This window comes from Halobaculum sp. D14, assembly GCF_051195135.1.
Taxonomy (GTDB): Archaea; Halobacteriota; Halobacteria; order Halobacteriales; family Haloferacaceae; genus JBNTKA01.
Genome location: NZ_JBNTKA010000001.1, coordinates 989,510 through 1,101,602, shown reverse-complemented (window position 1 = coordinate 1,101,602; position 112,093 = coordinate 989,510). Strand labels below are relative to the sequence as shown.

Annotated in this window: 105 protein-coding genes, 1 tRNA gene and 1 pseudogene (1 of these 107 only partly in view); 46 read left to right on the top strand and 61 right to left on the bottom strand. The window is 70.3% G+C overall.

The window, feature by feature from the left end:
• Positions 1-189 precede the first annotated feature (189 nt).
• Positions 190-264: transfer RNA gene (locus ACQUST_RS05660), tRNA-Arg, on the bottom strand.
• 112 nt (positions 265-376) lie between these two features.
• Between ACQUST_RS05660 and ACQUST_RS05655 the strand changes: the two genes are divergently transcribed.
• From ACQUST_RS05655 to ACQUST_RS05645, 3 genes are all read left to right on the top strand, one after another.
• Entirely contained in the window at positions 377-1,210 is an 834-nt protein-coding gene (locus ACQUST_RS05655) for a geranylgeranylglycerol-phosphate geranylgeranyltransferase (protein ID WP_435126017.1), read from the top strand.
• A gap of 138 nt (positions 1,211-1,348) precedes the next feature.
• On the top strand, positions 1,349-1,957 hold the full coding sequence (locus ACQUST_RS05650) for an RAD55 family ATPase (protein ID WP_435126014.1): 609 nt from the start codon (positions 1,349-1,351) through the stop codon (positions 1,955-1,957).
• Positions 1,958-1,997: 40 nt separating this feature from the next.
• Entirely contained in the window at positions 1,998-2,420 is a 423-nt protein-coding gene (locus ACQUST_RS05645) for a CoA-binding protein (RefSeq protein ID WP_435126011.1), read from the top strand.
• A 42-nt stretch (positions 2,421-2,462) separates the two neighbouring features.
• Here the strand turns inward: ACQUST_RS05645 and ACQUST_RS05640 are convergent, their stop codons facing one another.
• Both ACQUST_RS05640 and ACQUST_RS05635 read right to left on the bottom strand, forming a co-directional pair.
• Positions 2,463-4,382, bottom strand: coding sequence for a response regulator (locus tag ACQUST_RS05640; RefSeq protein WP_435126009.1), 1,920 nt, complete (start codon positions 4,380-4,382; stop codon positions 2,463-2,465).
• An 87-nt stretch (positions 4,383-4,469) separates the two neighbouring features.
• Complete coding sequence (locus ACQUST_RS05635) at positions 4,470-5,183, bottom strand: metal-dependent hydrolase (protein ID WP_435126110.1); 714 nt, start codon at positions 5,181-5,183, stop codon at positions 4,470-4,472.
• Positions 5,184-5,337: 154 nt separating this feature from the next.
• Between ACQUST_RS05635 and ACQUST_RS05630 the strand changes: the two genes are divergently transcribed.
• The gene (locus tag ACQUST_RS05630; protein WP_435126007.1) at positions 5,338-6,075 is read left to right on the top strand and encodes a fumarylacetoacetate hydrolase family protein; all 738 of its coding nucleotides are present in this window, start codon (positions 5,338-5,340) and stop codon (positions 6,073-6,075) included.
• 178 nt (positions 6,076-6,253) lie between these two features.
• Here ACQUST_RS05630 and tpiA read toward each other — a convergent pair whose 3' ends face one another.
• From tpiA to hflX, 10 genes are all read right to left on the bottom strand, one after another.
• Entirely contained in the window at positions 6,254-6,898 is a 645-nt protein-coding gene (gene tpiA / locus ACQUST_RS05625; protein ID WP_435126108.1) for a triose-phosphate isomerase, read from the bottom strand.
• Positions 6,899-6,987: 89 nt separating this feature from the next.
• Entirely contained in the window at positions 6,988-9,048 is a 2,061-nt protein-coding gene (locus ACQUST_RS05620) for a type II secretion system F family protein (RefSeq protein WP_435126004.1), read from the bottom strand.
• Positions 9,041-10,702 carry a type II/IV secretion system ATPase subunit gene (locus tag ACQUST_RS05615; protein WP_435126002.1) on the bottom strand — a complete coding sequence of 554 codons (1,662 nt, stop codon included), beginning with the start codon at positions 10,700-10,702 and terminating at the stop codon, positions 9,041-9,043. The genes ACQUST_RS05620 and ACQUST_RS05615 overlap by 8 nt, the downstream gene beginning before the upstream one ends.
• A 165-nt stretch (positions 10,703-10,867) precedes the next feature.
• A complete protein-coding gene (locus ACQUST_RS05610) occupies positions 10,868-11,392 on the bottom strand; it encodes a multiprotein bridging factor aMBF1 (RefSeq protein WP_435125999.1) in 525 nt (174 codons plus the stop codon).
• Between the two features lie 126 nt (positions 11,393-11,518).
• Complete coding sequence (locus ACQUST_RS05605; RefSeq protein ID WP_435125996.1) at positions 11,519-12,364, bottom strand: DUF7504 family protein; 846 nt, start codon at positions 12,362-12,364, stop codon at positions 11,519-11,521.
• An 83-nt stretch (positions 12,365-12,447) separates the two neighbouring features.
• Entirely contained in the window at positions 12,448-13,068 is a 621-nt protein-coding gene (locus ACQUST_RS05600) for a CDP-alcohol phosphatidyltransferase family protein (protein ID WP_435125993.1), read from the bottom strand.
• The gene (locus ACQUST_RS05595) at positions 13,065-13,589 is read right to left on the bottom strand and encodes an adenylate kinase family protein (RefSeq protein WP_435125990.1); all 525 of its coding nucleotides are present in this window, start codon (positions 13,587-13,589) and stop codon (positions 13,065-13,067) included. The genes ACQUST_RS05600 and ACQUST_RS05595 overlap by 4 nt, the downstream gene beginning before the upstream one ends.
• Positions 13,586-14,680 (bottom strand): histidinol-phosphate transaminase, encoded by a 1,095-nt coding sequence (gene hisC, locus ACQUST_RS05590; protein ID WP_435125987.1) that lies wholly within the window; start codon positions 14,678-14,680, stop codon positions 13,586-13,588. Before hisC ends, ACQUST_RS05595 begins: the two co-directional genes overlap by 4 nt.
• Positions 14,681-14,782: 102 nt before the next feature.
• Positions 14,783-15,181, bottom strand: a complete 399-nt coding sequence (locus ACQUST_RS05585) for a hypothetical protein (protein WP_435125986.1) — start codon at positions 15,179-15,181, stop codon at positions 14,783-14,785.
• A 56-nt stretch (positions 15,182-15,237) separates the two neighbouring features.
• Positions 15,238-16,596, bottom strand: coding sequence for a GTPase HflX (hflX, locus tag ACQUST_RS05580; protein ID WP_435125983.1), 1,359 nt, complete (start codon positions 16,594-16,596; stop codon positions 15,238-15,240).
• A gap of 357 nt (positions 16,597-16,953) precedes the next feature.
• Here hflX and ACQUST_RS05575 point away from each other — a divergent pair, with 357 nt between their 5' ends.
• Positions 16,954-18,618, top strand: a complete 1,665-nt coding sequence (locus ACQUST_RS05575; protein ID WP_435125980.1) for a S8 family peptidase — start codon at positions 16,954-16,956, stop codon at positions 18,616-18,618.
• A gap of 51 nt (positions 18,619-18,669) precedes the next feature.
• On the opposite strand, the gene ACQUST_RS05570 is transcribed toward ACQUST_RS05575, so the two are convergent.
• Both ACQUST_RS05570 and dinB read right to left on the bottom strand, forming a co-directional pair.
• A complete protein-coding gene (locus tag ACQUST_RS05570) occupies positions 18,670-20,580 on the bottom strand; it encodes a helicase HerA domain-containing protein (RefSeq protein WP_435125977.1) in 1,911 nt (636 codons plus the stop codon).
• Positions 20,581-20,667: 87 nt separating this feature from the next.
• On the bottom strand, positions 20,668-22,053 hold the full coding sequence (gene dinB, locus ACQUST_RS05565; protein WP_435125974.1) for a DNA polymerase IV: 1,386 nt from the start codon (positions 22,051-22,053) through the stop codon (positions 20,668-20,670).
• A 145-nt stretch (positions 22,054-22,198) separates the two neighbouring features.
• Here dinB and ACQUST_RS05560 point away from each other — a divergent pair, with 145 nt between their 5' ends.
• A complete protein-coding gene (locus ACQUST_RS05560; protein WP_435125972.1) occupies positions 22,199-23,056 on the top strand; it encodes a hypothetical protein in 858 nt (285 codons plus the stop codon).
• A 143-nt stretch (positions 23,057-23,199) separates the two neighbouring features.
• Here ACQUST_RS05560 and lrpA1 read toward each other — a convergent pair whose 3' ends face one another.
• The 3 genes from lrpA1 to ACQUST_RS05545 form a co-directional block, all read right to left on the bottom strand.
• The gene (gene lrpA1 / locus ACQUST_RS05555; protein WP_435125969.1) at positions 23,200-23,628 is read right to left on the bottom strand and encodes an HTH-type transcriptional regulator LrpA1; all 429 of its coding nucleotides are present in this window, start codon (positions 23,626-23,628) and stop codon (positions 23,200-23,202) included.
• Between the two features lie 153 nt (positions 23,629-23,781).
• Positions 23,782-24,720, bottom strand: a complete 939-nt coding sequence (locus ACQUST_RS05550; protein WP_435125966.1) for a thiamine pyrophosphate-dependent enzyme — start codon at positions 24,718-24,720, stop codon at positions 23,782-23,784.
• Positions 24,721-24,722: 2 nt separating this feature from the next.
• Positions 24,723-26,615: a 2-oxoacid:acceptor oxidoreductase subunit alpha gene (locus tag ACQUST_RS05545; protein WP_435125963.1), complete on the bottom strand. Its 1,893-nt coding sequence runs from the start codon at positions 26,613-26,615 to the stop codon at positions 24,723-24,725.
• Between the two features lie 321 nt (positions 26,616-26,936).
• Between ACQUST_RS05545 and ACQUST_RS05540 the strand changes: the two genes are divergently transcribed.
• The 3 genes from ACQUST_RS05540 (at position 26,937) to ACQUST_RS05530 (ending at position 31,191) form a co-directional block, all read left to right on the top strand.
• The gene (locus ACQUST_RS05540) at positions 26,937-29,633 is read left to right on the top strand and encodes a PKD domain-containing protein (protein WP_435125960.1); all 2,697 of its coding nucleotides are present in this window, start codon (positions 26,937-26,939) and stop codon (positions 29,631-29,633) included.
• 272 nt (positions 29,634-29,905) lie between these two features.
• Entirely contained in the window at positions 29,906-30,460 is a 555-nt protein-coding gene (locus ACQUST_RS05535; protein WP_435125958.1) for a CAP domain-containing protein, read from the top strand.
• 230 nt (positions 30,461-30,690) lie between these two features.
• Positions 30,691-31,191 (top strand): hypothetical protein, encoded by a 501-nt coding sequence (locus ACQUST_RS05530; RefSeq protein ID WP_435125955.1) that lies wholly within the window; start codon positions 30,691-30,693, stop codon positions 31,189-31,191.
• Positions 31,192-31,220: 29 nt separating this feature from the next.
• Here ACQUST_RS05530 and aroC read toward each other — a convergent pair whose 3' ends face one another.
• The 4 genes from aroC to aroA all read right to left on the bottom strand — a co-directional run bounded on the left by aroC (position 31,221) and on the right by aroA (position 36,523).
• Positions 31,221-32,405 (bottom strand): chorismate synthase, encoded by a 1,185-nt coding sequence (aroC, locus tag ACQUST_RS05525; RefSeq protein WP_435125952.1) that lies wholly within the window; start codon positions 32,403-32,405, stop codon positions 31,221-31,223.
• A gap of 95 nt (positions 32,406-32,500) precedes the next feature.
• Positions 32,501-33,847, bottom strand: a complete 1,347-nt coding sequence (locus tag ACQUST_RS05520) for a cytochrome P450 (protein ID WP_435125949.1) — start codon at positions 33,845-33,847, stop codon at positions 32,501-32,503.
• 114 nt (positions 33,848-33,961) lie between these two features.
• Positions 33,962-35,131, bottom strand: a complete 1,170-nt coding sequence (locus ACQUST_RS05515) for an iron-containing alcohol dehydrogenase family protein (protein ID WP_435125946.1) — start codon at positions 35,129-35,131, stop codon at positions 33,962-33,964.
• A 96-nt stretch (positions 35,132-35,227) separates the two neighbouring features.
• Entirely contained in the window at positions 35,228-36,523 is a 1,296-nt protein-coding gene (gene aroA / locus ACQUST_RS05510) for a 3-phosphoshikimate 1-carboxyvinyltransferase (protein ID WP_435125943.1), read from the bottom strand.
• A 251-nt stretch (positions 36,524-36,774) separates the two neighbouring features.
• Here aroA and ACQUST_RS05505 point away from each other — a divergent pair, with 251 nt between their 5' ends.
• Both ACQUST_RS05505 and ACQUST_RS05500 read left to right on the top strand, forming a co-directional pair.
• Positions 36,775-37,542 (top strand): ribonuclease H-like domain-containing protein, encoded by a 768-nt coding sequence (locus tag ACQUST_RS05505; RefSeq protein WP_435125940.1) that lies wholly within the window; start codon positions 36,775-36,777, stop codon positions 37,540-37,542.
• A gap of 96 nt (positions 37,543-37,638) precedes the next feature.
• Positions 37,639-37,833 (top strand): DUF5800 family protein, encoded by a 195-nt coding sequence (locus ACQUST_RS05500; RefSeq protein WP_435125938.1) that lies wholly within the window; start codon positions 37,639-37,641, stop codon positions 37,831-37,833.
• A 13-nt stretch (positions 37,834-37,846) separates the two neighbouring features.
• Here ACQUST_RS05500 and ACQUST_RS05495 read toward each other — a convergent pair whose 3' ends face one another.
• The 3 genes from ACQUST_RS05495 to ACQUST_RS05485 all read right to left on the bottom strand — a co-directional run bounded on the left by ACQUST_RS05495 (position 37,847) and on the right by ACQUST_RS05485 (position 39,983).
• The gene (locus ACQUST_RS05495; RefSeq protein ID WP_435125936.1) at positions 37,847-38,152 is read right to left on the bottom strand and encodes a hypothetical protein; all 306 of its coding nucleotides are present in this window, start codon (positions 38,150-38,152) and stop codon (positions 37,847-37,849) included.
• A gap of 57 nt (positions 38,153-38,209) precedes the next feature.
• On the bottom strand, positions 38,210-39,391 hold the full coding sequence (locus ACQUST_RS05490; protein WP_435125933.1) for a redox-regulated ATPase YchF: 1,182 nt from the start codon (positions 39,389-39,391) through the stop codon (positions 38,210-38,212).
• A gap of 109 nt (positions 39,392-39,500) precedes the next feature.
• Positions 39,501-39,983: a hypothetical protein gene (locus ACQUST_RS05485; protein WP_435125931.1), complete on the bottom strand. Its 483-nt coding sequence runs from the start codon at positions 39,981-39,983 to the stop codon at positions 39,501-39,503.
• Between the two features lie 145 nt (positions 39,984-40,128).
• On the opposite strand from ACQUST_RS05485, the gene ACQUST_RS05480 reads away from it, so the two are divergent.
• Complete coding sequence (locus tag ACQUST_RS05480) at positions 40,129-40,869, top strand: proteasome assembly chaperone family protein (RefSeq protein WP_435125928.1); 741 nt, start codon at positions 40,129-40,131, stop codon at positions 40,867-40,869.
• A 7-nt stretch (positions 40,870-40,876) separates the two neighbouring features.
• On the opposite strand, the gene ACQUST_RS05475 is transcribed toward ACQUST_RS05480, so the two are convergent.
• Both ACQUST_RS05475 and ACQUST_RS05470 read right to left on the bottom strand, forming a co-directional pair.
• Entirely contained in the window at positions 40,877-41,140 is a 264-nt protein-coding gene (locus ACQUST_RS05475; RefSeq protein ID WP_435125926.1) for a hypothetical protein, read from the bottom strand.
• Between the two features lie 144 nt (positions 41,141-41,284).
• A complete protein-coding gene (locus tag ACQUST_RS05470) occupies positions 41,285-42,406 on the bottom strand; it encodes a pyridoxal phosphate-dependent aminotransferase (protein ID WP_435125923.1) in 1,122 nt (373 codons plus the stop codon).
• A gap of 141 nt (positions 42,407-42,547) precedes the next feature.
• Between ACQUST_RS05470 and ACQUST_RS05465 the strand changes: the two genes are divergently transcribed.
• Positions 42,548-43,201 (top strand): hypothetical protein, encoded by a 654-nt coding sequence (locus tag ACQUST_RS05465; RefSeq protein WP_435125921.1) that lies wholly within the window; start codon positions 42,548-42,550, stop codon positions 43,199-43,201.
• Positions 43,198-44,535, top strand: a complete 1,338-nt coding sequence (locus tag ACQUST_RS05460) for a hypothetical protein (RefSeq protein WP_435125918.1) — start codon at positions 43,198-43,200, stop codon at positions 44,533-44,535. Before ACQUST_RS05465 ends, ACQUST_RS05460 begins: the two co-directional genes overlap by 4 nt.
• Positions 44,536-44,542: 7 nt before the next feature.
• Here the strand turns inward: ACQUST_RS05460 and ACQUST_RS05455 are convergent, their stop codons facing one another.
• From ACQUST_RS05455 to ACQUST_RS05445, 3 genes are all read right to left on the bottom strand, one after another.
• Positions 44,543-45,358 carry an SAM hydrolase/SAM-dependent halogenase family protein gene (locus tag ACQUST_RS05455; RefSeq protein ID WP_435125916.1) on the bottom strand — a complete coding sequence of 272 codons (816 nt, stop codon included), beginning with the start codon at positions 45,356-45,358 and terminating at the stop codon, positions 44,543-44,545.
• Between the two features lie 26 nt (positions 45,359-45,384).
• The gene (locus ACQUST_RS05450; RefSeq protein ID WP_435125913.1) at positions 45,385-46,488 is read right to left on the bottom strand and encodes an ABC transporter ATP-binding protein; all 1,104 of its coding nucleotides are present in this window, start codon (positions 46,486-46,488) and stop codon (positions 45,385-45,387) included.
• 136 nt (positions 46,489-46,624) lie between these two features.
• Complete coding sequence (locus ACQUST_RS05445) at positions 46,625-47,365, bottom strand: proteasome assembly chaperone family protein (RefSeq protein WP_435125910.1); 741 nt, start codon at positions 47,363-47,365, stop codon at positions 46,625-46,627.
• 406 nt (positions 47,366-47,771) lie between these two features.
• Between ACQUST_RS05445 and ACQUST_RS05440 the strand changes: the two genes are divergently transcribed.
• Positions 47,772-48,680, top strand: a complete 909-nt coding sequence (locus ACQUST_RS05440) for an RsmB/NOP family class I SAM-dependent RNA methyltransferase (RefSeq protein ID WP_435125907.1) — start codon at positions 47,772-47,774, stop codon at positions 48,678-48,680.
• Positions 48,680-49,273, top strand: coding sequence for a DUF7122 family protein (locus ACQUST_RS05435; RefSeq protein WP_435125905.1), 594 nt, complete (start codon positions 48,680-48,682; stop codon positions 49,271-49,273). The genes ACQUST_RS05440 and ACQUST_RS05435 overlap by 1 nt, the downstream gene beginning before the upstream one ends.
• A 33-nt stretch (positions 49,274-49,306) precedes the next feature.
• Here the strand turns inward: ACQUST_RS05435 and ACQUST_RS05430 are convergent, their stop codons facing one another.
• Entirely contained in the window at positions 49,307-50,869 is a 1,563-nt protein-coding gene (locus ACQUST_RS05430; RefSeq protein ID WP_435125902.1) for a DUF790 family protein, read from the bottom strand.
• 112 nt (positions 50,870-50,981) lie between these two features.
• Between ACQUST_RS05430 and ACQUST_RS05425 the strand changes: the two genes are divergently transcribed.
• Entirely contained in the window at positions 50,982-51,374 is a 393-nt protein-coding gene (locus ACQUST_RS05425) for a hypothetical protein (RefSeq protein WP_435125900.1), read from the top strand.
• A 51-nt stretch (positions 51,375-51,425) separates the two neighbouring features.
• On the opposite strand, the gene ACQUST_RS05420 is transcribed toward ACQUST_RS05425, so the two are convergent.
• The gene (locus ACQUST_RS05420; protein ID WP_435125898.1) at positions 51,426-52,781 is read right to left on the bottom strand and encodes a DEAD/DEAH box helicase family protein; all 1,356 of its coding nucleotides are present in this window, start codon (positions 52,779-52,781) and stop codon (positions 51,426-51,428) included.
• A gap of 132 nt (positions 52,782-52,913) precedes the next feature.
• Between ACQUST_RS05420 and ACQUST_RS05415 the strand changes: the two genes are divergently transcribed.
• From ACQUST_RS05415 to dnaJ, 5 genes are all read left to right on the top strand, one after another.
• Positions 52,914-53,141 carry a hypothetical protein gene (locus tag ACQUST_RS05415; RefSeq protein ID WP_435125896.1) on the top strand — a complete coding sequence of 76 codons (228 nt, stop codon included), beginning with the start codon at positions 52,914-52,916 and terminating at the stop codon, positions 53,139-53,141.
• A gap of 71 nt (positions 53,142-53,212) precedes the next feature.
• Positions 53,213-53,812 carry a nucleotide exchange factor GrpE gene (locus ACQUST_RS05410; RefSeq protein ID WP_435125893.1) on the top strand — a complete coding sequence of 200 codons (600 nt, stop codon included), beginning with the start codon at positions 53,213-53,215 and terminating at the stop codon, positions 53,810-53,812.
• The gene (locus ACQUST_RS05405) at positions 53,813-54,502 is read left to right on the top strand and encodes an alpha/beta hydrolase (RefSeq protein WP_435125891.1); all 690 of its coding nucleotides are present in this window, start codon (positions 53,813-53,815) and stop codon (positions 54,500-54,502) included.
• A 189-nt stretch (positions 54,503-54,691) separates the two neighbouring features.
• The gene (gene dnaK, locus ACQUST_RS05400) at positions 54,692-56,626 is read left to right on the top strand and encodes a molecular chaperone DnaK (protein WP_435125888.1); all 1,935 of its coding nucleotides are present in this window, start codon (positions 54,692-54,694) and stop codon (positions 56,624-56,626) included.
• A 130-nt stretch (positions 56,627-56,756) separates the two neighbouring features.
• Complete coding sequence (dnaJ, locus tag ACQUST_RS05395; RefSeq protein WP_435125887.1) at positions 56,757-57,917, top strand: molecular chaperone DnaJ; 1,161 nt, start codon at positions 56,757-56,759, stop codon at positions 57,915-57,917.
• Between the two features lie 42 nt (positions 57,918-57,959).
• Here the strand turns inward: dnaJ and ACQUST_RS05390 are convergent, their stop codons facing one another.
• Positions 57,960-58,265: a hypothetical protein gene (locus ACQUST_RS05390; protein WP_435125885.1), complete on the bottom strand. Its 306-nt coding sequence runs from the start codon at positions 58,263-58,265 to the stop codon at positions 57,960-57,962.
• A 75-nt stretch (positions 58,266-58,340) separates the two neighbouring features.
• Complete coding sequence (locus tag ACQUST_RS05385; protein ID WP_435125883.1) at positions 58,341-58,676, bottom strand: hypothetical protein; 336 nt, start codon at positions 58,674-58,676, stop codon at positions 58,341-58,343.
• Positions 58,677-58,776: 100 nt separating this feature from the next.
• On the opposite strand from ACQUST_RS05385, the gene ACQUST_RS05380 reads away from it, so the two are divergent.
• Positions 58,777-59,565, top strand: coding sequence for an acetyl-CoA synthetase (locus ACQUST_RS05380; protein WP_435125881.1), 789 nt, complete (start codon positions 58,777-58,779; stop codon positions 59,563-59,565).
• Positions 59,566-59,601: 36 nt separating this feature from the next.
• Here ACQUST_RS05380 and ACQUST_RS05375 read toward each other — a convergent pair whose 3' ends face one another.
• On the bottom strand, positions 59,602-61,611 hold the full coding sequence (locus ACQUST_RS05375) for an AMP-binding protein (protein ID WP_435125878.1): 2,010 nt from the start codon (positions 61,609-61,611) through the stop codon (positions 59,602-59,604).
• Positions 61,612-61,793: 182 nt separating this feature from the next.
• Here ACQUST_RS05375 and ACQUST_RS05370 point away from each other — a divergent pair, with 182 nt between their 5' ends.
• The gene (locus ACQUST_RS05370; RefSeq protein ID WP_435125875.1) at positions 61,794-62,375 is read left to right on the top strand and encodes a GNAT family N-acetyltransferase; all 582 of its coding nucleotides are present in this window, start codon (positions 61,794-61,796) and stop codon (positions 62,373-62,375) included.
• Between the two features lie 60 nt (positions 62,376-62,435).
• Here ACQUST_RS05370 and ACQUST_RS05365 read toward each other — a convergent pair whose 3' ends face one another.
• Both ACQUST_RS05365 and ACQUST_RS05360 read right to left on the bottom strand, forming a co-directional pair.
• Entirely contained in the window at positions 62,436-62,660 is a 225-nt protein-coding gene (locus ACQUST_RS05365; RefSeq protein ID WP_435125872.1) for a hypothetical protein, read from the bottom strand.
• A gap of 126 nt (positions 62,661-62,786) precedes the next feature.
• Entirely contained in the window at positions 62,787-63,095 is a 309-nt protein-coding gene (locus ACQUST_RS05360) for a DUF7520 family protein (protein WP_435125871.1), read from the bottom strand.
• Between the two features lie 78 nt (positions 63,096-63,173).
• Here ACQUST_RS05360 and cdd point away from each other — a divergent pair, with 78 nt between their 5' ends.
• The 4 genes from cdd to ACQUST_RS05340 all read left to right on the top strand — a co-directional run bounded on the left by cdd (position 63,174) and on the right by ACQUST_RS05340 (position 66,154).
• A complete protein-coding gene (gene cdd, locus ACQUST_RS05355) occupies positions 63,174-63,659 on the top strand; it encodes a cytidine deaminase (protein WP_435125868.1) in 486 nt (161 codons plus the stop codon).
• A 99-nt stretch (positions 63,660-63,758) separates the two neighbouring features.
• A complete protein-coding gene (locus ACQUST_RS05350; RefSeq protein ID WP_435125866.1) occupies positions 63,759-63,974 on the top strand; it encodes a hypothetical protein in 216 nt (71 codons plus the stop codon).
• Positions 63,975-64,075: 101 nt separating this feature from the next.
• The gene (locus ACQUST_RS05345; RefSeq protein WP_435125863.1) at positions 64,076-64,894 is read left to right on the top strand and encodes a nucleoside phosphorylase; all 819 of its coding nucleotides are present in this window, start codon (positions 64,076-64,078) and stop codon (positions 64,892-64,894) included.
• Positions 64,895-64,972: 78 nt separating this feature from the next.
• On the top strand, positions 64,973-66,154 hold the full coding sequence (locus ACQUST_RS05340) for an NAD(P)/FAD-dependent oxidoreductase (protein ID WP_435125860.1): 1,182 nt from the start codon (positions 64,973-64,975) through the stop codon (positions 66,152-66,154).
• 365 nt (positions 66,155-66,519) lie between these two features.
• Here the strand turns inward: ACQUST_RS05340 and ACQUST_RS05335 are convergent, their stop codons facing one another.
• The gene (locus tag ACQUST_RS05335) at positions 66,520-67,053 is read right to left on the bottom strand and encodes an HTH domain-containing protein (RefSeq protein ID WP_435125859.1); all 534 of its coding nucleotides are present in this window, start codon (positions 67,051-67,053) and stop codon (positions 66,520-66,522) included.
• Between the two features lie 159 nt (positions 67,054-67,212).
• On the opposite strand from ACQUST_RS05335, the gene ACQUST_RS05330 reads away from it, so the two are divergent.
• The 3 genes from ACQUST_RS05330 (at position 67,213) to rocF (ending at position 70,187) form a co-directional block, all read left to right on the top strand.
• Positions 67,213-68,130, top strand: coding sequence for an NAD-dependent epimerase/dehydratase family protein (locus ACQUST_RS05330; protein ID WP_435125856.1), 918 nt, complete (start codon positions 67,213-67,215; stop codon positions 68,128-68,130).
• Positions 68,131-68,206: 76 nt separating this feature from the next.
• The gene (locus ACQUST_RS05325; RefSeq protein WP_435125853.1) at positions 68,207-69,133 is read left to right on the top strand and encodes a carbamate kinase; all 927 of its coding nucleotides are present in this window, start codon (positions 68,207-68,209) and stop codon (positions 69,131-69,133) included.
• Between the two features lie 40 nt (positions 69,134-69,173).
• Positions 69,174-70,187, top strand: coding sequence for an arginase (gene rocF / locus ACQUST_RS05320; RefSeq protein WP_435125850.1), 1,014 nt, complete (start codon positions 69,174-69,176; stop codon positions 70,185-70,187).
• 123 nt (positions 70,188-70,310) lie between these two features.
• Here the strand turns inward: rocF and gyrA are convergent, their stop codons facing one another.
• Together gyrA and gyrB are read right to left on the bottom strand one after the other, a co-directional pair.
• Positions 70,311-72,803 carry a DNA gyrase subunit A gene (gene gyrA / locus ACQUST_RS05315; protein ID WP_435125847.1) on the bottom strand — a complete coding sequence of 831 codons (2,493 nt, stop codon included), beginning with the start codon at positions 72,801-72,803 and terminating at the stop codon, positions 70,311-70,313.
• Between the two features lie 9 nt (positions 72,804-72,812).
• Complete coding sequence (gene gyrB, locus ACQUST_RS05310) at positions 72,813-74,747, bottom strand: DNA topoisomerase (ATP-hydrolyzing) subunit B (RefSeq protein WP_435125844.1); 1,935 nt, start codon at positions 74,745-74,747, stop codon at positions 72,813-72,815.
• Positions 74,748-74,993: 246 nt separating this feature from the next.
• Between gyrB and ACQUST_RS05305 the strand changes: the two genes are divergently transcribed.
• On the top strand, positions 74,994-77,420 hold the full coding sequence (locus ACQUST_RS05305) for a DNA topoisomerase VI subunit B (protein ID WP_435125842.1): 2,427 nt from the start codon (positions 74,994-74,996) through the stop codon (positions 77,418-77,420).
• 1 nt (position 77,421) lies between these two features.
• Positions 77,422-78,534, top strand: a complete 1,113-nt coding sequence (locus tag ACQUST_RS05300) for a DNA topoisomerase IV subunit A (protein WP_435125840.1) — start codon at positions 77,422-77,424, stop codon at positions 78,532-78,534.
• A 92-nt stretch (positions 78,535-78,626) separates the two neighbouring features.
• On the opposite strand, the gene ACQUST_RS05295 is transcribed toward ACQUST_RS05300, so the two are convergent.
• The 4 genes from ACQUST_RS05295 to ACQUST_RS05280 all read right to left on the bottom strand — a co-directional run bounded on the left by ACQUST_RS05295 (position 78,627) and on the right by ACQUST_RS05280 (position 82,139).
• Positions 78,627-79,391, bottom strand: coding sequence for an MBL fold metallo-hydrolase (locus ACQUST_RS05295; RefSeq protein ID WP_435125839.1), 765 nt, complete (start codon positions 79,389-79,391; stop codon positions 78,627-78,629).
• 25 nt (positions 79,392-79,416) lie between these two features.
• A complete protein-coding gene (locus ACQUST_RS05290) occupies positions 79,417-79,617 on the bottom strand; it encodes a hypothetical protein (RefSeq protein WP_435125836.1) in 201 nt (66 codons plus the stop codon).
• A 99-nt stretch (positions 79,618-79,716) separates the two neighbouring features.
• Positions 79,717-81,438, bottom strand: a complete 1,722-nt coding sequence (ligA, locus tag ACQUST_RS05285) for an ATP-dependent DNA ligase LigA (RefSeq protein ID WP_435125833.1) — start codon at positions 81,436-81,438, stop codon at positions 79,717-79,719.
• Positions 81,439-81,635: 197 nt separating this feature from the next.
• Positions 81,636-82,139, bottom strand: coding sequence for a DUF6884 domain-containing protein (locus ACQUST_RS05280; RefSeq protein ID WP_435125830.1), 504 nt, complete (start codon positions 82,137-82,139; stop codon positions 81,636-81,638).
• A gap of 170 nt (positions 82,140-82,309) precedes the next feature.
• Here ACQUST_RS05280 and ACQUST_RS05275 point away from each other — a divergent pair, with 170 nt between their 5' ends.
• Positions 82,310-83,857 carry a hypothetical protein gene (locus ACQUST_RS05275; RefSeq protein ID WP_435125827.1) on the top strand — a complete coding sequence of 516 codons (1,548 nt, stop codon included), beginning with the start codon at positions 82,310-82,312 and terminating at the stop codon, positions 83,855-83,857.
• A gap of 111 nt (positions 83,858-83,968) precedes the next feature.
• Here the strand turns inward: ACQUST_RS05275 and psmB are convergent, their stop codons facing one another.
• A complete protein-coding gene (psmB, locus tag ACQUST_RS05270) occupies positions 83,969-84,697 on the bottom strand; it encodes an archaeal proteasome endopeptidase complex subunit beta (protein ID WP_435125826.1) in 729 nt (242 codons plus the stop codon).
• 64 nt (positions 84,698-84,761) lie between these two features.
• Positions 84,762-84,968 (bottom strand): hypothetical protein, encoded by a 207-nt coding sequence (locus ACQUST_RS05265; protein WP_435125824.1) that lies wholly within the window; start codon positions 84,966-84,968, stop codon positions 84,762-84,764.
• Positions 84,969-85,303: 335 nt separating this feature from the next.
• On the opposite strand from ACQUST_RS05265, the gene ACQUST_RS05260 reads away from it, so the two are divergent.
• Entirely contained in the window at positions 85,304-85,675 is a 372-nt protein-coding gene (locus ACQUST_RS05260; RefSeq protein WP_435125821.1) for a DUF555 domain-containing protein, read from the top strand.
• Between the two features lie 238 nt (positions 85,676-85,913).
• Positions 85,914-86,453, top strand: coding sequence for a CBS domain-containing protein (locus tag ACQUST_RS05255; protein ID WP_435125819.1), 540 nt, complete (start codon positions 85,914-85,916; stop codon positions 86,451-86,453).
• Positions 86,454-86,503: 50 nt separating this feature from the next.
• Here ACQUST_RS05255 and ACQUST_RS05250 read toward each other — a convergent pair whose 3' ends face one another.
• From ACQUST_RS05250 to ACQUST_RS05235, 4 genes are all read right to left on the bottom strand, one after another.
• Positions 86,504-86,683, bottom strand: a complete 180-nt coding sequence (locus ACQUST_RS05250) for a hypothetical protein (protein WP_435125818.1) — start codon at positions 86,681-86,683, stop codon at positions 86,504-86,506.
• Positions 86,684-86,825: 142 nt separating this feature from the next.
• Positions 86,826-87,857 carry a phosphoribosylformylglycinamidine cyclo-ligase gene (gene purM, locus ACQUST_RS05245; protein WP_435125817.1) on the bottom strand — a complete coding sequence of 344 codons (1,032 nt, stop codon included), beginning with the start codon at positions 87,855-87,857 and terminating at the stop codon, positions 86,826-86,828.
• Between the two features lie 98 nt (positions 87,858-87,955).
• Positions 87,956-88,606, bottom strand: coding sequence for a metalloprotease (locus ACQUST_RS05240; protein WP_435125815.1), 651 nt, complete (start codon positions 88,604-88,606; stop codon positions 87,956-87,958).
• Entirely contained in the window at positions 88,603-90,390 is a 1,788-nt protein-coding gene (locus ACQUST_RS05235) for a TraB/GumN family protein (protein ID WP_435125814.1), read from the bottom strand. The genes ACQUST_RS05240 and ACQUST_RS05235 overlap by 4 nt, the downstream gene beginning before the upstream one ends.
• 176 nt (positions 90,391-90,566) lie before the next feature.
• On the opposite strand from ACQUST_RS05235, the gene ACQUST_RS05230 reads away from it, so the two are divergent.
• The 5 genes and pseudogenes from ACQUST_RS05230 (at position 90,567) to ACQUST_RS05210 (ending at position 96,057) form a co-directional block, all read left to right on the top strand.
• Positions 90,567-90,773, top strand: a complete 207-nt coding sequence (locus ACQUST_RS05230) for a hypothetical protein (protein WP_435125812.1) — start codon at positions 90,567-90,569, stop codon at positions 90,771-90,773.
• A 96-nt stretch (positions 90,774-90,869) separates the two neighbouring features.
• Complete coding sequence (locus ACQUST_RS05225) at positions 90,870-92,228, top strand: glycerate kinase type-2 family protein (RefSeq protein ID WP_435125809.1); 1,359 nt, start codon at positions 90,870-90,872, stop codon at positions 92,226-92,228.
• A gap of 48 nt (positions 92,229-92,276) precedes the next feature.
• Positions 92,277-92,723, top strand: a pseudogene (locus ACQUST_RS05220) (bifunctional nuclease family protein); the annotation flags it as partial.
• A 223-nt stretch (positions 92,724-92,946) separates the two neighbouring features.
• Positions 92,947-93,435, top strand: coding sequence for an acyl-CoA thioesterase (locus ACQUST_RS05215; protein WP_435125807.1), 489 nt, complete (start codon positions 92,947-92,949; stop codon positions 93,433-93,435).
• Positions 93,436-93,615: 180 nt separating this feature from the next.
• On the top strand, positions 93,616-96,057 hold the full coding sequence (locus ACQUST_RS05210) for a methyl-accepting chemotaxis protein (RefSeq protein ID WP_435125806.1): 2,442 nt from the start codon (positions 93,616-93,618) through the stop codon (positions 96,055-96,057).
• A 115-nt stretch (positions 96,058-96,172) separates the two neighbouring features.
• Here the strand turns inward: ACQUST_RS05210 and ACQUST_RS05205 are convergent, their stop codons facing one another.
• On the bottom strand, positions 96,173-96,604 hold the full coding sequence (locus tag ACQUST_RS05205) for a DUF6653 family protein (protein WP_435125803.1): 432 nt from the start codon (positions 96,602-96,604) through the stop codon (positions 96,173-96,175).
• Between the two features lie 93 nt (positions 96,605-96,697).
• Entirely contained in the window at positions 96,698-97,762 is a 1,065-nt protein-coding gene (locus ACQUST_RS05200) for a S1C family serine protease (RefSeq protein WP_435125802.1), read from the bottom strand.
• A 120-nt stretch (positions 97,763-97,882) separates the two neighbouring features.
• Here ACQUST_RS05200 and ACQUST_RS05195 point away from each other — a divergent pair, with 120 nt between their 5' ends.
• Both ACQUST_RS05195 and ACQUST_RS05190 read left to right on the top strand, forming a co-directional pair.
• A complete protein-coding gene (locus ACQUST_RS05195; RefSeq protein ID WP_435125800.1) occupies positions 97,883-98,335 on the top strand; it encodes a hypothetical protein in 453 nt (150 codons plus the stop codon).
• 63 nt (positions 98,336-98,398) lie between these two features.
• Positions 98,399-98,533: a DUF7128 family protein gene (locus ACQUST_RS05190; RefSeq protein ID WP_435125797.1), complete on the top strand. Its 135-nt coding sequence runs from the start codon at positions 98,399-98,401 to the stop codon at positions 98,531-98,533.
• A 105-nt stretch (positions 98,534-98,638) separates the two neighbouring features.
• Here the strand turns inward: ACQUST_RS05190 and ACQUST_RS05185 are convergent, their stop codons facing one another.
• From ACQUST_RS05185 to ACQUST_RS05165, 5 genes are all read right to left on the bottom strand, one after another.
• Complete coding sequence (locus tag ACQUST_RS05185) at positions 98,639-99,067, bottom strand: universal stress protein (RefSeq protein WP_435125795.1); 429 nt, start codon at positions 99,065-99,067, stop codon at positions 98,639-98,641.
• Between the two features lie 315 nt (positions 99,068-99,382).
• Positions 99,383-99,700 (bottom strand): RPA12/RPB9/RPC11 RNA polymerase family protein, encoded by a 318-nt coding sequence (locus ACQUST_RS05180; protein ID WP_435125792.1) that lies wholly within the window; start codon positions 99,698-99,700, stop codon positions 99,383-99,385.
• A gap of 156 nt (positions 99,701-99,856) precedes the next feature.
• The gene (locus ACQUST_RS05175) at positions 99,857-100,927 is read right to left on the bottom strand and encodes an ABC transporter permease subunit (protein ID WP_435125789.1); all 1,071 of its coding nucleotides are present in this window, start codon (positions 100,925-100,927) and stop codon (positions 99,857-99,859) included.
• Positions 100,924-101,865, bottom strand: a complete 942-nt coding sequence (locus ACQUST_RS05170; RefSeq protein ID WP_435125786.1) for a carbohydrate ABC transporter permease — start codon at positions 101,863-101,865, stop codon at positions 100,924-100,926. The genes ACQUST_RS05175 and ACQUST_RS05170 overlap by 4 nt, the downstream gene beginning before the upstream one ends.
• Before the next feature lie 4 nt (positions 101,866-101,869).
• A complete protein-coding gene (locus ACQUST_RS05165) occupies positions 101,870-103,135 on the bottom strand; it encodes an extracellular solute-binding protein (RefSeq protein ID WP_435125785.1) in 1,266 nt (421 codons plus the stop codon).
• A 216-nt stretch (positions 103,136-103,351) separates the two neighbouring features.
• Between ACQUST_RS05165 and ACQUST_RS05160 the strand changes: the two genes are divergently transcribed.
• Positions 103,352-104,464 (top strand): ABC transporter ATP-binding protein, encoded by a 1,113-nt coding sequence (locus ACQUST_RS05160; RefSeq protein WP_435125782.1) that lies wholly within the window; start codon positions 103,352-103,354, stop codon positions 104,462-104,464.
• 172 nt (positions 104,465-104,636) lie between these two features.
• Here the strand turns inward: ACQUST_RS05160 and ACQUST_RS05155 are convergent, their stop codons facing one another.
• A complete protein-coding gene (locus tag ACQUST_RS05155; protein WP_435125779.1) occupies positions 104,637-106,646 on the bottom strand; it encodes a glycoside hydrolase family 15 protein in 2,010 nt (669 codons plus the stop codon).
• Positions 106,647-106,750: 104 nt separating this feature from the next.
• Between ACQUST_RS05155 and ACQUST_RS05150 the strand changes: the two genes are divergently transcribed.
• Together ACQUST_RS05150 and ACQUST_RS05145 are read left to right on the top strand one after the other, a co-directional pair.
• Entirely contained in the window at positions 106,751-108,775 is a 2,025-nt protein-coding gene (locus ACQUST_RS05150; protein ID WP_435125777.1) for an alpha-amylase family glycosyl hydrolase, read from the top strand.
• 31 nt (positions 108,776-108,806) lie between these two features.
• Positions 108,807-109,856: a TrmB family transcriptional regulator gene (locus ACQUST_RS05145; protein ID WP_435125774.1), complete on the top strand. Its 1,050-nt coding sequence runs from the start codon at positions 108,807-108,809 to the stop codon at positions 109,854-109,856.
• Positions 109,857-109,924: 68 nt separating this feature from the next.
• On the opposite strand, the gene ACQUST_RS05140 is transcribed toward ACQUST_RS05145, so the two are convergent.
• The 3 genes in view from ACQUST_RS05140 to ACQUST_RS05130 are tightly spaced (at most 1 nt apart) and all read right to left on the bottom strand, a layout consistent with a single transcriptional unit that may run on beyond the window.
• Positions 109,925-110,656, bottom strand: a complete 732-nt coding sequence (locus tag ACQUST_RS05140) for a hypothetical protein (RefSeq protein WP_435125772.1) — start codon at positions 110,654-110,656, stop codon at positions 109,925-109,927.
• Positions 110,653-111,426: an ABC transporter permease gene (locus ACQUST_RS05135; protein ID WP_435125770.1), complete on the bottom strand. Its 774-nt coding sequence runs from the start codon at positions 111,424-111,426 to the stop codon at positions 110,653-110,655. Before ACQUST_RS05135 ends, ACQUST_RS05140 begins: the two co-directional genes overlap by 4 nt.
• A gap of 1 nt (position 111,427) precedes the next feature.
• A protein-coding gene (locus tag ACQUST_RS05130) for an ABC transporter ATP-binding protein (protein WP_435125767.1) crosses the window boundary here: on the bottom strand, positions 111,428-112,093 show its 3' portion. 114 nt of this gene lie beyond the right edge of the window; the window shows 666 of its 780 coding nt (coding positions 115-780); the start codon falls outside the window, past its right edge; its stop codon occupies positions 111,428-111,430.

Here is a 112,093-nt window from a genome sequence, read left to right as displayed (position 1 = left end):
TGCTCAACGTCACATCCAACTAGTCAATGAGTATGACTATTCCACCCGGTTTAGATGTGCGAAATCCCCATACGGAAGCACGCTCATTCGGAATCGTTCGTCCGTCGAACGAAATCAAACCCAGCAGCCACGGTTGGTATATAAGCAACCCACCCACGTCTATCGGATTTGGACCGTTCGAGAAACGAATGGGCGCTGCAGGATTTGAACCCGCGGCAGCTTGGTCCGAAGCCAAGTACTCTGTCCAGGCTGAGCTAAGCGCCCGTACCGCGTTCTATACACGTCTCTCGTTTAAGCCCCGCGGTTCGTCGTGGAGTTGCGGACGTGGCGGCGGCGGGTCGCGCGTTTTATTGTGTCGCCGGCGGGAGTCGGCGGTATGTCGAGGCTCGGCGGGTATCTGGAGCTGACGCGTCCGGGGAATGCGGTCGCTGCGGGCGTATTGCCGTTCATCGGGGCGTTCGTGGCGGGCGGGCTGGACCGTCCGGGAGCGGTTGGGTTGGCGGTTGCGGCGACGGTGTTCGCGACTGCCGCCGGGAACGCGGTGAACGACTACTTCGACCGCGACGTCGACGCGGTGAATCGGCCGGAGCGGCCGATTCCGAGCGGCCGGGTGTCGCCGCGCGGGGCGCTGGGGTTCGCGGCGACGCTGTTCGTCGGGGCGGTGCTGGCGGCGGTGACGCTGCCGGTGTTGGCGGTCGCGATTGCGGTGGTGAATCTGGTGGCGCTGGTGGCGTACACGAAGCTGTTCAAGGGGCTTCCTGGGGTCGGGAACGTCGTCGTGGCGTACCTCACCGGGTCGACGTTCCTGTTCGGTGCGGCGGCGGCCGGCGGGCTCGCGTCGCAGGTGTGGACGCTGTTCTGGCTGGCGGCGGCGGCGACGTTCGCGCGGGAGGTCGTGAAGGACGTGGAGGACGTGGCGGGGGACCGCGAGGAGGGGCTGCGGACGCTCCCGATCGTGGTGGGGGAGCGGGCGGCGCTGTGGGTGGCGTTCGCGGTGATGGCGGCGGCGGTGGCGGCGAGCGGCTTGCCGTACGTCTGGGGGACGTTCGGCGCGGCGTATCTGGCGGTGGTGGTGCCGGCTGACGCGGTGATGCTCGGGGCCGTTACGTGGGGGTTCCGGGAGCCGCGGGCGGCTCAGCAGTGGCTGAAGCGGGGGACGTATCTCGCGGCGGTCGCGTTCGTGGTCGGTCGGCTCGCACAGCTCGCGTAGGGCGCGGGACGGGACTCCCCAATCAGAAAGAATAATACCCGGTCACGGTTTGGTGCCTATAGTTGATGACTCCCGGCTCGAGGACGCGTCAGAGTCACTTTCGACCGGCCGTGACCGGCGAGTCTACGGGGAACAGGCATGTATGAGGTCGACGCGCTGGACACGCGGATTTCTCCGGGGTCGAACGTTCTCGTATCCGGGCCGCCGCTGACCGGGAAGCGCGAACTCGCGCTGGACGTGCTCGCGGAGGGGACGCGTCGGGGGGAGGGAGCGATCATGGTCACGACGAAGGACGGCGCGAAGCGGCTGCTGGAGCGGTACGGGCGCCGCGTCGACTACGAGGGGAAGCCGGTCGCGGTCGTCGACACGGTGACGCGCCAGCAGGGGGTCGGGGACGTCCGCGACGACGACCGCATCAAGTACACGTCGTCGCCGGTCGACATGACCGGAATCGGGATCAAGCTCTCCGAGTTCCTGGAGGAGTTCTACCAGAACCGCCGCATCGAGCGGAACCGCATCATGGTCCATTCGCTGTCGACGCTGCTGATGTACTCGGACCTGCAGACGGTGTTCCGGTTCCTGCACGTGTTCACCGGCCGGATTCAGAGCGTCGACGGCCTGGGGCTGTACTGCATCGACTCGACGGCGCACGACGACCAGACGCTGAACACGCTGAAACAGCTGTTCGACGGCGTCGTCGAGACGCACGAGGAGGGCGAGCCGACGGTTCGGCTCGCCGAGGCCTGAGCGCGAACCACTTTTGCGGGCCGCGTCCGTTAGGGGAGCCATGCCTGTCACGGACGACGACGGTCTGCGAGAACTGCTGTCGATGGACCCGGTCGCGGTCGTCGGCTGCTCGACGACGCCCGGGAAGGCGGCTCACGACATCCCGCGGTACCTCCAGGACCACGGCTACACGGTCATCCCGGTGAATCCGTACGCCGACGAGGTGCTCGGCCGGCCGGCCGCGGACACGCTCGCCGACGTGGACGAGGACGTCGAACTGGTGGACGTGTTCCGGCCGAGCGAGGAGGTGGCCGGCATCGTCGACGACGTCCTCGCACGCCGGGAGGGGCGCGGCGACGTCCGCGGCGTCTGGCTGCAGCGCGGCATCACGGACGACGACGCGCTCGCCCGCGCTGAAGACGCCGGGCTGGTGACGACGCAGGACCGCTGCATGAAAGTCGAGCACCGGCGGCTCCGCGGCTGACCGCGCCGGTGAACGTCGCCGCCGGTGGTCGATTGCCGGCGGTCAGTCGGCGTCGACGCCGGTCAGTTCGACGCGGAAGCCGCCGCCGCCGGCGTCGGTGACGGCGACGTCCCAGCCGTGGGCGTCGGCGATGCGTTTCACGATGGGGAGCCCGAACCCGGTCCCGGACGCCGACGTCGAGTAGCCCGGTGTGAACAGTTCGTCGGCGTCGTCACCGGCGGCGCCGACGCCGTCGTCCGAGACGGCGAAGCCGTTCGGAAGCGCCTCGACGGTCACGGTGACGTCACCCGCCCCGTCTGCGCCGTGGGGCGCAGCGGTGCCTGGAGCCGGGACGCCAGCGGCGTTGTGCTCGATGCTGTTGCGGAACAGGTTCTCCAGCAGTTGCCTGAGTCTGGCTTCGTCGGCGCGGACCGTCCGGGTGCCGTCGACGACGAGCGTGGCGTTCGGCGTCCGGACGGTCTCCCAGCTCTCCGCGGCGACCGATTCGAGGTCGACCGGTTCGACCGTCAGCGACTCCGGGCCGTCGCGGGCGAGCGTCAAGAGCCCCTCGATGAGCGCGAACGCCCGGTCGAGCGCCCGAGCCGCGGTTTCGAGGTCGGGGTCGTCGCAGCGTTCCAACGCGAGGTCGACGTGGCCGTCGGCGACGGTGAGCGGGTTCCGCAGGTCGTGACTGACGATGGTGGCGAACTCCTCGAGCCGCTCGTTCTGCCTGCGGAGTTCTTCGGTCCGCTCGATTCTGTCGAGCGCCTCCGCGGTGTGCGAGACGAGCAGTTCGGCGAGCGCCCGGTCGTTCTCGTCGAACGCGCCGGGAGCGTCGGAGACGGCCTGGAAGACGCCGTGGTCGCCGATGGGGATGCTGAGCCCGGCGCGGTAGTCGCCCTGCGGGTTCGCCTCCGGGTGGTCGGCGGCGTCGTCGACGACGAACGACTCGCCGGTCCGGTACGTCTTCCCGACGAGCCCCTCCTCGACGGACATCGGAGTGGCGCCGTCCGGCGGGACGCCCGACGAGATGGCGACGACGGGGAGCCGGCCGTCCGATTCGAGGTTGATGACGCAGAGGTCGAGGTCGAGGACGGTTTCGGCGGCGTCGATGGTGCGTTCACACACCGCCTCGACCGTCTCGTCCCCCGAGATTTCGGTGGCGACCGTGTGCAGCTCCGCGAGCGCGCGCTCGTATTCGCGGCGGTTCGTGACGTCGGTGATGAACCCTTCGATGGCTTCGAGGTCGCCGCCGTCGTCGTAGAGGCCCTGTCCGCGCTCCCACATCCACTTGGTCGCGCCGCCGCTCGTCACGATTCGGTACCGCACCTCGAACGAGCCGTCCTCGGCGAGTCCGTCCTGCACCGCGGTCCACATCCGGTCGCGGTCGTCCGGATGCAGGACGTCGTCGCCCCAGACGACGTCGCCCGACTCGATGACGTCGGCGGCGTAGCCGGTGAGCGTCTCGCATTCGCCTTCGACGAACTCCATCGGCCAGTCGGGTTCGTTCCGGCAGCGGTACACCATCCCGGGGAGGTTCCCGATGAGCGTCTCCAGCCGCCGGTTCCGCTCGGCGAGCGCCCGTTTCGACCGCGCGGCGTCGACCGCGTTGCGGACGCGGTTCGCGAGCAGCGCGTACTGGTCGCTGCCGCCGCCTTTCTGGAGGTAGTCCGTGACGCCGGCGGAGATTGCTTCACTCGCCAGCTCCTCCGAGCCCTTCCCGGTGAACAGGATGAACGGCAGGTCCGGCGAACGGCTCCTGACGGCTTCGAGAAACTGGATGCCGTTGCGGCCCGGCATGTCGTAGTCGGAGACGATGCAGTCGACGTCCTCGGACAGCCTGTCGAGCGCGTCGCCGGCGTCGTGCTCCGTCACCACGTCGAACCGGTCGTCCTGCCGTTCCAGTCGGGTGGCGACCAGCTCCGCGAACGTCGGCTCGTCGTCGACGTGCAGCACCCGTATCCGGTCGCCTGTCTCGCTCATGGGCGTCGAACCAACTGGTCCGGTGTTCGGGGCTCCCGCGTAAAAATCTGCCCTCGGGTCGCGGCGTCCGGGCCGGCGGGAGTCGGGCTACTCCAGCGTGAACGTCTCGTCGCCGCCGAGGACGGCGACGTCGACGTCGCTTCCGGTCGCGGCGACCTCGCGGACGAAGTCGTCGGTGTCGATTTCGATGGGCGGGAACGTGTCGTAGTGCATCGGGAAGGCGTGGTCGACGCCGAGCCAGTCGACGGCGACGGCGGCCTGCGCCGGCCCCATCGTGAAGTGGTCGCCGACCGGGACCGCGGCGGCGTCCGGTTCGAGGAACGCCCCGACGACGTCGCGCATCTCCGAGTGCAGGCTGGTGTCGCCGGCGTGGTAGAACGTCGTCGCCTCCTCGTCGCTCTCCTGGGTCGGCTTCGAGTCGGAGACGACGTAGCCGGCGGGCATTCCGGCGGACGCGCCGTAGCCGGTTTCGATGCCGTTCGAGTGGTCGGCGCGCACCATCGTCACGTACGCGTCGCCGAGTTCGACGGTGCCGCCGAGGTTCATCCCGGTGGAGTCCTCGACGCCGTACTCGTCGGCGAGATACCCCGTCAGCTCCGGCGTCCCGACCACGTGCGCGCCGCGGAACCGGTCCACGTCGGCGATGTGGTCGGCGTGGCCGTGCGTCAACAGCACGTGGTCGGCGTCGACCTCCTCCGGGTCCGTCTCCGTGTACGGGTTGTCGAAGAACGGGTCGATGAGCAGGTCGGTGTCGCCGAGCGAGACGTGCCACGTGGAGTGGCCGTGCCAGGTGAGTTCCATTGCGGTCATCGCGTCCGGTCGTTCGGCCGAATCACACATAAATTCGTCCGCCGGACGCCGACGGAACGGCGCCGCCCGGAACCGTCCGGCGGCCGCCCGCCGCTTGCTCGCCGGGTTCGCTGGGACTAAGCCGCCCGGCGCCGTCGGCTCGCGCATGCGCTACGCCCGAATCAGCGACCCCGCCGGCGTCACTCGGCGCGGCGAGTACGTCGACGGCGTCGTCGAGGCCGCCGGAGAGACGTTCGACGTCAGCGACCCGGACGTCGACCTGCTGCCGCCCTGTGAACCCACCAAAATCGTCTGCATCGGCCGGAACTACGCCGCCCACGCCGAGGAGCGCGACGCGGACGTCCCGGACCGCCCGATGCTGTTCTTGAAGCCGCCGAACACCGTCGCGGCTCCGGGGTCGACCGTGACGCTGCCCGCCGGCAAAGAGCAGGTGGAACACGAGGCCGAACTCGGCGTCGTCATCGGCGAGCAGGCGCGGAACGTCGACGCCGACGACGCCTGGGACGTCGTGGAGGGGTTCACGTGCCTCGACGACGTGTCGAACCGCGACGACCAGAGCCGCGAGCAGAACTGGGTGCGCGGCAAGGCGTTCGACGCCGCCGCCCCCATCGGCCCGGTCGTCGCCGACCCGGAGGACGTTCCGGCGGACGCGTCCGTCGAACTGCGGCTGAACGGCGACACCAGACAGCGCGGCAGCCGCGACCAGTTCATCTTCGACGTCCCGACGCTCGTCGAGGAGATCACGACGTACCTCACGCTCGAACCCGGCGACGTCATCTCCACCGGGACGCCGGCCGGCGTCGGGCCGCTCAGCGACGGCGACCGCGTCGAAGTCGAGGTCGAAGGCGTCGGCGTCCTCGAACACACCGTCCGGTCCGCCTGACGCCGCAGTACACCGTTTTCTGCGACGACGTGACGCCTGTCGAGAGCACAGTTCACGCCGCACCGAGCAACGTCTGGCGTCGGCGGCGGTGCACTACAGAAATCGGGCGGCGGTCCTGTGAGGCGGGACGGGCGGCCGATTCGAGACCGGTGGCCGATTCGAGGCTGGCGGCCGCGGCTCAGAGCGGAGAGACGAGGTCGCGGAGCACCGCCCGCGGGTCGTCGGCCTTCGCGACGCCGGAGGCGAGCAGGACGCCGGTGGCGCCGAGGTCCGCGGCGGCGGCGACGTCGTCGCCGGTGGAGACGCCCGCGCCGCAGAACAGGTCGACGTCGCGGTCCACGGCGGTGACGGCGGCGACCGACTCCTCGACGACGGCCGGGTCGGCGGACGCGACGGAGACATCGCCGCCGATGAGCGCCGGCGGTTCGACGGCGACCGCGTCGGGGCCGAGCGCCGCCGCGGCGCCGGCCTGCCGCGGATTGTTCGCGCAGACGATGGTTTCGAGGTCGGCGCGGTCGGCCGCCGCGAGGCTGTCGTCGATGGCGGCGAGCGTGACGCGGCGCTCGGAGTGGTTCAGCAGCGTCCCCTCGGCGCCGGCGTCCGCGGCGGCCTCCGCGAGCGTGCTGCCGGTGTGGCTGCCGTGGCCGTTCGGGGAGACGTGCTGCGCCCACGTCTCGACGCCGGTCGCCGCGACCGCGGACAGGTGCGCCGCCTGCGGCGCCACGGCGATTCTGGCGCCGGACTCCTCGGCGACGTCGCGGGCCGCCTCGGCGATTTCGACCGGGTCACACGGGTACGCTTTGAGGTTGACGAGAACGAACACGTCGGACATGGTCGACTGGTTGGCGCGCCGCCTGAAAAGTGCCGGCGGTCCCGGCGAAAGTGATGCTCGGCCGGCCGGGTTCTTCGCGGCTACATCACGGCGACGAGCGCGACGGTGCACACCGCGGCGAGCGCGGCGGCGTACTTCACGCCGCTCGCGACGCGGTCGTCCACGAGTTTCCCGACGAGCAGCCCGTTCGTGACCGCCTGAATCAGCGTCGCGTGGACGAACAGCCGCCGGTACGTCGTCGTGTCGACGGCGCCGACCGACAGCGACGTCCCGCTCAGCCCGGCGTCCGAGGACGTGACGAACTCCGCGATGGCCGGCAGGAAGTGCGACTCGAAGAACAGGACGATGCCGAGGAAGACGAGGACGCCGATGACCGCGACGAACGCGTACGGCCGCATCTGCCGCTGACGCCGCGCCCGGAGGTCGTTCCGCGTCTCCAGGTCCTCCGCGACGATGGAGAACACCGGCGCGAGGTCGTCGGTCGCGTTCACGGTCTCCGTGACGAGCCGTACGACCCGGGTGACCGACGGGACGCCGAGCCGCGACTCGAACCGGTCAAGCGCGCCGCCGACGTCGTCGGTCCAGTCGATGTCGCGGGACACCCGCTCCAGTTCCGTCGCGAGGTCGCCGGACGTCCGCGCCGCCACGAGCCCGAACGACTCGGCGAGCGGAACGCCGTTCTCGTCGGCGTCCGCCAGGATTTCGAGCGCGTCCGGGAACCGCCTGCGGACCGACCGCTCGTACGACCGCTTCCGGTGGTACGCGTACGAGAACGGCGCCGCCGCGACGAGGAACGGCACCGTGAACAGCACGGCGGACCGGACCGCCGGCCCCGTCGTGAACGACCCGACCACGCCGAGCAGCGCCGCCACGGCAGCCGCGCCGACGGGGACCGTGACGAGCAGCGTCGCGGCCGGCCGCTCGCGCATCAGTTCGACCGGCTCCGTGAGGATTCGTCGCCACCGCTCGCGGCGCCGCGACCGCTCGTACGCCGCGACTCGTTCGTCCTCGTGGGTCGACGACTCGAACAGCGAGGCCGCCGCGGTGACGCCGTCGCGCGCCTCGCCGAGCTGCTGCCGGTACGGCTCGTACAGGTACGAGACGCCGAAGCCGACGGCGACGACGGCCGCCGGAATCACGCCGTACACCAGCAGCCGCAGCGGCAACAGCAGCCCGGCGCGCACGAAACTGACGACCAGCAGCGTCACCAGCAGGAATATCGGGCCGGCGAACACGACGGTCACGTACACCTCCGCCAGCGTTTCGAGGTCGTCCAGGAGCTGCTCCTGTTTCTGCGCGGCGAGTTCGAGGTGGCGGTCCGCCTCGGTTTCGAGGAAGCTGTCGACGTCGCCGCCGGTCTCGACGACCGCGACCAGTTCGTCGAAGAACGACGACGTGGCGTCGCCGGGCGTCCGCTCGCGAGCCGCCGTGAGCGCCGAAAGCAGGCTCCGGTCGAACCAGGTGACGTCGGCGACGACGTCGTCGAACGCCGCCGCGGGCTCCCGGTAGACGTCGCGGGCGTCCGCGAGCCGCGACGACACCGACAGCAGGTTCATGCCACCGTGTGACAGCGCGTACAGGAAGATGACGGCGTGCGGCAGCATCAGGTCGGCGCGCCGCGCACGCTGCCGCGCGCGGACCGTCGGGTACCAGCGCCGACCGAGCCACACGCCGGCGCCGGCGACGACCGCGCCGCCGACGCTGAGCGCGACGCCGACCGCGAGGAGGGCCGCGCCGGCGAGCGAGCCGGCCATCGAAGCCGCGAGAAGCGCCGCGAACAGCACCCCCGCCAGCGCGCCTCCCGCGGTCGCAGCGGCGGCGAGCCGTACGCTCCGAGCGAGGTACTCGTCGACCGTGTTCGTCGACCGGTTCGCGCGGAGCGCGGCGGCCAGTCCGCGGTAGTCGTCGGCGCGGTACCGGAAGTATCCCTGCAGCCGGCCGTACTCCTCGCGGAGCCGCCGCTCGCTGAGGCTCGGGTGTCGCTCCGGGATGCCGAACGACAGCGGTTCCGCCGTCGCCGGACCGTGTTCGTCGGCGTCCGACTCCGCCGTGCCGGCCGCCGAGGAGTCATCGGTGCCCGTTCGGCTGTCAGCGCCTTCGGCGGCTGCTTCGTCGCGGCGAGACCGGTCAGGGTCAGACATCCTGGACCCGAACCGGCCGCGTCTCCGGAATCGGTTCCTCGTCGAGTTCGTCCAGCACCGCGTCCGGTCGCCGGGCGAACCGGAACAGCCGGTTCGTGACGGCCTCGTATCCGGTGGTGTCGCTGCCGACGAGGTGGCCGAGCAGCCGTCGGCGGCGCTCCAGTTTCGTCCGGAGCTCCGCGTCCGTCCAGCCCTGCTCGCGGGCGACTTCGGCGAGCAGCCGCGACGCGCTCCGCTGGGAGGTCTCGTCGGCCGTCGGGTCGTACGCGAAGACGGAGCGGAGCTCCGGCCGGCTCTCGTCCGGGTCGTCTGCGGGGTGGACCTCGGTGAGCGACCGGTTCTTCCGGACGCGGTCGCCGTCGACCTCCATGAGGTGCTGGACGGCGACGACGTCGATTTCGGCCGCGAGTTCGTCCGGGATGGACAGCGGGTCGTTGCGGAGGCGGCGCAGCGCGTCGTCGGCGGTGTCGGCGTGGAACGTCGAAAACCCGGCGTGGCCCGTGCCGACCGCCTGGAAGAACGTGTAGACGACCTCCGGGTCCGTCCGGAGCTCGCCGACCAGGATGTGGGTCGGCCGCTGGTGGAGCGCCTCCGAGAGCAGCCCGTACATCCCGACCTCCGGGCGGCCGTCGCCGACGTCGGACTCGCGGGTCACGTTCGAAATCCAGTTGTCGTGCGGCAGCCCGATTTCGCGGGTCTCCTCGATGCTCACCACCTTCGCGTCCGGCGGGACGAACAGCGAACAGGCGTTCATCGACGTGGTCTTCCCGGACGCCGTCGGCCCGACGAACAGCACCGAGCGGTTGTGTTCGATGGCGAGCCAGAGATACGCGAGCTCCTCGACGGTGTACGTGCCGAGCCGCGCGAGCTCCGGCGGCGTGAACGGCTCCTCGCGGAACTTCCGGACCGTGAAGTTCGAGCCGCGGGTCGCCACGTCGGTGCCGAGCGTCACCTGAATCCGCGACCCGTCGGGCAGCGTCGACGTGAGCAGCGGCCGCGACGCCGACAGGTGCCGGCCGGTCCGCTGGGCGAGCCGAACCGTCATCTCGTCGAGCCGGTCGCCGCCCCACGACCGGTTCGTCTCCAGGTTCCCGTGGCGGTCGTGGTAGACGAACGCCGGGACGTCCGCGCCGTCGACGTGGAGGTCTTCGACGTGCGGGTCCTGCATGAACGGGTCGATTTCGCCGTAGCCGAGGAAGTCCCGTCGGAGGTAGTACGCGACGACGTGCCGGACGCCCGGGTCGACGTGGCGCGCCTCCTCGGCGAGCAGCGACTCGAAGTCCTCGCGGAACCGCTCGCGGCCCTGCTCGGCGGAGCCGTACTCGCCGTCGAGCAGCCGCGTCCGGACGCGGTCGGCGACGTCCTGTCTGACGTGCGACTCGAACTCGTCGAGGGCCGGCTCCGTGACGACGTACCGCTGTTCGCCCGACTCGGGGTCGCCGAACAGCGCGACGTGCGCAAACGGCTCTCTCACCCAGTAGTCGTCGACGAGGTCGAACGACTCGGGCCACGCGAACTCGAACAGCGACTCGCGCAGATACGACTCGTCGGGCCGGCCGAGCGGCGACGACGCCCGCAGCGACGCCGCGGCGTCGTCGAGCACGGCTGACCGCAGGGCGTCCGTGTCCGCGTCACCAGCTGCATCCTCACTCATCGGTCAGACTGTCGGCGAGACGGAATCGACCGTGAAAAGACCGGTGGCGGAACCGCGGAGTCGCGGCGACGTCCGGAAACAGGAAGCAACGGGGGCGGTACGAGGCGGCGCGGACGCAGACCGAGGGACGTTCGCGTCGGCGGTCGGCTCGTCGGCGGTCGGCGGTTACTCGTCGTTCCGCTTGACGACGTCGCCGAGCGTCATCGTCCCCGAGGAGTCGGAGGACCACTCGGAGTCTTCGACGTCCTCGCCTTCGGTGAGCGAGATGCCGAGCGCCTTCTCCAGTTTCTCCTGGACGTCGTCGCTCGGGAGGATGTCGCCGCGTTCGAGTTTCCGGATGACGGACGCCTTCTCGTTGAGCTGGTTCGCGAGTTCCTCCTGGCTGAGGCCGGCGGACTCGCGGGCGTTCCTGATGCGGTCGTCGTAGTCGGAGGCGACGGTCTCCATGTCGTCGAACATGTCCCGTCGCCGCTGAGACGACGAAGACGAGGTGGAAGACGAAGATGCAGAGGAAGACGAGGAGCTGCTGCTCGAAGACGTCGAGTACTTCGTCGACGCCGACGACGTGGACTCGGTCCGGACCTCCGTCCCGAAGTCCTTGCAGTCGTCACACAGCTCCAGCTCGGCGCCCTCGACCTTCGTGGTGGTCAGCGAGGGCTTCTCCGCGCCGCACATCTCACACTGGGGCATACCTCCACCTAGCGGGTACCCCGCTATAAATGGTGTGCCCCGGCGACGTGACGCTCCGCCGCGGCAGCGCGGCCGACGGCGACGTGATGCCCCGCTGCGGCGACGACACCCTCCTCCCCGCGCGGGTCAGCCGAGCCGGCTCCACTCCGTCACGCCCCAGCCGTCGATGCTCCAGCGCTCCTCCGGGACGCCGTCCGCGCCGCCGCGGAGCTGGACGACGGCGTCGACCGCGTCGCCGAGCGCGTCGGTCACGTCGCCGACGACCGGGTCGTCCCGCGGCGCGTCGACGTCGGAGACGGGGCGCGGCAGGTGGAAGTGCGCCAGGCCGCCGCGGTCGCGGGTGGCCGCGGCGAGTTCGCGGAGGAGCGCGTCGGCGGCGTCGTCGCCGAGTCGGTGGCGGAGCTGGTCGACGCGGAACAGCCCGACGCGGAGTTCGAGTCGGTCCAGCGACCCCTCGCTGCCGGCGAGCGCGTCGAGCCGGCCGAACAGCGCCTCGCGGACCGGTCCGGCGTCGTCGGTTCGGAGGCGGTCGACGGCGCGGTCGTCGCCGGGGCCGTGAGCGCGGCCGTCGCCGCGGACGTCGCCGGACGCGGACCGCGGGTCAGCGGGGCCGAGCCGGACGGCCGCGGCGTCGTCGTGGGCCGCGGTGACAGCGCCGGGCAGCCATGCGTCGGTCCGGGCGGGCGGATTCGTCAGGCAGAGCAGCCGTCTGCGTCGCCGCGACGGCACGCCGAAGTAGCGCGACGTCGCGACCCGGAACGCCGCCGTCGGCGCGTCTCCGGTGACGAGCAGCCCGCAGCCGGATTCGAGCTCCGCCAGCGCCGAACCGAGCGGTGACGTGTCGTCGCCGCGCGCCAGGTGCGGCGGGTCAGCGCCTCGGCCCGCTCGGACACGGCTGCTGCTGGCGGCGCCGTCGGGTCCGGGGCCTTCGTCGCGGTTCTCTCCGGCCGTTCCGTCGGTCCGCCGCGTCATTATTCACAGTATTCGTTTCGTGTATCAAAAACGTTCGCCCGCTCAACGACCCGCGGATGCCCGGGCGAGTCGGGCGTCGACCGCTACTCGTTGAGGACGCGCCAGGCGCCCCAGAACCGCTGCACTGCGGTGAAGTGGCCGACGAGCGCGAACACGACGAGCAGCGCCGCGACGACGCCGTAGCCCGCGACCAGCGGCCCCGGAACCACCGCGGCGGCGACGCCGACGACGCCGATGAGCGCCAACCGGTCGGCGCGGCCGAGCAGCCCGCCGTACTCGCGGCCGATTCCGACCGCCTGAATCTGCGTCCCGAGGTAGGAGGTCATCAGGACGCCGGTGACGGCGGCGAGCCCGAGCGCGTACCGGTCGACGCCGGCCGCGAGGCCGACGAGCATCGCGATGTCGGCGTACCGGTCGAGGACGTGGTCGAGCAGGTCGCCGCCCGACGACGAGACGCCCTGCGCCCGTGCGAGCGCGCCGTCGACGAGGTCGAGCCAGCCGTTCGCGAGCACCAGCAGCGACCCGGCGAGGTACAGTTCCGGAGCGGCCGTCGGGGCGTCGAGGCCGAAGGCGACGCCGGCGACGACCGCGCAGGCGAACGCGAGCACGCTCACGCCGTCAGGCGTCAGCCCGAGCCAGTCTGCGACGCCGACGAACGGCTTCAGGCCGCGCTCGGCGACCGGGCGGAGCTGGTCGAGCGTCATCGGTACGCCACGAAGTCCACGTCGCCGGCGGACGGGTCACGCTCCCCTGACGCCACCGCCTCGATGGCGGCGGCGACCTCCGACGGCGACGCGTCGGTCGCGTCGATTTCGTACACCGACTCCGTTCCGTGCCGGTCGACCGCCTCCGCGAGCACGACGTCGAGCGCCTCGGACTCGCGGTTCTCGCGGGCCTTCGGCTCCGGTTCGCCGCGGTCGAGCAGCCGCTCTTCGAGGACGTCCGGGCGGCACCGCAGCACGACGACGCGGTCCGCGTCGAAGCGGTGAGCGAGGTGTGAGTCGACGACGACGTGCTCGGCGTCCGGGTCCGGGTCGTAGTCGTCGAGGCGCGACGCGACGGCGTCGAGGTCGGCGACCAGCGAGTCGCGCTCCTCGTCGCGCTCGACGGTGAGGCCCTCCTCGCGGATGACGTCGTTGAGGTGGACGACGTCGTAGTCGTCGCCGAGCAGGTCGGTCGCCGTGGACTTCCCGGTTCCGGGCGTCCCGGTGACGGCGATTCTCATGCGTCCGCCTCGGGCCGGAGTTCGGCGAGCACGTCGTTCAGCGTCTCGACCGCCGTGCGGGTCTGCGCCTCGGTTCCGCACGAGATTCTGACGCAGCCGGGGAGACCGAACGAGGACGTGTCGCGGACGATGACGCCGCGTTCCTGTGCGGCCTCGGCGACGGCGGTGCCGTCGCCGACCTCGGCGAGCACGAAGTTCCCCGCGGAGTCGAACGTCGGCGCGTCCAGTTCCGCGGCGATGTACTCGCGCGCCCACTCCGCCGACTCGACGGAGCGGTCGACGTGCGCCTGGTCGTCCAGGGCGGCCGAGGCGGCGGCGAGACCGACGGCGCTCGCCGCGAACGGCGTGTTGACGCGGGCGTACACGTCGGCCCACTCCGCCGGCACGACCGCGTAGCCGATGCGGAGCCCGGCGAGCCCGTACGCCTTCGAGAACGTCCGCGTGACCGCGAGGTTGTCGTGTTCGGCGAGCAGTTCGACGGCGGTCGGCGTGTCGCTGTACTCCGCGTACGCCTCGTCGACGACGACGAGCGTGTGGTCCGCGACGGCGTCGAGCAGCGCCGCCAGTTCCTCGCGCGGCAGTTCGGACCCGGTTGGGTTGTGCGGCGTCGTCACGTAGACGATGCGTTCGCCGTCGTAGGCGCCGAGGACGCGGTCTGCGGTCTGCGCGAAGCCGTCGGCCTTCCGCAGCCCGTACGTCGCCGCCTCGCCGTGGTGGTACCGGGCGCTCATCGAGTAGTACGAAAACCCCGGTTCGGGCGCCAGCACGCGGTCGCCCGGCTCCAGCATCGCCCGCGAGAGGTAGTCGAGCGCGCCGTCCGCGCCGGGCGTCACCCACACCTGCTCGTCGGCGACGTCCCACCGCTCTGCGAGCTGTTCGGTCAGGTCGGTGTGCGCCGCCTTCGGGTAGACGTTCACCGAGTCGGCGGCGTCCCGCACCGCCTCGGCCGCCTTCGGCGACGGCCCGTGCGGGTTCTCGTTCGAGGAGAGCTTCACCAGCTCGTCGGGGTCCAGCCCGAGGTCCCTGGCGACCTCCTCGACGCCCCGGCCCGGGACGTACGGCGTGTTCGCTGAGAGGTCACGCGGCTCCATGCGTCAGCGAAGTGGACGCCGACGCTTAAGCGTGCCCACAGCGCGACGCGGCGGACAGAACCGCCGGTTCCCGCAGGTGTCGCGGCGGCCGGGCCCGGGCCGTCACGTTCCGAGGAGTCCGCGGAGCCGAGCGACGAGCCCCGCCGAGTCGTCGTCGCCGCCGCGGTCGCCGCGAGCCGCTTCGTCGTCGACGCCGAGTTCGCGGGCGAGCGAGTCGAGTTCGGCGTCGTCGAACCGGTCGTCGCCGCGGGCGTCGCGGAGCCAGCCGCGCCAGTCGTCGTCGGTCATCGTGCCGGAGCGCTCGTCGACCCACTGGTCGAGGAACGCCTCGCGGCTCCGGAACGGGACGTCCATGCCGCTGTCGCCCCAGTACAGCGGCGACAGCGCGAACGCGTACCGGTCGTCGTCCATCGGCGCGAACCGGTACGGGTAGTCGTCGTACAGGAAGGCGTCGTCGGGCGTGACCTCCTCCCCGGTCGGCAGCGTCAGCGTCTCCGTCATACCGCCACGTTGCCGCCGCGGACGGATGTGTCGTTCGCCCGCGGCCGACTCGCTCGCTACGGGTCGTCGCCGCGGTCACCGGTCCCGTCGTCCGTGCGGAGCGCAGCGACCCGTCGCTCCGCCTCGGCGACGACCGCCGGGTTCCCCGTGAACTCCACGTCGACCGTGTCGCCCCGGTAGGCGGCCCCGGTGTCGCCGCGGTCGTACAGCCACGCGAGCAGCCGCTGGGCGTCGCCGTCGTTCCGCAGCGTGAACGCCGCGGAGTCGGTGGGAAGCGCGTCCAGCAGCGCCGCCCGCAGCGACTCGGCGCCGTCGCCGGACAGCGCCGAAACCGCGACCGGGTCGGCCGCGGAGTCGGGGGCGGCGTCGGCGACGAGGCGGCGGCGCTCGGCCAGCGCCGCGTCGTCGACGCGGTCGACCTTGTTCAACACCGGAATCACCGCGCCGGACGCCTCCCCGGCGAGAACGGACATCGTGACGTCCGCGCGCCGCCGGAGCGTCTCCGGCGGTGCCGCGGCGTCGACGACCGCGAGGACGGCGTCGCTGCCGCGGATTTCGTCGAGGGTCGCCGAGAACGACCGGACGAGGTCGTGCGGGAGGTCGTCGACGAGCCCGACGGTGTCGGTGAACAGCACGCGGCGTCCGTCGACGGTGCCGCGGCGCGTCGTCGTCTCCAGCGTCTCGAACAGCCGGTCTGCGATTCCGGCGGCGCGGTCCACGTCCGCCGGCGGCTCGCGGCTCGGGTCGGAACCGTCCTGCCGCGCTGCCGCCGCGTCGGCGTCGAGGTCGTCCGCGAGCCGGTGGAGCAGCGTCGACTTCCCGGCGTTCGTGTAGCCCGCGACCGCGACGAGGTCGAAGCCGTCGGCGTGCCGCCGTTCGCGCCGCGACTCCGCCTCGTCCGCGACGTCGTCGAGCGTCCGCCGGAGCGCGTCCATCCGCCGCTCCGCGTCGAGCACCGGCGACCCCTTCTCGGTGGCCTCGTTCAACAGCGACTCCTCGGTGACCTGTCTGAGCCGCGGGAGCTCGTACCGGAGCGTCGCCAACTCCACCTGGGCCTGCGCCGCGGTCGAACTGGCGCCCTCCGCGAAGATGTCGAGGACGAGCCGGTACCTGTCGACGACCGCGGTGTCAGGCGGGAGCAGCCCGCGGAGATTGGCGTACTGGCCCGGCGTGAGTTCGCCGTCGAACACGACGGCCGCCGCGTCCGCATCGGCGACGGCGCGGCCGAGTTCCTCGGCTTTCCCGCGGCCGAGGTTGTACGTGGTGTCCTCGCGGCGGCGCTGGGTCACCGCGTCGACGACGCGGTAGCCGGCGGCGGCTGCGAGCGCGCTGATTTCGTCGGTCTGCGGTTCCTCGTCTGCGTCTCGGGCGGCGACGACCGCGCGGCCGCCCGTCGAACTGTGTCCTGATTGCATTCGTGTCGGCGCCGCCGGCTCGGCTCCGGCGAGCGGTGCGGGGCCCGACGGGGCGGAGGCGGCGGCGAACCGGTCAGTCGGCGCTTCCGTGCCGCGTCGGACGCGGGCACCCCCGTCGCGTCGGGAGCGACCGTCCGCGCGGCGTCGCCGTGCTGCCGGCCGCGTCCCCGTCGACGCGCCCGGTCAGCGAACCGAAGAACAGGTCTCCATCACGACGGTGTCCCGGCGGAACCCGGATAACTGTTCGGTCGCCGTGTGAACGGCCACCACAGTATAGAATCTGCCGTGCAGAGAATCATTTTACTACTATCCCCGTGAAAAGTTTTATGTGGGCGTCCTCGGTTCGACAAGCGTACGATGAGCAGACAGAACAGGCGACAGTTCCTGAAAGCGACAGGCACCGCGCTGGCGGGCGCAGCAGTCGCGTCGGCGCCGGGTGCCGCGGCCTCCGGCGAGTCGAAGCGGTTCCTCATCGACCTGCGCGAAGTCGACCGGTCGGCGGTTCCGGCCGACGTCGAAATCGTCCACGACATCGGCGAAATCGACGTGCTCGCCGCGCGCGGCGACCCCGACGCCGTTCCGGGCGAGGCGTCCACGGCGCTCGACGTCTCGGTGTACCGGCACGGCGTCGACGCCGACTCCCTGCGCGACCCGAACGACGGCGCCGGCCCCGACGACGGCGACGACGAGGACGAGCGAGGCGGCCCGGCGAAAGAGCACGGACCGGCCACCGAATCGCCCGGCGAACTGGACGGCGGCCCGCCGACGTACAACGAACTCCAGTGGGACAAGCGGGCACAGCACCTCGCTGACCTCACCGAAGTCGAAGGCGTCGGCCCGGACGACGACCAGTCGGACGTGCCGCTGCCCGGGACGGTCCACAGCGTGACGCGCGGCGAGGGCGCCCGCGTCGCCGTCCTCGACTCCGGCATCTACGCCGACCACCCCGACCTGCGGGGCGTCGTGAACGAGTCGCTGTCGCGGAACTTCACGACCGACCAGTACGACTGGCGGCCGAACGGCGCCGGCACCCACGGCACCCACGTCGCCGGCATCGTCGCCGGCACCGACTCGAACGACGGCGACCGCGGCGGGATTCTCGGCTCGGCGCCGGCGTCCGAACTCCTCTCGCTCCGCGTGTTCTCCGGCGTCGAGGGCAAGTCGGGGGACGTCCTCGCGGCGCTCGTGTACGCCGCCGGCGCCGGCTGTGACGCCGCCAACCTCAGTCTCGGCTACCCGAAGCCGTACGTCTACCCCGAGAAGTACCCGGAGCTGCTGAAGATCGCGGAGCTGTACGAGCGCGCCGTCTCGCACGCACGGAGCCGCGGCACCGTCGTCGTGAACTCGACCGGGAACGGGTCGCTCGACATGTCGCCGGAGTCCGTGTTGAGCCTCCCGACGGAGGTCCCGGGCGTGTTCGGCGTCTCCGCGACCGGCCCGGTCGGCTTCCTCTGGGACGACGACCCGCCGAACGAGGAGTTCGCGCTCCTCCCGGGGAAGCTCTCGGAGCCGACCGACCAGCCGGCCCGGTACACGAACTACGGCCACGGAACCGACGTCAGCGCCGCCGGCGGCAACTACGACCCGGCCGCCGTCGACGGCGACGAGGAGTGGTACTACGACCTCGTCATCTCGACCGTGTTCGAAACCGCCGCCGACGGGACCGTGACGCCGTCGTACGGCTGGAAAGCCGGAACGTCGATGGCCGCCCCGCAGGTCGCCGGCGCCGTCGCGCTCGTCCGGTCGCTCCAGGCCGACGCGTCGGTCGACGAGGTGGAGTCGCTCGTCCGCGAAACCGCCGTCGACGGCGACGGCACCGAGGCCTACCACGGCAGCGGCCACCTCAGCCTCCCGCGGCTCGTGTTCGCCGCGTGGGCCGGCAGCACCGACGGCGGCTTCGGAAACGGCTCCGACGGCGAGGACGGCAGGGGAAGCGAAGGCGGCGACGGCTGGGGAGGCGAAGACGGCGGCGACTGGGGAAGCGACGACGGCGGCGAAAACGAGAGCGAAACCGGCGGCTGAAGCGTCGGAGACGGAATCCGTGTCGTGGCCGCGGCTCGGCTCAGCCCCGGGTCACTGCTCGGCGAGGCCGGCGCGCGCCTCGATTTCCGCGACGACTTCGACCAGTTCCTGCTCGTCGGCGTTGTCGCCGTACACGAGCCTGACAAGCGACGGCAGCGCGTAGCCGTACTCGCCGCACGACCGGTGTTCGACGACGCCGGCGCGCCGCAGCGTCTTGTTCCGGCTGTACGCGTACCGCCGGTCGCCGGAGCCGCCGGCGGCGAGGTGCGCCTCCGTCGGCGTCGCTCGGCCGGCCCGCCGGTAGTGCGCCAGCATGTTCTGCGTGACGTCCTCCATCGACTCGACGGCGCGGACGAACCCTTCGACGACGGCGTCGCGGTGGCGGAGCTCCGCGCCGTCGGTGAACGACGCGAGTTCCGACTCCTGGTCGAAGCCGTCCGACCGCGGCCCCGACACGTCGACGCCGTCCGTCTCGGGGACCGCGGACGAGCCGCCGGCGTTCGACCCGGCCGTCGCGGCGGCGCCGTCGCCCCGTTGTCCGGCCGTGTCGCCGCCCGTCGCGCCTGCCCCGCTGACGCCGCCGGTGGCGGCCGCCGCGGCCACCGCGACCGCGTCGTCGGCGGCGTCGTCCGGGCCGTCGGCCGACTCGGCGGGCGTGCTCGCGGACTCGCCGCCGGCGGCGTTGCCGTCGCCGTTCGTCGCCGCCGATGCGGCCGTCGCGGCGTCGCCGTTCGCGGCGGCCCGCTCCTCGTAGTCGTGGAGTTCCGACTGGTCGTCCGTCACCTGCCGCGGAGCGCCGGCCGCGCCGGGACCGCCCGCCGCGCCGTTCGCGACTGCGTCGGCGTCGGCGTCGGCGCCGACCGCTGCGGCGTCACGGCTCGGGTGGCGTCCGCTGCCGCCGCGGTAGGACGCCTCCGACTTCTGCAACAGCGCCTGCGCGAACTTGTCCGCCATGTCCGACATGTCCTTCGCCTCCTCCAGTTCGCGTTCGAGCTGCTGGATGCGCTGCTGTTTCTTGTCGAGCTCCTGCCGTAGGTCGGCGAGCTCGGACTCGCGGCGCTCCTGTTCGTCCGTGATGTTCTGCAGCTCCGAGACCAGGTCGCCGCTGACGCTCTTCAGGTCCGGGCGCTCGAAGTCCTCCAGACCGGGGGTCGCGCCGGCGTCGAACGTCTGTTTGCGGTGGAACTGGACGCGCCGAATCGACTCGGTCCAGTCGGTGATGAGGAACGCCTCGCCGTCGCCCATGTCCTCGATGGCGTCGCCGTACTCCGACCCGAGGATTCGCGACACCACCTTGGTGTCGTTGTCCCAGGTGAGCCGGTGCCAGCAGAGCCAGTCGCACTGCGTGATGAAGTCCTTCTTGACGTCGGCGGGGCGCTGGCTGATGCCGACGATGCCGAGGCCGTGTTTCCGGCCGCGCTTCCCGATCTTGATGAGCGTCTTCCCGGTCTGGTCCATGCCGGCGCCCTCCGGGATGTACTCGTGACACTCCTCGATGAGCATCAAGAACGGCTTCTTCAGCTTCTTCTCCTTCGCGAACAGCTGCCGCGCGGTCTCCTTGATGATGTTCGACGCCTCGTCCTCGTCGAGGTAGCCGGAGACGTCGAGGATGATGGGGACGTTCTGTTCGAGCGTGAGACTCGCCAGTTTCCCGGCGTGCTCCTCGGAGACCTGGATGTCGCACTCCTCGTCGGCGCCGGCGTGCAGGATTTCGAACTCCTCTTTCAGCCCGTAGTACTCGCCGTCGGAGTCGACGATGAACACCGGGAAGTTGTTCGACAGCAGGTTCTCGATGACGACCGACGCCGTGTTCGACTTCCCGCTGCCGCTCTTGCCCGTGATGAACCCTCGGCCGGTGAGGAGTTCGACCACCGGCAGGGAGATGGGCGTCCCGGCTGCGAGGTCCGACTCCCCGCCGGGGCCGTCGCTCACGTCCGCGACCGTGATGGTCTCCTCGCTCATTAGCCGTATCTGGCGCCGCGGCCGGCATAAGTCCCACCCTCGGCGTCTGACGGACGTCCGCCGCTCGCCCCGACCGCCGGAGCGCAGTCACTCGAAGTCGCCGAGGTCCACCTGGCCGCGTCGGCGACGACGCCCCGCGCCTCCGTCGGCGTCGTCCGCGTCGCCGGAGTCCGCGGATTCCGCGTCGCCGTTGTCGTCGCCATCACGGTTGCCGGCGCCGCCGCGGTCGCTGTCGCCGTCGCGGTCGGTGCTCGGCCCGTCGTCGCCGTCTCGTGGATGTTCCGTGGCGGCGTCCTCGTAGCCGACGAGCGTCGCCTGTTCGCCGGCGTCGAACGAGAGGTTCGAGACGCGGACGCCGAGTTTCCTGACGGGGTCGTCGTGGAACTCGGCGAGCAGGTCGAGTGCGACCTCCTCGACCAGTTCGGGGTCGTCGACGGGGCCGGAGAGCGACTCGGCGCGCGTGTTCACGTCGAACGGCGGCAGCACGGCCTTGATTCCGATGGTCCGGTACATGGCGTCGCGGCTCCGCGCGCGCTCGGCGACGTCGGCGGCGAGCGCCTGAACGACCTCGCGTTTCCGCTCGACGTCCTCGGTTTCGGCGGCGAACGCGGACTCCCGCGACAGCGACTTGGGTCGGCCGGTCGGCGTCACCTCGCGGTCGTCGCTGCCGCGGGCGCGCTCGGAGAACTCGCGGCCCCGCTCGCCGAACCGGTCGACCAGCGCCGACGTGTCGGCGTCCGCGAGGTCGCCGGCGGTTTCGATGCCCATCGACGCGAGTTCGCGCGCCGTCACCGGGCCGACGCCGTGGATGTCGTCGACGGGAAGCGGCGCGAGGAAGTCGGCGGCGTCGCCGGGTTCGACGACGGTGAGGCCGTCCGGCTTGTCGTGGTCGGAGGCGACCTTCGCGGTCGCCATGTTCGGCGCGACGCCGACGCTCGCCGGCGCGCCCACCTCGCGGCCGATGCGCTGTTTGACGTACCGCGCGAACCCCTCCGCGAGCGTCCGGTCGCCGTCGGGCGCGCGGTCCCACGACGTCCGGTCGGTGACGTCGAGGTACGCCTCGTCGACGCTGACCTCCCGGACCGTGTCGGCGCAGTCGTGCAGAATCTCCTTGACGTCGGCGGCGACCGACTTGTAGAACTCCATGTCGACCGGGCGGTAGTAGCCGGCGTCCGCCGGGTCGGGGGCGTCCGGGTCGTCGGCGTCCGCCGCCGCCATCCGCGGCAGCCGGTCGAGCGCGGCCGAGATGGCCTGCGCCGACTCGACGCCGTACTCGCGCGCCTCGTAGCTCGCCGTCGCGACCGCACCGACCGTCTCGCCCGCCTCGTACCCCATGCCGACGACGACCGGTTCGCCGCGCAGCGACGGGTCGCGGAGCCGCTCGCAGGACGCGTAAAAACAGTCCATGTCGACGTGCAGCACCACGCGCTCCCCGTCCTCCGCCGTCGGCGCGCCGGGAAGCGTCTCCTCCATGCGCGACCGTAGGCGCTCGCCGATGCTTAAGGTTCGCCTCCCGCGGTGAAAGTGGACGGAACTCGTGCTTCGGCGCGGTTCGTGCGGCGGACGCGCTCGCCGCGCCCATCGAAACGGTTAGGACGCCTGAAAGGAATGGGCCGATATGGCCCTCCGAAGCTCCCTCCGTGCAGCCGTCGGTGCACTCGGTCGAAACCCGGTCATCTTCGCCGTGACCGGGCTGCTCGCGCTCGTCCAGCTCCCCCAACTGCTCGCGCAGTGGGCGGGACCGCTAGCCAGCGTCGCGGTGTCGCTTCTGTTCACCGTCGTCTACGTCGTCGCGGTGCCGTACGTGCAGGGCGGCCTCATCGGGATGGCCGACGAGGCGCTCGACGGCCCGACGAGCCTGTCGACGTTCCACGGCGCCGGCGTCAGCCACTACGTCGACATCCTCGTCGCGTATCTGCTCGTGTTCGCCGGGAACCTCGTGGTCGGCGGCGCGCTGTTCGTGCTCGGGATGGTCGCGCTGCTCGCCGGCCTCGGCGGCGGCGCCGGAACCACGGTGCTGGTCGTCGTCGCGGTCGCCGGCGGCGTGTTCGGACTCGCCTACCTCGTCGTCCTGGCGTTCATCCAGTTCTACGGGCAGGCCATCGTCGTCGACGACGTCGGCGGCGTCGACGGGCTGAAACGCAGCGTCGCAACGGTCCGCGCGAACCTCTGGCAGGTCGCGCTGTACACGGTCTTCGTCGGCGTGCTCGGCGGCGTGTTCGGCGTCGTCGGCGGCGCCGCGTCGCTGCTTCTCTCCCCGGACCTCCCGAACGGCCTGCCGCTTCCCGAGGCGACGCCGGCAGTCGCGGTCGTCGGCGCGGCGGCGTACGTCGTGCTCACGACGCTGTTCAGCGCGCTGTTCCTGACGTTCTCCGTGGCGTTTTACCGGAGCATCCGCGGCGACGACGCTGACCGAGGCGGCCCCAACGGCGCTGACGCTGACGTTGACGCCGACTCGGCGAATCCCGCCGTCTGACGTCGCCGGCGGCGAACGGCGGTGTCGCCGGTCACGAACAGTTCCCGGCGTCGCCGCCCGGAGAGAAACGGAACAGGCGAACCGAAAATCAGCGGACGTGACGGCGCCGCGGCGCGCCGCCGGGCTCGACGGCCGAGGTGGTGTTACTTCAGACGCTCCTGCAGCACCGACGGGTGCGCCGCGGTCACGCCGTCGATTTCGCCGATCTCCTCCGAGATGATGCGGCCGAGTTCGTCGCCGTCGGCCGCCGACACCTCCGCCATGAACATGTGGTCGCCTGACGAGGTGAACAGCGCCTCGACGGCGTCGATGTCCTTCAGCTCCCGGGTCGCCTCGACGTAGCGTTCGCTGTCGACGTCGATGCCGACCAGCGCGATGGTCCGCCCGGACAGCTTCTTCGGGTCGACGTCGGCGGAGTAGCCGACGATGACGCCGTCGTCTTCGAGTTGGTTGATGTACTTCCGCACGGTCGGCTTCGAGACGCCGGCGCGGTCCGCAATTTCGGCGTAGGAGGCCTGCGCATCCTCCTCGAGCGCTTCGAGGATGCGGTCGGCCGTCGAGGGTGCACTCATGTACACTACTCTTTTGCGTCCCGGAAAAAATACCTTGCGAAGCGAAAACGGTTGTTTCACGTCCGTCGACACCATCGAAAACACGGCGACTGCGGTGTTGTTGGTGCCTGCAGCACCGAAAATCGTCGCCCGTCGGCCGGACGGCCGACGTCGCTACTTGTGCTTGTCGATGAACTGGTCGTACGAGCGCTCCCACTCGTAGTCGTCGTCGAAGTAGCGCTCCGCGAGCGGCTCCTCCGGCATCTCGCCGAGGTTCCGCTTCTCCTCCTGGTAGGACGGCCGGTCCTCGTCTCTGTAGTAGACGCCGGTGAGCACCTCGCCCTCGTACAGTTTGTCCTCGGTCTCGCGCATCAGCTCCTGGGCGTCAGCGCGGTTCGTCGGGTCGAAGTCGTAGTCGTCGGACTCGTTGATGTCCGTGTACGGGACGTACTGCTTCGCGTCCTTGTTCCACGTCGGACACTGCGTCAGGAAGTCGATGTGCGCGAAGCCGTCGTGCTCCATCGCCTGCCGGATGATGTCCTTCGCCTGGTTCGGATTCACCGCGGCGGTCCGCGCGACGAACGACGCGCCGGACGTCAGCGACAGCGACAGCGGCCGAATCGGCGTCTTCGCCGACCCGTGCGGCTGCGTCTTCGACTTGTGACCCTTCGGGCTCGTCGGGGACGTCTGCCCCTTCGTCAGCCCGAAAATCTCGTTGTTGAACACGATGTAGGTCATGTCGTGGTTCTCCCGGGCGGTGTGCATGAAGTGGTTCCCGCCGATGCCGTAGCCGTCGCCGTCGCCGCCGGCGGCGACGACTTCGAGGCCGGGGTTCGCCAGCTTCGCCGCACGGGCCACGGGAAGCGACCGGCCGTGGATGGTGTGGAACCCGTAGCTGTCGAAGTAGCTGTTCAGTTTGCCCGAACAGCCGATGCCGGTGACGAGGAGCGTCTCCTCGGGCGTCCGGCCGGCTTCGGGCATCGCGCCCTTCAGGGCCTTGAGCACGCCGAAGTCGCCGCACCCCGGACACCAGGTCGGCTGGGGTTCGACGCTCGGCGTGAACTCGTCGCGGTCGATTTCACGTTCCTCACCGATTGCGTTGAATGCGCTCATTGTTAGTCACCTGCCGCGGGGACGAACTTGGTTTCGTGGCCGGGGAGCTCCCCGTCCTCGACGATGCTCGTGACGAAGCCCTCGACGACCTCCTCGGGTTCGAACGGGTTCCCGTTGTACTTCAGCAGCGAGGAGAGCTTTTCGCCGTACCGGCCCAGTTCCTTCTGCGTCAGCCCGCGGAACTGCGCGGAGGCGTTCATCTCGACGACGAGCACCTCGTCGACGGACTCGACGAACGCCTCGACGGCGTCCACCGGGTACGGCGCGAGTTCGCCGACGGTCAGCTGCTTCACGGAGTGGCCGCGGTCGTTGAGCCGGTCGACGGCCTCCTCGACGGTCCCCTGCTGGGAGCCGAAGGTGAGGATGCCGTACTCCGCCTCGTCGGGGCCGTGCGGCGTCAGCAGCGAGTCGCCGTCCAGGTCCGCGCGGATGGCGTCCATCTTCTCGAACCGGCGGTTCACCTGCGCGACCCGGTTGTCGGGGTCTTCGCTGATGTGGCCGGCCGGGCTGTGTTCGTTCCCGGTGACGAGGAAGCGGCCGCCTTTCTGCCCCGGCACGGAGCGCGGGGAGACGCCGTCGTCGACGTCGTGCTGGAACCGGTGGAACTTGCCGTCCTCGGTGTGCGGCTGCTCCGCCAGTTCGTCCTCGGTGAGCGTCTTCCCGATGTCCGGGTTCGGCTCTCGGTCGAAGTGGCTCGCCGGCACGTTCGTCAGTTCGCCGGAGAGCTTCTGGTCGTACAGGACGATGCTCGGAATCTGGTACTTGTAGGCGAGTTCGAACGCCTTCCGGGCGTGGTCGTACGCCTCCTGCACCGTCCCCGGTGCGAGGACGACGCGGTGGGAGTCGCCCTGCGAACTGTACAGGACGTGCTCCAGGTCGGCCTGCTCGGGCTTCGTCGGCATCCCGGTCGACGGACCGGCACGCATCGCTTCGACGAGGACGAGCGGCGTCTCGGACATCTCGGCGAGCCCGAGCGGCTCGCCCATCAGCGCGAATCCGCCGCCCGACGACCCGCTCATCGCCTTCACGCCGGTGTGGGAGGCGCCGATGGCGAGCGCCGCCGCGGCGATTTCGTCCTCCACCTGCTCGGAGATGCCGCCGAGGTCGGGGAGGTTCTGGCTCATGATGGTGAACACCTCGGTCCACGGCGTCATCGGGTAGCCGGCGATGAACCGGCAGCCCTCGTCGATGGCGCCGTAGGCGATGGCGTCTGAGCCGGACATGAGCAGCTGCTTTTCGTCGTGTTCGCCCTCCGGCACGGAGATGTCCGGGGCGTCCACGTTGTACTCCTCGGACACCTGCTCGTACGCCTCGTTGAGGATTTCGACGTTCGGCTCCAGAATCTTCTCCGGCATCGCGTCGGCCATCAGCTCCTCGATCCACTCGAGGTCGATACCCGTGATGGCGCAGGTGGCGCCGACGCCGGCCGTGTTCCGCATGACCTCGCGGCCCTTCTCGCGGGCGAGCGTGCGCAGGTCAAGCGGGTAGACGTGCCAGTTGTTCTCCTCGACGCGCTCTTCGAAGTTCGGGATGTCGTCGGTGTCGACGAGCCCCTCGTCGTAGATGATGACGCCGCCTTCGCGGAGTTCGTCGAGGTTCTCCGACAGCGGCTTGATCTCCTCGTTGCCGTAGTAGGCGCCCTCCTGCGGGTTCCGGGCGAACGAGTCGCCGAGCGCCAGCAGGAAGTTGTACCCGTCGCCGCGTGACTTGACGGGGTCGGCGGAGGCGCGTACTTCCACGTAGGTGTGGCCGCCGCGGATGCGCGACGGGTAGTGGCGATGCGTGAATACGTGAAGCCCCGCACGCATCAGGGCTTTCGCGAAGTTCTGGCTCGTCGAGGCGATCCCGTCACCGGACCCGCCTGCGATTCGCCAGATGAGTTCGTCTTCTGACATTGTAGGTCTTGGCCCCTCCAGAAGGCCTAGTGTCCGGAGGTAGTCCTGCCCCGGTAAAAGACCTTGCTATAGGTTCTCACGGAACTTTCGTGAAGGTTCGGGGCGGAGCAGTCCGGGTTCACGGCCCAGTTCTCGGCGGCTGTCACTACCCACTTCGAAGCACCGACAGCGCGACTCGAACCGCGTCGGTTTCGGGGCAACTCCGCGCTGCTTCGGTTCTCACCCACGAGGCCTTCAACGGCAATTTCTCTCCTATTCAAAGATAATCCTATCCCGAACTAGTTAATATTTATATAGGAACCCGAGACAGAGTGTGTCAGCATGCGATTCGTGCCGATAATACTCGTCGCCCTCGTCGTCCTCAGTCCGCTCCAAACCGCGGTCGCCGTCGCACACGACGGTCACAACGAACCACCGCTCGTCGACGCCGGACTCGACCGGGACGTCCCCGTCGGCGAACGAGTCCTCCTCGACGCCGGCGGCTCAATCGACCCGGACGGCGAACTCGCCTCGTTCAACTGGGTCATCGAAACCCCCTCCGGAGCCACGACGACGCCGACCGACCCGTCCGCCGAACAGACCAGTTTCACGCCGCAGCAAGTCGGCCGATACGAAGTCACGCTCACCGCGACCGACGACCACGGCGCAACGCGGCGCGACACGCTCTACGTCGACGTCGCCGAATCAGCCACCGGAGACACACGAGAGCCGAACGACACCGCGGAAAACCAGCCCCCGACCGGAACCATCGACGGCCCGAATACGGTCAGGCCGAACCGAGAAGCCACCTTCAGCGTCGACGCGTACGACCCGGACGGCTCCGTCGTCAGCTACGCCTGGTCCGACGGCGCACAGAGCCGAACTGTCCGCCGAACCATCGACGCCCCCGCCGGCAGCAGCCTCACGATATCGGTCACCGTCACCGACGACGACGGAGCGACGACGACGATACAGAAACAGGTCTCCGTCCGCACCGAAGTCGCCCCCGCCGACGGCGACCAGCCGAACAGCCCGCCGACCGCCTCGATCACCGGACCAGCACGCGTCGCCGCCGGCGACACCGCGACGTTCATCCTCCACGGCGCCGACACCGACGGAACAATCGTAAACGCAGAATGGACCGCACCCACCCACGGAACCGCGGTCCTCAAACGGACGTTCGACACACCCGGCACCCGAACGCTTCGCGGCGTCGTCACGGACGACGAAGGCGCAACCGCCGAAGCCGCGACGACCGTCGAAGTGTACCAGGACGGCCCACCTATCGCGACGCTCACCGGCCCCGACACCGCACAGAACGGAACCGTCCACCGGTACGGCCTGACCGCCCGCGACCCCGACGGCGGCGAACTCACCGTCGTCTGGAACCCGAGCCAATCCCAACTCGAACGAGACTACTCGCCGTTCACCAACAACGTCAGAATCGACGGCGGCCTCGGCGGCACCGTCCAGGTGTCTGCAACCGTCATCGACGACGAAGGCGAACGGACGACAGTGCTGAAGCGCACCGGCGTTATGACGCAGTACAAACCGGAAAGGTGGCACACTGTTCCCGTGATCTCCGATTTCAGAGCAGCCTATATCATCGACGATCCAAAACAAGACAGTCAAAGTGACACGATACAGCTGGGCACGTACTCCTTCAGTGCGGACATTAAACACGGAGAAGATAAGCTGGTACGAGCGGTCTGGGAAATCAACGACAGCACGACGATTACCCAGAACCTCGGTCGATTCAACGGGACGAAATCGACCTCCATTCAGCACCAGTTTCTCGGCGCGGAGGGAGGACCGATAACGAGGTCCGTCGAGGTCACAGCAATAGACACAGACGGTAACCGAACGACTGAACGGTGGGTGAGCCGCGTCCGCTCCGTCGTATCTGGGACGAACGTCACGTTTAACGCAATATCGGCTACTGGGGAAACCGCAACTGGAGGAGATCGGCTTAGTGTTAACCCAGGATGGGTTGACTTCCGAGTCTGGTCACTCCAGCACTTCCGCGTCGAATTCGGCGACGGTGAAATGATCCAATCTCAAGGTAGCCCGAATATCCTGGAGTTCCAACACGAGTTCGCAAAAGGCGGCGAGTACACGGTTCTACTAACATCCTACCAAGAAGGCCCAGGATACGCGTTTCAGCGGATTTTGGTGGACGTCACTCCGCAAAGCTACCGAGAATATTGGTATGAAATGAGGTCGGGGACGACTCAGAGAATCATCTCCTCATCACCCCCAGAAGGGAAAGACTGGAGCAAAGTCCGGATTGACCATAGTGAACAGTATCTCACAGGTGAAACGCTAACAGTTGAGACTCATAGACGAATTCCGCGGTTTGTCGGCGATGATTGGGTAGAAAATCGTACATACTCTAAGCAGATGACACGGAAAAGGTTCGAAACCGCACGGATGGATCCGGACGGTAGTGGTGATCTCTGGACGCTTTCGGAGTCACGTGTGGATCAGAAGACCGTCGTGTCCTACGAAGATGAGTATAAATGGGTTGAGGCTCAGTTCGGGATACCTGGATGGGAGTCAACGGGAGAAACTCGGTCCCAACGAATCGTCCACGGCGACGGACACACCCACCGGCCGACGCGTCACGAAAAGACGAAACGGACATCTTGCCGAAGTTGGGCGATGGACGCTTCGCGATTCAGGTCACCCCGGCCGGTTTGTACGGCTTGGAACCACTATACAGAGGTCTGGTACACTGGCCACGAACACAACGGCTGGACCGAACATGACGTAGATTATCGATATCACCGCGAAGTCAAACACACTGATACTGTCTGGCTCAACAGGTACGAGAAGAGCGTCAAACAGACGGTGCTCGTTACCGAGTATGCTGAGACTGCCAGTCGGAATTACTGGTTGTGGGAGCGGCCGTTCGGTGGGCCGTCGACACAACATTCACTCAAACGTCCGGCAGACGGTAGCTACCTCCCAGGGTCTCTCAGAATCGTCGAAGTGAAATGCGGCACGGATGAGAGCCATTTCGACCACGTGAAGTGCTGATTCGTTTTTCTTTGTCTATCTAAGTAAACTTATATTAGATGGAGTATGAATAGATTCTAACGCCCTGACGGGTCTTTCGCTCGCCAGGCACCTCCCCAAGATTCATGGACAAAAGTAATTCGTCTCCCCGGACAGTAGAGGACGTTTCCTTCAAAACAGGCGTCCTGCAGGACGACTCAGGCACCCGGTTACTCCCCATATTTGGATTGGCCGTCATACTCCTGAGCTCCGGTTGTTTGGGTGCCATAGGGTCATCAAATAGGACACCAGCGATGCACAGTGAAGTCGCAACTCCGCTGGACGGCACACCTGAGAACCTCTCTGCGAGATTTGCCCACGGACAACCCCCCTCCTCGGTGGATACCCCAGAGGCTCTCGAAAACAAGACAACGAGAGACGACGTGAATGTCACAAAGATCGAACAGGACCTAACACAACGTCTGAACAGGTATCGTCGTTTAGACGATTTGAATCCGCTTGTCGTGGATCCCCGGTTGTCCCGCATCGCGCGTCAGCATTCGTTCGACATGGCGACGAACGATTACTTCGACCACACGAACCCTGAAGGACAGAATTATCGTTCGCGCTTGGAGGATCACAACTACGACTGTTACTACGGCGGGGAAAACATCCAGGCGACGTTCTGGAAGATGGATGGGAAGAAGACGGAAGAGGACATGGCGAGAGAGATTCTGTACACGTTCATGGGTTCAGCGGAGCACAACGAGGTGATGCTCCAGCCAGATCTCACGACGGTCGGAATTGGAATCTACGTCACAGAGGACCGGCGGACGTACATCACGATGGATTTCTGCGGAAGCTTCTAATCACCATGATGGAACCACAGCAACAGACTAGCGTGAGTGATCGTAGCGGTGACCACCCTTCCCCATCTCGTCGGCGACTACTCGCTGTCTGCGGGGCAGGAGCTACGGCGGGTCTTACTGGTTGTCTCGGGCTGTTCAGCACCAAAGAGTCGTCAAGCGGCTCCGAGCCCTACACGACTGTCGATAAAACAGAGACGTTCGGGTATCGAGGAACACGAACGCCGTATCCCATGGTACAACAGACGTATCGTGGTGGTGGGACGCTCGTCATCGCGTTTTTCGATTACGCTCACGAGCCGTCGCTCGTCTGGTGGCGGGAGGAGTATCCAAAACTCACTGATCTCATCGAGAGTGGTCAACTCAGGCTGACGCTGCTGATGTACCCGAAACCGGTGACGCGGTGGTCGGTGATGCTCCCGAGTGCGTTGTTCGAGGTGCGCGCCCAGACAGACCGGCGGTCGGCGTGGGCATTTCATGAGGCGCTCGTGAATCTCGACGGTGACTACTCGCTCGACGCGGTGGCAGAGCTGGCGACGGACGTGGGTGCGGACGGGGCGGACGTCGTTGCGGCCGCGAAAGCGCGGCGCCGCCGGAATCAGGCGTTCGCCGACAAGCAGTTCGGGGAGAGTACAGGCGTCGAGACGCTTCCGGCGTTTCGGCGGGGACGAGACCCGATAGACGGCACGTCGGCTGCGGACATCCGTTCGTTCGTGGAAAATCGGTCGGCGTAATCGTTGTCGTTGTTCGGCCGGGTCGGCGCTTACTCGTTCTCCGGACTGCTGGGGTGGTAGTCGGTGTCGTATTCGCCGGGGCGGTCGTCGAGCCGGTCGGGGTTGATGCGGCCGCCGAGGAGCATGAAGTCGAGCACAGTGCAGTACAGCATGGCTTCGACGACGGGGACTGCTCGCGGCGGGAGCACCGGGTCGTGGCGGCCGACGACCTGAATCTGCTTTTCCTCCCCGGTTTCCCAGTCGACGGTGGTCTGCTCTTTCGGGATCGACGTCGGCGCGTGGAAGGTGAGTTCGCCGTAGATTGGTTCGCCGGTCGTGATGCCGCCTTGGAGGCCGCCGTGGTCGTTGCCGACCGGGACGGGGTCGCCTTCATCGCTGACGGTTTCGGGGTGGTCGCCGTCGTCGAACTCCCAGTTCTCGTTTCGGTCGTGGCCGGTGACTTCGCGGGCGTCGCGTCCGAGGCCGAACTCGAAGGCGGTGGTCGCCGGAACCGCCATGAGTGCGCGGCCGAGCCGCGCGGGCACCGAGTCGAACCGGGGGGCGCCGAGGCCGCGCGGGACGCCGCGGGCTTCGAACTCGACGGCGCCGCCGATGGAGTCGCCGGCCTGCTGGTACTCGTCGATCAGGTCGCGCATCCGCTCTGCGGTCTCCGGGTGTGCACAGCGGACCTCGTTCTCCTCGGTGTGTTCGAGCAGGTCGTCGAACGTGACGGGCGGCGCCTCGATGTCGCCGATCTGGTTGACGTGCGCTTTGATCTGGACGTCGTGGTCGCTCTGATCGAGCACCGCCTTGGCGACGGCGCCGGCGGCGACCCAGTTCACGGTTTCGCGGGCGGACGACCGGCCGCCGCCGCCCCAGTTCCGGGTGCCGAACTTCGCGGAGTAGGTGAAGTCGCCGTGGCTCGGCCGCGGGGCCGTGACGAACGGCTCGTACTTGCCGGAGCGCGCGTCTTTGTTCTGAATCACCATGCCGAGCGGCGTCCCGGTGGTGTAGCCGTCCTGGATGCCGGAGTTGATGACGACTTCGTCCGGTTCGCCGCGGCTGGTCGTGATCATGGACTGCCCGGGCTTCCGCCGGTCGAGTTCTCGCTGAATCAGTTCCTCGGACAGTTCGACGCCCGCCGGAACGCCGGACACCGTACAGCCCATCGCGTCGCCGTGGCTCTCGCCGTAGGTGGTGACTCGGAAGAGCCGGCCGAACTCGTTTCCGTTCATGCGGCCACCTCCGGGCTGGCGAGTATAAAGTCCGGTGAAGGTGGCGGGAACCGCGCCACCGACGCGGGCGGCCTTGCCGGTCGCCGCTCGCCGGCTCAGTCGGCGCGGTCGTGAATCCGCATCCGGACGGGCGACGAGGGCCGGGAAGTGATGCTGGCCTGCAGGTCGAGTTCCTCCGGCGACAGCAGTTCGAGGTGGTGGCGCTGCAGGATGCGGGCGAGGACGAGCTTCGCCTCAAGCAGCGCGAATCGGTCGCCGATGCAGCGGCGCGGCCCGGCGGCGAACGGGAAGTAGCCGAGCCGCGGCAGCGACTCCTCGAACTCGTCGGTCCAGCGTTCGGGCCGGAACGCCAGCGGGTCGTCGTAGATGTCCGGGTCGCGGTGGACGACCCACTGGCTGATGGACAGCGGGGTTCCCGCGGGGACACGGTAGCCGCCGAGAACGACGTCCTCGGTCGGCTCCCGGAGGATGCCGTGGACCGGCGGGAGAATCCGCATCGACTCGGTGACGACCTTGTCGAGGTAGTCGAGGTCGGTGACGCTGCCGAACGTCGGCGCGTCGCCACCGAGCACGTCGTCGAGCTCCTCGCGGATGCAGGCTTCGACCTGCGGGTGGCGGCCAAGCAGGTGGAACGTGAAGGTGAGCGACAGCGCCGTCGTCTCGTGGCCCGCGAGCAGCAGCGTCTTCACCTCGTCGCGCACCTGCTCGTCGCTCATGCCGTCGCCGGCGTCGTCCTCGGCGTCGAGGAGCGCCGTCACGACGTCGTCGCCGGGGTCGTCTCGTTTCTCCGCGACGATTTCGCCGACGACGCGGTCGAGCGTCGCCACCGCCTCGTCGACCGACTGCCGCCTCGGCGTCCACACCCGCTCCGGCAGCGCGTCGAAGACGGAGCCGGCGGCGGCGGCCATGACGTCGTCGAGCGCGCCGCCGATCGCCTCGGTTTTCGCCGCGATGTCGACGCCCATCAGCGCCCGCGCGACGATGTCGAGCGTGAGCCGCATCATGTCGCCGTGGACGTCTCGGACTTCGCCGTCGTGCCAGCGCGCGGTCGCGGCGTCGGTGCGCTGGCGCATCATGTCGGCGTAGTCGGCGATGCGGTCCGGGGTGAACGCCGGCTGGATGAGGTGGCGCTGCCGCCGCCAGAACTCCCCTTCGCTAGTCAGCAGGCCGTTTCCGAGCACCGGGCGGAGCTGCTGTTGGAACAGGTCGCCCTTGACGTACCGCTGGTTCTCCTGGACCAGCACCTGCTCGATGACCTCGGGGTCGGTGAGCAGCACGACGTCCCGGCCGAGCACGTCGAACCGGGCGACGCCGCCGTGCTCGCGCGCGACGCGCTCGCGGAACCCGAACGAGTCGCGCTGCACGTCGAGGAAGGAGCCGACGACCGGGAGGCCGTCCGGGCCCGGAATCGCGTCGGTCGGCCGCGGGGAGTCACTCGCCATGACCGCGCTTGGAGACGGACCCTCAAAGGCGTTCGTCAACCCCGGGCGCGTTCCGCGGGGTTCCGCCGACACGGCTCAGCCTGGTCGCTTCCGTCGCCCCAGTCACTCCAGTCGCTACCAAGCCTGTCTCAGCAGGGCGAGAGCCGCGTCGGCGTCGAGCGCGTAGCCGTCCGGGGCGTTGTCGAGGAGCGAGTCGTCGGCCGTCGCGGCGGCCGCGTCGGCGAGGCCGTCTTCGGTGACGCCGTCGACGTCCCGGAGGCGACCCGGGAGGCCGAGTTCGTCGCGGACCCGCTCGATTTCGGCGACCGCGTCGGCCGCCTCGTCGACGTCGAACGCCGCGAGTAGCCGGTCGGTGTCCGCATCGGAGTCCAGCAGGTCGCGGACGACGGTCGGTGCGACCGCCGCGTGCGCGAGGCCCTGCTGGACGCCGAAGGCGTCGCGGAGGCCGTGACCGAACGCGTGGACGACATTGATGGTCATGTGTCCGGGGCGGGAGATGCCGTACTGGGCGAGCACGACGCCGGCGACCGCGCGGTCCATCGCACGCGCGGAGTCGAACATGTCCGGAAGCCCGTCCACGAGGTAGTTCACGGCGTGTTCTGCGGTGGCGTCCGTGACGACGGTTCGGTGGCGCGAGTACAGCGATTCGAGCGCCTTGTCGAAGCCGTTCATCGCCGACCCCGCCAGCACGGATTCGGGGGTCGTCTCGAACAGCGCCGGGTCGTACCACAGCGACGCCGGCATCAGTTCGGCGCCGCCGACGCCGGTCGACACCACGTCGTCCCCGAGGTCGACGGTGATGCCGGCGATGACGGAGAGGTCGGCGCCGGCGAGCGTCGTCGGGACCGGCGCGGTCGGCGTCAGCGCGCCGCGGTCGTCCGGGAGCGCGATGCCGCCGGTGTCACGGACCTCCGCGCGGACGTCGTCGAGGTCGGCGCCGCGGGCGCGCAGCACCGACGCGACGGTCGCGACGTCCAGGCTCGACCCGCCGCCGACCGGCACGAGGACGTCCGCGTCGACGTCGTCCGCGCGGTCGGCGACGCGCACCGCTTCCCGGACGCGCTTGTCGGGCGTCGTCCCCGCGAACACTTCGACGAGCGCGTCGCCGAGGCCGTCGTCGACGGCGCCCATCAGTTCGTCGTTGCCGGCGACGTTCGACCCCGTGACGACGAGCGCGCGGGAGAGCCCGCGGTCTGCGAGCGCGTCGCCGACGTCGGCGACGCAGCCGCGGCCGTAGTGGAGCGCGCCCGGCTGGTAGTCGAAGGTGAACGGAGCGGTGTTCATGCAGGGAGGTGCGGCCACGCGGCGAAAACGGTGACGGGCGCGGCAGAACGGGGTGGCTCGGCGGAGCGGGCCGGACGGGCGGAACGCGGGTGCGCGTCAGTCGTCCAGTTCGACGTCGGCACCGAGGTCGGCGAACGCGTCGAAGAAGCCGGGGAAGGAGACGTCGACGTGTTCGGCGCCGCGGACGGTGGTGTCGCCGTCGGCGACGAGCGCGGCGACGGCGAGCGCCATCACGAGCCGGTGGTCGCCGCGGCCGTCGACGGTGGCGCCGCGCAGCTCCGAGTCGTCGCCGTGGACGACGAGCGCGTCGCGTTCCTCGGTGACGGCGGCGCCCATCGCCGTGAGCTCCTCGGCCATCGCGGCGACCCGGTCGGTCTCCTTGTACCGGACGTGCTCGGCGTTCAGGATGCGGGTGTCGCCGTCGGCGACGGCGCCGAGCACGGCGATTGTCGGCAGCAAGTCGGGGGTGTCGCCGACGTCGACGTCGACGCCGCTGAGCGCGGACCGCGACACCGTGATTTCGCCGACGTCGCGGTCCCAGTCGACGTCGGCGCCCATCCGCTCGAGCACGTCGACGATGGCCGAGTCGCCCTGCGCGCTCGGCCGCGCGCCCTCGACGGTCACGTCGGCGCCGTCCGCGGCGGCGACGGCGCCGGCGGCGAGCAGGTACGACATCGACGAGAAGTCGCCGGGCACCTCGTACTCGTCGGCGCGGTACCGCTGGCCGCCCGGCACGCGGAATCCGGTGTCGGTCCGCTCGGTCTCCACGCCGAAGTCGGCCATGACTTCCTGCGTTATTTCGACGTACGGCGCGGACTTCAGTTCGGTTTCGAGGTCGACGGTGACGCCGTCGTCGGTGACGGCGCCCGCCATCAGCAGCGCCGTCACGAACTGCGAGGAGACGTCGCCCGGAATCGACACGTCGCCGCCGGTCATCGCGTCGCCGACGACGAGCGGCGCCTGGCCGTTCCGCCGCGTCGACTCCGCGCGGCCGCCGAGCGACGTCACCGCCTCGAGCAGCGGGCCGTGCGGCCGCGACCGCAGGGACTCGTCGCCGGTGAACACGACGAGGCCGTCAGCGAGCCCCGCCGCCGCGGTCACCAGCCGAATCGTCGTCCCCGAGTTCCCGCAGTCGACGACGTCGCTCGGCGTCTCCGGGCGGCCGCCGAAGCCGTCGACCGTCACGGTTCGGCCGTCGTCCGCCCAGTCGACGGCGCCGCCGAAGGCCTCGACCGCGCGGCCGGTCGCGTGCGGGTCGGCGGAGTCGAGCGGGTCCCGGACGACGGTGCCGTCGCCGTAGCCGGCGGCGAGAATCGCGCGGTGCGTGTAGCTCTTCGACGGCGGCGCCCGTGCCCGGCCGGCGACCCGCGACGGCGAGACGTGTGCGTCCATACCTCCGGCATCCGCCCGGGCGGGCAAGTGTGTACCGGACGCGGCGACGCTGCGCCACGGCCGTGAATTGGCCGGACGCGGCAACCGTGCGCCGCGGCCGTGAATTGGCCGGACGCGGCAACCGTGCGCCGCGGCCGTGAATTGGCCGGACGCGGCCGGGTATCCGAACCCTTTAGACCGACTGCGGCCTGAGTGTCACTGTCTTCGCGGCGCTCCCGCAGGTGGGAGCGTCGACTCGAACACAGCAGGCCATGCGAATCCACAACAGCTTCATTCCGGTCGACGGCGTCGGCGAGACGACAGAGCGGCGGATGTGGGAGAACGGCGTCACCGAGTGGGGCGAGTTCCGGCAGGACCGCGCCCCGGGCGTCGGCGCGACCACGGCGTCGCGCATCGAGTCGTACATCGACGAGGCCACCGAGCGGCTCGACGACGGCGACTCGGCGTTCTTCGACCGGCGGTTCCCGAGCGGGGAGCGCTGGCGGCTCTACGAGGACTTCCGGGAGTCCGCGTGCTTTTTCGACATCGAGACGACCGGGCTGTCCCAGGAGCGCGACGACGTGACGACGGTGTCGTTCCACCGCGCCGGCGAGACGTCGACGCTCGTCCAGGGCCGCGACCTCACCGCCGACGCGCTCCGCGAGGAGTTCGCCGCCGCCGACCTGCTCGTGTCGTTCAACGGCAAGCGGTTCGACGCGCCGTTCCTCGAGACCAGTTTCGACGTCGACGTGACGACGCCGCACCTCGACCTGATGTATCCGTGCCGGACGCTCGACCTGACCGGCGGCCTGAAGCCCATCGAAAAGGCGGTCGGCGTCGACCGCGACGGCCCGGACATCACCGGCCGCGACGCGGTCCGGCTGTGGCACCAGTACCAGGACGGCGACGAGGACGCCCTGGAGACGCTGGTGTCGTACAACCGCGACGACGCCGCGAACCTCCGCGCGCTCGCCGACGAAGTCGTCGACCGGCTCCACCGCGCGACGTTCCCGCAGGCGGCCGGCCACGGCGACGACTGACGCCGCGCCGACGGCCGGGTCTCCGACGCGGACGCCGCCGTCTGGCTCCGGGCGCCGAACTTCGGGTTTATCAGTGTCGACGCCGTTGGGTCGGGTATGACTGCGCTGTCGTTCGACGAAACCGGCGTCGACGTCGTCTACGAGGGAACGGAGTTCCGGCTGGAGAAGTCGCTCATCGAGGACGCGACCGAGAAACAGTACGTGGACGTCACCGACCACGAAGTGCTCCAGATCGTCGAGGAGTCCCCGTCGCTGTCGGGCGAACCGCGCCGCGTCGGCGACATCGTCTGAGCGGCCGCGCGGCTCAGCCGAGCCCGCGTTTGTCCGGCTCTTCTTCGAGCGCTTCCGCGCGGTCGACGAGGTGGTCGACGAGCCGCGTCGCCGTCTCCTCGACGGATTCGAGGTCGTCGTCCGCGTCGCCTTTCACGCGCACGGACACCTGGTAGAGCCCGAGTTCGACCTCCGGGACCGTGTCGTCGGCCGACGGGTCGCCGGCGCCGCCGGGTCGCTGTTCGTCGTCGGGTGCGCCGTCGGCGGAAGCGTCGTCGGCGCCGGCGGCGGCCTCTGCGTCGTCACCGGCGGCGTCGCCGGCGGCGGACTCCTCAGACATACGGGTGGACGCTCGGGGCGTCTTGAAAAGCGTGGCGTCTCGCCGAGCCGTTCGGCGTCAGTTCGCGGTGGAGACGATTTTGACGACGTCGCCCTCTTCGAGTTCGGTGTCCTCGCCGATGCGGCGGTCCGCGCGGGCGTCGACGGCGTGCAGGTAGCCGTCGCCGATGTCGGTGTGGACGGCGTACGCGAGGTCCTTCGGGCCGCTGCCGCGCGGCAGCAAGAAGGCGTCCGGGAGGACGTTCCCCTGTGCGTCGGTCCACTTGGATTCGTTCTGCACCGGGTAGGCGGTGATTCGGTCGAGCAGGCCGTAGACGGCCTCGTTCAGGCTCTGCTGGACGCCGGTGCCGCCGAACCGGTCGAGGAGCGACGCGAGCTGGTCGAGCCCCTGCTTTTGGGCGCCGGAGACGTCGCCGGTGACGGCGAACTCGCCGTCGCCGGGGTCGTAGTCCACGACGCCGGCCTCGACGGCGTTCCGGAGCGCGAGTTCGCCGTCGGCGGACGCCGGGACGACGGGCTTGTCCGTCTCGCGGAGCCGCTCGATGTTCTCCTCGGGCGCGATGTCGGCTTTGTTCGCGACGAGCACGATCGGCTTGGTGCGGGCGCGAATCTTCCGCGCGAGCGTCTCGCGGTGCTCGTCGGTCCACTGCATCGGGTCGGCCGGGTACTCCACGTCGCGGAGCACGGCGGCGACGTCGTGTTCGGTGGCGCCGAACCCGGTGAGCAGTTCGGTGAGCGCGTCGTCGATGTCGAACTCCGGCGAGCGCGACTTCCGCTCGATTGACTCCCAGTTCCGGTCGACGATGCCGGCGAGCCACTGGTCCATCTCGTTTTCGACGAAGTCGACCTCCTCGACGGGGTCGTACGCGCCGACCTCCACCGGCTCGCCCTCGGCGTTGGTGGCGCCGGCGGCGTCGACGACCTGGAGGATGACGTCGGCGTTCGTCAGCGCGTCGAGGAACTGGTTGCCGAGTCCGCGGCCCTCGTGGGCGCCCGGGACGAGCCCGGCGACGTCGACCAGCTCCACCGGGACGTAGCGCTTGCCGTCGTGGCAGTTCTCGTTGCCGCAGCGCTCCGCGCGGTCGAGACAGGGGCAGTCGGTGCGGACGTGCGTCACGCCGCGGTTCGGGTCGATGGTCGTGAACGGGTAGTTCCCGACGTCCACGTCCGCCATCGTCGCCGCCTTGTAGAACGTGGACTTGCCGGCGTTCGGCTTGCCCGCGAGCGCGACCGAAATCATACCGGCCCTTCCCGAGCCGGTGAAAAGCCGCTTTCGGTTACACCGCCCGACTCGGCTCGGCGCCGCGCACCCGAACCACGTTCAGCGTCGGCGTTCGACGCCGCCCCGTTCAGCGCCGCCGTCCGGCGTCGCGGGAGTCGCCGGCTGGCCGGCCGCCGCTGGCGACGCCGTCCCGGCCGCCGCTGCTCGGTCCGTCGCCGCCGGCGTCAGGGGCGGTCGCGGCGTCGCTCGCGCGGAACAGCCGCGACACCGCGGCGGCGACGTCGCGGCAGTCGGCGTACTCCATCGCGATTTCGTGAATCGAAAAGGCGGTTCCGTCGAACGCCGGGAGGCCGCGGCTCTCGGCGTACGCCCGGAGCCAGTCGTTCAGCGTCCCCTCCAGCAGCGACCGCTCGACCGGCGAGAGCTCCGCGTCGACGCGGCAGCACCGGACGTACGCGTGGACGAGCGGCGCGACGCCGAACCGTATCGCGTCGGCCGCGGTGTCGTCGTCGGGGTCGAAGGAGTCCCGGCGGCGACGCAGCAACTCGGCGAACGCCGAGACGTCGCCTCGGGGCGGCGGGGCCACCGCACGGTCCTCCTCGCGAACCATACCGGCGACTGGACGACCCGCAGCCGCAAAAATCCCGTGAAAACGCCGGCGGCGCGTCCGAACCGCGGTGCGGCGGCGCAGCCCGGCCGGCAGACCCGGGAGCGCGGCCACCACGCCTTTTCTGCCGGCGCCCACCACGTCCGACATGGTTACCGTTGAGACCGCAGGCGACGCGTCGCTCGACGACCCGATACTCGTCGAAGGGCTGCCCGGAATCGGGCTCGCCGGGAAAATCGCGGCCGACCACGTCCGCGACGTGCTGGACGCGCGGCAGTACGGCGAACTGACCGGCGACGAGATTCCGCAGACCGCGGTGTTCACCGAGGGGGACCGCGGGGTGGCGTCGCCGCTCCGACTGTACGTCGACGAGGTCGACGACGTCGTCGTCCTGGCGGGCGACGCGCCGGTGCCGCCCGCAATCGCCGACGACGTCGCGGACGCCGTGAACGGCTGGGCGGCCGAGGTCGGCGCGACCCCGCTGTACCTGAGCGGCCTGCCGACGGAACGCGAATCGACGGAGGTGCCGGACATGTACGGCGTCGCCACGGGCAGCGCCGGCGGCCGCCTCGACGACGCCGGCGTCGACGCGCCGGAGGTGGACGGCGCCGTGCAGGGTCCGGCGGGCGCGCTGCTCACGGACGCCCACCAGCGCGGCCTCGGGTCGTGCGGGCTCATCGTCGAGACGACGCCGCGGTTCCCCGACCCGGAGGGCGCGCACGTCCTCGTCCGCGACGGCATCAACCCGGTCGCCGGCGTCGACGTCGACACGGACCCGCTGGTGGAGAGCGCAGAGGAGATCATGGAGCAGCGGAAGCGGCTCGCACAGCAGCTCCAGCAGAGCGGCGAACAGCAGTCCCGCGCCGAGCAGACCGGGATGTTCCAGTAGGCGTCCGTCAGTCCCGGCGCTCCGTCCGGCGACGCACCGCCGCAGCGACGACGCCCAGGCCGACGTAGAGGGTGAAGAAGACGACGATTGTGACGCCGATGGTGAGCGCAGAGGAGTAGCCGAACCACCGCGTCCAGAGCTGACTCACCTGCCACGAGACGACCGCGCCGACCGCGGCGGCGACGAGGACGACGAGCAGATGCACCAGCGACGACTCGAAGGTCGTCGCGCCGCGCCAGGCCGACGTGAGCGACTGCAGCGACGGGGACATACCGGAACGACGCCGCCGAGGACACACAAATGTTCGCCCCGGCAGTGTCGCCGGCCGATAGTGCTGGATGCGTTGCCGACGGCCCATACTGGATGCGTCGCCGGCGGCGGCGTCAGCGGACGGCAGCGTCAGCGTACGGCAGCGTCAGCGGACGGCGTCGGCGGCTTCGGCCATGATTTCGAGGGCGTCGTCGAGGCTCTCCTCGTCGGTGGCGTACGACAGCCGGGCGTAGCCTTCGCCGTGTTCGCCGAACGCCTCGCCGGGGACGACGACGACGCCGCGGTCGATGCACTCGTCGACGAAGCCGTCGGGCACCTTCGGCATCGCGTAGAAGGCGCCCTGCGGCGTCGGGCACTCCAGGCCGGCGTCCGCGAGGCCGTCGAGCACGAGGTCGCGGCGGCGCTCGTAGCTGTCGCGCATCTCGTCGACGACGCCCTGCGGCCCGGTGAGCGCGGCCTCAGCGGCGTACTGCGACGGCGCCGACGCGCACGCCTGCGCGTACTGGTGGACGCGGAGCATCCGGTCGACGCGCTCGGTCGACCCGGTGACCCAGCCGAGCCGCCAGCCGGTCATCGAGTACGCCTTCGAGCAGGCGTTCACGACGACGACGTTGTCGGACTCCGCGTACTCCATCGGCGAGTGGTGCGCGCCGTCGAACACGAAGTGTTCGTACACCTCGTCGGAGATGCACAGCACGTCGTGTTCGTCGGCGATGCGGGCGAACTCGCGGACGTCGTCCTCGGAGGCGACGGCGCCCGTCGGGTTCGCCGGCGAGTTCACGACGAACGCCGCCGTGTCGTCGGTGATGTGCTCTTCGACGGTCTCGGGGTCGAGCGTCAGGTCGTCGCGGAGCGGCACCGGCGTCGGGTCGCCGCCGGCGAGTTTTGTGAGCGCGTCGTACGAGACGAACCCAGGGTCGGGGAAGATGACCTCGTCGCCGGCGTCGACGTGCGCCTCGATGGCGACGTGGAGCGCCTCGCTCCCGCCGGCGGTGGCGATGACGTCGCCGGCGTCGACGGCGACGCCCTGGTCGCGTTCGTGTTTCGCGGCGATGGCCTCCCGGAGCGACTCGGTGCCCTTGTTCGACGTGTAGCCGTCGACGACGCCGGACTCGACGGCGTCGACGGCGGCGTCGCGGACGTGCTCGGGCGTCGGGAAGTCCGGCTGGCCGAGGCCGAGGTTGATGGCGTCCTCGCCGGCCGCCTCGAACACCTCCCGAATCCCGCTGATAGAGATGCGCTCTACGCGCGCTGAGAACCCAGTCATGGTTGAATCCCGGACTCCGGCCGAGTTAGGCGTTTCCCCTCCGGAACCCGGCCGGCGGCGCACGGTTCACGGCCGCCCCGGCGGCTCCGAACGGTCGCTCCGTAACGTCTTTCCACCGCCGCGGTGACGGTCCGACGACGAATGCCCCCGTTCACCCGCAGACGCGCCCTCCGCACAGCCGCAGGGCTAACCACGGGCTTAGCAGCCGCGCTCGCCGGCTGCGGCGCCGAGTCGCGCGACAGCCCGACGCCGACAGTGGCGGCCCGCCCCGGGAAGCCGAACGCCGACGCGTCGCCGCCGACGTACCGTCTCCGGGCGGCAGCGCCCGACCCGCTCGTCTGGCTCCGCGACGAGACCACCGAAGACGGCGGGGCGACGCCCGAGAACCACCGGAACTACCTGCTCGTGGACTCCCGAAGCCGCGCCGACCGCGTCGAGTTCGCCGCCGTCGACGGCCGCGACGGCGCCCGCCGGTTCATCGACGAGACCGACTTCTCCTCGGAGTCCGTCTGGGTGGAGGGGTTTTCGGTCCCGGAGTGTTACCGCCGCGAACTCTGCTACGTCGCGTGGAGCCGCGACGAAATCGAGACGAGCTACGCGAGACAGCTCCGGCCGTACGACGCCGCGTGTTCCGCCGACGCCGAAGACGCCGCCGCGGTGCTCATCCGGCTCCCCGCGGCGCTCGACCACGAACAGCTTCGCGGCTACGGCTCGTCCGTGTCGAGCGGCGAGTGTCACGTCCCGGAACGGCTCCGGAACGGCACCGAGACCGCGGCGACGGAGGCAGACAGATGACCGGGAGCGACCGGCGGCTCGACACGGACCCGGCGACCGCGGTGACGCGCCGAGGGCTTCTGGGTGCCGTCGGCGCGGCGAGCACCGCCGCGCTCGCCGGCTGCGGCGGCGTCGAGAACCCGCTGCAGTCCGAGCCGCGGCTGGACGCCGACCGCCTCCGGAAGATGGTGTCGTCGTCGCCGCCGCGCGTGTTCCGGCCGCTCCCCGTCCGCGTCGAACAGTCACACCTCGACGACGCCGTCGCCCGCGCCCGCGAACTGCTCGCGGACGTCCCGGCGTCGCTCACCGAGGCGCAGGTGCCGAACGGCGTCGTCCGCGAGCGGCTCGCGCGGGTCCGCGACGAGGCGCGCGCCGGAATCGAGGACGCCGCGTCGGCCCGGACTCGCCGTGAAGCGATGGCGGCGGCGCGACGGGCCCGCGAGTGCGCCGCCGAGGCACGTGGCACCTGGGCGGCCATCGACGGCGACCTCACCGCCGAGCGGGCCGCCGAGCGAGCCGCGCCGGTGCGCGACCGACTCGCCGCCGCCCGCGACGACCACCGGTACGCCGGCGGCGACCCGGCCGCCGCGCTGGTCGTCCACGCGCTCGTCGAGGAACTGTTCGGCCGCGCCGACGAGGCGCTCATGGACGCCGTCCAGGGCGACGTCCGCGCGGAGACGAGCGTGCTCGCGGTCGGCGCCGTCGCCGGACTGGTCGAGCGCGCCCGCGCCTCCGTCGACGACGCCGCGTACGTCGCCGACCGATACCGGGCGTCGCTGTCGGCGGCGACGACGCTGCGAGAGCGGTTCCGGGTCGCGAGCGAGCGGCTCGTCGACGCCGCGAACACCCGGGCGCCGACGTCTCGGACGCCCGCCGGGATTCCGAAGCGGCTCCGCGAAACCCCGTCGGCGTGGGCGCTCGAAAGCCTCCACTTCGACGCCGCAGACGACGACTGGGCCGCGGAACTCCGGCGGGACGGCGAGCCGGCGCGAGCCGTCGTCGCCGCCCAGAGCCGGCTCGTCGCCGTCACGGCCTACGACGGCCTCAAGTCGGCGATGCAGCGCGACGACTACGAGCCGATACGGACCGCAGACCGCGTCGCCGGGATTCGGAGCGACGCGGTCGACGCGGCGACCCGGTGGCGGCGCGACGACGCCCACCGGCTCCTCGAACGGCACGAGGCCGCCGAGTACGACCGGCTGGTTCGGTACGCCGACAGCGAGTTCACCGACCTCGACGAGGACCCGAAGCTGTCGTGGGTCGCCTCCGACGTCGCCCGGTACGTCGAGGCGAAGTGGCTGCTCGAATCGGTGTACGGGACGGCGCCGACCGTCTCGGACGCCATCCGCTCGTGACGCCGACTCACCACGCCAGCCGCACCTCGTCGCCGACGCCGACGCCGAAGGCGTCGTCGCCGCGGCCCTGATTCACGGCGAGTTCGACGTTGCCGTGGCTGCCGACCGTGACGAGTCGAGCGCCGACGCCGACCGCGGCGTACGCGTCCCGGACCGGGACCGGTTCGCCGCCGACCGCCACGGTCGACCCGTCAGCGTCGGCCAGCACGTCGCCGGGGACGTTCGTGACGACGTTGCCGAAGCCGTCAACGACGAGGACTTCGCCGACGGCGACGCCGCCGTCGCGGTCGACAGCCGGCTCCGGGAACCGCAGGTCGACCCAGTCGTCGGTCGGGGTGCAGCGCGCCACGTCGCCGACGCGGTCCGCGTCGTGGACGTCGGCCGCGGCGGGAGCGAACACGTCGCGGCCGTGGAACGTCGTGGACGCGGTCTCGGCGTCGTCGTACTCGATTTCGGAGACGGAGAACGGCGCGTCGGCATCGGTGTCGCCGTCGCGGCTGGCGGTGTCGGTCGTCCGGTCGGCGGACGCGATTCGGCGAGCGGCGGGGACGGCGACGCCGTTGTCGGGCGCGACGAACCGGTGACCGCCGGCTTCGACGACCACGGCCGCGCGGTCGGTGCCGACGCCGGGGTCGACGACGACGAGGTGCGTCGCCGGCGGGAAGTACGGCAGCGTCTCGCGGAGCCAGAACGCCGCGGCGCGGACGTCCTGCCGCGGAAAGTCGTGGGCGACGTCGACCAGTCTGGCGTCCGTCCGCGAGAGCAAAACGCCCTTCATCGCCGCCGGGTACGGCGTCCCGAAGTCGGAAGCGAGCGTAATCACGGCCGGGGCTGCGGCCGCCGAGACGGTCAATCTTGCGCGACGACGACCGCGTCCGACGGCGCGAACCCCACCGCGAGTTCGTCCACGTCGACGTCGGCGTCAGGGTCGCCCCGGACCACGACGTCGCGGCCGCGCCACGCCCCGTGGAGCCGCGTCGCCTCGCCGAGGAACTCCGTCGTCTCGACGGCGACCGTGAACCGGTTGTCCGACGCCGCCGGGTCGAGCGCCTCCGGTCGAACGTAGAACACGACGTCGTCCCCGACGGACGGAGCCGTGTCCCCGTCGGAATCTCCGTCCACTCGGTCGGCGGCGACCCGGAACGACGTGCCGTCGACGTCGACCGTGAAAGTCGGACGCGGCTCGCCGCCGTCGCGGTCCGCGCCGTCGGCGCCGGTGACGACGCCGGCGAACCGGTTGTTCTCGCCGACGAACGACGCGACGAACTGCGTCGCCGGTTCGCGGTACACCTCCCGCGGCGTGCCGACCTGCTCGACGCGGCCGTCGTTCATCACGGCGACGCGGTCGGAGACGGCGAGCGCCTCCGCCTGGTCGTGGGTGACGTAGACGGTCGTGACGCCGAGTTCGGCCTGAATCGACTTCACCTGCCGCCGGAGCTCCTCGCGGAGCCGCGCGTCGAGCGCGGACATCGGCTCGTCGAGCAACAGCACCTCCGGCTGCGGGGCGAGCGCCCGGGCGAGCGCGACGCGCTGCTGCTGGCCGCCGGAGAGCTGGTCCGGTTCGCGGCCGCCCATCCCGGCGAGGTCGACGACGTCGAGCAGGTCCGCGACGCGCTCGTCGACCGACTGGTCCGCCGGCGGGTCGTGGAACCGGAGGCCGTAGGCGACGTTCTCGCGGACGGTCATGTGCGGGAACAGCGCGTAGTTCTGGAAGACGATGCCGACGCCGCGCTCCTCCGTCGGCACGTCGGCGACGTCGTCGCCGCCGAACCGGACGGTTCCCGCCGTCGGCGGTTCCAGCCCCGCGATGACCCGGAGCGTCGTCGTCTTCCCACAGCCGGAGGGGCCGACCAGCGTGAAGAACTCCCCTTCTTCGACGGCGAGCGAGACGCCGTCGAGCGCCGCCGTCTCGGCGTACCGCTTTTCGACGGCGTCGAGGCTGAGGCTACCCACGGCGGACCTCCTCGGCTCCGGGGCCGGCGCCGGACTCGGCGGCTCTCATCGACTCACCGTCGAAACCACCGAGGGATATACCCGTCGAATCTCACGGGCGGAGACGTGTCGGACACGCGACGGCGACGCGGGGCGTTCACTGGTACATCCGGAGCCGGTGCGCCCGCGAGGCGTTCTCGCCGTCCTCGTGGACCTCCTCGGCGAACTGCTCTTTCGCCCGCTGAATCTGCGTCGCCTGCGACTCCAGGCGGTCGCTGTCGACGTCGACGTCCGCAATCGGCTCGACGCCGGCCTCCAGGACGGCCTGAGCCGCAATCGGGTCGGGGAACTTCGGGTCCGCGTCGACGACGAGCCCGACGGCGGTCTGGTCGGTCGCGAGCGCGTGGCTGAGCAGCGCGCCCGCCGGCCCCGAGACGATGCCGGGCTCGTCCGGCGCCGAAACCCCGACGCGGTCGAGCACCGCGTCCCCCTCGCCGGCGGCGACGCCACGGAGTCGCGGGGCGCCGTCGGACGGCTCGTCGCGCTCCAGGCCGGCGACGTACAGCGGCGTCACCGACGCCTCCGCGAACCAGTCGGCGATGCAGCCGGCGAACTCGGCGGCGGCGTCCGGCGACACCGTCACGTCCGACTGGAGCGCGAGCAGGTCGGCCTCCGGGGCGGCGTACAGCCGGACCGGCGTGCGGAGCGTCGAGTCGCCGCCGCCGTACGCGGCGGCCTTCGGGAGCGCCTCGCAGTGGACGTTCGCGTAGTGCTCCATGTCGAGCTGGTCGACGAGGTGGTCGACCGCGATTTTCCCGACGAGCCCGACTCCGGGGAGCCCTTCGACGAGCACCGGCTCGTGCAGGTCCGCGTCCGAAACGACGTCTACGTGCGCCATACCCCCAGTGAGCGCGGAGCGACCGTAAACGTACGCCAGTCACCGGCCGCCCACCGAACGGTCGCTCGACAACCGCCGAACAGCCACGGAACAGCCGCCGGACTGCCACCGAACAGCAGCCGGCGTCAGACGGCGTCCGTCAGACAGCCTCGAACCCACAGACCACGGCCCATTGGGAGTTGGTTACACGGCCGTCTGTCCGACGACTGTCCGACAAGTCAACTCACCCACATCTGCGGAGTGCTAGTCAGTCACGTACAGGGGTTCGTCGGCCTCTGACGGCGGAGCGGGCGAAGGCCGTGTCTGACGCCGCCCCGGCCGCCCCCTGTTCGGTCGCTCCACCGCGGGTCGCGGCCGACGAGCCGCGTTCGAAACCGATTACCGGAGCGCCGACGAACGCTTCGCCATGAATCCGCTGGACCGGTACGCGCCGCTGGTCGACGACGAGGCGGCGTTCCGGGCGGCGTGCGACCGGCCGCTCCCGTCGGTGGTCCGCGTCAACGACATCAAAGCCGACGCCGGCCGCGTCGCCGCCGCGTTCGACGAGGAGGGCGTCGGCTACGAGCGCGCCGACTGGCACCGCGGCGTCTTCCGGCTCGACAGCCGGTCGCCGGGGACGACGTGGCCGTACGCGCACGGCTGGATACACGGCCAGGAGGAGGTGTCGTCGCTCCCGGCGCTCGCCGTCGACCCGGCGCCGGGCGACCGCGTGCTCGACACCTGCGCCGCCCCCGGGTCGAAGACGAGCCACCTCGCGGCGCTGATGAGCGACCGCGGCGTCCTCGTCGGCAACGACACCAGCCTCGGCCGCATCTCGGCGCTCCGGCACAACGCCGAACGGCTCGGCGTCACGAACCTCGTCGTCGACCACCAAGACGCCCGGAACTACTCGCTGAACGGCTTCGACTTCGACGCCTTCGACGCGGCGCTCGTGGACGCGCCCTGCTCGTGTGAGGGCACGATTCGGAAGAACCCGGACGCGCTCGACCAGTGGACGCTCCAGCACGTCCGGGAGGTCAGCGGCATCCAGAAGGGCATTCTCGCCCGCGCCGTCCAGGCGACGAAGCCCGGCGGCACCGTCGTCTACTCCACCTGCACGTTCGCGCCCGAGGAGAACGAGGCCGTCCTCGACCACGTGCTCGACGCCGAGGACTGCCGCGTCGCCGACTGGGACTGCCCGCTCGACTCCCGGCCCGGCGTCACCGAGTGGCAGGACGACGAGTACGACGACCAGGTCGCGAAGGCCCACCGCGTCTACCCGCACCTCAACGACACCGGCGGCTTCTTCGTCGCGAAACTGGAGGTGGGCGCCTGATGACCGACGACGGCCAGCAGAGCGGCGGCCAGCAGGACGACAGCCAGCAGAACGACGGCCAGCAGAACGACGGCCAGCAGAACGACGGCCAGCAGTTCGACCGGCTTCCCGCGACGGCGGCCGACCGCGAGGTCGACGGGCGCGCCACGCGCGAGGCGGTGCTGGAGTGGTGGGACGAGCGGTTCGGGATTCCGCCGGAGACGTTCGACGACTACACCTTCTGGGAGAAAGGCGCCGGAAAGCTGTGGGCGTTCGCCGCGGACCTGCCGTCGCCGCAGGAGCGCGAGGGCGTCGGCATGACGTTCCTCCGCACCCGGCAGGAGCACTGGAAGCCGACGACGACGGCGGCGCAGCGCTGGGGGCGGCTCGCGACGAAGAACGTCATCGAACTGTCGCCCGGCCAGGCCTCGGCGTTCGCGGCGGGCCACGACCAGGACCTCCCGGAGTGGGACGGCGACTGGGGCTACCTCATCGCGACCCACGAGGTCGCCGGCGACGCCGAACCCATCGGCGTCGGCCTCTACCTCTACGACGAACTCAGGTCGGTCGTCCCGAAGGGCTACCAGGAAGACCTCCCCGAACTGGACGGCTGAACGAAGACGACGACCGAGCCGAACCCCGTTCTCTCACTCGTCGCCTTCGACGGCGCGGACCGTCCCGCCGGTGAGGCCGTCCCAGGCGACGCGGTAGCCGAGCCGTGACAGCGCCGCCGACGCGTCGCTGATGCCGCGGTCCTCCAGCGCGGCTTCCGCGTCGGCGAAGTCGTCGCCGTCGGCGATTTCGGCGGCGACGGCGTCGAGCACGGCGGGCCTGACGAGCGCGCCGCCGACCCGTTCGTGTTCGGGGAACGCGACGTCGTCGAGGGCGTCGGTCGGAACGCCGTACTCGGCGGCCAGTTCGTCGGCGTCGACGACGTCGGCGTCCGGCGTCAGTTCGGCGGGGAGGGACGCGGTCACCTCGGAGGCCAGGTCGGCTTCGTACTCGCGGAGCACGTCCACGACGTCTTTCACGCGCACCGACCCGGAGTACGTGACTGCGCGGTGGTCGCGCGCCGCGATTTCCTCGCCGACGCCGAGCGATTCGTCGACCGCGACCACCAGTTCGACGTCCTCGACGCCGGCGAGCTGGCCGAGTTTCTTCTCGACGTACGCCGGCGTCCAGAATCCCATCACCTCGAAGAACACGCGGAAGTCGGCGTGCCGGTAGTCGAACGCGAAGTCCGGAATCATGACGCGGGTGCCGACGGCCAGCGGCTCCGGCTCCCGGACCAGGTCCCAGTCCAGGTCGAGCGCGCGGAACCGCGCCGCGAACTCCGCCTCGACGCCGGAGTCGAACGACGGCTCCGCCAGCGGCTCGACGCCCGGCACCGACACGTCGTCGTCCGTCAGCGTCATCGTGTACTCGCGGCCGCGGTCGTCGACTGTCGCCGTCAGCTCCCACGTCGCCGCCGTCGACGCGACGGTGCGGAGCAGCCGCGCGAACGCCGTGCCGTACCGGCGCGTCCGCCGGAACAGCGCGTCCGGGCCGGTGACGACGACCTCGCGGTTCGACGCCGCGTCGTCGCCGGCCGCGACCGGCTCCGCGCCGGCGTCGTCGGCCGGCCGGCGAATCTCGTACAGCAGCCCGAGCCGCTTCACCGCCGACACCACGGCCTTCGGGTCGCTCGACCGGACGCGCACCTCGGTGGCGTCGAACAGCGCGGTCTGCGCGAGCGACAGGTCGTACTGTTCACACAGCGACGCGGGGTCCCAGCGGACGTCGACGGCGGCGAGCACCTGGTTCGGGTCGCGGTCGGTGTACAGCGACGACTCGACGGCGGCCGCGTCGACGCCGAGCCGGTCCGCCGCCAGCGACAGCGCCGCCTCCCGGTCCGCTTCGTCGACGACGCCGACCTCTTCGGCGGCGGCGAACGCGGCGCGGCGGGCGCGCTCGGGCGGCAGCGACGCCGACGTCTCGAACGTCGCCTCCCGCTCCAGCAGCGCCGCGAACCCCCGGACCAGTTTGAAGTCGTCCGCTTCCCGTTCGAGCGCCTCCAGCGACGCCGTGAGGCGGCGACGCGGCTCCCCGACGTGGCCCTGATACACGCCGATGACTCGCGCGGCCAGCGCCGACGCGTCCGGGTCGCCCCGGACGAACTCCGGGCGGTAGCCGCCGCGACGAGAGACGCGCAGGAGGTCCTTCCGCAGCACACCCGCCGTTGGCGACCCCGGCGTAAAGCCGCGACGGTGCGGAGGCGGACAGAACACACGGGACCGACGGAGGATGGACAAGGCTCATGGCGGGGGCGGCTGATTCGCGGGTATGAAGCGCCGCGGACTGCTCAAGGGCGTCGCCGGCGTCGCGGGGCTCGGCGTCGCCGCCGGCTGTACGAACAGCGCCGCGCCGTCCGGCCCGAAGACGCCGCCGCGCTCCCCCGAGTCGACCGTCGTCTCCGGCTCCGGACTGGTCGTCGCGGACTTCACCGACGTGGAGTCCGACGACGGCGACCTCCACGTCAGCGTCACGGTCGAAAACCGGAGCGGCGAGCAGCGCACCGGCACCGTCGTCGCGACGGCCTCGGCCAGCGGCGCCGAAGACTCGGCCAGCGAGCAGGTGACGGTCGGCGCGAGCGAGCGCGTCACCGTCGTCCTCGAAACGTCGCTGTCGTACGCGAAGTTCCAGCAGGACGGGTCGCTCCAGGTCACCATCGAGTGAGTTCGGCGTCGCGGGTCGTCCAGAGTCGTCGCGGCCGGGCGAGAGCCGGGTTCAGCGCCGGCGGTCCGCGACTCGTTCCTCGGCGGTTTCGGCGGTGACGAGCTCGTACAGCGTCGCGGTCTTCGCGCCGTCGTCGCCCGGCCGGAGGATGCGGCCGAGCCGCTGGGTGAACTCGCGTTCGGAGCCGCTGCCGGAGATGACGACGCCGACGGACGCGTCCGGGACGTCGACGCCCTCGTCGAGGACGTTCGCGGCGACGACGCGGCTGTACTCGCCGTCGCGGAACCGGTCGAGGATCTCGCGGCGCTCGGCGGCGCCGGTCTCCGCGGTTATCGCCGGCAGCAGGAATCGGTCCGAGAGCCGGTACACCAGGTCGGTGTGGGCCGTGAAGACGATGACGCGCTCGTCTCGGTGCCGGTCGAGGATGCGCGCCAGCTCCTCGACTTTCGCGTCGGCGTTCATCATGACTTCGCGGGCGCGCTGTTTCGCCAGCAGCGCCTCGCGCGCCCGCGGGTCGTTCCCGGAGCGTTTCACCAGCTCCTGGTAGTCCGAGCCGGACCGGAACGTGATGCCGGCGTCCCGGACGTAGTCCACGAACGTCCCCTGAGCCTCCTCGTAGCGGTCGCGCTCGGCCGGCGAGAGGTCGACTTCGACGCGGCGGACCTCGTACTCCGCGAGGTGGTCTCCGGCGAGGTCGTCAGCGGAGAGCCGGTGGACGACCGGGCCGACCAGTTCGGCGACGACCTCGTGCGCCCCGTCGGGTCGCTCGAACGTCGCGGTCAGGCCGAGCCGCGCCGGCGCCGCGAACAGCCGCGCGATGTCGCGGTAGCCCTCGCCGCCGAGGTGGTGGACCTCGTCGAAGACGACGAGGCCGAAGTCGCCGCCGACGTCGTCGGCGCGGAGGTACGCCGAGTCGTAGGTGGCGACGGTCAGCGGCTCGACGCGCTGCTCGCCGCCGCCGAGCTGGCCGACCGGCTCGTCGAACTCGGATTCGAGTTCGCGCCGCCACTGCGTCAGCAGGTCGACGGTCGGCACCACCACGAGCGTCGGTACGCCGAGCGCCGCCATCGCCGCGAGCGCGACGACGGTCTTCCCGCTCCCGGTCGGGAGTTCGACGACGCCGCGGTCGCCCGCGTCGCGCCACGCGTCCAGCGCGTCCTGCTGGTAGTCGCGCAGGTCGTACCGCAGCGTCAGCTCCAGCCGGTCGTCGTCCGCGACGGCGACGCGGTCGTCCACGTCGACGCCGGCGTCGGCGAGCGCGTCCCGAACCGCGCGGTACCGGCCCGCCGGCGCGCGAACGACGCCGCTCCGCGGGTCGGCTTCGACGTCCGGCACGTCGCTCAGCGCGGACTGCACGTCGCCGTCGACGACGACGGTTCCGTCCTCGAACCGCAGCACGACGGTCACTACGTGGCCGTGAGTCGCCGCGGCAGAAATGTACTCTGGTCGCCGCTCCGTCTCGGCTCCTCGGCCCGGGTCGGGCGCACCGCCGGCCGTTCGGGCACAACACCGAGGTAGGTGGAGCAACAAGCCACCGCTATGAGTCGACGCTCCGACGACACCGGCGCAGACGCCGCAGACGACGAGGCCGAGGACGTCCCCGCGGACGAGGAGCTGACGGCGGCGGTTTCGGCGTTCCTCGCCGACGCCGAAACGGTCCGCGAGGAGTACGAGCAGGGGTACATGGACGCGGACGCCGCGGTGTCGCTGCTGTGGCGGCACATCGACGAACTCCGGGACGTCCACGAGGCGCACGGCGGCGAATAGCGGAGACCGGGTGGCGCGGCTCGGGCGGCGAATCCGCAACCCGTATTTCTCCGCGACGTGTCTGGACGGGTATGAGCGAAGAGGCCGAAGCGGACCCCGCCGAGCAGGCGTCCGACGAGCAGCGGGACGGCGCGTCGGGAGAGCCGGCGGCCGACGCCGAACCGGCGCTGGCTGACCGCGTCGCCGACTACGACGAGGCGCTCGCGCGCGACGTCGCAGAGATGGAGCGGCGCGCCGCGGAGGCGGAGGCGCGCGTCGAGGAGCTGAAGTCGAGCCTGTCGCGGACGAAAGCCGACTTCGAGAACTACAAGAAGCGCGCGAAAAAGCGGCAGGAGCAGCAGAAAGCGCGCGCCACCGAGGACCTGGTGACGCGGCTCACCGAGGTGCGCGACAACCTGGTCCGGGCGCTCGACCAAGACGAAGACGCCGACATCCGGCCCGGCGTCGAGTCGACGCTGGAGTCGTTCGACCGCGTGTTCGACGAGGAGGGCGTCTCCGTCATCGACCCGGACCTCGGCGACGAGGTCGACCCGCAGCGGCACGAGGTCCTGATGCGCGTCGACGCCGACCAGCCTGCCGACACCATCGCCGAGGTGTACAAGCCGGGCTACGAGATGGCCGGGAAGGTCATCGAGGCCGCGCAGGTGACGGTGAGCGACGGCGACTCGTAGATGGACGTCCACGTCCGCGGCGACGGCGACCGCGACCTGCTGTTCGCGCTCGGGTGGGGGAACCGGCCCGGCCACGAGACGGTCGACTGGCTGCTGTCGAGCCTCGCCGACGCCGGCTGGACCGTTCACGCCGCGGTGGTCCCGGAGAACGGAACGGACTTCGCCCGCGACTACGCGGAGCCGCTGACCCGCGTCCGCGACGACGTCGACCCGGACGCCTGCGCCGGCCACAGCCTCGGCGGCCTGACGCTGGCGCACGTCCCCGGCGACGACCCCCGCGTCTACTCGTCGCCGTTCTGGGGGCTGGAGACGTCCGGCGCGGCCGGGCTGCTCGTCCCGCTGCTGGCGACGCTCCCGGTGTCGCGCCGCGTCGTCCCGCTGGAGCACGAACCCGAACTCATCGGCGACCTCCAGCCGGAGACGCAGGACACGGCGGCCGACCGCGGCGCGTCGCCGGCGTGGCTCGACGCGGTCCGGGCGGCGCAGGCGTCGCTGCCGCCGTTCCGCGAGGGGAGCGCGGTGCACTGCTCGCTCAGCGACCGCGTCGTCGACGTGCACGCCATCGGCGACCGGGCGCCCGCGGACCGAATCCGGCTGTACGACGGCGGCCACGAGTTCTTCGCGTCGACCGGGCGGGAAGCCGTCCTCGACCGGTTCCTCGCGGACCTCGACGACGTCGCCGACGCGTAAGTACCGATTCCGCGAACGCGTACCGACGGCGACCGGGCGCGGCGACTGGCTCCGCGGTTCGTGATAAGCGTTGCCACTCCGATTCGGCGGAAAATCCGAAATCGCAGTACGGCGTCGAGGGAGCTGTCGGCCGTGTGCGGCCCTGTCTAGTAACGTTTAACGGAGTCCGGCCGCGTAGAACAGGACAACATGGCGACCGACAAGATTCTCGGGATCGACCTCGGGACGACGAACTCGGCGTTCGCGGTCATGGAGGGTGACGACCCCGAAATCATCGTGAACGGCGAAGGGGACCGGACGACGCCGTCCGTGGTCGGCTTCGCCGACGACGGCGAGCGGCTCGTCGGGAAGCCGGCGAAGAACCAGGCGGTGCAGAACCCCGACCGGACCATCCAGTCCATCAAGCGCCACATGGGCGAGGAGGGGTACACCGTCGACATCGACGACGAGGAGTACACGCCGGAGCAGATTTCGGCGATGATCCTCCAGAAGATCAAGCGGGACGCCGAGGAGTACCTCGGCGACGACGTCGAACGCGCCGTCATCACGGTGCCCGCCTACTTCAACGACAAGCAGCGGCAGGCGACGAAGGACGCCGGCGAAATCGCCGGCTTCGAGGTCGAACGCATCGTCAACGAGCCGACGGCGGCGGCGATGGCGTACGGGCTCGACGACGAGTCCGACCAGACCGTCCTCGTGTACGACCTCGGCGGCGGCACGTTCGACGTCTCCGTGCTCGACCTCGGCGGCGGCGTCTACGAGGTCGTCGCGACGAACGGGGACAACGACCTCGGCGGCGACGACTGGGACCAGGCCATCATCGACCACCTCGCCGACGAGTTCGAAAACGAACACGGCATCGACCTCCGCGAGGACCGGCAGGCGCTCCAGCGGCTGAAAGACGCCGCCGAGGAGGCCAAAATCGAGCTCTCCTCGCGGAAGCAGACCACGGTGAATCTGCCGTTCATCACGGCGACGGACTCCGGCCCGGTCCACCTCGAAACCGAGCTGACCCGCGCCACCTTCGAGTCGATCACGAAAGACCTCATCGACCGCACCGTCGGGCCGACGGAGCAGGCGCTCGACGACGCCGGCTACGACAAGGGCGACATCGACGAAGTGATTCTGGTCGGCGGCTCCACCCGGATGCCGCAGGTCCAAGAGAAGGTCGAAGAGCTGCTCGGCGTCGAGCCGAAGAAGAACGTCAACCCCGACGAGGCCGTCGCGCTCGGCGCGGCGATTCAGGGCGGCGTGCTCTCCGGCGACGTCGACGACCTGGTGCTGCTGGACGTGACGCCGCTCAGCCTCGGCATCGAGGTGAAAGGCGGCCTGTTCGAGCGGCTCATCGAGAAGAACACGACCATCCCGACCGAGGAGTCGAAGATCTTCACGACCGCCGCCGACAACCAGACGTCGGTGCAGGTCCGCGTCTTCCAGGGTGAACGCGAAATCGCCGAGGAGAACGAGCTGCTCGGCGAGTTCCAGCTGACCGGCATCCCGCCGGCGCCCGCCGGCACCCCGCAGATCGAGGTGTCGTTCAACATCGACGAGAACGGCATCGTCAACGTCGAAGCGGAGGACCAGGGCTCCGGCAACGCCGAGTCCATCACCATCGAGGGCGGCGCCGGCCTCAGCGACGAGGAGATCGAGGAGATGCAGCAGGAGGCCGAAGCGCACGCCGAGGAGGACGAACAGCGCCGGAAGCGCATCGAGGCCCGCAACGAGGCGGAGTCCGCGGTGCAGCGCGCCGAGACGCTGCTCGAGGAGAACGAGGAGAACGTCGACGACGACGTGAAAGCGGACGTCGAAGCCGCAATCGAGGACGTCGAGGCGGTGCTCGAAGACGAGGACGCGACCGCCGACGAACTCGAGGCGGCGACCGAGGAGCTCAGCGACGAACTCCAGGAGATCGGCAAGCAGATGTACCAGCAGGAGGCCCAGCAGGCGCAGGCCGGTCCGGGCGGCGCGGGCGGCGCAGCGGGCGGCGCCGGCCCCGGCGGCATGGGCGGCATGGGCGGCCAGGCAGGCCCGGGCGGTGCAGCGGGCGGCGACGCCCGCGAGGGCGACGACGAGTACGTCGACGCCGACTTCGAAGACGTCGACGACGACGAAGACGACGAGTAAGCCGGCCGACCGTCCCCCGATTCCACTGCGCTCCCTCGAAGCCAGGTGGCGCGGTCCACGGGAGACGGTCGCCGTCGGCCGCCAAGCCACGCGTTTCAAATACTCCGAACGTTCTATACTACGATACTGAATGAGCGAGGACTTCTACGAGGTACTGGGGGTCTCGCGGGACGCCTCCGAGGACGAGATCAAGCAGGCGTATCGGCAGAAAGCGACCGAGTACCACCCGGACGTCAGCGACGACCCGAACGCCGAGGAGAAGTTCAAGAAGGTCAAGAAGGCGAAGGAGGTGCTGTCGGACGAGGAGAAGCGGCAGGCGTACGACCAGATGGGTCACGAGCAGTTCGAGCAGGCCGAAAAGCGCGGCGGCGTCGGCGGCGGCGCCGGCGGCATGGGCGGACAGGGCCCGTTCGGCGGCGGTGGCGGCATGGGCGGCGGCGCCGGCGGCATGGGCGGGCTCGGCGACCTGTTCCAGGAGTTCTTCGGCGGCGGCGGGGGCCGCGGCGGCCCGCGGCCCGGGAAGGACCTGCGGACGAGCCTCGAAATCTCGCTCGAAGAGGCGTTCGACGGCGTCACGAAGGAGTTCACTGCGGCGCGGCCGACGCGCTGTTCGGAGTGTGACGGCGCGGGCCACCCGCCGGACGCGGACGTCCAGACCTGCCCGGAGTGTAACGGGCAGGGGCAGGTGACGCAGGTGCAGCAGACGCCGCTCGGCCGCGTCCAGCAGGCGACGGCGTGTCCGCGCTGTGAGGGCGAGGGCGAACTGTACTCCGAGGACTGCTCGGAGTGCGGCGGCACCGGCGTCACCCGCGAGGAGTCGACGCTGACCGTCGACGTCCCGGCCGGCATCCGCGACGGCCAGACGCTCCGCATGGACGGCGAGGGCGCGCCGGGCGAACGCGGCGCGCGCGACGGCGACCTGCTCATCGACGTCCGCGTCGAGTCAGACGACCGGTTCGACCGCGACGGCGACGACCTCCACCTCACCGAGCCGGTGTCGTTCCCGCAGGTCGTGTTCGGCGACACCGTCACGCTGGACACCCTCGACGGCGCCGTCGAGTTCGACGTGCCCGCCGGGACGCAGAGCGGCGAGACGTTCCGGCTGCAGGGGAAGGGGATGCCGCGGCTCCGCGGCCGCGGTCGCGGCGACCTCTACGTCCAGGTGCAGGTCGCCACGCCGGACGACCTGAACGACGAGCAGCGCGAGGCGCTCAAGCAGTTCGCCGAGGCCGGCGGCGAACACATCGAGGTCAGCGAAGGCTTCTTCGAGAAGATCAAGAACTCGTTCTAGCGGACCGGCGCAGACCGCCCCGCGACCCCGGTTCGCGCCGGATTAGTCCTCGTCCAGGTTCGAGGAAGCGGCGGCCATCGCGGCGCCGACGGCGACCCCGACGCCGACCCAGATTCCGAGGTCGCCGGTCGCCACGCCGACCGCGGCGCCGACGCCGACACCGACCGCGAGCCACATCCCGGCGGTTCCGTCGAACGGCGAATCCGTCCCGTTCTCCGCGTCGGTCTCTGGGTCGGCCTCCGAATCGGTTCCCACGTCGGCTTCTGCGTCGGGCTCCGGGCCGGCCTCCTCGCTGGAGTCGCCGCCGACTCGGGTCGGTCGGTCCGTGTCGTCGCGGCCGTCGGTCATACATCCCCGTCGCGGCCGGCGGAGAAGCCAGTTTCGCCGAGCGGCCACGGGACGCCGGATGGCACCTGCGGGCGGTCAGTGCCGCGGCGCCGTCGGGGTCTGTTCCGGGCGGAGAATCAGGTCGCCGGCGGCGTCCATCAGCGGCTTCAGCAGCGTGAACTCCGCGAACACGAGGAAGCCGATGCCGAAGAAGTACAGCGTGCCGGCGACGCCGTCGAGCGACAGGAACGTCCACAGCCGGAAGGCGAGCGTGACGGTACCGACGATGACCGGGAAGCAGACGGCGACGACGACGGCGAGGTACGCGGCCGACAGCGTCCACGTCACCGCGGCACCGCGCAGCCACCGAGCCGCGGCGGCTGTACGCTGGAGGGCGGCGTCTGCGACGCCGGAGGAGTCGTTCGTCTCCATGAACCGGGATGAGCGGAGCCGCCGGCGAAAGTGTTTCTGAAACACGGATTTCACCGACGCGACCCGCTGGACTCATTCCGGTGCCGGACGAAGGGGAGCTATGACCGGCGATACGGCGTTCGCGGACCTCTCCGAACTCGTCGCGCGCGACCGGCGGAGCGACCGGGCGGCGCTCGTGGACGTCGCGGCGGGCCGCGAGCGAAGCTACTACGACCTCTGTACGACGGCGTACAAGGCCGGGAACGTGCTTCGGTACCTCGGCGTCCGCACCACCGACCGCGTCGCCGTCGAGCCGCGCGCGACGCCGCCGGCGCTCCTGACGTTCCTCGGTGCGGCGCTGCTCGGCGCGGAGACCGAGTTCACCGCCGACACCGACGCCGACGCCCGCGCCGTCGTCGCGCACGCAGACCGGGAATCCGCGTTCGACCTGCACGGCGGCAGCCGCCTGTGCGTCTTCGGCGGCGAGCCGTCGCGGTCGGACACGACCCACTGGGAGACGGAGGTGTGGAGCGAGAACCCGGCGTTCCCGCCGACCGACCACGACCCGGACGCGCCGGTGCTCCGCGGCGGCGACGACGCAGTCTCCTACTCGCACACCGACGTTCTCTCCGCTGCTCGCGACGCGGCCGACCGGCTCGGGCTCGACGCCGACAGCCGGGTCGCGCTGCGCGCGCCGCTTTCGGACCCGCGCGCCGTCGCCGCCGGCGTCGTCGCGCCGCTGCTCGTCGGCGGCGCCGTCGTCCTGCTCGGCGACGACCGAGACGACGCCGACGAGTGGACGGCGGCGGTCGTTTCGGAGGCCGCGTCCGAGTCCGCCGCCGGGTCCGCGGCGTCGACGCTCTCGGTCGCGGACGTGCCGCTGTCGTCGTCGCAGAATCCGGGAGAATAGCGGCGGAGGCGGAGGCGAAGGTGTGCGGCTGGCCGGCTACCGGGCGTCCTGGAGCGCGTCGAGCGAGTCGGGGTTCTCGATGGAGGAGAGGTCGCCGGGGTCGTCGCCGCGGTAGACGGCGCCGATGGCGCGCCGAACGATCTTGCCGCTCTGCGTCTTCGGGAACTCGTCGACGAACAGGAGTTCGCGGGGGCGGAACGGCTTGCCGTGCTCCTCGCCGACGAGCCGGCGGAGCTCCTCGCGGAGGTCGTCGCTCGGCTCGGCGTCCGGTTCGAGGACGACGTAGGCGACGACGGCCGTGCCGGTCGTGTCGTCCGGGACGCCGACCGCGGCCGCCTGGTTCACGGCGTCGTGGTCGATGAGGACGCCCTCGATTTCGGCGGGGCCGACCTTCCGGCCGGCGACGTTGAGCGCGTCGTCGGCGCGGCCGTGGAGGAACCAGAAGCCGTCCTCGTCCTTCTGCGCCCAGTCGCCGTGGTTCCACAGCGGCGGGTCGGTGAACGTCGACCAGTACTCTTCGAGGTAGCGGTCGTCGCCCTGCCAGAGGCTCTTGGTCATGCTCGGGCAGGAGTCGCGCGCGACGAGGTAGCCGCGTTCGTGGTCGTCGGCGACCGACTCGCCGTCCTCGTCGACGATGTCGACGTCCATGCCGAGGCCGGGACCGCCGAGGGTGCACGGCTTCAGCGGCTGGTCCGGCATCGGCATCAGGAAGCAGCCGCAGATTTCGGTGCCGCCGGAGATGTTGATGATGGGCGTGTCGCCGCCGCCGACGCGATCGTAGAACCACAGCCAGCTCTCGGGGTCCCACGGCTCGCCGGTCGACCCGAGGATGCGGAGGCTGGAGAGGTCGTGTCGGTCGACGTGCTCGTCGCCGTGTTTGCGGAGCGCGCGAATCGCGGTCGGCGAGATGCCGAACTGGGTGACGTCGTGCCGGTCGATCATGTCCCAGAAGCGGTCCGGGCCGGGGTGGTCGGGGGCGCCCTCGTACATGACGACGGTGCCGCCGAACGCGTGGTTGCCGATGAGCGTCCACGGCCCCATCATCCAGCCGATGTCGGACACCCAGAAGAACCGGTCGCCGGGCTTCCGGTCGAAGCCGAAGTGAATCTCCTTGGCGCACTGCAGCAGGACGCCGGCGTGCGTGTGGACGATGCCTTTCGGCTCGCCGGTCGTCCCGGAGGAGTACAGCAGCATCGACTCCTGGCCGGACGGCAGCGACTTGGAGTCGTAGTCGGCGGGCCTGGTCTCGATTTCGTGGCTCCACCAGCCGTCGCGGCCCTCCGTCCACGGCACCGGGTCGTCGCGGTCGTCGCCGAGGCGGTCGTAGACGACGACGTCGTCGACGTGGCCGGCCTCGGCGATGGCGTCGTCGGCGGTCGGTTTCAGCGTCACCTCGTCGCCGCGGCGGTAGAAGCCGTCGGCGGTGAACAGCACGGCGCACTCGGAGTCCGCGATGCGGGTCGCCGTCGCGTCGGTGCCGAACCCGGAGAAGATGGGGACGGCGATGGCACCGACCTTGAAACAGCCGTAGAGGATGCTGATGACCTCCGGGACCATCGGCATGTAGAGGCCGACCGTGTCGCCGGTTTCGACGCCGACTGATTCGAGGTAGTTCGCGACGCGGTTCGTCTGCCGGTGGAGATCGTGGTAAGTGACGTGGCGCTCGTCGCCGGGTTCGCCCTCCCAGATGCACGCGACCCGGTTCCGCGAGTCAGCGCCGGCGGCGGCGTGCCGGTCGAGGACGTTCCGGGCGACGTTGAGTTCGCCGCCGGGGTACCAGTCCGTGAACTGCGGGCCGTCCGCGTCGTCGCGCACCGCGTCGTACGGCTCGTCGAAGTCGACGCCGAGGTAGTCGACGAGTTCGTCCCAGAACCAGTCGACGCCGGACGCGTCGACGCCGTCGACGTCGCCGCAGGTGCGCGCGAGGAGGTCGTCGTAGTCGTCGATGCCGTACTCGCGCATGAACCGCCGGACGTTCGTCGCCTCCGCGAACGCCTCGTCGGGCACGTGGACTACCTCGTCGGTGTCGGCCTCCGTTGGGGGCATGCTACTCCGCCGATGGGGCCGCCGCCGGTAAGTAGGTTTCCTGAATCTTGCTCGAACCGAAACCGTTCAAATCAGACCGGACCGGTCCGACTCGGTCCGGGCCGAACCAGGTTCGCCGCCGGGTCGCGACCGCGACGTATCGCCCCGCAAACCACTTTTCGGGGGGGTGCGTACAGAGGCCCATGTACGTCCGTGACGCGAAAAACCGAGACGAGGTCTGGCTGCTCGACCGGATTGAGGAGATGGGGTTCGACGAGACCTCGTTCCGCTCACGGGACTACGTCATCGCCGTCGACGAGGAGTCGAACGAGCGCGCCGGGTTCGGCCGCATCCGCCTCCACAAGACCGACGACGGTGACTACTGCGAACTCACCTGCGTCGGCGTCCTCGAGCGGTGGCGCGGCCAGGGCGTCGGCGCGCACGTCGTCGAGCGGCTGGTGAAAGAGGCGGGCGACGAGGGGTTCGAAGAGGTGTACTGCTTCACGGACAACCCCGCCTACCTGACGCAGTTCGGCTTCGAGCGGGTGGAGCCGGCGTCGCTCCCCGACCCGCTGGCGGAGCGGTTCGAAGCGAAGCGCGGCGACGACGACTCCGTGGAGCCGGTTCGGCTCGCCGTCGACGACCTGGAGATACCGGACCGGCACCGCGAGCGGTTCAAGCAGGCGAGCCCGCACGGCCGCGACGGCGACGTCGCCATCGAAGAGACCGCCGAGGACTTCGGAATCGACCCGGACGAGACGACGTACAAGTACGACACCGGGTGACTGCCCTGCTTCTGCGCTCTCCCGCTCCTCCGCTCCGCCGGGCGGCCGAGCCGCGGCGCGTCACGTCCGGTCGTCGAGGAAGTCCGTCGAGAACACGATGTACGCGAGCACGGAACAGAACAGGATGGGCGGCAGAATCGCGAACCCCCACAGCGGATTGATGCCCCAGTATAGCAGCAGCACGACGTCCGCGAGGCCGATGGCGAGGAACGGCGCCGTCGCGAGCACGCCGCGTTTCCGGTTCCGTCCCCCCTCGTCGGCGTCCGGGCCGAGCGTCGTCGACATATCGGCTGTCGGGACCGCCGCGATAAAAGCCGCCCGCTCGACGGGCCGGGCGACCGCAGTGACCGCGACAGCGGCGACAGCGGCGACAGCGACGGCCGCGGCTGCAGCGTCGCGGGCAGAGGTCGGTCACACCGCGTCGTCGTCGACGCGGGACGCCATCGACACGAGTCCGAACAGGACGGCGAGGACGAGGACGGACAGCGTCGCGCCGTAGGCCGCCATCGCCGCCGGCGACCCGGGGAGCGTCACGACGCCGAACACGTCGACGGCGGCGACGGCGTTGTTCGCGGCGACGACGTAGCCCGCGGCGGCGACGAACAGCGTCACGACCGCGCCGGCGACGAGGAAGTAGCGCGCACCGTCGTCGCCCGCCTCGACGGTCGCCTCCGCCGGGCCGTCCGCGTCGGCGCCGCGCCGGTCGTCGAAGTCAGTCACAGCCGACCTTCCGGGCGCGGCGGTAAGGCTCTGTCGGGACTTTCGGGATTTATCCCGGGGGGACGCGAACCCGTCTGTATGAGCGATTCACCGAGCGACGACCCGCTGGTCGCCGCAGCGCGCGACGCCGCCGAGAACGCCTACGTCCCGTACTCCGAGTACGCGGTCGGCGCCGCCGTCGAAACCGCCGACGGAACCGTCTACGTCGGCTGCAACATCGAGAACGCGAACTACTCGAACTCGCTGCACGCTGAGGAGGTCGCCATCGGCGAAGCCGTCAAGGACGGCCACGACTCGTTCGCCCGCATCGCGGTCACGTCCGCCGCCCGCGACGGCGTCACGCCCTGCGGGATGTGCCGGCAGACGCTCGCGGAGTTCTGCGAGGAGGACACCCCGGTCGTCTGCGACGAGGGCGACTCGCTCGCCCGGTACGCCCTCGGCGACCTCATCCCGAACACCATCAGCTTCGAAACGCTGGAGGAGGCCCAACGGAAACAGGACGGCGCCGCCGTCGGCGAACCGGCCGCCGACGTCACCGAACCGCCCGCGGACCTCGACGAGTAACCGCCGGCCCAGCGACCGGGTGACCGGGCGACCGGGCGGCCCGGAGCGTGAGCCTCTCGGGATGCGAAGAGTCATTGCCGAACGGAGGCGACGGCCGCTATGCGGGAACGGCTCGTCGGTCTGTATCGGCGCAACGAACTGTTCTGGGTCGGGCTACTCGTAACGATTCTCGGGGCGCTAACCCCGGAATCGCTCCGGCTCTGGTGGCTGGACGTCTCGAACTGGCTCGTCACGTCCGGCGGCGGCCTCCTGCTCGCGAGCGTGTTCGTCGGGCTCTACAGGCGCTTCGGAGCGTCGGAAGGACCTGCGGAGTAGCGTCGCGCATCGGCCGGGCGCCGCTCACCCGCGTTCGCTTCCGCGGATTTCAGCGGCGCCGAACGGATGGAACTACAAGGCCGGTCGGCGAACCCCGTGGCATGACTGACGCAAGCGAGGACCCGAACGATGAGACGCAGTACCACGTCGCCGTCGGCCCGGACGACGTCGCCGAGACGGTGCTGCTCCCCGGGAACCCCGAGCGCGTCGACAAGGTGACGGCGCTGTGGGACGACTCGGAGGAGGTCGCACAGCACCGCGAGTACCGCACGGCGACCGGGACGTACGACGACGAGCCGCTGTCGGTGACGTCGACCGGCATCGGGTCGCCGTCGGCCGCCATCGCCGTCGAGGAGCTGGCGCGCGCCGGCGTCGAGACGTTCATCCGGGTCGGCTCCTGCGGCGCGATTCAGGAAGGGATGGAGGTCGGCGACCTCGTCATCTCCTCGGGCGGCGTCCGGCAGGAGGGCACCAGCAAGGAGTACGTCCGCGAGGACTACCCGGCGGTCGCAGACCAGGAGGTCGTGTCGGCGCTCGTCGCCGCCGCCGAGCGGCTCGGCTACGACTACCACGTCGGCGTCACCATGTCCGCGGACTCGTTTTACGCCGGCCAGGGCCGGCCGGGGCTCGACGGCTTCCGCGCCGCCGGCTCCGAGGAGCTGGTGGAGGCGCTCCGCGACGTCGACGTGAAGAACATCGAGATGGAGGCGTCCGCCATCATGACGGTCGCGAACGTCTACGGGCTGCGCGCCGGCGCCGTCTGCACCGTCTACGCGAACCGCATCACCGGCGAGTTCCGCACCGAAGGCGAGTCGCGCGCCGCCGAAACCGCGAGCCTCGCCGCCGCGCTGCTCGCCCGGATGGACCGCGTGAAAGCCGAGGCGGGCGTCGACCACTGGCACGCCGGCCTCAGCCTGTAGCGTCGCGGCCGCGGAAACCCCGGGCGCGGCCCTGTCGGTTTCAACACGCATTTATCGGATGGGTCGGAACCAGACCGCATGAGCACGAACGTCGTCGTCATCGGCTCCGGCTACGCCGGGGCTGGCGCAGTGAAGTCGTTCGAGGACGCCATCGAACCCGGCGAAGCCGAACTCACCTGGGTGTCCGAGAACGACTACCACCTGGTTCTCCACGAGGCGCACCGCGTCATCCGGAAGCCGTCCGTCGAATCGAAGATCGCGATTCCGGTCGAGGAGATCAAGTCCGACGAGACGTCGTTCGTGAAGGGGCGCGTCACGGACGTCGACGTCGACGACCGCACCGTCGTCACCGAGGACGGCGACGAAATCGACTACGACTACCTGCTCGTCGCCGTCGGCTCCGCCACGGCGTTCTTCGGCATCGACGGGCTGAAAGAGCACTCGCTCACCCTGAAGGGGCTCGACGACGCCCGCGAAATCCACCAGCAGGTGAAGGAGGCGGGCGAGGAGGCGACGACGACCGACCCGGCGCAGGTCGTCGTCGGCGGCGCCGGCCTCTCCGGCATCCAGGCGGCCGGCGAAATCGCGGAGTACCGCGACGACACCAAAGCCCCAATCGACATCAAACTGGTCGAAGGGCTCGACAACGTCTTCCCCGGGAACGACCCCGAGGTGCAGGGCGCCATCCGGAAGCGGCTCGAAGCGAAAGACGTCGACATCCTCACCGGCGACTTCATCTCGGAGGCCGACGAGGACGCCGTCTACCTCGGCGGCGGCGAGGACGAGGAGGCCGAAGAGCTCCCGTACGACGTGCTGCTGTGGACCGGCGGCATCACCGGCCAGGAGGAGCTCGCGGACGTCGACCTCGACAAGGACGACCGGTCGAACCGCATCACCGCGGAGTCGACGTTCGAGACCAGCGACGACCGCGTGTTCGCCATCGGCGACACCGCGCTCGTCGACCAGGGCGACGACGACGTCGCGCCGCCGACCGCGCAGGCCGCCTGGCAGGCCGCGGACGTCGCCGGGGAGAACCTCGCCCGAGCGGTCCGCGGCGCGCCGCTGCAGTCGTGGAGCCACACCGACAAGGGGACGCTAATCTCGGTCGGCGAGGAGGCCGTCGCCCACAACGTCCAGGGCGTGCCGATGAACACGTTCGGCGGCACCGGCGCGAAGTTCCTGAAGAAGGCGGTCGCGACGCGGTGGATCGCCGACATCACGACCATCGGCCGCGGCCTGAACGCCTGGAGCGACATGTGAGCGACGGCGGCTGACCGCCGCCACGTCGACTCCGGACTGACCGACTCGGGTCTTTTCGTCGCGTCACGCCGAACCGAGAGCGCCGCCGCCGGCTCCCGCTCCGCCATCGTCGGCGTCGGCAGCCGACCGAGTTCGTGCGCGTACCCGCCGGAGCAGCGGCGACTGAGTCTGCGGCTGCCCGAACAGCGGCTCCGTAGCGGTGACGGTCGGCCGCGAACGGCTGCGGTACCGAGCGGCGTCCGCGGCAGGCGCCTCCGGAAAAGTGAGAGAGCGAGAGACGGAGAGAACGCACCGACAGTCGTCGTCCAGCGAGCGCGTCGCGGCTCGGCTCGGCCGGACTCGCCTCGTCGTCGGCGGGTCCGCGGTCAGTGCTCGGGCTCCTCGGCCGGCGCCTCCATGCTCTCCAGTTTCAGGATGAGCACGGAGCTGGACGCGTCCTTGCCGTCGACGGTGCCGCGGATGAGCAGCTTCGACAGCGGCGTCGGGCCGACGGTGACGGAGTCGCCCTCGTGGAAGTCGCGGACGGAGCCCTGCAGCTGAATCTCGGCGCGGCACAGCTCGGGGTGGTGGACCGACGTCAGGTCGATCTCCTGGACGTTCACGTTCTCCAGCCGCTCGCCCTCGTGCGAGAGCGGCGTCGCCGCCGGCTCGTCGAGGCTCTGGAGGTCGAGCGCCTCGAACGCGTTCGACGTCGGCTTGTAGCCGCCTTTCGGGCCGGGGACGCCCTCGACCAGCTGGAGCGCCTTCAGGCTCTGCATCTGGTTGCGGATGGTGCCGGGGTTCCGGCCGACCGCCTCCGCGATGGTCTCGCCCTTGACGGCGTCCTCGGATTCGCGGTAGAGGTTTACCAGTTCGTTCAGGATTTTGCGTTGACTGTCGGTGAGCTCGATGGACGACATATGACGAAGGATACCCGGTGAACGTGCATAAATCCACGGAACGCGGTCCCGCAGTTCGACGGACAGCGTGGATTCGCGGGGCGATGAGGCGGAACGACGCGGTTTCCGGTGTCGGCGCCGACCGACACGGCTTAGGCGACGGGGCGGCGTCGGTGGGACATGGAAGGGAAGCGTGTCCTCGTCACCGGGGGCGCCGGCTTCATCGGCTCGAACCTCGCGAACCACCTCGCCGCCGACAACGACGTCGTCGCCGTCGACGACCTCTACCTCGGCACGCCGGAGAACCTCGACGACGACGTCGAGTTCGTTGAGGCGTCCGTCCTCGACGACGACCTGCCGGCGGACGTCGACGTGCTGTTCCACCTCGCGGCGCTCTCCTCGCTCAACATGCACGAGGAGGACCCACAGCGCGGCGCGCGCGTCAACGTCGAAGGGTTCGTCAACGCCGTCGAACAGGTCGCGGCGAACGGCTGTGACACCGTCGTCTACGCGACGACCTCCTCGATTTACGGCAGCCGAACGGAGCCGTCGCCGGAGTCGATGGACGTCGAGGCGCACACCGGCTACGAGGCGTCGAAACTCGCCCGCGAGCGGTACGCCGAGTACTACGCGAACGGCCGCGACATGAACATGGCCGGGATGCGGTTCTTCTCGGTGTACCAGGGCGCCCGCGGCGCCGAAGGCCACAAGGGCGAGTTCGCGAACATCATCGCGCAGTTCGCCGACTGGATGGCGAACGGTGAGCGACCGAAAGTGTACGGCGACGGCGGCCACACCCGCGACTTCACGCACGTCGACGACATCGTCCGCGGCATCGAACTCGCCGCCGACCACGAGCTCACCGGCGTCTACAACCTCGGCACCGGCGACGCGTACAGCGCCGACGACGTCGTGGAGATGCTGAACGACGAACTCGGCACGGACCTCGAACCGGAGTACGTGGAGAACCCGATTCCCGAGGAGAAGTTCGTCTACCACACCTGCGCCGACTACTCGAAGATCAACGACGCGACCGGCTGGGAGCCCGAAATCGGCTTCGAGGAGGGCATCCGCCGCGTCTGCGAACCGTACAAGTAGCCGCGTCGCGTCGAACCCCCGGTCGGCGGGCGCGGCCGGCCACAACCACCATTGACCGGGGGCGACACGGCCCGGTATGACGCGGACCGCGGTCGCGCTCGGCGGCAACGCGATTCTCCGCGGCGGCGAGGGAACCGTCGAGGAGGAGCGCCGCCGGATTCGGGAGACGCGGACGGAGCTCCGGCCGCTTCACGACGACGGGCACGACCTGCTGTTCACGCACGGGAACGGCCCGCAGGTCGGCGCGCGCCTGCTGACGGAGACGGAGGCGTCCGGCGAGCCGGAGCCGCTGGACGTGCTTGTGGCGGAGACGCAGGCGCGCATCGGCTACCACCTCCAGCTCGGGCTGGGCGACGCCTTCGGCGGGCGACCGGTGGTGGTGCTCACGCGGACGCGCGTCGACCCGGACGACCCCGGGTTCGACGACCCGAGCAAGCCCGTCGGCCCCGAGTACACCGACCTCGACCCGTCGTCGGCGTCGTTCCCGGTCACGGAGGTCCACGGCGCGAACGGGCGGGCGTACCGGCGCGTCGTCCCGTCACCGGACCCCGTGGAGGTGCTCGAAGCGGACCGAATCAGGCGGCTCGCGGAGGCCGCCGAAGGCCCGGTCATCTGTGGCGGCGGTGGCGGCGTCCCGGTCGTCAGGCGGGACGGCCGGCCCGGCGAGTACGAGGGCGTCGCCGCGGTCGTCGACAAGGACCGGACGACGCGGCTGCTCGCGGAGACCGTCGGCGCCGACTCGCTGCTGTTTCTCACCGACGTCGACGCCGCCTACCGCGGCTTCGGCACCGCCGACGAAGAGCCGATTCGGGAGGCGACGCCGGCGACGCTTCGGGACCTGCTGGCGGCCGGCGAGTTCGGCGCCGGAACGATGCGGCCGAAAGTCGAGGCGGCGGCGGCGTTCGTCGCCGACACCGGCGGCACCGCCCTCATCACGTCCCCCGAACGGCTCCGTGACGCGCTCGACGGCGACGCCGGAACCCGGGTCGTCCCCGCGTCGTAACCCCCGCGGTTTCAAATCGTTCGCGGGCCAACCCTCGGCCATGACCGACAGCAGCGACGCCGCAGCAACGACCGACGGCGGACGCGACGAAGGTGGCCGACACGACGGAGACGACGGACGCGATGGAGACGACGGACACGACGGAGGCGGCGGACGGGTCCGCGTCATCGGCGCGCCGACGGACTACGGCCAGGACCGCCGCGGCGTCGACATGGGGCCGTCGGCAATCCGGTACGGCGGGCTCTCGTCGGCGCTCGAAGACGCCGGCATCGACTGCGTGGACGCCGGCGACCTGCCGGTGCCGCGCGCCGAGGAGCGCGACCCGGACTACCGGATGCCCGCCGAGGGGAACGCGAAGTTCCTCCGCGAAATCGAGGCGGTGACGGACCGGCTCGCCGACGAGGTCGCCGACGCCATCGCCGCGGGCGACCGGCCGCTCGTCCTCGGCGGCGACCACAGCATCGCCATCGGGTCGCTCCGCGGGTCGGCCCGCGACGCCGACGTCGGCGCCGTCTGGTTCGACGCGCACGGCGACTACAACACGCCGACGACGTCGCCGTCGGGGAACGTCCACGGGATGCCGCTCGCCGCGGCGCTCGGCTACGCGGAGTGGGCCGGCGTCGACTGGGCGAACGCCGACGGCCTCCGCGAGGAGAACGTCGTCTACGTCGGCCTCCGGTCGCTCGATTCGGCCGAGCGCGACGCCATCCGCGACTCCGAGATGACGGCGTACACGATGAGCGACATCGACGAGCGCGGCATCACCGAGGTCGTCGAAGCCGCGCTCGGCGTCGCCGCCGACGGCGTCGACGGCGTCCACGTCAGCCTCGACCTCGACTGGCTCGACCCGAGCATCGCGCCGGGCGTCGGCACCGCGGTCCGCGGCGGCGTCACCTACCGCGAAGCCCACTACGCGATGGAGCGCGTCGCGGACGCCGACGTCCTCCGGTCGATGGAGCTGGTCGAAGTGAACCCGGTGCTCGACCAGCACAACGAAACCGCGGAGCTCGCCACCGAACTCGCGGCGTCCGCGTTCGGAAAACGAATCCTGTAGCCGCGTCGGCGACGCAGACGCGGACGCAGCCGCGAACGCGGACGCGACGACGCCGGTTCGGTAGGCGGCGCGCCGCAGTGACGTGGCGGTGCGGAGAAGACGGAGGGTTCTGCGGCGTCGGGGTTACTCGTCGTCGCCGGACTGCTGGTTGTCGGCGGCGACACGGTCGGACGGAAGCACGTCGACGGCGGCGACCTTGTCGCCAGCCTCGACGTCCATCACGGTGACGCCCATCGTGTTACGGCCGACCGTCGAGAGGTCCTCGACGCGGGTCCGCATAATCTGGCCGGCCTCGCTCATCACGAACAGGTGGTCGCCGCTCGACACCGCCTCGATGGCGCACGCCGGGCCGTTCCGGTCGTTCGTCTTGATGTCGATGAGCCCCTTCCCGTTCCGGCTCTGCGTCCGGTACTCGGCGAGTTCGGTGCGTTTCCCGTAGCCGTTCTTCGTGACGGTCAGCACCCAGTCGTGCGCGTCCGGGTCGACCGCGGCGACGCCGGCGACCCGGTCGTCGCCCTCCAGGTCGATGCCGCGGACGCCGCGCGCAGACCGCCCCATCGGCCGAACCTCGGACTCGTCGAACCGAATCGCCATGCCGCCACGGGTCCCGATGACGAGGTCGTGGCTGCCGTCCGTGACTTCGACGTCGGCGAGCGCGTCGCCGTCCTCCAGTTTGATGGCGCGGATGCCGGTCGAGAGGATGTTGTCGAAGTTGTCGCCGGTGGTGCGTTTCACGTAGCCGCCGCGGGTCACCATCGTCAGGTAGTCGTCCTCGTCGAGGTCGTCGCAGTTCACGACCGACGTGATCTCCTCGCCCTCGTCGAGGTCGAGGACGTTCACGGCGGACTTCCCGCGGGCGGTCCGGCCCATCTCCGGCACCTGGTACGTCTTCAGCTGGTACACCTGGCCGTGGGTGGTGAAACAGAGCAGGTAGTCGTGCGTCGACGCGAGGAACACCGACGACACCCGGTCGCCCTCCTTCAGGTCGGCGCCGATGATGCCTTTCCCGCCGCGGTTCTGCGCGGTGAACTCGGCGGCCGGCATCCGCTTGATGTAGTCGTCCTCGGAGACGACGACGACCGTCTCCTCCTCCGGGATGAGGTCTTCGTGGGTGACCGTCCCGGTGTCCTCGACGAACCCGGTGCGGCGGTCGTCGTCGTACTCCGACTTGATTTCGCGGAGCTCCGACTTGATGACCTCGAGCAGTTCGGACTCGGAGCCGAGAATCTCTTCGAGCCGCTCGATGCGCGCCTGCACCTCCTCGTACTCCGACTCGATTTCGGCGGCCTCCATCGACGTCAGCGACCCGAGCTGCATCCGGACGATGTGTTCGGACTGCGCCTCGCTGAACTCGAACCGGTCGCGGAGCGCGGCGCGCGCCTCGTCGCGGTCCTCGCTGTTCCGGATGGTCTCGACGACGTCCTCGACGTTTTCGAGCGCCTTCAGCCTGCCTTCGAGGATGTGCGCGCGGTCCTCCATCTCGTCGAGTTCGTGCTCGGAGCGCCGCGTCACGACCTCCTTCCGGTGGTCGATGTAGTGCTCCAGCGTCTCTTTCAGCGTCAGCACCTTCGGCTGGCCGTCCACGAGCGCGAGGTTGATGACGCCGAACGTGGATTCGAGGTGGTGTTCGAGCAGCTGGTTCTTCACGACCTCGACGTTCGCGCCGCGCTTCAGTTCGACGACGACGCGGACGCCGTCGCGGTCGGACTCGTCGCGCAGGTCGGAGACGCCCTCGATGACGCCCTCGTTGACGTCTTCTGCGATGCGTTCGACGATGCGCGCCTTGTTCTCCTGGTACGGCAGCTCCGTGATGACGATGCGTTCGCGGTCGTTCCCGAACTCCTCGACGTCGAACTCGGCGCGGACGCGGATGCGGCCGCGGCCCGTCGAGTACGCCTGCCGGACCGCGTTGCGGCCGACGATGTTGGCGCCGGTCGGGAAGTCCGGCCCCTTGACGTGTTTCATCAGGTCCGAGACGGAGGCGTCGGGGTCGTCGATGAGTTCGATGGTGGCGTCGACGACCTCACCGAGGTTGTGCGGCGGCACCTTCGTCGACATGCCGACCGCGATGCCGGTCGAGCCGTTCACCAGCAGGTTCGGGTACGCCGCCGGCAGCACGTCCGGCTCTTCGAGCCGGTCGTCGTAGTTCGCGGAGAAGTCGACGGTGTCGCGGTCGATGTCCGCGAGCAGCTCCTCGGAGATGCTCGACATCCGCGCCTCCGTGTACCGCATCGCCGCCGCCGGGTCGCCGTCCATCGACCCGAAGTTCCCCTGGCCGTCGACGAGCGGGTACCGCATCGAGAACTCCTGGGCCATCCCGACGAGCGTGTCGTAGATGGCGGAGTCGCCGTGCGGGTGGTAATCACCCATCGTCTCCCCGACGATGGAGGAGGACTTCCGGTGGCTCGTGTTCGACGTGACGCCCATCTCGTGCATCGCGTACAGGATGCGGCGATGCACCGGCTTCAGGCCGTCACGGACGTCCGGGAGCGCCCGGCCCGCGATGACGGACATCGCGTAGTCGATGTACGACTGCTCCATCTCGTCTTCGATGCGGACGTGCTCTACTCGCGCCGCCGCGACGTCGTCGTTCGCGTCAGGTGCGTCTGAACTCATCGAATCACCTCAGATGTCCACCCACTCCGCCTCCGGAGCGTGGTCCTTGATGAACTGTTTCCGCGGCTCCACCGAGTCGCCCATCAGGACGTTGAACATGCGGTCGGCCGCCGCGGCGTCCTCGATGTCGATCTGTTTCAGGATGCGGTTCTCCGGGTTCATCGTGGTCTGCCAGAGCTGCTCCGGGTTCATCTCGCCGAGCCCCTTGAACCGCTGGACGCGCGTCGGGTTGCCGTCGCACTTCTCCTCGATGATGCGTTCGCGCTCCGCTTCGGTCATCGCGTCGTACGTGTCGCCGCGGTACCGGATGCGGTACAGCGGCGGCTTCGTCGCGTAGATGTAGCCGGCTTCGAGCAGCGGCCGCATGTGCCGGTAGAAGAACGTCAACAGCAGCGTCCGGATGTGCGCGCCGTCGACGTCGGCGTCGGTCGCCATGATGATCTTGTGGTAGCGGGCGTCCTCGATGTCGAACTCGTCGCCGATGCCGGTGCCGATGGCGGTGACGATGTTCCGAATCTGGTCGTTCTCCAGCACCCGGTCGAGCCGGTGCTTCTCGACGTTCAGCACCTTCCCGCGGATGGGGAGCACCGCCTGGTTCTCCGGGTTCCGCGCCTGCTTCGTGGAGCCGCCGGCGGAGTCGCCCTCCACGATGAACAGCTCGGACTCCTCGGGGTCGCGGGACTGACAGTCCGCGAGTTTCCCGGGCAGCGCCGTGGATTCGAGCGCGGACTTCCGCCGCGTCAGCTCTTCGGCTTTCTTCGCGGCTTTCCGTGCGCGCGCCGCCTCCGCCGCCTTGTCGACGATGGCTTCCGCGACGTCCGGGTGCTCTTCGAAGTACGTCCCGAGGTGTTCGTGGACCGCGGACTCGACGACGCCGCGGACCTCGCTGTTGCCGAGTTTCGTCTTCGTCTGCCCCTCGAACTGCGGGTCGGGGTGTTTCACGGAGATGACGGCGGTGAGCCCCTCGCGGACGTCCTCGCCCTTGAGGTTGCCGTCGATGTCGCCGATGAGGCCGTGTTCGTTCGCGTAGTCGTTGACGACGCGGGTGAGCGCCGTCTTGAACCCGGTGAGGTGCGTGCCGCCCTCGCGGGTGTTGATGTTGTTGGCGAACGCGTGCACCGACCCCTGCAGTTCGTCGGTCGCCTGCATCGCCACCTCGACGGTGACGGTGCCGTCGTCGACCTCCTCTGCGGCATCGAAGTAGACGACTTCGCGGTGCAGCGGCGTCCGCGTCTCGTTGAGGTACTCGACGAACTCGCGGATGCCGCCCTCGTAGTGGTACGTCTCCTCGGTGCCGTCGCGTTCGTCGCGCAGCGAGATGTTGACGCCGCTGTTGAGGAACGCGAGTTCGCGGAGCCGCGTCGCGAGCGTGTCGAACGAGAACTCCGTCGTCTCGAAGATCTCGTCGTCGGGCCAGAACCGCATCGACGTCCCGGTCTCCTCGTCCGGCTCCATGTCGCGGACCCGTTCGAAGCCGTCGGGCTGCGGTTCGCCCTGCTCGAAGCGGTGTCGCCACACGGCGCCGTCGCGTTTCACTTCGACTGTCAGTTCGGCGCTGAGTGCGTTCACGACGGAGACGCCGACGCCGTGGAGGCCGCCGGACACCTGGTACGACTTGTTGTCGAACTTGCCGCCGGCGTGCAGCACCGTCATGATGACTTCGAGCGCGGGCCGGTCGTACTTCTCGTGGGTGTCGACCGGGATGCCGCGTCCGTCGTCGGAGACGCTGACGGAGTCGTCGTCGTGGATCGTGACGTCGATGTCGTCACAGTAGCCGGCGAGCGCTTCGTCGATGGAGTTGTCGACGACCTCGTAGACCAGATGATGGAGGCCGCGAGAATCCGTAGAACCGATGTACATCGCCGGACGTTTGCGGACGGCTTGCAGGCCTTCGAGGACCTGAATCTGCCCGGCGCCGTACTCACTCTCCCCTGAGTCTGACATAGGAACCTTACTCGGATTAGCGCGGCCCCACATATAAGTCCTCCCACGCGCGCGCGAAGCGAGTCAGCAGACCGACACGACCGCGGCCGCGGAGCCGCGACCGCCGCGGACCGAACGCGCCGGACGATTCTCCGGGACGAATTCGCCGTCTGCGGCGGTCGAATCGGGCCGCTTCCCGGCGGTTTTCACTTTCACCTCGCCGTGGACACCGTTTTATGCCCCGGCCGGATACGCATACCCACCAGAATGACGTCGTTCCAGTCGACAATCGGCGACGAGCCCGGGATCGCCGACGAGCTGGCCGAGAGCCAGCGCGAGATCTCCATCGCCGAGTTCTTCGAGAAGAACAAGCACATGCTCGGCTTCGACTCGGGCGCCCGCGGGCTGGTCACCGCCGTCAAGGAGGCGGTCGACAACGCCCTCGACGCCTGCGAGGAAGCCGGGATTCGCCCCGACATCTACGTCGAGATTCAGGAGGTCGGCGACTACTACCGGCTCGTCGTCGAGGACAACGGCCCCGGCATCACCAAGGAGTCGCTCCCGAAGGTGTTCGGGAAGCTGCTGTACGGCTCGCGGTTTCACGCCCGCGAGCAGAGCCGCGGTCAGCAGGGAATCGGTATCTCCGCCGCCGTCCTCTACTCTCAGCTCACCTCCGGGAAGCCCGCGAAAGTGACGAGCCGGCCGAAGGGCGAATCCGACGCACAGTACTACGAACTCATCATCGACACGGACACGAACGAACCCGAGATCAGCGTCGACGAGACGACGTCGTGGGACCGGCCGCACGGCACCCGCATCGAGATGGAGATGGAGGGGAACATGCGGGCGCGCAGCCAGCTTCACGACTACGTCAAACACACCGCCGTCGTGAACCCGCACGCCCGGCTCGAACTCCGCGAACCGGGGCTGGACGAACCGATGAAGTTCGAGCGCGGCACCGACCAGCTCCCCGACGAGACCGAGGAGATCCGGCCGCACCCCCACGGCGTCGAACTCGGGACGCTCATCAAGATGCTCGACGCGACCGAGTCGTACTCGGTGTCCGGGTTCCTCCAAGAGGAGTTCACGCGCGTCGGCAAGAAGACCGCCGACAAGGTGTGTGACAGTTTCCGCGACCGGCACTTCGGCCGGGCGCTCGGCTGGCCCGCCGACGAGGACGCCGTCCGCGACGCCGTCTCGGAGGCGGTCTCGAACAAGGGCGCGGAGGCGACGGCGTTCTTCGCGGACGAACTCGCCGACACGCTCGGCGCCCGCGAGCGCACCGCGCACGGCGAACTGGTCTCCATCGTCGACAACGTCGCCGACGCCGCCGAGGAGCGACACGGCGTCACGTTCGGGGACACCGTCCGCGAGAACGCCGTCGAGGCGGCGTGGGCCGAACTCACCGCTTACGACCCCGACGGCGAAGCGTCCGACGACGGTGACGGCGTCGACCGGCTCACGCCGGCGCTGTACGAACTCGTCGACGACGCGACGTCGACGCGGAAGGACGACGCGGCCGTCCACGGCGTCGCCGAGCGGCTCGCCCGGCGGTTCGCGAACGGCGACGACCACCACCACGCGACGCTGCGGACGCTCCGCGGCTACGTCGACGAGGCGGCCGACGACACCGAGGAGTTCGACGACGTCACGTTCGGCGACACCGCCCGCGAGAACGTCGTCGACGCGCTGTGGAGCCGGATGGTGACGGTCGACCGCGAAGTCCCGAAGGTCCGGGAGGTCGCCGGCGACCGCGACACCGCCTCCGCGCTGCTCGAGGCGATGCGCGAAACCGACATCCTCGCGCCGCCGACCGACTGTCTCGCCCCCATCACCGACGAACTGGTCGAGGCCGGGCTGAAAAAGGAGTTCGACGCGGACTTCTACGCGGCGGCGACCCGGGACGCCGAGGTGCACGGCGGCGACCCGTTCATCGTGGAGGCCGGCATCGCCTACGGCGGCGACATCGACGCCGAGGGGCAGGTCGAACTGCTCCGGTTCGCGAACCGCGTCCCGCTGGTCTACCAGCGCGGCGCCTGCGCCACCACCGACGTCGTGAAGTCCATCGGCTGGCGGAACTACGGGCTCGACCAGCCCGGCGGCTCCGGGATGCCGACCGGGCCGGCGGTCATCATGATTCACGTCGCCTCCACGAACGTCCCGTTCACCTCCGAGTCGAAGGACGCGCTCGCGAACATCCCCGCCATCGAAGACGAAATCGAACTGGCGATTCGCGAGGCCGCCCGCGACCTGAAGTCGTACCTGAACAAGCGCCGGTCGATGCAGAAGCGCCGGGAGAAACAGGACGTCCTCGGCCGCATCCTCCCGGAGATGGCCGACAAGGTGTCGGAGGTGTGCGGCCGGGACCGCCCCGACATCGACGCCGCGATGGCGCGCATCATGAACAACGTCTCCGTCGAACGCGAACGCGACGGCGAGACGGTGCGGCTGGTCGTCGAGAACCACTCGGACCGGACCGAAGAACTCGACGTGACGGACATCGTCTCCGCCGAACCGACCGACGTCCCCGACGACGCCACCGTCGTCGACCTCGACGGCGAGTGGTTCGTGAAGTGGAACCCCTCGGTCTCCGGCGGCGACGAAGCGGTCCTCGAATACGCGGTGTCGGCCGACGCCGACTTCGACGTGAACGTCGACGGCGTCGAAACGGAGAAACTCACGGTGAACGCCTAACATGAGCACTGACAGCGACCTCAACACGAACCTGACCGACGAAGAAGCGCGCGACCGGCTCATCGAACTCGCCGAGGAGTTCTACGAACAGTTCGACCAGGGCGACATCCCCGAGATGACGCTGCCGACCCGGACGAAGAGCAACATCGTCTTCGACGAGGACGCCGGCGTCTGGGTGTACGGCGACCGGACGTCGTCGCGGTCGGCGAACTCCGTCCGCGGCGCCAGGAAGCTGCTGAAGGCGGTGTACACCGTCGAGTTCCTGGCCCAGCAGCTCGACGAGGACCGCTCGTCCACGCTGCGTGAACTGTACTACCTCTCGGAGTCGTGGGACTCCGAGGAGGCGCAGTTCAACACGCAAGACGAGTCGAACCAGCTCGTCGAGGACCTCGAAATCGTCTCTGAGGTCAGCCGCGAGGACTTCCACATGCGGCCCGAGGAGTCCGGTGCGAAGGTGATGGGGCCGTTGCTGCTCCGCGAGCAGACCCGGCGTGGCGACCGCGAGATCCACTGCCAAGAGGATGTCGGGCAGGGCGGCTACCAGATTCCGAACAACCCCGACACCATCGAGTTCCTGGAGAACGACGCCGAGTTCGTCCTCTGCGTGGAGACCGGCGGGATGCGCGACCGCCTCGTCGAAAACGGGTTCGACACGGACTACAACGCGCTGGTCGTCCACCTCGGCGGCCAGCCGGCGCGCGCCACTCGCCGCATCACGAAGCGGCTGCACGACGAACTCGACCTGCCGGTCGTCGTGTTCACTGACGGCGACCCGTGGTCGTACCGCATCTTCGGCTCCGTCGCGTACGGCTCCATCAAGTCCGCGCACCTCTCTGAGTACCTGGCGACGCCGGAGGCGCAGTTCGTCGGCATCCGGCCGCAGGACATCGTGGACTACGAACTGCCGACCGACCCGCTGTCCGACTCGGACGTGAACGCGCTGGAGTCCGAACTGGAGGACCCGCGGTTCAAGACGGACTACTGGGAGGAACAGATCGAACTCCAACTCGACATCAACAAGAAGGCGGAGCAGCAGGCGCTCGCCGCGCAGGGCCTCGACTTCGTGACCGACACCTACCTGCCCGAGCGGCTCACCGAAATGGGCGTCCTCTAAGCGGCCAGCGCCGCACCGATTCGGCCGGCCTCCGTCGGCCGGGCCCCCTCGGTTTTCCACTCTGCCCGCGCCGTTCCGGCTGGTCCGTCGCGTTACGTCGACTCGTCGAGGACGACCGGAATCCCGCGTTTCGCGACGTCCGCGGCGAACGCCGCTGAGTCGGCTTCGAGCAGTTCGAGCGTGTTGTAGTGAATCGGCAGGACGAGGTCCGGCTGCATCCGTTCGGCGAGGTCGGCCGCCTCCCGCTCGTTCATGCAGACGGAGCCGGCGATGTTCGCGAGGAACAGCGACACGTCCAGTTCGGCGAACGCGTCGAGCGCGTCGGAGTCGCCGGGCCAGAAGACGGAGGTGCCGCCGAGCGCCAGCCGGAAGCCGACGCCGGTGCCGGGTGGATGCGGCACGGAACCGTCGCGGTCCGCGTGCGGCCCGTCCGGGTCGTTGTGCGCCGGCACCGTCCAGACGTCGGCGTCGCCGACGGCGACGTGGTCCGCGTCGCCGACTCGGACGACGTCGAACGGCAGGTCCGCCAGCGGCCGGACGTCGCGGTCGATTCCGGCGGCGTCGATGCCGTCGAAGGCGACGACGGTGGCGTCGTCGGCCGCGACGCGCTCCACGCCGTCGGAGTCGTAGTGGTGGTCGTGGGTGACGCAGACCAGGTCGGCGTCCATCGGTCGGTGGTCGGTGGCGCGCGGATGCGCCGCCTCCGTCGGGTCGCCGCCGCCCGGCGGCGTCCACTCCCCGGTGAGGACGCCGTATCGGCCCGGGTCGACGTACGCGACGAATCCGTCGTCGGTTTCCAGCCGCGCCGTCGCGTAGCCGTACCACGTCACGTCGAGCCCGTCGTGGTGCACCGTCATGGTCGGTGCTGGGTCGCGGCCCGGTTTACAGGTACCGCTCCTCGGCGGGGCCGAGCCAGAACCCGGCGGCGAACACGAACAGGACGGCGGCGAGCGCGCCGAACCGGAGCGCATCCCCGGCCGCCCCCGCCGCGGCCGACACGGCTGTCGCGACGACGGCGACGGCGAAAGCGAGCGTCAGCACGACCGGCACCGGGTAGGCGGCGACGAAGCGGCGGACGTTCATGGCCGACGGTTTCGCGGGCGCGGCGAAGTGTCTTGCCACTCGCCTCGGTTCAGTCGCCGGCCGCCGGCCTGCCGTGGCGAGCGTCGCGGTCGCGCCGCGTCACTGCTGTTCGGCGAGCCGTTCGACGCGCTCCATCGTGTCCGCCTCGGCGGCGTCTTTGTCCTCGCGCACCTCGACGAACCGCGGGAATCGGAGCGCGTACCCGGAGCTGTACGTCGGCGACGCCTGAATCTCCTCGTAGCCGACCTCGAACACCACCGCCGGCCGGACGTCGACGTCGGTGCCGTCCTCGGCGACGACGTGCGGCTCCAGCCGCTCGGTGAGCTCGACGAGCTGCTCGTCGGTGATGCCGGTCGCGACCTTCCCGATGGTCTCGAAGGCGTCGTCGCCGTCGGCGTCCGCGTCGCGGGCGGACAGCAGAAACGTCCCGAAGACGTTCGCGCGGCGGCCCTCGCCCCACTCCGCGCCGGTGACGGCGAGGTCGAGCGTCTCGACGTCGGGCTTCCGCTTCAGCCAGTTCCGGCCGCGCTTCCCCGGCGAGTACGTCGACGCCGGGTCTTTCAGCATGATGCCCTCGTGGCCGGCGGCGAGCGCGTCCGCCTCGAACCCCTCGATTTCGGCGGTGTCGTCGGAGACGAGCAGTTCGGAGACGCCGACGTCGAGCACGTCGGTGAGCCGGTCGTGCCGCTCGACGAGCGGCGCGTCGAGCAGGTCGGTGCCGTCGGCGTGCAGGCAGTCGAACGCCCGGAGTTCGACCGTCACCTTTTCGCGCATCCGGTCGACGTCGTGTTTCCGGCGGAACCGCCGCAGAATCTCCTGGAACGGCAGCGGGTCGCCGTCGTCGTCGACCGCGACCGCCTCGCCGTCGATGATCGCGGGCACCGACACGTGCTCGCGGGCGTGCTCGACGAGCTCCGGGAGCGCGTCGGTGACGTCCTCCATGTTGCGCGAGAACACGGAGACGTCGTCGCCGTCGACGTGGAGCTGGACGCGTGCGCCGTCGTACTTCGTCTCGACGGCCGCCTCGTCCCACGCGTCGAGCGCGTCGGTCACCGTGCCGGCCTGTGCGAGCATCGCGCGGACCGGGCGGCCGACCGTCAGCGACACGGCCCGGAGCCCGTCGACGCCGTCGTCACGGGCGATTTCGGCGACGCGGCCGTAGTCGTTCGTCACCTGCAGCGCCCGCTCGACCGCCGCGACCAGTTCGTCGGTGTCGTCGTCCTCTGCCCGCTCGTCCGCCGGCGTCACGACTGCCGCGTCGAGGAACGCCGCGGCGGTCGCGTCGCGAATCGACCCTTCGCCGACGCCGATACGCATCTCGCCGAGCAAGAGCCGCGCGAGGTACTTCGCCTCCGTCGGCGACGCGCGGTTGAACAGCCCGAACAGCACGTCGCGGCGGGTGTCCTCGCTGCCCGCGCCCTCCGCGGCCGCGACGTCGGTCAGCGTCTCGTACACCTCGGCGACGGTGAGGTCGTCCGCCGAGTCGCCCGAGCCGAACGCTGCGAGCCCGGTCTGGCCGCCGAAGTCGTAGCTCGCGGCAACCGCGCCGATTTCGCCCCGCTCCGCGAGCCGGTCTTCGACGTCGGCGGCGGTGACGTTCGGGCCGGCGGCGCGGGCGATGGCCTCGTAACACAGCGCCGGGCCGACCGCGAGTTTCCGGGTGTCCCACCCCGGGAAGACGCGGCCCTGCAGGAACCGGGCGACCGTGGCGAGGTCCTCGTCGGCGTCGGCGAGCAGCGCCGCGACCCGTTCGACCGTGGCGAGGTCGGCGTCCTCGGCCTCGACGTCGTCGGCACGCTCGGCGAACGAGGCGAATTGCATGCCTGACGGGAGTCCGTCGCCGCGAATAAGTCCGCCGACTCGGCGTCGGCACCGGTGACTGTATCGGCGTCGATGTCGGCGTTGGCGTCGGGGTCGATGTCGGCGTCGGCACCGGTGTCTGCGTCAGGGTCAGGGCGGCGTCGATGGCGGCGTCAGGGTCTGGCCCGACTGGCCCAGTTCCCTCCGGCTCGGCGCGGTCAGTCGCTCCACTCCGCCGCGGGGTCCGGCGCCTCCTCGGCGTCGTCGCCGCGGCGGATGTCGAGCTGCTCGCGGAGCCACTGCTCCTGTCGGTCCTGGCCGCCGATGCCGGCGAGCGGCTCCGTGGTTTCCGCGCCGGCCGCCGAGACGCGGCTCAGCATTCCGCCGCGCTCTTTCAGCGCCTCCCGCATCGGCCGGTCGGCGAAAACGTGGACGCGCTCGTACTCCCGTTTCCGGACGCGAGACGCCACGTCGCTGACGACGTCCATCGCCCAGCGCGCCTGCTCGCCGGGCTGCAGGTCGGTGAACGCGCGGTCGACGCCGTCGACTTCCTCGTCGGGCGCGACGACGCCGTGGCGTTCCGAGAGCACGAACCACTGGTCGCAGACGTGCGCCGCGAGGTCGGCCTTCAGCGAGAAGAACTCCGTCGCGTAGCGGTCTTCGGCGCGGCCGCGGCCGCTGAACGGGCAGGCGCCGCCCTGGACGAGGCCGAGCGAATTCATGGCGGCGGTTCCGTAGTCGGTAACTTAGTCGTTCCGTCACCGGGGGAGTCGGCCGATATTCGAGGCGGTGCGCCGACACGTTTCACGTCCGGCGGCGGCGAGACGCGGACTCGTCAGCGCGGTGACTGCCGCCCGACGGCTTCAAGGAGTCGCCCGCGCCAGAGAGGGGTATGGCCGACAGTGACGCCGACCTGGCGGACCGCGTCGACGACGTGCTGGACGTCGACGCGGAGGCGTTCCGTCAGCGGGCGGAGGCTGACGCCGAGACGGTGAAGTCGGAGCTGCACGAGGGGACGTTCGACAACCACCAGTCCATCGTCGGGCTGGAGTACGAGTTCTACGCCGTCTCCGAGGGGCGGTGGCGCGGCGCCGACAACGGCTCCGCGGAGCCGTACGCGCTCACCCGGGTGCCGCGTCGCCTCCTCGAACTCATCGGGTTCGAAAAGGAGCTCGGCTTGCACAACGCCGAGATGACGACGAGTCCGCAGCCGCTCAACCCCGACGGGCTGCGCGCGCAGGTGTCCGAGGTCCGCGCGCGGCTCGCGGCGGCGCTGGACACGACGAGCGCCGAGGGGATGCGGCTGGTGTCGGACGCGATGTGGACGGTGCCGCCGGTCGGCGAGTCCGCGCGCGACTACCTCGCCGACAGCATCAGCGACGACGGCGTCCGCGTCGCGACGAACATGAGCGACGCCGTCCGGTACCACGCGATGGCGAACGGCGAGGAGTCCGCAGACCGGTTCTCCGTGGAGGCGCCGCACGTCGACCTGACCGCCGAGACCGTGATGCCGGAGAGCCTCATCACGTCGATTCAGCCGCACTACCAGCTCCCGAACGCCGAGGACATCCCGGTGTACCACAACTTCGCGCTGCGCGTCGCCGCGCCGCTGCTCGCGCTCGGCGTCAACAGCCCGTTTTTCCCGCCGGACCTGTACGCCGCCGATGCGACCGCCGAGGACGTGCTCCGGGACGGCTGGCAGGAGAACCGCGTCGCCGTCTTCGAGTCCGTTCTGAACCAGCCGGGCAGCGAGAAGGTCCGGTTCCCGCGCGACCTCGACACCGTCGAGCAGGCGGTCGACCGCGTCGCCGCCGACGACACGGTCGTCCCGATGCCGGTGGACGGCGGCGACCGGTTCGACGACGCGTTCGCGACGCTCCGCACCAAACACGGGACGTACTGGCGGTGGGTGCGGCCGGTGTTCGACGGCGCGACCCGGTCTGCGGCGAACGCCCGCATCGAGTTCCGGCCGCTCCCCGGCCAGCCGACCGTCCGCGACTCGGTCGCGTTTCTCGCGGCGTTCGCCGGCCTCATGGAGAGCCTGCCGCGGCGGCGACACCCGGTGTGGGACCTCGACTGGGGCGTCGCCGAGGAGAACTTCTACAGCGCCGTCGAGGACGGCGTCGACGCCGACCTCGACTGGATAACGACCGACGGCGCCGAAACCGGGGACAGCGACGAGATATTCGACGACGTCCTCTCGCACGCCGAGGCGGGGCTGGAGGACGCCGGCTGTTCGGAGGCGGAAGCCGAACGCTACCTCGAACCGCTGCGGTACCGCGCCGAGAACGGCGTCACGCCTGCGAGCTGGAAAGTCGACGAGGTGCGCGAGCGGCTCGACGACGGCGCCGACTTCGCCGACGCCGTCACCGGGATGCAGCGCGAGTACATCGGCCGGCAGACCGAGTCGCTGGTCGACGGCCACTTCGGCGAGTGGTGACCCCCGGCGGCCGGAACTGACTCGCGGACGGAGCCGCGGCTTCGCGGCGTGAAAAAAGGTCGCGAAGCGGAAGCGGACGGAGAACCCGGCCGGGTCGGTCGGCGGTCGGCGTTACTCGGCGAGCAGGTCGCCGAAGTCCTTGTGTTTCGTGACCTCGACGCCCTCCTCGGTGACGACGGCGACGTTGATGCCGTTGCCGGAGGCGAGGTCGCGTTCGACCGCGGACTCGATGGCGCGGGCGGCGACGGTTTTCGCGTCGTCGACGGTGAGGTCGTCGTCGTACTCCTGTTCGAGCACACCGAGCGCGTACTGGCTGCCGGAACCGGTGACGGTGTACTCCTCTTCGGTCATGCCGCCGGCCGCGTCGATGGAGTAGACGTGCGTGCCGTCGTCGTCGACGCCGCCGAGGATGGGCTGGACGATGTAGAAGGCGCCGGAGCGGAGCAGGTTCCCGGTGAGCGTCGAGAGCGCCTGCATGCTCATGTCCTTGCCGCGGCGAGCCTCGTAGAGGTTCGTCTCCGCTTTCAGCGTCTGAATCAGGTTCTGGGCGGCGGAGACGGAGCCGGCGATGGTGAGCGCGCCGGTCGGGTGGACCTGCTCCACCTTCTGGACGTCCTTCGAGGACACCATGCGGCCGAGGGAGGCGCGCATGTCGGTCGCGAGCACGACGCCGTCTTCGGTGCGGATACCGACCGTCGTCGTCCCGGTTTTCATCGCGTCTCCGTCCTCCATGGCCTGCGCCCGCTGGTCGGCGTTCGGGAACTCGCCGAGTTCCGGCCCGAACACCGTCTCGTCACCACGCAGCGGGTCGGCGTCGCCGAGGTCGCTCGATGGTCGCATTACCACACGGTTAGGCGGCGCCGCTGATAAAGCCATTCCTTCGGGAACTCGGTGAACGTCGACGCTATCCGTCGGTCTCGGCGTCCTCGGACGCGTACGCGGCGTATGCGGCGTGGATGCGGTCGACGACGCGGCTGAGCGGGACGACGACCCCTGCGCGGCGGCCGAGCAGCGCGAGCGGGAACAGCAGGATTCCCGCGAGGACGGTGAGCTGGTGGAGCGCGAACAGCCCGGTGTGGCGGGCGGCCCGTCTGACGTGCAGCGCGGTCATTGCGTACCTGCGTCGAAACCCGTCGCCGTATATAACTGTACCGGGTCGTCGGAATCCGGGTATTCGTCCGACGTACTGCGGTTTCCCGCGTTCGGCGTCGCGGCGGCCGTCGCTGCAAACCTCCGCTTCGAGAATCGGGGGTTCGACGGCGCACACACGGGTAATCCTCGTAACTTACGAGAAAGCCGCAGATGTCGTCCCCGTTCCTCCCGGCGCGGCGACCAGCCGGGGTTGACGCGGACGGGCCGGCCGCGCCGCCCGGTCAGCGTGCCACGCCGTCACGGTGGGAGACGCGAACCACAAGGTTGGAACCCCCGCGGCTCGTCAAATCGCCCATGAGCAACTACCTCGTCGCGCTGGAAGCGGCCTGGCTGGTTCGTGACGTCGAAGACATCGACGACGCCATCGGCGTCGCGGTCAGCGAGGCGGGGCGGCGCCTCAACGAGGAGGACAAAGAGTACGTGGAAGTCGAGGTCGGTGCGACGCCGTGTCCGGCCTGCGGCGAGCCGTTCGACTCGGCGTTCATCGCGGCGTCGACCGCGCTGGTCGGGCTCGTCCTCGAAATCGAGATCTTCAACGCCGACAGCGAGGAGCACGCCACCCGCATCGCGAAGAGCGAAATCGGCGGCGCGCTCCGCGACGTCCCGCTGGACGTCATCGAGGTCGTCATGACCGAAGAGGACGAGGAGGACGAGGAGGAACGCTAGCCCGGCAGCGTCGCCGGACAGCCCCCGCTCGGAGCCGCTTCGATGCCGACCCTCCTGTTCCTGCAGCACGACAGCGACGCCTCCCGCGCCGGCAACTCCCGACGATGTGACGTCTCCGTCGCAAGTCCGTTCCCCCGGTCAGCGGCTCGAAACGGGTGTTTAGAGGCTCCTGAGGCGAGCCTGAGTCGCTGAACTGCGGACCCCGAACGCTTATTAATAACCAAGGGTTATCGCGAGTATGGAGCTCCCGACGCCACAGGACCTCCGCGAACGCCGGACGTCGCTCGGGCTCACCCAGAGCGAACTCGCCGACGACGCGGACGTCTCCCAGCCACTCATCGCCCGCATCGAGGGCGGCGACGTCGACCCGCGGCTGTCGACGCTCCGCCGCATCGTCGAGGCGCTGGAGGAAGCCGAAGGCGACGTCGTCCGCGCGCGCGACCTGATGCACGAGGACGTCATCCACGTCGCGCCCGACGACGCCGTCCGCGACGCCGTCGACCGGATGGACGCCGAAGCGTACTCCCAGCTCCCCGTCATCCAGAACGGCGTCCCGGTCGGCTCGATTTCGCAGTCCGACGTCATCCACGCCGGCGAGGACGCCGGCGAACTCCCGGTGAGCCAGGTGATGTCGGAGTCGTTCCCGACGGTCAGCCCGACGGCCACCGTCGACGAAATCCGGAACCTCCTCGACCACTACAAGGCCGTCATCGTCACCGACGCCGGCGAGGCCGTCGGCATCATCACCGAAGCCGACCTCGCCGCACAGCTCTCCTGAAACCGGAGTTCCGTCGTTCGGCTCGGACGAAGGCGAGGTGTCGACCGGGCTCAGCTCGATTCGACCGCGAGGAGGCCGACTATCAGGCCGGCAACGCCGCCAGCGGACGCCCAGAGCAACGGATTCCCGTCGAGCACCACACTGAGGAGGACGCCGAGTCCCGCTCCGAGTGCACCGAGTACGCCGACGACTCCGTCGCTATCGGACCCCGGAAGTCCCCGTCGGTCCATGTCGCTGAATCAACGCCGCACCACGACGTAAACGCACCGTCCGCACGGCAGGTGGCAGCGACCGCGACCGCCACGCACCTTTATCACGGACGAGTCGGCGCCGCGGTCCGGCGCACGGAGCGGCGTCGACCCGGCCCTTTCGTTACAGTTCCAGTCCGCGAACCGCGACGCCGTCGCCGTCGTCGACGTGACCGATGACGCGGCCGTCGGTCGCGTCCGCGAGGGCGTCCGCCTGCGCCGGCGGGAGCGCGGCGACGAACCCGGTCCCCATGTTGAAGGTGCGGTGCATCTCGGCGTCGGAGACGCCGCCTTCGGTCTGCACGAACTCGAAGACGGGTTGGGCGGGCCACGGGTCGTCGACGACGTAGCGGTGGTCGCCGAGCCGTTCGAGGTTCGTCCAGCCGCCGCCGGTGACGTGGGCGGCGCCGCGGACGCCGTGGTCGCGCATCGGGCCGAGCAGGTCCGTGTAGATGCTCGTCGGTTCCAGCAGCGCCGCGCCGACGGTGTCGTAGTCGCCGAACGGGCACGGGTCGGTGTAGTCGTGGCGTCGCGTCGCGGCTTCGCGGGCGAGCGTCAGCCCGTTCGAGTGGATTCCGGAGGACGCCCAGCCGACGAGCGCGTCGCCGGGCGCCGCGGCGCCGTCGAACACGGCGTCTTTCGGTGCGAGCCCCGCGACGGTGCCCGCGAGGTCCAGCCCCTTCACGACCTCGGGCATCACGGCGGTTTCGCCGCCGACCAGTTCGACGCCGGCGGCCTCGGCGCCGCGGCGGAGCCCGTCGCCGACCTGCTCGGAGAACGCCTCGTTCGGCTCGTCGACGGCGAGGTAGTCGACGAACGCGACCGGTTCGACGCCGGCGGCGACGAGGTCGTTGACGTTCATCGCCATGCAGTCGATGCCGACCGTCGAGTAGTCGCCGAGCGCCTCCGCGACGAGCAGTTTCGTGCCGACGCCGTCGGTGGCGAGCGCGAGGTACCGGTCGCCGATGTCGAGCAGGCCCGCGTAGTCGCCTTCGCTCTCGCCGACCGCTGAGACGAGCGCGGCGGTCGCGGCCTCGCTCGCGTCGATGTCGACGCCGGCGTCGGCGTACGTCAAGCCCTCTTCGCCGCCGCGTTCGTCGCCGTCGGCGCCGCCGTCGTCGGTCCCGTCACCGCTGGCTGAGGCGTCGTCGTCCATACCGAGCGGGCGGCGTCGGGGGAGAAAAGCGCACCGACCACGGCCGCCCAGTCGACCGCGACGCGCTGGCTGTGACGACCGGCCGGCCCGCGTCCCGGCTACAGGAGCTCGAAGCCGAGTCCGCCGAGCCAGGCGCCGACCGCGAGCACGACGCTGACGACGAACACGACCGCCCAGACCGGCGTCGACCACGACTTGACGGTGGCGCCGTCGAGCGCGCCGACCGGCAGCATGTTGAACGCCGCGAGGAACAGATTCACGGTGACGCCGAGGCCGCCGACGCCGGCGGCCAGCGGTGCGCCGACGGCGACGCCCGCGACCAGAACGGCGAGGAAGCAGACGGCGAGCGCGAGGTTCACGGCGGGGCCGGCGAGCGCGATGAGGCCGTGTTCGCGCTCCGTGATGCGGCCCTGGTGGTGGACGGCGCCGGGCGCGGCGAACAGGAAGCCGGCGAGCGCGGCCGCGATGGCCAGAAACAGCATGCCGTAGTCGGCGCGGAACGCGGCGCGCTGCCCGTACCGGACCGCGACGACCTTGTGGCCGAGTTCGTGCAGCAGGAAGCCGATGCCGGCGGTGAACAGGCTGACGAGCAGCGCCGTCACCAGCGGGCCGACTGCGCCGGCCGTCAGCGCCGACGCCGCCGCGGAGCCGCCGCCGAGGAAGAACAGCGCGAACGCGACGCCGAGCGCGAGCCACGACGCGACGAGGTCGCGGAGTTCGCGTCGGCTGAACGAGACGGTGGCGCTCACGTCAGCGCCCCCCAGATGATTTCGGCGCTGTTCGCCGCGCCCTTCACCATCAGGCACCGGACCGGGTTGTTCTCGCCGGGCGGCTGGCCGCCCGCCAATTGCATCCCGAACAGCGTCGGGACGTCCTGACAGACCGTCGGCGGGAGGCTCGCGGCGAACAGCGGGATGACGTAGAGGACGAACAGCGTCGACGCGACGATGCTGCCGACGTTCGTCATTGCGACCACCATGATGAGCCGGAACAGCGGAACGTCGAGCATGTCGTCGAAGATGTCGCGGACCGGCCGCGTCTCGTCGGAGAGCAGTTCGTTCAGCCGGCCGATGTCGGCGACGTTCACCGACATGTGTTTCAGTTCGGCCCAGCCGGTGAACCAGCCGGGGGCGAGCAGCGGATTGATGGACGTCATCCACGCGACGGCGCCGCCGAGCCCCGCCGACGTCCAGCGCGCGCCGGCGAGCTTCGCGAGCACCGCGGCGAACGCGCCGTTGATGAGGAACCACGCGGCGAACAGCTGCAACACGAGGCCGTTGCGGAGCCCCGCCATCGCGAGCAGCACGAAGAACGCCACGAACACGGCGGAGACGCCGTACGCCGCGATTTTCCCCCACGGGAGGCCGCCGGCGTCGGCGTCGCCGACGAGCGACTCCATCGGCGGCAGCGTCTCGGGCTGTTCGAGGTAGCGTTCGATGCCCTCGCGGTGGCCGGCGCCGACGACGGCGACGACGCGGAACCCGGAGTCGCGGAGCCCGACGAGCTGGTGGGCGATGAAGGCGTCGCGCTCGTCGATGAGCGCCTCGGCGCCGCCGGGGGAGAACTGCCGGAACTCCTCCATCATCGCGGTGACGACGTCGGCGTCGGTGAGTTCCGCCGGGTCGAACCCCTCCAGGTCCTCCACGTCGCTGTCGGCGGACAGGCCGACGCCGAGCGCGTCGAGGACGACCGCCGCGGCGCCGCCGACGGCGACGCCGACGACGACGCCGAGCGTGAGGCTCCCGACGGTCTGCAGCGCGAACCCGGAGAGCAGCCCGGCGAGCGAGTCGACGAACGCGCCGGTGACGACGACGCCGGCGAGCGCGGTCACGCCGACGACGACGCCGGCGACGAGCCCCGTGGTGCCGTCGGCGAAGATGCGGCCGACCTCCGCGGCGACGTAGCCGGCGACGCCGCCGACGACGACGGCGGCGCCGACGGTGGTGAGCACGGCGCCGGTGAGGCCGACGCTGCCGCCGAACAGCCCGATAGCGGGGCCGAGCAGCACGCCGACGACGACGCCGAACACGACGCCGGCGACCCGCGGGTCGGTGACGCCGAACGCGAGCGCGCCGACGATGCGGAACTTCTCCAGCACGGAGAGCCGCGTCCAGAACCGCCGAATCGTCGTCTGGATGTCTCGGTCCACGAGCGCCACGTCGATGGCGAGGTCCTCGGCGGTCTCGACGGCGGCCAGCATCTCCGCGCCCGGCTCGATGTCGAACTGCTCGCCGAGCCGCGTCTGCACGTACGACAGCATCCAGTAGGCGAGGAACTGGAAGACGGTGTTGCCCGACAGCAGGTCGCCGGAGTCGAGGTCGTCCGGCGTCTCGCCTTTCATCTGCCGGTAGCGGCCCTCGTCGAGTTCGACGGCGACGACGTCCGGCCGTTCCTCGTCGATGACCTCCTCCACCTCCCGGACGGAGTCGGCGGAGACGTGGGCGGTGCCGACGACCCTGACGCTGCCCTCGCCGGCGGCTTCGGAGGGCTCCGGCGGCGACGGCACCGGGTCGGCGGCGGCCTCGTCACTCATTGCCCCGTGGTTTCGCGGCGCTCTGTTTACGTGTGTCGGAGTGTCAACGCTCCGCTCGCGCGGACCGGCGCGACGCCGACCCGGCGAGACAGCGTGGCGTCTGCGCCGCGAAACGAGAGCGGCGACCCGTTGAAGAAGCGTTTTGTCAGCGGCGGCGAAACGACGGCTCACCCTCCATGAACCGATGGCAGTTCTTCCAGGCGCTCACGCTCTGGTTCGTCGTCCTGCTGTTCGTCCGCACAGCACCCGGTGGAGACGGTCTGCTCGGCACAGTGACCGGCGTCGTCGCCCTGGTGCTCATCTGGTGGCTCCCGATCTACCTGCTGTACGAACTCTACTTCGCGGCGCTCAGCCGATACGGCGCCGACCCCGACGGTTCGTGAACTCGGACCGACGGGGCCGGCACGCGGCGCGGTGACACCGCGCGACGAATCCGCGTCGGCGCGCGATTTATCCGCCGCGCGCCCGCAGCGACGGCCGTGATTCGGAACCGCGATTCGCTCGGCGGCACCGACGCCCGCGAACTGGCGCTGGCGTGCGTCGACGCCGCGGTCCGCGCGGCCCGCCCCGGACGCGCCGTCGAGCGAGCCGTCTCGGTCGACGGCGACGCGCTCCGCGTCGACGGCGCGACGTACGACCTCGGCGCGTTCGACGACGTCGTCATCGTCGGCGGCGGAAAGGCCGCGGCGGGGCTGACGCGGGCGCTCGTCGACGCCCTCGACGGCCGCGTCGCCGACGGCGTCGTAGTCGTCCCCGCGGACGAAGCGGGGCGGGCGGGGCCGGTGGAGTTGGCGCCCGGCGGTCATCCGACGCCGACGGCGGCCGGCGTCGCCGCGACCGAGCGCGCGCTCGACGTGCTCCGCGCGGCGGACGACCGGACGCTTGTGCTGGCGCCGATTACGGGCGGCGGCAGCGCGCTGCTGGAAGCCCCCGCGGCCGGCCTCGGTCTCGATGCAGTGACGGACGTCACGCGCGCGCTGCTCGACGCGGGCGCCCCTATCGGCGACGTGAACGCGGTCCGGCGGCACCTCTCCGCGGTGAAGGGCGGCCGGGCCGCCGCCGCAGCGGCGCCGGCGGCGGTCGTCGGGCTGCTCGTCAGCGACGTCGTCGGCGACGACCCGGCGGTCGTCGCGAGCGGCCCGACCGTCCCCGACGGCTCGGCGCCCGCCGACGCTGTCGACGCGCTCGACCGGCACGGCGTCGACGCGCCGGCGGTCAGGCGTCACCTCCGGGACGCGCAGCCGCCGCCGAGCGCCGAGGGCGGCGCGTTCGACCGGGTACGGAACGTCGTCGTCGCGGACGCGGGGACGGCGCTCGCCGCCGCGGCTGAAACAGCGCGGAGCCGCGGCGCAGACGCCCGAATCGTCTCCGAACGAGTCGTCGGCGAGGCGAGCAGGCGGGGACGCGAGGGAGCGGCGCTCGCCCGGTCGGTCGCCGCCTGCGGCGACGCCGCCGACGGCGGAGCGACCGTGCTGCTCACGGGCGGCGAAACCACCGTGACCGTCACCGGCGACGGCCGCGGCGGCCCGAACACCGAGTACGCGCTGGCCGCCGCACGCGACCTGGCGGGCGCGGACCCGGACCGGGACGGTGACGTCGGCGCGCGAATCGCGGTCGCCGCGGTCGACACGGACGGCCGGGACGGCTCGACCGACGCCGCGGGCGCAGTCGTCGACGGCGACACGCTCAGCGGCGTCGGGGCGGCTGCGGCGGACGCGGCGCTCGCGGACAGCGACTCGCTGTCGCTGCTCGAATCGGTCGGCGGCGCGGTCGTCCGGACGGGCGCGACCGGGACGAACGTGAACGACCTCCGCGTCCACGTCGTCGCGCCGCCGTAGCGCCGCCCAGCGCGCCAACTATTCGTACCGTCGCGACAAACACCGAGTATGAACCACGAGGCCGAGGTCGTCGGCATCGGAGTCGGAGCGGGTCCCCGCGGTGACGACGTCCCCGTCGTGCTGCTGCGGGCGCGCGACGAGTACCTCCCGATCTTCGTCACGCCCGACCAGGCGCGGTCGATTCGGCAGGCGCTGGAGGGCGACCAGTTCGACCGGCCGCTGACCCACGACCTGCTCGTCGAGGTCGTGACGGAGTTCGGCGGCGCGCTCGACGCCGTCCGCATCGACGACCTCGCCGACGGCACCTTCTACGGGAAACTGGACGCGGAGCGCTACGAGGACGGCGAGCCGGACCCGTTCGTCTTCGACGTCCGGCCGAGCGACGCCATCGCCATCGCGACCCGCGTCGAGTGCCCGATTCTCGTCGCCGACGAGGTGCTCGACGACGCCGCGCGCCCCGCGGACGCCATCGAACTCGACGGCCCGGACGCGCCCGACGGCCGGAGCCGCCTCGGCGAACCCGACGACGTCGACCGCGGACTCGGCCGGGACGTCGACGCCGACGTTGACCGCGAACGCGACCCGGACGACGCCGATGACGGCGGGAACGGCGGAGACGGTGGAGACGACGACCTGGGCGACGACTACTGGTGACGGCGGGCGGGCGAGTCGAGGCGGATTGCCGGGGTTGAAATCGGTGGCGACAGAACGGTGCCGCATGAGCGAGGCGGCCACGGTTTCGCTGTCGGAGTCGTACACCGAGATGACCGAGTTGCTGCTGCCGAACGATACGAACTTCCTCGGGCGGGCGCTCGGCGGCGCGGTGCTCCACTGGATGGACATCTGCGGCGCCATCTCCGCGATGCGGTTTTCGAGCAAGCAGTGCGTCACGGCGTCGATGGACCACGTCGACTTCATCGCCCCCATCGACCTCGGCGAGGTCGCCGTCATCGAGGGGTACGCGTTCAACACGGGGCGGACCAGCATCGACGTGAAAGTCGACGTCCGCGCGGAGGACCCGCTGAGCGGCGACGAGCGGCAGACCACGTCGTCGTTTTTCACGTTCGTCGCGCTCGACGACGAGGGCACGCCGACGCCGGTGCCGGACATCGAGTGTCCGTCGCCCGAGGAGGAGGCGCTGCGGCAGGAGGCGGTCGAGGCGCGGCGCGAACAGCTCCGGGACATCTCCGACCGGCTCGACGAGTAGCCGGACGGGCGCCTTCACGCCGCGGGAGTCCGCGGTGACGGTTCGGTATCGAGCGACGATAATGTGAGCCACTGACACTTTGTTTGTTCCCGATAGGAGCGGGGAAACCGAAACGCGCGTAGGTTTCGGTACTGAGAATCGGGGAGTAGCACGTAAACCACCGAAGGAGAATCAGCAGCCATGCGAATCGCTCCCGACATCATTCGGCGGACGTACTTGCGGAAGTTCGCGGTTCTCACGGTGGTGGCGCTGGTCGCGGTCGCGGGTGCCGGCTTCGTTCTGCAGTCGAACGTCGACCAAGAGCTGCGCCACGACGTGAACAACCAGATGCAGTCGTCGGTGATGCAGTCCGCCGACACGCTGAGCAAGTGGCTGGACTCACAGAAACAGACGACGAGGTTCCTCTCGGAGCTCGCCGCCGAACGCAACGGTAGCGAGGTCCAGTCGCTGCTGACGGCGGAGTCGAAGCGGCTCCCGGCGAGCGTCGACGCGGTTCACTACGTCGACGTCGACTCGAAGGAGGTGCTCGCGAGCACGACGGCGGGCGCAGCCGGGAAGCAACTCGACTACCTCACGTGGGAGAACACGGAGTCGGAAACCGGACCGGCCGGTCTCCAGACGGCTCCGACCGACGGCGCCATCGTCTCCAAGTCGTTCATGCACAACGGCGCCCAGCGCATCGCCTTCGCCAGCAAGGTGCCCGGAACGAACGAGGCCGTCGTCGTCTCGTACAACGCCATCGAGGCCGGCATCATGCTCCGCGGCTCGGACGGCCACAGCAGTTTCGTCGTCGACTCGACCGGCGGCAACGTCCACCTCGCCGCGGACTCCTCGCTCATCGGCGACCCCTACCAGAAGGGGAAGGACTCCTACGCGGTCAACGCGGGCGGCGCCGGGAGCGTCGGCGTTCACGAGACGAAGTCGACGGGGAACGTCATGGCGTACGCCCCGGTCTCCGGCACCGACTGGGTCGTCGTCGAGACGCGGCCCACCGAGTCGGCGTACGCGCTCAGCGACACGGTGACGCAGGGCTTCCTGATTCTGACGGGAATCGCGCTCGGTGGGTTCCTGCTCGTCGGCGCGACGATGGGTCGGACGACGGCGCGGACGCTCCGGCGGCTCCGTGACCGCGCGACGGCGCTCGCGAACGGCGAAACCGACGACGTCGCCGGCGGCGAGACGGGCCGCATCGACGAGGTCGGGCAGGTCCAGACGGCGTTCGGCGACGTCGCCTCGTACCTCTCGACGGCGTCCGCGCAGGCCGACGCCGTCGCGAACAACGACTTCGACGCGGACGTGCTCGACGAGGACGTCCCGGGTCGGCTCGGCGCGTCGCTCGCGTCGATGCGGGCGGACCTGTCGTCGCTCATCGCGGAGATGGAGGAGACCAACGAGACGCTGCAGCGCGACGCCGAGTCGTTCGACCGGGCGATGCAGCGCGCCGCAGACGGCGACCTCACCGTCCGGATGGGCGGCGCGGACCACGAGACGATGACTGACGTCGCCGACGCCTTCGACGAGATGCTCACGGAGCTGGAAGCGACGGTCGGCCACGTCGACCGCGTCGCCGAGGAGGTCGCGGAGGCCAGCGTCGAAGCCGAACAGGGCGTCGCCGAGGTCGAACGCGCCGGCGAGGAGGTCGCCTCCTCGACGGAGGAGATTTCGGCGGGCGCCGGCTCCCAGTCCGAGCGGCTCACCGAGGTCAACAACGAGATGTCGGAGCTGTCGGCGGCCGTCGAGGAGGTCGCCGCGACCGCCGACGAGGTCGCCTCGCTGTCCGAGAGCGCCGCCGAGACCGGCGTCGAGGGGGAAGAACTCGCCGACCAGGCGCTCGACGAGATGAGCGAAATCGAGGACGCGGCGGTCGACACCGTCGAAACCGTCGACAGCCTCGACTCGCAGATCGCCGAAATCGGCGAGATCGTCGACCTCATCGACGGCATCGCCGAGCAGACCAACACGCTGGCGCTGAACGCCTCCATCGAGGCGGCCCGCGCCGGCGCCGAGGGCGACGGCTTCGCGGTCGTCGCCGAGGAGGTGAAGTCGCTCGCGACGGAAACCCGCGAGGCGACCCAGCGCATCGCCGACCTCATCGAGCGCGTCGAGGCGTCCAGCGACGAGGCCGTCGACGACATCGAGGGGATGCGTTCGAGAATCGAGGACGGCGCCGAAACCGTCGAAACCGGGCTCGGCGCCCTGTCGAACGTCGTCGAGCGCGTCGAGGAGGCGAACGACGGCGTGCAGTCCATCAGCACCGCCGCCGACGACCAGGCGGCCTCGACCGAGGAGGTCGTCACGATGACCGAGGAGGTCGCGACGGTGAGCGAGGAGACCGCCTCCGAGGCGCAGACCGTCTCCGCGGCCGCCGAAGAGCAGGCCGCCTCGCTGAGTCAGGTGAGCGAGGAGGTCGACCGGGTCGCCCGGCGCGCCGGCGCGCTCCGCGAACTCACCCGGCAGTTCGAGGCTGACGCCGCCGGCGCCGACGACCTCGACGACCTCGTCGACGGCGACGCCGACGGCGGCGCGGACGTGCCGGACGGAACCGGCGAAACCGCCTTCGACTTCGACGGCGACACCTCCGCCGCGGCGACCGACGGCGGCGCAGACGACCGCGGCCGGTAACCGACGCGGACGCGGCCGAAACCGCGGCCGACGCTGACCGCGGCCGGAACTGCGGCCGCGACCGCGACGATGACCCGGATTTTCGCGGACCGACGAACCGCTGCGCTCCGAGCGGTCAGTGTTCCGCGTCGTAGCGGCGGACGAGTTCGGCGACGTACCAGAACTTCAGCAGCATCGACGCGGCGCCGGCGGCGGCCGCCCGAATCGGCCGGCGTCGGGCGGCGGCGACGAGCGCGTAGCCGGACGCCGGGACGTTCAGGAGGTTCAGGACGTTCGGGTAGGAGGCGTCGAACAGGCCGGCGTCCGACTCCGCCGTCCACCAGCGCTCGGCGAGCACCACGCGCGTCATCCACGCGTCGTCCGTCTCGGGCGGCGAGAACAGGAACGGGTTCAGCAGCGTGAACGCGACCGCGGCGACCGCCAGCCGCCAGCGCCGCCGATACACGGCGTACAGCAGCACCGGCAGCACGAGCACCCGGCTCCAGCCGCTCTTCGGGTTCGCGTGCCGCTGCCAGAACGTCTCCTCCAGGTCGGCGAGCGTGCGCACGAGCGGCGGCTTCGCCGGCCAGCACAATAGTCGTTCGTCACGGCGCGCCGGAAGGACCGTCGGCTGCGACGCTCGCGTCGGGGGCGTCTGCGGTCAGGGTTCCGGGCGGGCTCCGAGCGTCAGGTCGACCGTCGTGGCGGCGTCGCCGCGGCGGACGCGGACCGGAATCGTCTCGCCCGGCGACGTGCGGAGCGCGAGGACGTTCGAGAGGTCCGCCTGCGTCTCCACGTCGCGGCCGGCCATGCCGACGATGACGTCGCCGCCGGTCGGGACGCGGACGCCGTCGACGACGTCGGTGCCGTCGCTGCCACGGAGGACGCCGGCGGACGGGCCGTCCGCGGCGACCTGCGTGACGACGACGCCGCCGACGTCGTCGAGTCCGTAGGCGGCCGCGACGGTCGGCGACACTTCCAGCAGCCTGACGCCCATGTAGGAGTGGTCGTAGTCGCCATCGGCGGCGAGCGCCGGGACGACGCGCTTGGCGAGCGCCGCGGAGATGGCGAACCCGATGTTCTCGCCGCCGGCGGAGTTGACGACGCCGGCGACGCTGCCGGCCATGGTGACGAGCGGCCCGCCGCTGTTCCCGGGGTTGAGCGCGGCGTCCGTCTGCACCGCGTCGGCGATCTGGAAGTCGTTCGGGCCGGGGAGCAGGCGGTCGACGCCGCTGATGACGCCCGAGGACGCCGAGCCGTCGTAGCCGTACGGCGTCCCGATGGCGAGCACGTCGGTGCCGACGGGCGGCTCCGGGGACGTGTCGACCCAGCCGAGCGGCGTCGCGGACGCGGGGCGGTCCGCCGGCGAGAGCACCGCGAGGTCGCTGTAGGCGTCGGTGCCGACGACGTCGGCGTCGCGCCACACGTTCCCGTGGAACCGGAGTTTCACGCGGCTGGCGCCCGCGACGACGTGCTGGTTCGTGACGACGCCGTCGTCGGTGACGAACCCGGAGCCGTTGGCGAGCGGCCCGGAGTCGTCGTACACGCGGACGCCGACGACGGACGGGACGACGCGGTCGTACACGGCCGCCGTCGCCGAGTCGTCGACGTCTGCGCCGCTGACCGGGGCGCCCGAGCCGGTTCGGCCGCCGATTCGCACGCACCCCGCCGCGCCGGCGGCGCCGGCCGCGCCGACGGCCGCGAGGAACTCGCGTCTGGAAGGCATACCCGTCGGTTCGCCGCGCCGTGGTTAACTCCGGCGCTCGCGACCGCGGCGGTCGGCGGGGGCGCGTCGCCCGCCTGCGGACCCGGCAGGCCTTTGGCCGGCGGGCGGCTAGCCGCGGCCATGAGTCTCGACGTCGCGCCGCCGGACCCGCCGACGCTGAACACGGTCGACCCCAGCGAGTACGACGACACCGAGGTCGGCGGCGACGAGTACCACCGCGCCGACCTCGAGGAGTTCCTCCGCGACGGCGCGTGGGCGGAGGCGTTCGAGCAGTGGGCCGCCACCGCCGCCGTCGACGAGACGGAGTGGCGAATCGTCGAGGACCTCGGGCTCGTCGAGCGGTTCGACTTCTTCTGGGACGACTTCGCGGACCGCGTCGGCTACCACGCGCCCGGCATCCCGGAGGACTGGAAGGAGCGCGACCTCCACCCGGACCTGAAGCGGTGGTCGCAGGTGTCCGCCATCAACGCCGGCCTCACCGAGTTCGGCCAGGAGGTCTGTGAGGTGCTGAAAGCCGACTACGTCGACTGGGAGAGCGAGTTCGAAGCGCCCGACGACCTCCCCGACTTCTGAGGTGACTCGGCGGCGCCGAGAACCGCCGGTACCGATTTACCGCCACGGCACACAGTGGCACGCATGGTCTCGGAGACGGAGCGCGACGACATGACCTGGTACCAGTGTGACGCCTGCGGCCTGCTGTTCGACGACCGAACCGACGCGAAACAGCACGAGGAGAACTGCGACGCCGAGGACCCCTCCTACCTGCAGTAGCGCCGGCGAACCGGATGCGGCGACGTTGTCGGCCGCCGCGGACCGACGGCAGTAGTCGCCGTTTCGAGTTCGTCACCTGACTCCGACTGCGCGCTCGCACCGACGTCACGCCTCGTCGCCGTGCCGCACCGTCAACACCGGCGCGTCCGCGGTTCTGACGACGCGTTCGGTGACGCTGCCGAGCAGGAAGCGGTTCAGGCCCTCGCGGCCGTGCGTCGCCATCACGACCAGGTCGATGCCGAACTCGTCGACGTAGTCGACGATGGTCCGGTACGGGTCGCCCTGCAGGACCTCGGTGACGACGTCGACGCCGGCGGCGACGTCGTCCGCGACGTCGTCCGTGACCCGTTCGCCCTCCTCGACCAGCACGTCGACGGCGCCCTCCGGCCCGGTCATGACGCTGTCGAGGTTCGTGTCCGCCACGTACAGCACGTGGACGGTCGCGTCGAACGCCTCCGCCAGCCGGTTCGCGTGCGGAATCGCCGCGTCCACGCCGGTGCTCCCGTCGGCCGGCAGCAGGATGTCGTCGTACACGCCGACACCATCGACGGGGGGCGGCCTGTGTTTTTCGGCCGGCGGAGCGCACCGCAGTCAGAACCGACGGCGAAGCGGGCAGCCAGGCTGACAGAGCGGACGGCACGGCGGGCCACGGAAGCGCCGTCGTCGCGCGAGCGGAACAGGAGCGCGAGCGGAACAGAAGGCCCTGTTGAAACCCTCAAAAGTGATACAAACTTCGTGCTGAATACGGAGGTTCGACGCACCACAGCGGCTTCCTCCCTTCCGTGCCGGAGATGTTGAACAGGTCGCTGAGTCGGTGAATCAACTGTGTCGGGTTCGCTGGATGCGCCGTCAGGACTCGCGCCACTTGTGGCCGCACTCGACGCAGGTGAACAGCCGGACTTCGTAGGAGCCGCCCGGCTTCGGCAGCATCTCGTAGTCAGCCCGGTCGCTGTCGCAGTCGTCCGCCGGACAGGGCTCCTGTACGGTCTCGGTGGAACCCTGGGTCGCGTCGGCCACGGCGGGTGCCCCGTCGTCTCGCTGTCCGTCCAGGGTCGTCATCGACGCTTCTGCGTGTGAGTCCCGCGGCTCCTCGTGCTCGCAGGAGCGGCACACCCACGTGTCGCCCTCCGTATGCATCACCGAACCACACTCGTCGCAGAACTGCATACGAAATGGGAACACGCGGTGGTCGGATATATGTGTTAACTTCCGATTCGTCGCGGATTTCGGGCAGCGCTCGTGCAGACTGCTGTCGGAGGGTATCGGAACGGCAGTGAACGGCGGCGAGAAGAAGTGACACGGAGGACGTACGTCCGAGCGCGCCTAGCCTTCCATTCCACCGAAGGAGAGCCCTTCTTCGATGTAGCGCTGGGCGAACAGGTACACCAGCATAATCGGGAGCGCGAACGTCAGCGCGAACGCCGCGAACCGGGCCCACGGGATGGAGTATCGGCCGACGATGCCGTACAGCCCGACGGGCAGCGTGTACTTGTTCGTCGACAGCAGCAGCTGGGCGACGATGAACTCCGTCCAGCCGGTGAGGAACGTGAAGATGAACACGGTCGCGAGCCCCGGCTTCGACAGCGGGAGGATGACCTCCCAGACGACGCGCCACGACGGCGCGCCGTCCATCAGGGCGGCCTCCTCGTACGACGTCGGAATGTTGTCCATGTACGTCTTGAGCAGCCACGTGTTGAACGGGACGGCCGTCGCGGCGTAGTACGCGGCCAGCGCGAGCTTGTTGTTCGTCAGGCCGAACTGGACGAACAGGGCGTACAGCGCGATGAGCGCCGCGATGCCGAGTCCGCCGCCGACCTGCGTGAACAGGACGTAGCCGTACAGGATTTTCGACCGCATGATGAACTGGCGGCGCGAGAGCGCGTACGCCGCCGGGACGACGACGCACATCGCCAGAATCACGGTCGGAATCGCGACCGTCATGCTGTTCCAGAGGAACAGCGGGAACTGCGAGCAGCCGGTATCGAACTGTGCGCAGTTCACGGCGGACGACACGGCCGGCGTCGTCACCGTGACGCGGTAGCCGAGCGCGCCGACGCCGACCTGGAACGACGGAATCTCGAAGCCGCCGATGACCCACCGGTAGGCGTCGAGCGACGGGTCGGTCGGGACGAGCGTGAATCCGTCCGTGGAGAACAGCGAGGAGTCGCCGGGGTTCAGCGACGCCAGGAACACCCAGTACAGCGGGAACAGCAGGGCGCTCACGACGCCGAGCGCGCCGGCAGTGGCGACGACGCGGCGGAGCAGTTCGCCGGGCGACACCTCGCCGGTCGCGAGGCCGACGGCGACGTAGCGGAGTTCGCGGGCCGCGCGGCCGGGGGCGGTGGCGACGCGGCGCAGGTCGGCGACGACGCGGCCGGTGATGCCGCCGCTCATGCGTCGTCCACCCCCTCAGCGAGCCGGCCCTTCCAGACGTTCAGGAACATGAACGCACCGATGAACAGCAGCGTGACGACCATGATGGCGGCGCCCTTCCCCCACTTGTCGAACCGGAACGCCTCTTTGTAGCCGTACACGAGCAGCAGCTGGTTGGTGCGTCCGGGGCCGCCGTCGTTGAACACGAACGGGATGAGGAACTGCTGGAACGACGCGGCCGCGGTCAGGATGGACGCGAACAGCACGGGCCGCTTGATGGCCGGCAGCGTCACGTGCACGAACCGGTGGAGGTAGCCGGCGCCGTCGACTTTCGCGGCGTCGTGCAGCTCCTCGGGGACGCCCTGGAGCGCGCTCACGATGATGATGACCATGAACGGGTACGCCAGCCACACCTCGGTGACGACGTAGGCGGCGAAGGCGGTCCACTCGCCGGAGAGCCAGCCGACGGCGCCGAAGCCGGCGGCGGCGAGCACCTGGTTCGCGAGCCCGAAGTTCGCGGAGCTGAAGATGCCCTGCCAGATGGTGATGGTGAAGATGGCGGGAAGCCCCATCGGGACGATGATGAGCGACCGGTAGACGCGGCGGCCGACGACGAACCGGCTCGTCAGGACGAGCGCGACGCCGATCGCGAGCCCGATCTTGGAGGTGACGCTGACCGCGACGAACAGCCACGTCTTCCCCATCGAGTACCAGAACAGCGGGTCGCCGAGCACTTCGGCGTAGTTCTGGAGGCCGACGAACTGCATGTTGCCGGCGAAAATCGTCGTCGGCCCGGCGTTCGTGAACGACAGGTACACCGAGTACGCGATGGGGTAAAACAGGAACGCGGCGAACAGGAACAGCCCCGGCAGGACGAGCAGCAGCGGCAGGTCGTCCTTGTCGAAGACGTCCCCGGCGAGGGTTTCGAGCCGTTCGACCGCAGAGAGCCCAGTGGTCATGGCCTTACTCCCAGGCGGAGGTGATCTGCTCGGTCGCGGTTTCGAGCGCCGGCTTCACGTCCTTGTTGCCGGTCATGATGCTCTGAATCGCGCTCTTGACCGGGTCCCAGACGTCGGCCATCTTCGGCGCCGTCGGCGTCGGCGTCCCCTGCTGGACGGCCTTCGAGTAGCCCTTGACGGTCGCCGGCAGGTCGTCGGAGCCGGTGAGCGACGTGTGAACCGGGACGTAGCCGTGGTCGTTCGCAAGCCCCTTCAGGACGGACGTGTTCGTCGTGTACCACTGCGCGAAGTCGCGGGCGGCGGTGGCGGCTTCGGGGTCGCTGCCCATCCGCGTAGTGAAGTACAGCATCTTCACGCCGGTGAACGGCGCGGGCGCGTCGCCGCCGACCGTCGGGAAGCCGTCGACGCCGACGGGGACGTTCCCCTTGACGGTGCCGACGAACCACGGACCGTTGATTGCGAACGGGGCGTTGCCGTCGGCGAACGCGGCGGCCTGCGCGTTGTACTTGACGGAGTCGGGCGAGTACTTGTAGAGGCGGTCGCGGATGAGCTCGAACGCCTCGACGGTGCTGTCGTTCGTCAGGCCGAGTTCGTCGTTCTCCTCGTCGTAGTAGAAGCCGCCGAGCGCGTGCACCCACGCCGAGCAGAAGTAGGGGTTCATCGGGTAGGAGAGCCCGTACTTCCCGTTCGCCGGGTCGTGATGGTCTTTCATGACCTGCTCCATCTCGTCGAGCGTCTTCGGCGCGCCGTCGACGAGGTCGGTGTTGTAGACGAGCCCGACGGTTTCGGCGGCGTACGGCAGCCCGTACAGCCCGCCCTTGTACTTCACCGCGTCGACGGCGGTGCCGGTGTACTCCTCGGAGGGCGTGATGTCGAGCGAGCCGGACTGGTCGCTGAGGAAGCCGTTCTCGGAGTAGCGGCCGACCCAGTCGTGCGCCCAGTCGAACGTGTGCGGGCCGTTGCCGGCCGGAATGGTCGCGGTCGTCTTCTTTTCGAGGTCGGAGATCTTCGACAGCGCCACCGTGTTCGGCGACGACTCCTCGTACGTGGCGACGTTCGACTTCAGGGTCTCCTGCGGCCCTTCCGAGCGCGCGTGCCACAGCGACGCCTTCGCCCCGGTGTCGGTCGGGGTCGACGAGTCGCCGGCGTCGTCGCTCGACCCGGTGGGCGTCTGGTCGCCGCCGGAGCTGACGTTGACACAGCCAGCGAGCGTTCCAACCGCGGCGATACTGCCGATCTGCTTCACGACTTGTCTGCGGTCATGCACCATCGTCGTAATCTATTACGAGATATTTCCTTACCTATTTAATAGTTAGGGATGTTCGTGACGTTTCTCGTCGACGGAACGACCGAAATCGAACGTTTTCGGGGCGCGAGCCGTCTGATACCGCCGAAAGACCGCGGCGAAAATTTGCTATGAAATTTCGCCTCACAGATTCGTCAGAAGGAGAAAGAACTATACTGCGGCAAACGTCCACACACGTTCATGGGAGACCTCCGGCTCGACTCACTCCGCAAGGAGTTCGACCGCGGCGACATCGTCGCCGTCGACGACCTCGATTTACACATCGAAGACGGCGAGTTCGTCACGCTCGTCGGCCCGTCAGGCTGCGGGAAGACCACGACGCTCCGCATGATCGCCGGGCTCGAAACGCCGACGGGCGGCACCATCGAAATCGACGGCGAGGACGTGACGGACACGCACGCGAAACACCGCGACGTCGCCATGGTGTTCCAGAACTACGCGCTGTACCCGCACAAGACCGTCATGGAGAACATGGCGTTCGGCCTCCGGATGAGCACCGACCTCACGAAGGAGGAGCGGCGCGAGCGCGTCAGCGAGACCGCCGAGATGATGGGCATCGAGGAGCTGCTCGACGACAAGCCGGACGAGCTGTCCGGCGGGCAGAAACAGCGCGTGGCGCTCGGCCGCGCCATCGTCCGCGAACCCGACGTGTTCCTGTTCGACGAGCCGCTGTCGAACCTCGACGCGAAGCTCCGCACGACGATGCGGACCGAGATTCAGCGGCTCCAGAACGAACTCGGCATCACCGCCGTCTACGTCACCCACGACCAGGAGGAGGCGATGACGATGGGCGACCGCATCGTCATCCTCAACCACGGCGACCTCCAGCAGGTCGACGAGCCGACCGCGGTGTACCGGAACCCGGTGAACCGGTTCGTCGGCGGCTTCATCGGCAGCCCGTCGATGAACTTCCTCGACGTCACCGTCTCCGGCGCGGGCGTCCTCGACGGCGTCGACGACCCGTTCAGCTACCGGCTCTCGGACGCGAAGGCCGCGCCGCTCGAAACGGACGACCGGCTCACGCTCGGCGTCCGCCCCGAGGACGTCCGCCCCGCCGACCCCGAGGACGACCACGCCGTCACCGCGACCGTGGAAGTCGTCGAACCCATCGGCTCCGACAACTACCTCCACCTCGACGTCGCCGACGAGTTCATCGCCCGCGTCCCCGCCGACGTCGACCCCGACCCGGGCGACTCCATCACCGTCGCGTTCGACGAAGACCGCCTCCACCTGTTCGACAGCGCCACCGGCGAGGCGCTCACCGAACCCGCCGAGCCGGCCGCGACGGTCTGACCAGGCGGCCGCAACGCCGCGGCGACGACGCTTCTCCACCGCCCTCACGCCGAATCCGAATGAGCCGGAGCTACGGCTGAACCGAGCCTGAATCCGGGTTCGAGCCGCGGATTCGAAACGCAGCCGCGACGGCGACCGCGACGGCGACGCGGCCTCCGCGGGTTCCGCGGACTTAGTTCGTGACTCGCTCGGAGACCGCGGCGGGCCGGGCGCGCAGTGCGGCGAGCGTGGCGAGCCGAATCGCGTGCGGCCAGCCGAGCGGCGTCGCGCTGTCCGGCGTGCCGTCGTCGAACACCTGCTCGGGGAGGTAGCCGTTGGCGGTCGCGAGCGGGCCGTCGGTCCCGACGTCGTCGAGCAGCGATTCGGCGCGGCGCTCCAGCCGGTCGGCGCGGTCGTCGCCGGCGTCCCGGAGCAGCGCCGCGAGCGTCGCGGCGGCGTGTGCGCCCCACGCGGTGGAGACGGTCCAGATTTTCTCGGCCGGCTGTTCGCGGCGCCGCCACTCGTCGCCCTCGTACCGGACGAGGCCGCCCACGGCCGGGGACGGGTCGCGGCGAAGCCCGTCGACGGTCCCCTCGATGTGTGAGACGAGGCGGTCGCGGCGCGCCGCGTCGACGTCGCCGACGGCGGCGTACGCCTCGTGTGCGGCGGCGAGCGACAGCGCGGCCGAGTCGTACCGCTCGTCGAGCGCGCCGTCGTCCAGCCGGAGCGCGTAGACGCCGCGGTCGGCCACCCAGAGGTCGTCGAGCGCGTCGTACACGCGGTCGGCTTGCGTGCGCGCGTGGGCGGTGACGTCGTCCGGGAGCGGCGCGGCCGCGGCCGCGCTGTACGCTTCGAGGAACGTCGCGGCGGTGTGCGTGAACCGCCCCGTCATGTTCTCCCAGGCGTTCTGACACGACACCGGGAGGCCGTCGGCGGCGAGCGTGTCGTCGAGGCTGTCGACGGCCGTCACCAGTGCGTCCTCGATGTCCGACGCGAGGTCGGGCGGCGCGTCCGGCAGGTAGTCCGCGAGGAACGCGACGACGCTGCCCGTCTGGTCCGCCTGGTAGTCGGCGTCGTCGCCGCCCTCGATGCGGGCGTTCGCCCAGCCGGGGGCGAGCCGGCCGTCGTGCGGCCAGACGCGGTGCGGCCAGGAGCCGTCCGCGCGCTGCGTGTCGAGGTAGCCGCGGGCGCTGCGGGCGTGCCAGTCGTCGAGCGGGAGGTCGAAGGCCTCGGCGGCGTCCCGGAGGAACCCGGAGATTTCGGCGTCGTCGCGGAACCAGGTGTAGCCGTAGCCGCCGGAGTACGCGTAGAAGGGGTCGAAGTCGGGGCCGGCGATGCGGCGGCCGCTCGGCGCGGACAGCAGTCCGAGGACGCGCAGGTCGGCGACGACGGCGTCGCGGTCCGGCGTGTCGTCCGGGACGGCGACGCGGCGGTCTTCGGCGGCGGCGACGAACGCGGCGGCGTCGTCGAACCGGGCGAGCTTCGCGTCGACGGCGTCGACGGCGGCCTCGCGCGGCGTGTCGGTGACGTCGGTGAGGAGCGTACAGAGCGTCGCGCCGCCGTCGGCGTCGACTTCGACCACGACGTCGCCGCTGAGCCGGCCCTCCTCGTAGCGGCCGTCGGCGACGGGCCGCGGGTGCGTCACCGGGTCGTCGCCGAGCAGTTCCGCGAACTGCGCCGGGGTCTGCCCGGTGACCGCCTCGAACGGCCGGGTGCTCGCGAGGTAGTCGTGTTCGTCGGCGTGGTACACCTCGACGCTGCGGTCGTGCCGGAGCTGCCCGATCTGGGTCTCCTGCCGGTCGGGCGCGAGCCCGTAGTAGGCGACGACGGTGCAGTCGAGCTCCGTCTCGAACCGGGTGAGGTGTGCGGCGTCCACCGCGAGGTCGTACTGGGTCACGTCGCCCTCGGGGAGCGCGTGTTCGGTGACGACGAGGTCGGTGTCGGCGTGGTAGTGCTGGGTCGCGTCGGCGTCGTCGAGCCAGCGGAGGCGGCCGTCCGTCCGGACCGCGAACCGCGAGCGTTCGATTCCGTTCAGGCCGACCAGCGGGTAGCTGTAGTCGCGGACGCGGCCGCTGGCGCCGACGTGGACGAGCCGGCCGCGCTGCCCGGTGAGCAACCCGGCCGTGCTGCGGCGCTCGCCCGGGAACCGCGTGGCGGCGTCCCGGTGCCGCTTGTAGTCGTCGAGGGCGTCGCGAAGCTGCATCACGAACGCGGAGGGAACACGTCGCTATAAAATTTGGTATACTATTAGTTCACAGATTCACCGAAAGGGGAACGGTCAAGTAGTCCGGGGCCACGCCACACGGTATGCGACACCCCGGCCCGCCGCGATTCACGTCGGTCGGCGAGCCCGTCGAACTCGCCCCGCGTGCGCCAGACCCGGACGCCGACTACACCTGGACCGTCGCCGACGCGCCCGACGGCGCCGCCGCCTCCGTGCCCGACGACCCGGTCGTCGAGTTCGCGCCCGCCGAGCCGGGGACGTACCGGCTCCGACTCGACGGCCCGACCCGGACGTTCAGCCAGACCGTCCGGGTCTTCCCCGACGAACGCCGACCCGCCCGGTTCGAACTCCACGTCGACGACCTGCCGGTGCCCGCCTCGGAGCTCGAATCGCTGTGTCTCGTCTCTCACTTCAACGAACGGCTCGTCGGCGCCGACCGCCCCGTCCGCGAGGGCGACACGTGGGCGTTCGAAACCGAGTTGCCGCCCGGCCACTACCCGTACGGCTTCTGCATCGACGACGACCTCCACGACCAGGTGCGCGACGACCTCACCGTCCCCGGCCCGGGCCGCCCCCGCGTCCGGCTCGACGCGACGGTCGACGGCGACCACGTCGTCGTCACGGCGGAGCCGTCGGCGGCCGTCGACAGCGACCGCGGCGACGACGACGTCGACGTGGAGTTCTTCGTGGACGACCGGGACTCGCTGCCGGCCGACGCGGCGACCGTCGACGGCCGGACGCTCCGCGTCCCCGTCGAGGAGGCGCCCGACCGGCTCCGCGTCCACGGCGTCGCGGTCGGTGAGCGCCACAGCGTCGCCGACACCGTCGACGTCCGCCTCGGCGACGAGGCGACCGGGAGCGAGTCGTCGGTCGTCCGGCCGAACGACCCGCCGGAGTGGGCGGCGTCACCGACCGTGTACGAGATATTCGTGCGGTCGTTCGCCGGCGAGACGCCCGACACGACGTTCGCGGAACTGGAGCGGCGCGTCCCGTACCTGGAGTCGCTCGGCGTCGACTGCGTCTGGCTCACCCCGGTGTTGGAGAGCCCGACGACGCACGGCTACCACGTCACGAACTACTTCGAGACCGCCTCGGACCTCGGCTCCCGCGCGGGGTTCGAGTCGTTCGTCGACGCCTGCCACGACGCCGGCATCCGCGTCGTGTTCGACCTCGTCATCAACCACACCTCCCGCGACCACCCGTTCTTCCAGTTCTTCGCCGCCGGCGTCGACGACTACGACGACCACTACCTGCCGCGCGACAACGACGTCGGCGCGCAGTACTACTTCGACTGGACGCACATCCCGAACCTGAACTTCGGGTCGCTCGCCGTCCGCGACTGGCTGCTCGACGTCGTCGACGAGTGGAGCGGCGTCGTGGACGGCTTCCGCTGCGACGTCGCGTGGGGCGTCCCGCACGGCTTCTGGAAGGAGGTCCACGACCGCACCCCCGCGGACTTCCTGCTGCTCGACGAGACGATTCCGCGCGACCCGGCGTACCACGAGTCCGAGTTCCACATGCACTACGACACCACGCTGTACGGGGCGCTCCGGGACGTCGGCGCCGGCGACGAACCCGCCGACGCCGTGCTCGACGCCGTCGAGGACGCCCGCGCCGTCGGCTTCCCGGACGGCGCCGTCCACCTGCGCTACGTCGAGAACCACGACGAGGACCGCTACCTCGACGAGTGCGGCGCCGCGCCGCTCCGCGCCGCCGCGGCGACGCCGTTCGTCCTCCCGGGCGCGCCGATGATTTACTACGGCCAGGAGCGCGGCATGACCGAGTACCGCGGCCCGATGGCGTGGCACGACGGCGACACCGACCTCACCGAGTTCCACCGCGACCTCGGCGCGCTGCGCGACGACCACGACGTGCTCCGCGACGGCGACGTCGAACGCATCGACTACGACGCGCCGGATTCGGCGGTGGCGTTCGCCCGCGACGACGGCGACGACCGGGTCGTCGTCGCGCTGAACTTCGCCGCGGACGCCGCGTCGGTCACGCTGCCGGAGCCGGTCGACGGCACCGACCTGTTGAGCGGCGACGACGTCGCGACCGGCGAGCGGTCAGTCGCCGTTTCCGACGCCGTAGTCCTCCGAACCGAGTAATTAAGGCGGCCGTCCGCCCTACACTCCCGTAATGGACGACGGCTCCCTCTCCGAGTTACTGGGCCGGCTCGGGCTCTCCGAGAAGGAAATCGACACGTATCTGACGCTGCTCGAACACGGCGAAGCGAAAGCCAGCGACGTCGCCGACGACGCCGGCGTCTCCAAGCGGTACGTCTACTCCATCAGCGAGAAGCTCGAAGAGCGCGGCTTCGTCGAGGTGAACGACCACGTCGTGCCGACGACCATCCGCGCGAACCCGCCGGGCGAGGTCGTCGAGACGCTCACCGACCAGGTCGAGTCGATGCAGCCCGCCCTCGAAGAGCGCTACTCTGCGGCGGCCCCCGAGTCCGAGCAGTTCGAGGTCATCAAGGCGCGCGTCACGGTGCTGAAACGCATCTCCGAACGCATCGCCACCGCCGACGAGGAGGTGACGCTGTCGATTCCCGCCGCCCACCTCGACGAGGTCGCAGACGCCCTCCGCGCCGCCGTGGAGCGCGGCGCCACCGCCCTGCTCGTCGTCACGAACGTCGAAGACCCGGAGTCGTACGACTTCGACGGGCTGGCGCACGCCGTCCGCGCGTGGCGCGAGCCGATGCCGACGATGCTGACCGTCGACCGGCGCTCCGGGCTGGTCGCGCCCGCCGAGATGGTCGCCCGGTCGAACAGCGGCAAGCGCGCCATCGCGTTCACCCAACAGCAGCTCGCCCCGGTCATCGTCGGCTCGTTCTTCGGGAACTACTGGCCGATGGCGGACGAGGTGTTCGTCGCCGACCCCGAGCCGCTCCCGGCGACGTACACGGACTTCCGCGCCGCCATCCTCCAGAGCGCGCTCCACCTCCGGCAGGAGACCGAGATAGTCGCCCGCGTCGCGGGGTCGTGGGTCGGCGACGGCAGCGACGTCACCCTCACCGGCGCGGTGACCGGCGTCCGGCAGGGACTCGTCGAGCCGCGGAACAACACGTTCCCCGTCGAGAACTCGCTGCTCGTCGACGTCGACGGCGAAACCGTGAGCGTCGGCGGGAAGGGCGCGTTCGTCGAGGACGTCGAAGCCGAACGCGTGACGCTCGAACCGGCCGAGTAGCCGACGGCGGACGCGGAACGGCTCGCGACGCCCGGCCCCGAGTGCTGTTCACAGCACGCCGCCCGAGGTCAGTCGACCCGCATCTCGGAGAAGAACGCCGCGGCGGTACAGGCCGTGAGCACGGCGAGCGCCAGCAGCGTTCCGCCGACCGCGCCGGCGTCGACGGAGCCGACGAACCCGGCCTGCATCGCGACCTGGAGCGGGTAGTGGCCGGGGAGGAGCCGGGCGAGCGCGGGCGCGTCGGTCGCCAGCGGGTTCTGGAAGACGAACAGGTCGATCATCGACCCGAACAGGACGAGGTAGACGCCGAGCAGCCGGCTCAACAGGACGCCGGCGAGCGCGCCGACCATCCCGTAGACGAGCGCGGTGAGCGCCGTGCCGACGACGAACCACGGCAGGTGCGCCGGGTCGAACGCGGTGAGCATCACGGCGACAGAGACGCCGGTCGCGACGGCGGTCACGCCGACGAGCAGGCCGAGTCGAGCGAGCACGACCTGGTGAGCGCGGTAGCCGGCGGCGACGAGCCGGGCGTCGGCCGCCGCGGCGGAGTGCATCACGAACAGCCCCGTGATGCCGGTGAGCAGCGCCGCGGTCATCGGCGTGGTGAACGCCGGGAACGCCTGCTTCAGCGGCGTGGCTACGGTGGTGCCGGAGACGTGAACGACGGCGGTTCCGGCGGGCGCGACCGCGGTGAACACGTAGATGACGTACGCCGGGGCGACGACCAGCAGGGCGAGCAGCAGCGGCGTGCGGCGGAGTTCGGCCGCGCCGCTCCGCACCGCCGCACCGATTCGGGTCACCGCGCACCTCCGGGTCCCGCGCCGGTTCCGGCGCCGGTCGCGCGGCCGTACGCGGCGAACGCGAGGACGAGCAGCGCCGCGACCCAGCCGACCGCGGGAACGAGGTGGGCCGCGGGGAGCCCGCCGTCGAGCACCGCCGCCGTGAACAGTTCGTGCGGGTGGTACAGCGGGACGAAGTCGGTGACGCCGACCGCCCCGACGACCGGGAGCGACATCGACGCCTCGACGGGGAACAGCCCCGAGGAGAGCGCGTTGTCGATGTCCGCCACGAACACGAGGAGTATCGAGCCTTCGAGTTCCGCGGGGACGAGCGACCCGATGACGACGCCGAGCAGGCCGTAGACGAGCGCCGCGAGGACGAGCGCGGCGAACGCCTCTGCCGGTGAGGCGACCTGTTCGTGGAGGCTGAACGCGCCGAACGCGACCGCGGCTCCGGCGAGCGCGAGCAGGCACATCGTCAGCAGCCGGGTCGTCAGCATCGCCCAGCGCGGGAACCCGGCGACAGCGGCGCGCTCGTCGCCGCCGCGGGCGCTGATGACCTGGAAGAGCCCGACCAGCCCGGCGAGGAACGCGACGGAGAACAGCGCGCCGGTCATGCGGCCGACGGTGGCCGGCGCCGCGCCGAGCGTCGGGAGCCGCGGGAACGACGCGACCGCCGTGGCGTACAGTTCGATGACGACCGGCGGCAGGACGAGCAGCATCACGAGCGTGAGCGGCTGGCGGGCCAGTTCGGTCAGCCGGAGCCGCGTCCCGGTGACGAGCCGCCCCACGTCACGTCGCCTCCGTTGGCTCCGCCGTCTCTCCTTCCGACGCCTGCTCGCCGGGCTCGCCGTCCCGCTGTCCGTGCGCCGTCGACCGGGCCTCCTGGGGCGGGCTGTCCTGTTCGCTGAGCGTCCCGTCTTCGAGTTCGAGGATGCGGTCGAACCGCTCGCGTTCGCTGATGAGGTGGGAGATGACCGCGATGGCGACGCCGTCGTCGACGAGCGACTCGGTGAGCTCCCAGAACGCGAGGTACGTCTCCCAGTCGAAGCCGGTGTACGGCTCGTCGAGCAACAGCACGTCGGGGTCGTGGAGGAGCGCCACCGCGAGGTTGACTTTCTGCCGGTTCCCGCCCGAGAGGTGGTCGATTCGGTAGTCGAGGAACCGGGCGAAGTCGAGCCGCTCGGCCAGTTCGTCTCGGCGCTCGGCGACCCGCTCGTCGGAGAGCCCGTAGGCCTCCCCGAACAGGTCGAACGTCTCGCTGACTGTGAGCCGGTCGTACAGCAGCGACTCCTGCGGGCACCAGCCGACGTCCGCCTCGCGGGTGACGTCGCCGGCGTCGGGGCGGAGCGTCCCGACGAGCAGCTTCATCAGCGTCGACTTCCCGGAGCCGTTGCCGCCGACGATGCCGACGATCTCTCCCTCCGAGAGCGCGACGTCCGCGCCGGTGAGCACCTC

Bases quoted from the DNA above. Each gene is read 5' to 3' on its own strand.
- ACQUST_RS05260 (WP_435125821.1), top strand. From the start codon at position 85,304: ATGAGCAACTACCTCGTCGCGCTGGAAGCGGCCTGGCTGGTTCGTGAC.
- ACQUST_RS05255 (WP_435125819.1), top strand. From the start codon at position 85,914: ATGGAGCTCCCGACGCCACAGGACCTCCGCGAACGCCGGACGTCGCTC.
- ACQUST_RS05540 (WP_435125960.1), top strand. From the start codon at position 26,937: ATGCGATTCGTGCCGATAATACTCGTCGCCCTCGTCGTCCTCAGTCCG.
- ACQUST_RS05545 (WP_435125963.1), bottom strand. From the start codon at position 26,615: ATGTCAGAAGACGAACTCATCTGGCGAATCGCAGGCGGGTCCGGTGAC.
- gyrB (WP_435125844.1), bottom strand. From the start codon at position 74,747: ATGTCAGACTCAGGGGAGAGTGAGTACGGCGCCGGGCAGATTCAGGTC.
- ACQUST_RS05615 (WP_435126002.1), bottom strand. From the start codon at position 10,702: ATGAGTGAGGATGCAGCTGGTGACGCGGACACGGACGCCCTGCGGTCA.
- ACQUST_RS05385 (WP_435125883.1), bottom strand. From the start codon at position 58,676: ATGGAGACGAACGACTCCTCCGGCGTCGCAGACGCCGCCCTCCAGCGT.
- ACQUST_RS05585 (WP_435125986.1), bottom strand. From the start codon at position 15,181: ATGACGGAGACGCTGACGCTGCCGACCGGGGAGGAGGTCACGCCCGAC.
- dnaJ (WP_435125887.1), top strand. From the start codon at position 56,757: ATGAGCGAGGACTTCTACGAGGTACTGGGGGTCTCGCGGGACGCCTCC.
- ACQUST_RS05605 (WP_435125996.1), bottom strand. From the start codon at position 12,364: ATGACGCGGCGGACCGACGGAACGGCCGGAGAGAACCGCGACGAAGGC.
- ACQUST_RS05635 (WP_435126110.1), bottom strand. From the start codon at position 5,183: ATGGAACTCACCTGGCACGGCCACTCCACGTGGCACGTCTCGCTCGGC.
- ACQUST_RS05305 (WP_435125842.1), top strand. From the start codon at position 74,994: ATGACGTCGTTCCAGTCGACAATCGGCGACGAGCCCGGGATCGCCGAC.
- ACQUST_RS05170 (WP_435125786.1), bottom strand. From the start codon at position 101,865: ATGACCACTGGGCTCTCTGCGGTCGAACGGCTCGAAACCCTCGCCGGG.
- ACQUST_RS05500 (WP_435125938.1), top strand. From the start codon at position 37,639: ATGACTGCGCTGTCGTTCGACGAAACCGGCGTCGACGTCGTCTACGAG.
- ACQUST_RS05570 (WP_435125977.1), bottom strand. From the start codon at position 20,580: ATGAGCGAGGAGACCATCACGGTCGCGGACGTGAGCGACGGCCCCGGC.
- ACQUST_RS05190 (WP_435125797.1), top strand. From the start codon at position 98,399: ATGGTCTCGGAGACGGAGCGCGACGACATGACCTGGTACCAGTGTGAC.
- ACQUST_RS05465 (WP_435125921.1), top strand. From the start codon at position 42,548: ATGCCCCCGTTCACCCGCAGACGCGCCCTCCGCACAGCCGCAGGGCTA.
- ACQUST_RS05440 (WP_435125907.1), top strand. From the start codon at position 47,772: ATGAATCCGCTGGACCGGTACGCGCCGCTGGTCGACGACGAGGCGGCG.
- ACQUST_RS05490 (WP_435125933.1), bottom strand. From the start codon at position 39,391: ATGATTTCGGTCGCGCTCGCGGGCAAGCCGAACGCCGGCAAGTCCACG.
- ACQUST_RS05350 (WP_435125866.1), top strand. From the start codon at position 63,759: ATGCGGGAACGGCTCGTCGGTCTGTATCGGCGCAACGAACTGTTCTGG.
- ACQUST_RS05630 (WP_435126007.1), top strand. From the start codon at position 5,338: ATGCGCTACGCCCGAATCAGCGACCCCGCCGGCGTCACTCGGCGCGGC.
- ACQUST_RS05250 (WP_435125818.1), bottom strand. From the start codon at position 86,683: ATGGACCGACGGGGACTTCCGGGGTCCGATAGCGACGGAGTCGTCGGC.
- ACQUST_RS05215 (WP_435125807.1), top strand. From the start codon at position 92,947: ATGAGCGAGGCGGCCACGGTTTCGCTGTCGGAGTCGTACACCGAGATG.
- ACQUST_RS05425 (WP_435125900.1), top strand. From the start codon at position 50,982: ATGAAGCGCCGCGGACTGCTCAAGGGCGTCGCCGGCGTCGCGGGGCTC.
- ACQUST_RS05595 (WP_435125990.1), bottom strand. From the start codon at position 13,589: ATGAGAATCGCCGTCACCGGGACGCCCGGAACCGGGAAGTCCACGGCG.
- cdd (WP_435125868.1), top strand. From the start codon at position 63,174: ATGAGCGATTCACCGAGCGACGACCCGCTGGTCGCCGCAGCGCGCGAC.
- ACQUST_RS05460 (WP_435125918.1), top strand. From the start codon at position 43,198: ATGACCGGGAGCGACCGGCGGCTCGACACGGACCCGGCGACCGCGGTG.
- ACQUST_RS05295 (WP_435125839.1), bottom strand. From the start codon at position 79,391: ATGACGGTGCACCACGACGGGCTCGACGTGACGTGGTACGGCTACGCG.
- ACQUST_RS05520 (WP_435125949.1), bottom strand. From the start codon at position 33,847: ATGGCGAGTGACTCCCCGCGGCCGACCGACGCGATTCCGGGCCCGGAC.
- ACQUST_RS05230 (WP_435125812.1), top strand. From the start codon at position 90,567: ATGAACCGATGGCAGTTCTTCCAGGCGCTCACGCTCTGGTTCGTCGTC.
- ACQUST_RS05365 (WP_435125872.1), bottom strand. From the start codon at position 62,660: ATGTCGACGACGCTCGGCCCGGACGCCGACGAGGGGGGACGGAACCGG.
- ACQUST_RS05530 (WP_435125955.1), top strand. From the start codon at position 30,691: ATGGTACAACAGACGTATCGTGGTGGTGGGACGCTCGTCATCGCGTTT.
- ACQUST_RS05180 (WP_435125792.1), bottom strand. From the start codon at position 99,700: ATGCAGTTCTGCGACGAGTGTGGTTCGGTGATGCATACGGAGGGCGAC.
- psmB (WP_435125826.1), bottom strand. From the start codon at position 84,697: ATGCGACCATCGAGCGACCTCGGCGACGCCGACCCGCTGCGTGGTGAC.
- ACQUST_RS05560 (WP_435125972.1), top strand. From the start codon at position 22,199: ATGGCCCTCCGAAGCTCCCTCCGTGCAGCCGTCGGTGCACTCGGTCGA.
- dnaK (WP_435125888.1), top strand. From the start codon at position 54,692: ATGGCGACCGACAAGATTCTCGGGATCGACCTCGGGACGACGAACTCG.
- ACQUST_RS05145 (WP_435125774.1), top strand. From the start codon at position 108,807: ATGGACGACGGCTCCCTCTCCGAGTTACTGGGCCGGCTCGGGCTCTCC.
- ACQUST_RS05150 (WP_435125777.1), top strand. From the start codon at position 106,751: ATGCGACACCCCGGCCCGCCGCGATTCACGTCGGTCGGCGAGCCCGTC.
- hisC (WP_435125987.1), bottom strand. From the start codon at position 14,680: ATGGAGCCGCGTGACCTCTCAGCGAACACGCCGTACGTCCCGGGCCGG.
- ACQUST_RS05640 (WP_435126009.1), bottom strand. From the start codon at position 4,382: ATGAGCGAGACAGGCGACCGGATACGGGTGCTGCACGTCGACGACGAG.
- ACQUST_RS05200 (WP_435125802.1), bottom strand. From the start codon at position 97,762: ATGCCTTCCAGACGCGAGTTCCTCGCGGCCGTCGGCGCGGCCGGCGCC.
- ACQUST_RS05300 (WP_435125840.1), top strand. From the start codon at position 77,422: ATGAGCACTGACAGCGACCTCAACACGAACCTGACCGACGAAGAAGCG.
- hflX (WP_435125983.1), bottom strand. From the start codon at position 16,596: ATGCAATCAGGACACAGTTCGACGGGCGGCCGCGCGGTCGTCGCCGCC.
- aroA (WP_435125943.1), bottom strand. From the start codon at position 36,523: ATGGACGCACACGTCTCGCCGTCGCGGGTCGCCGGCCGGGCACGGGCG.
- ACQUST_RS05470 (WP_435125923.1), bottom strand. From the start codon at position 42,406: ATGACTGGGTTCTCAGCGCGCGTAGAGCGCATCTCTATCAGCGGGATT.
- gyrA (WP_435125847.1), bottom strand. From the start codon at position 72,803: ATGAGTTCAGACGCACCTGACGCGAACGACGACGTCGCGGCGGCGCGA.
- ACQUST_RS05335 (WP_435125859.1), bottom strand. From the start codon at position 67,053: ATGTCGTCCATCGAGCTCACCGACAGTCAACGCAAAATCCTGAACGAA.
- ACQUST_RS05495 (WP_435125936.1), bottom strand. From the start codon at position 38,152: ATGTCTGAGGAGTCCGCCGCCGGCGACGCCGCCGGTGACGACGCAGAG.
- ACQUST_RS05375 (WP_435125878.1), bottom strand. From the start codon at position 61,611: ATGCCCCCAACGGAGGCCGACACCGACGAGGTAGTCCACGTGCCCGAC.
- ACQUST_RS05610 (WP_435125999.1), bottom strand. From the start codon at position 11,392: ATGCCCCAGTGTGAGATGTGCGGCGCGGAGAAGCCCTCGCTGACCACC.
- ACQUST_RS05620 (WP_435126004.1), bottom strand. From the start codon at position 9,048: ATGTCTGACCCTGACCGGTCTCGCCGCGACGAAGCAGCCGCCGAAGGC.
- ACQUST_RS05155 (WP_435125779.1), bottom strand. From the start codon at position 106,646: ATGCAGCTTCGCGACGCCCTCGACGACTACAAGCGGCACCGGGACGCC.
- ACQUST_RS05650 (WP_435126014.1), top strand. From the start codon at position 1,349: ATGTATGAGGTCGACGCGCTGGACACGCGGATTTCTCCGGGGTCGAAC.
- rocF (WP_435125850.1), top strand. From the start codon at position 69,174: ATGACCGACAGCAGCGACGCCGCAGCAACGACCGACGGCGGACGCGAC.
- ACQUST_RS05480 (WP_435125928.1), top strand. From the start codon at position 40,129: ATGGTTACCGTTGAGACCGCAGGCGACGCGTCGCTCGACGACCCGATA.
- ACQUST_RS05575 (WP_435125980.1), top strand. From the start codon at position 16,954: ATGAGCAGACAGAACAGGCGACAGTTCCTGAAAGCGACAGGCACCGCG.
- ACQUST_RS05410 (WP_435125893.1), top strand. From the start codon at position 53,213: ATGAGCGAAGAGGCCGAAGCGGACCCCGCCGAGCAGGCGTCCGACGAG.
- ACQUST_RS05405 (WP_435125891.1), top strand. From the start codon at position 53,813: ATGGACGTCCACGTCCGCGGCGACGGCGACCGCGACCTGCTGTTCGCG.
- ACQUST_RS05415 (WP_435125896.1), top strand. From the start codon at position 52,914: ATGAGTCGACGCTCCGACGACACCGGCGCAGACGCCGCAGACGACGAG.
- ACQUST_RS05550 (WP_435125966.1), bottom strand. From the start codon at position 24,720: ATGAGCGCATTCAACGCAATCGGTGAGGAACGTGAAATCGACCGCGAC.
- ACQUST_RS05515 (WP_435125946.1), bottom strand. From the start codon at position 35,131: ATGAACACCGCTCCGTTCACCTTCGACTACCAGCCGGGCGCGCTCCAC.
- ACQUST_RS05655 (WP_435126017.1), top strand. From the start codon at position 377: ATGTCGAGGCTCGGCGGGTATCTGGAGCTGACGCGTCCGGGGAATGCG.
- ligA (WP_435125833.1), bottom strand. From the start codon at position 81,438: ATGCAATTCGCCTCGTTCGCCGAGCGTGCCGACGACGTCGAGGCCGAG.
- ACQUST_RS05445 (WP_435125910.1), bottom strand. From the start codon at position 47,365: ATGGCGCACGTAGACGTCGTTTCGGACGCGGACCTGCACGAGCCGGTG.
- ACQUST_RS05330 (WP_435125856.1), top strand. From the start codon at position 67,213: ATGGAAGGGAAGCGTGTCCTCGTCACCGGGGGCGCCGGCTTCATCGGC.
- ACQUST_RS05160 (WP_435125782.1), top strand. From the start codon at position 103,352: ATGGGAGACCTCCGGCTCGACTCACTCCGCAAGGAGTTCGACCGCGGC.
- ACQUST_RS05280 (WP_435125830.1), bottom strand. From the start codon at position 82,139: ATGAATTCGCTCGGCCTCGTCCAGGGCGGCGCCTGCCCGTTCAGCGGC.
- ACQUST_RS05370 (WP_435125875.1), top strand. From the start codon at position 61,794: ATGTACGTCCGTGACGCGAAAAACCGAGACGAGGTCTGGCTGCTCGAC.
- ACQUST_RS05535 (WP_435125958.1), top strand. From the start codon at position 29,906: ATGCACAGTGAAGTCGCAACTCCGCTGGACGGCACACCTGAGAACCTC.
- ACQUST_RS05165 (WP_435125785.1), bottom strand. From the start codon at position 103,135: ATGGTGCATGACCGCAGACAAGTCGTGAAGCAGATCGGCAGTATCGCC.
- ACQUST_RS05290 (WP_435125836.1), bottom strand. From the start codon at position 79,617: ATGAACGTCCGCCGCTTCGTCGCCGCCTACCCGGTGCCGGTCGTGCTG.
- ACQUST_RS05195 (WP_435125800.1), top strand. From the start codon at position 97,883: ATGAGTCTCGACGTCGCGCCGCCGGACCCGCCGACGCTGAACACGGTC.
- aroC (WP_435125952.1), bottom strand. From the start codon at position 32,405: ATGAACGGAAACGAGTTCGGCCGGCTCTTCCGAGTCACCACCTACGGC.
- ACQUST_RS05435 (WP_435125905.1), top strand. From the start codon at position 48,680: ATGACCGACGACGGCCAGCAGAGCGGCGGCCAGCAGGACGACAGCCAG.
- ACQUST_RS05505 (WP_435125940.1), top strand. From the start codon at position 36,775: ATGCGAATCCACAACAGCTTCATTCCGGTCGACGGCGTCGGCGAGACG.
- ACQUST_RS05265 (WP_435125824.1), bottom strand. From the start codon at position 84,968: ATGACCGCGCTGCACGTCAGACGGGCCGCCCGCCACACCGGGCTGTTC.
- ACQUST_RS05485 (WP_435125931.1), bottom strand. From the start codon at position 39,983: ATGGTTCGCGAGGAGGACCGTGCGGTGGCCCCGCCGCCCCGAGGCGAC.
- ACQUST_RS05235 (WP_435125814.1), bottom strand. From the start codon at position 90,390: ATGAGTGACGAGGCCGCCGCCGACCCGGTGCCGTCGCCGCCGGAGCCC.
- lrpA1 (WP_435125969.1), bottom strand. From the start codon at position 23,628: ATGAGTGCACCCTCGACGGCCGACCGCATCCTCGAAGCGCTCGAGGAG.
- dinB (WP_435125974.1), bottom strand. From the start codon at position 22,053: ATGGAGGAGACGCTTCCCGGCGCGCCGACGGCGGAGGACGGGGAGCGC.
- ACQUST_RS05175 (WP_435125789.1), bottom strand. From the start codon at position 100,927: ATGAGCGGCGGCATCACCGGCCGCGTCGTCGCCGACCTGCGCCGCGTC.
- ACQUST_RS05600 (WP_435125993.1), bottom strand. From the start codon at position 13,068: ATGACGCTCGACCAGCTCCGCCCGGTCGCCGAGCGCGGCCTGAAGCCG.
- purM (WP_435125817.1), bottom strand. From the start codon at position 87,857: ATGGACGACGACGCCTCAGCCAGCGGTGACGGGACCGACGACGGCGGC.
- ACQUST_RS05380 (WP_435125881.1), top strand. From the start codon at position 58,777: ATGACCGGCGATACGGCGTTCGCGGACCTCTCCGAACTCGTCGCGCGC.
- ACQUST_RS05390 (WP_435125885.1), bottom strand. From the start codon at position 58,265: ATGACCGACGGCCGCGACGACACGGACCGACCGACCCGAGTCGGCGGC.
- ACQUST_RS05340 (WP_435125860.1), top strand. From the start codon at position 64,973: ATGAGCACGAACGTCGTCGTCATCGGCTCCGGCTACGCCGGGGCTGGC.
- ACQUST_RS05475 (WP_435125926.1), bottom strand. From the start codon at position 41,140: ATGTCCCCGTCGCTGCAGTCGCTCACGTCGGCCTGGCGCGGCGCGACG.
- ACQUST_RS05345 (WP_435125863.1), top strand. From the start codon at position 64,076: ATGACTGACGCAAGCGAGGACCCGAACGATGAGACGCAGTACCACGTC.
- ACQUST_RS05645 (WP_435126011.1), top strand. From the start codon at position 1,998: ATGCCTGTCACGGACGACGACGGTCTGCGAGAACTGCTGTCGATGGAC.
- ACQUST_RS05210 (WP_435125806.1), top strand. From the start codon at position 93,616: ATGCGAATCGCTCCCGACATCATTCGGCGGACGTACTTGCGGAAGTTC.
- ACQUST_RS05275 (WP_435125827.1), top strand. From the start codon at position 82,310: ATGGCCGACAGTGACGCCGACCTGGCGGACCGCGTCGACGACGTGCTG.
- ACQUST_RS05325 (WP_435125853.1), top strand. From the start codon at position 68,207: ATGACGCGGACCGCGGTCGCGCTCGGCGGCAACGCGATTCTCCGCGGC.